This is a genomic window from Streptomyces sp. NBC_01571 (assembly GCF_026339875.1).
Taxonomy (GTDB): domain Bacteria; phylum Actinomycetota; class Actinomycetes; order Streptomycetales; family Streptomycetaceae; genus Streptomyces.
In genome coordinates, this window is the sequence record NZ_JAPEPZ010000001.1 from 5,599,898 (window position 1) to 5,714,659 (window position 114,762).

Genomic DNA, 114,762 nt, shown 5'->3' on the forward strand with positions numbered 1-114,762 from the left:
AAGGCACCTGATGTGAACACTCGTAACACCCGGCTTCGTCGTACGGCCATAGCCCTGGCCTCGTCCGCGATCGCCGTCTCCCTCGCCGGCTGCGGGGTCGTCGACGGGATCGGCGGCAGCGACTCCAAGGCGAGCCCGACCAAGGGCGACGACATCAAGGTGGGTCTCCTTCTCCCCGAGAAGGCGAACACGCGTTACGAGAAGTTCGACTACCCGATCATCAATGAGCAGGTCAAAAAGCTGACCAACGGCAAGGGCGAGGTTATCCACCTCAACGCCGAGCAGAGCGCGAGCAAGCAGAACGCCCAGCTCCAGCAGTTGGTGGACGACAAGGTCGACGTCCTCCTCGTGGACGCGGTCGACTCCAAGGCCATCGCGAGCGGTGTGCGCAAGGCCAAGGCAGCGGGTATCCCCGTCATCGCCTACGACCGGCTGGCCGAGGGCCCGATCGACGCGTACATCTCCTTCGACAACGAGCTCGTCGGCGAGGTGCAGGGCAAGGAACTCCTGAAGGCCCTCGGCACCAACACCGCCACGAAGCAGATCGTGATGATGAACGGCGCGCCCACCGACCCGAACGCGGCGCAGTTCAAGGCGGGCGCCATGTCCGTGCTCGACGGCAAGGTCGAGATCGCCCAGAAGTACGACACCAAGGACTGGGACCCGGCCCAGGCCAAGTCCAACATGGAGAAGGCCATCTCGGCCATCGGCCTCAGCAACATCGCCGGCGTCTACTCCGCCAACGACGGCCTCGCGGGCGGGGTCATCGACGCGATGAAGACCATGGGTGTCAACAAGGTGCCGCCGGTCACGGGCCAGGACGCCGAGCTCGACGCGGTGCAGCGGATCCTCCTGGGTGAGCAGTACATGAGCGTCTACAAGTCGTACCCGCAGGAGGCCACCGCCGCCGCCGAGATGGCCGTGGCGAAGGTCCAGGGCCGCGGGATCGAGTTCGACGCGCTGACCCGGGACAAGGTCGACAGCCCCACGGCCCAGAAGATCCCGGCCCAGCTCGTGCCCGTGGTCGCCCTCACCAAGGACAACATCAAGGAAACGGTGCTCCAGGACAACATCTACCGCCTCAGCGAGATCTGCACGGCCAAGTACAAGTCGGCCTGTGCGGCGGCCGGCATCAAGTAGCCGTACCTGTCCTGCGACCTACGCGCGGGAGCCCCGGGCCGGGGCTCCCGCGCGTACGTCTTTCACGGCCCGGGTGAACCGTTCCGGGCCGGTCGGGGTCTCACCGGGAGACCGTGCTCGATGCGTTCGTACTGGAGGCGCCCGTGGCCATGATCGGCCTGTTCTGGATCACCGAGGAGAGCGTGTACGTGGGTGCCGAGCCCGCGGGGAACGGGCGCGGGGTACGGCTCACTCCCGAGGGCCTGGAGGCCGTGGGCACCGACCAGAAGGGCTTCTGGGCGTGGCGGGACGTGCGTGCGGTCACCGTGCACGACGCGCAGGTGCGCTCCAGTACCCGGTGGCTGGTGAACAGCGTGATGGACACGGTCCTCGACGTGGCGACGGGCGGCGGTGAGGCGCCGCCCGCGTTCGAACTCCACGTCCGCACGGACGAGGAGAAGGCCGAACTGACGGTGTACACGGCGGCCGTCGGGGGCTATGTGCAGTCCGAGTACGAACTGTCGCTTGACCTGTTGAACCGCTTCGTCGACGGCACGGCGGACGTGGCGCGGCTGTTGGAGTGGGGGAGCGTCGAGGGCGACGGTGTCACACCCTGGCGGGCAGCCCGGGAGGCGCTGCTCAGGAGCTGGGCCACGGCTGTCTGAGACGGGTCCCTCGCGGGCGGTGCCCCGGCGGGTGCGTTCCGTCCCACCGCGGGGGTGATCCGCGCCGAAGTCGCCGTCCCCGAGGGCCCGTTGAGGGCCTCCTGAGCGGAGAGGCGATCCGGCCCCGGGCGTGGCTGAGCGCGCCCCGCGTACGCGTTGCCACGGTTGCCTCCAGCGCGAGCCCCGTAACCGACCCACGGGCCCTCCAGGCCGTTCCTGACGCCTCGCTGGTGAGCTCCACCGTCACCTCCGGCGGACCGCCGGTCACCCCCGGGTGGGTGTCCTGGACCGGGGTCGCGTCGCGGTGGTCGCGGCCACGGCCGGGCACGGCGTCGGCCCCGGCGGCGCGGGGTGCAGCGGAGGCACCGTCATGTTGTTGCAGGGTGCCGTGCGGAGGTGGGGGAATTTCCGGACGTATACGGGCGAGAGGGGGCGCGCGGGGGGCGCGCCCGTGTTGCGATGGCGGTCGGGGCCGCGCATAGTTGCGCTGCGGAAGACGCGGGCCACGGGGTCCGCAGTGCGGAAGTGCTCCGCCGTGGACGGTGCGCAGCGTCGCATCACGGAGGTTGCTGGAGCCGGAGGTTGGAGCCAGGGGTGGGAGATGGCCGGGCACGGGGCGGACAGGCATCCGCACGGCGCTGACCGACTGTGCGACGCCGGGGACCGGGTGTACTCCCGGGCCGTGCGGCGCGGGCGGGTGCCGCGCGGTGACGCCGAGGCGGTGCCCTGCCTGGTCGAGTTGGCGCTGCTGCACCCGGACCCCGACGACATGGGGTGGCTGGTGCCGACCTCGCCGCAGGAGGTCATGACGCGGCTGATCCGGGGTGTGTACGAGGAGGTCAGCGCGAGCCAGGCGCGGGTGGGCGGCGCGGTGGCGGCGTTCGAGTGGTACGCCGGGCTCGGCGGGCGCGTGCAGGCGCAGACCGAGGGGGTGGCGATCCGCGTCCTGGACGGACTGCCCAGGATCCGGGCCGCGATGGACGAGGCGACCGAGGCGTGCACCAGCGAGGTGCTGACGGTGCAGCCGGGCGGCATCCGCCGCGAGGACGAGCTGTCGGAGGGCCTGCACCGGGCGCTGGAGATGCGACGGCGGGGTGTGCGGATGCGGGACCTGTACACGCATGTGGCGCGGCACGGCCAGGGCCTGCACAACTACATGGAGATGATGGGCGGCGCGGCGGAGGCCCGGACGCTCGACGAGGTGGTCGAGCGGCTCATCCTCTTCGACCGCAAGGTGGCGTTCATCCCGGCCAACGACGACCGCACGATCGCGCTGGAGCTGCGGCACCCGGCGCTGGTCGACTACCTGGTGACGGTCTTCGAGCGGCTGTGGCGGCTGGCGATCCCGCTCGCCGCCCCGCTCCCGGAGACCGGCATCGACGGCATCACCCATCGCGAGCGTTCGATCGCGGCGCTGCTCGCCGAGGGGCACCAGGACGCGGTGGTCGCGGAGCGGCTGGGGATCAGCGTGCGGACGTGCCGGGCGCACATCGCACGCCTCTCGGAAACCCTGGGAGCGGCGAGCCGTACGCAGTTGGGCGTCCGGATCGCGCAGGCGGGGCTCGATGGGCCGCCGCGCTCCCCGGAGCTGCTGCCGTTCAGTGCTCCTGGTCCAGAATCCCCGACTGGGCGATGAGATAGCCGAGTTGTGCCCGGCTGCCGCTGCCGAGCGCGGTGGCCAGTTTGGCGACGTGGGCGCGGCAGGTGCGGACGTTCATGCCGAGACGGCGGGCGATGGCCTCGTCGACGTGGCCCTCCACCAGGAGTTTGGCGATGGAGTGCTGGATGTTGGTGATGCCGCCCGGGGCGGTCTCGTAGGGCGCGCCGGCGGTGAGCGGGACGGCGCGGCCCCAGATGAACTCGAAGACCTTGATCAGGTAGCGGACGAGTCCCGGATGGCGCAGTTCCAGGGCGACTTGCTGGTCGTCGCGGGTGGGGATGAAGGCGACGCTCTCGTCGCAGACGATGAGGCGCTCCACCAGCTCGTCGATGGTGCGGTACTCGACCTTGCCGTCGGACAGCTGTGCCACGTAGGCCAGTTTGTCGGGACTGTAGCGGGCTGTGTGCTGATAGAGCGTCCGGATCTTCACACCACGTTCGATCAGCGGCCGGTCGCGTTCCAGCCCCTGGAGGAGGCTGCGCTCGGAGCCGCGGTCGCTCGGCTGGATCGTGAGCATCTCGTGCTGGCACTGGGAGGTCGCCAGGTTCAGCGCCGCGTTGATACGGTCGCCGCCCTCCAGCACTGTGATGGAGTGGGTGAGCGTCGCTCCTTGGACGCTGAGAGCCATGAACGGCTCAAAAGCGTCACTCAACTCGATCGAGAGACGCCTGCGTTCGGTGATCTCGCGCTCTATGGGGTTGAGTCGCTGGGCCAGGGCCACCGAAGGGGGCACCGGGCGCAGCCAGTTCGCGTCATCGGGATCGGGGTGGAGGAGTGCCAGTTCCACCAAGCAGGGGGCGGGCTCCGCGTCCTCGCGCGCGATTCGTCCTGTGCGCAGCGCGTTCGCGTAGAGACGGCCTCCGTCCTCGCACAACTGGGTCACACCGTGGGGATGTGTCGCATTAGTCTGATTCGTTGCCAAAAGTCCACCCCCCAGGGTCCTGAACGTGCAGGAACATGATGCATCGATTATGTGGCCACGACGTGCCCGAATGAGCCATCGTCTTATTCGACGGGGGAAGACGGGACTTTCAAGTGAGGACGAAGCCGACTATGCGTAACAAAATGCTTCGCTCGGTGCTTGTCGCCGCCTTCTCCGCCATGGTGGCATTCGGAGCTCTGGGCGGCCTCTCCGAGACGAAGGCCGACGTACTGGCGGACAGTCACTGGCCGGCGGTGGCCACGGACAATGTACTGGCGGACAGTCACTGGCCGGCGCCAGCCGCGGACGACGTGGTTGTGACTCCGGCGGCGGATGACGGCTCCGGGAGTTGACGTGACGACGCCCCCCGACGACCGCTCCTTCCGTCGCGAGATGGCAACCGCCTACCGCTCCGGCTGGCACTTCATCGACCTGGCGACAGCGATCCCGCACACCGGTGACTCGCTGATGGTGACCGTGTTCGGAGAGCCGGTCGTCGTCACCCGGGACGAGGAGGAGGACGTACGGGCGTACCGGTGTCTGCGACGCCCGCGCGGCGCGCCGCAGCCCGTGCGATGTGCCATCAGGTACGGAATGATCTTTGTGAACCTCGATCAGCGTGACCACCAGCTGGCCGAGCCGGAAGCCCCGGATGTAAGGACCATCTCAGCCACCCCCCGCAGTGCCTGACGCGATTCCCCCGTCGTAGTAGATCGCGCAGGTACTTCCCCCCGCAGCGGCGTCACCGTGACCTGAACACGGTGACGCCGCTGCAGTTTTGGGCGAAAGATCCTGGTATCCGAGGCTCGTCCCCCGGGTGCGGCCTCATTCACGAAGGCCGGAACCGGGCGGGCGGCGGAATCAGCCGCGCCCCAGCGCCGAGGTCAGTCTGATCTCGATCACCACCCGGGCCGGGTTGGGTGAGGGGGTCCTCCCATACCGCTCCGCGTACCGCCGTTCCGCCTCCGCGACGCGCGACGGTTCGGCGGAGACGGTCGCGCGCCCCTCCAGCGTCGCCCACCGCCGTCCGTCCACCTGGCACACCGCGACCCGGGCGCCGTCGGCCCCGGCGGCCGTCACGTGCCCCACCTTCGCGCTGGACCCGCCGGCGATGACCCGGGCCAGACCGGCCTGTGGATCGTAGGTGACCCCGACGGGAACGACGTGCGGGCTGCCGTCCGCCCGGAGCGTGGTCAGCGTGCACAGGTGCCGCTCCCGCCAGAAGGCGAGGTAGGCGGGATCGGGATCGTGCGGGTCCACCGGATATGCGGCCATGGTCCGAAAGGTAACCCGACCGTTCCGACGTAAGTCCCCCCGGCCTCACCTTGAGTGGAATAGACTCAACTTTGTGTACGCTGACTGAGTCAGTCCGTACGGGAAGGTCCGTACGCGAAGTCCGTACAGAGAGTCCGTTCAGGAAGTCCGTGCACAGGAGGAGAACGCGAACGTGGACGCCGAGCTGACCAACAGGAGCCGGGACGCGATCAACGCGGCCACCACCCGGGCCGTGTCCGAGGGGCACCCGGACCTGACCCCCGCACACCTGCTGCTCGCGCTGCTCGGGGGGCAGGACAACGAGAACATCATCGATCTGCTGGCCGCCGTCGACGCCGACCAGGCCTCCGTGCGGGCCGCCGCCGAGCGTGTGCTGGCCGCCCTGCCCAGCGTGACCGGGTCCACCGTCGCGCCGCCGCAGCCCAACCGCGAGCTGCTCGCCGTCATCGCCGAAGCGGCCGACAAGGCCAAGGAACTCGGCGACGACTACCTGTCCACCGAACACCTGCTCATCGGCATCGCCGCGAAGGGCGGCCGGAGCGGGGACGTACTCTCGCAGCAGGGCGCCAGTGCGAAGAAGCTGCTGGAGGCGTTCCAGAAGACCAGGGGAGGGCGCCGGGTGACGACCCCGGATCCCGAGGGCCAGTACAAGGCACTCGAAAAGTTCGGTACGGACTTCACGGCCGCCGCGCGCGACGGCAAGCTCGACCCGGTCATCGGCCGGGACCAGGAGATCCGCCGGGTCGTGCAGGTGCTGTCCCGGCGCACCAAGAACAACCCCGTCCTCATCGGCGAGCCCGGCGTCGGCAAGACCGCCGTCGTGGAGGGCCTCGCCCAGCGGATCGTGAAGGGCGACGTGCCCGAGTCCCTCAAGGACAAGCGGCTCGTCTCGCTCGACCTCGGCGCCATGGTGGCCGGGGCGAAATACCGGGGCGAGTTCGAGGAGCGGCTCAAGACCGTCCTCGCCGAGATCAAGGACTCCGACGGGCAGGTCATCACCTTCATCGACGAGCTGCACACGGTGGTGGGCGCGGGCGCCGGCGGCGACTCCTCGATGGACGCGGGCAACATGCTCAAGCCCATGCTCGCCCGGGGTGAGCTGCGGATGGTCGGCGCCACGACCCTCGACGAGTACCGCGAGCGGATCGAGAAGGACCCCGCCCTGGAGCGCCGCTTCCAGCAGGTCCTGGTCGCCGAGCCGAGTGTCGAGGACACCATCGCGATCCTGCGCGGACTCAAGGGGCGCTACGAGGCCCACCACAAGGTCGTGATCGCGGACAGCGCGCTGGTGGCCGCCGCGACCCTCTCCGACCGCTACATCACCTCCCGCTTCCTGCCCGACAAGGCCATCGACCTCGTCGACGAGGCCGCGTCCCGGCTGCGCATGGAGATCGACTCCTCACCCGTCGAGATCGACGAACTCCAGCGCTCCGTGGACCGGCTGAAGATGGAGGAACTCGCGCTCAGCAAGGAGACGGACGCCGCCAGCAAGGAGCGTCTGGAGAAGCTGCGCCGCGACCTCGCCGACAGGGAGGAGGAGCTGCGGGGGCTGACCGCCCGCTGGGAGAAGGAGAAGCAGTCCCTCAACCGCGTCGGTGAGCTCAAGGAGAAGCTCGACGAGCTGCGCGGCCAGGCCGAACGTGCCCAGCGCGACGGCGACTTCGACACCGCCAGCAAGCTGCTCTACGGCGAGATCCCCACCCTGGAGCGGGACCTGGAGGAGGCCTCCGAGGCGGAGGAGGAAGCCGCCGGCGACACGATGGTGAAGGAAGAGGTCGGCCCGGACGACATCGCCGACGTCGTGGGCTCCTGGACGGGCATCCCCGCCGGGCGGCTCCTGGAGGGCGAGACGCAGAAGCTGCTGCGCATGGAGGAGGAGCTGGGCCGCCGGCTGATCGGCCAGAGCGAGGCCGTGCAGGCCGTCTCCGACGCCGTACGGCGCACCCGCGCCGGTATCGCCGACCCGGACCGGCCCACCGGATCCTTCCTCTTCCTCGGCCCGACCGGCGTCGGCAAGACCGAACTCGCCAAGGCCCTCGCGGACTTCCTCTTCGACGACGAGCGGGCCATGATCCGCATCGACATGAGCGAGTACGGCGAGAAGCACAGCGTCGCCCGGCTGGTCGGCGCCCCGCCCGGCTACATCGGGTACGAGGAGGGCGGCCAGCTCACGGAGGCCGTGCGCCGGCGCCCGTACAGCGTCATCCTGCTCGACGAGGTCGAGAAGGCGCACCCGGAGGTCTTCGACATCCTCCTCCAGGTGCTGGACGACGGGCGGCTGACGGACGGACAGGGACGGACGGTCGACTTCCGCAACACCATCCTGATCCTCACCTCGAACCTGGGCAGCCAGTTCCTGGTGGAGCCGCTGACCCCCGCGGAGGAGAAGAAGCAGCAGGTTCTGGAGGTCGTCCGGGCCTCTTTCAAGCCGGAGTTCCTCAACCGGCTCGACGACCTCGTGGTCTTCTCCGCCCTCGACAGGGAGGAGCTGGAGCGCATCGCCAGGCTCCAGATCGAGCGCCTCGCGCGGCGGCTGGCGCAGCGCCGGATCACCCTGGAGGTCACCGACCCGGCCCTGGCCTGGCTCGCGACCGAGGGCAACGACCCGGCGTACGGCGCCCGGCCGCTGCGCCGCCTCGTCCAGACCGCGATCGGCGACCGGCTCGCCAAGGAGATCCTGGCGGGCGAGGTCAAGGACGGCGACACGGTCCGGGTGGACGCCTTCGGGGACGGCCTGATCGTGGGACCCGCGACCGGCAAGACGCTGTGACGCCTGCGGGCGCGGCGGCTCGGCACGGGTAGGCCCCGAAGGAGCCGTACCCGAGCCGACGCGGATGGCTGGGACGGCCGAGGGCGGGTGGCTCCCGCCCTCGTACCGGACACCCGCCCGGTCACGGTTGTGAACGGATCGGGCGTCGGACAGAGCGCGGACGACACCCCGCCCCCGCCCCGCCGCCGCGGGCCGGAAGCCGCCCGTACCGGGCCCCGCGCCCCCGTGACGACGGGTTCCGCCCCGGTCGCCGGTGACGAGATCATGCCGCCCCGGCCGACAGGCCCCGTCAGGGGTTGCCACTCCCCGCCCCGGATGGGGGAGGATGGCGGTATCCGTACGAAGGGAAATACACGGTGAGCATCGACCCGTCCTCGATTCCGAATTTCGGGGGCCAGCCCGAGCCGCAGCCCGGCGGACCGGCGGGCCCCGTCGTCCCGGATCAGGACCTCGTGAAGCAGCTCCTCGACCAGATGGAGCTGAAGTACGTCGTCGACGACGAGGGTGACCTCGCGGCGCCGTGGGAGGAGTTCCGTACGTACTTCATGTTCCGCGGCGAGGGTGACCAGCAGGTCTTCTCGGTGCGGACGTTCTACGACCGGCCGCACCAGATCGACGAGAAGCCGACGCTGCTGGAGTCGATCGACGACTGGAACCGTCGCACGCTGTGGCCGAAGGTCTACACCCACACGCACGACGACGGCACCGTCCGCCTGATCGGCGAGGCGCAGATGCTGATCGGCACCGGCGTCGCCCTCGAACACTTCGTGTCGTCGACGGTCAGCTGGGTGCGGGCCGCCATCGAGTTCGACAAGTGGCTCGTCGAGCAGCTCGGCCTGGAGCAGGAAGTGAACGAGGCGGACAAGCCCGAGGACGACGACGAGTAGTCCTCCCGCTGGTTTTCCGCCAGGTTCTACAGCGGCGTGTGCGCGATGACGACGAGATACGCGCCGTAGGCGAACGAGAGCCCGGCCAGGGCGCCGACCACCAGGACGGCGTGCCAGGGCCGGGCTCTTGCCGTCCGCACCAGTGCCCGGGCCATCGGCAGCAGCAGCGGGAACGCGGGCAGCAGGAAGCGCGGCTTGCACTCGAAGAACCCGGCGCCGCCGAGCGCGATCAGCAGCAGGACACCGCTGTGGACGAGCAGCGGCAGCGGGGCCCGGTCCGCGATCAGCAGCGCGTACAGCAGCACGGCCACCGCCACGATCACCAGCGACATGGGGAACACGAAGCGGTCCCCGCGGAGCAGCAGGTGCTTGACGAAGCGCAGCGCGCCCACGCCGAAGTCGAAGCGCGAGCCCCACAGCCGCTGCACCTCGAAGTACCCGCCGAGCGGATCGCCCCGGCGGCGGCCCACCCACAGCACGTAGCCGCACCAGCCGAGCGGCGCGAGCGCGGCGCCCGTCCACAGGCTGTGGGGAACTTTCCGGCCGCGCCGCCGCCAGACCTCGCAGGCCGCCGCCGCGAGGACCGCCGCGGCGACCGCGAAGCCGTTCGGCCGGGACAGGCCCGCGAGCGCCGCCAGCGCGCCGGCCCACAGCCAGCTCCCGGTGAGCACCGCGTACAGGGACCAGGCGGCGAAGGCGGTGAGCACGGACTCGGTGTACGCGAGGGAGAGCACCACCGAGTGCGGGAGCAGGCCCCAGAGCAGGACGAGCGCGGTGCCGACCGCGCGGCCGTGCAGCCGGGCCCCGATCGCGTAGATCCCGCACGCGGCGGTCGCCGCGGCCAGCCAGGACACCAGCAGGCCCGCCGCGCCCCCGCTCAGCGGGGTCACCTCCGTGACGGCCCGGACGAGCCCCGGGTACAGCGGGAAGAACGCCAGGTCGCTGTGGACGACGGTGGGTCTGAAGTGCTGGGCGCGTACGTAGCCGTGCGCCGCGATTCCCAGGTACCAGAGGGAGTCCCAGGAGCGTCCGAGGAGGGCGAGTGCGTGCTTGCCGTTGGCCCGGGCGGTCCCGGCGAGCACCAGGACACCGACGAGCCGGGCCAGGACGAACAGCCCCAGCGCGTACACGACGGCGGGCACGCTCCGCCTGGACCGCGCCGCGCGGGCGCGGTCCCCGTCACCTGACTTCTGGACGGCGGGGGCCGGAAGGGTACTGGCGTGGGTCACACCCGAACTCTGCGTCCCTTACGGGGCGTTTGCGAACGTTGCGCGTCCGCGCGGGTGCGGTTTTCCCCGCTTCGGCGCGTCGTCCGCGGGAGCCGCGCTCCGCGTGCTACCGGGCCGCCCGGAGCCGCCGGGCGGCCTCTTCCAGGACCTCGGTCCGCTTGCAGAACGCGAAGCGCACGAAGGGTGCGCCCTCCTCCCGGTGGTCGTAGAAGACCGCGTTCGGGATGGCGACCACCCCGGCGCGCTCCGGCAGCGCGCGGCAGAAGGCGAAGCCGTCGCTCTCGCCGAGCGGGCGGATGTCGGTGGTGACGAAGTACGTTCCGGCCGGCCGGAAGACCTCGAACCCCGCCGCCGTGAGCCCGGCGGCCAGCACGTCCCGCTTGGCCCGCAGGTCCGTACGGAAAGCCTCGAAGTACGTGTCCGGCAGCGCGAGCGCCTCGGCCACGGCGTACTGGAACGGTCCCGAGGCCACGTACGTCAGGAACTGCTTCGCCGACCGTACGGCGGTGACGAGGTCCGGCGTGGAGGTGATCCAGCCGACCTTCCAGCCGGTGAAGGAGAAGGTCTTGCCCGCGCTGCCGATGGTGACGGTCCGCTCCCGCATCCCGGGGAAGGAGGCCAGCGGCACGTGCTCGGCGTCGTCGAACACGAGGTGCTCGTACACCTCGTCCGTCACGACGAGCAGGTCCCGCTCGACGGCGAGCTTCGCGATCTCGCCGAGTTCCTCGCGGGACAGGACGGTGCCGGTGGGGTTGTGCGGGGTGTTGAGGAGCAGCAGCCGGGTGTTGTCGGTGACCGCGTCGCGCAGTTCGTCGAGGTCCAGCCGGAAGCGGCCCTCGTGCGGGCGCAGGGTGACCGGGATCCGGGTGCCGCCCGCCATCGCGATACCGGCCGCGTAGGAGTCGTAGTACGGCTCCAGGGCGATGACCTCGTCGCCGGGCTCCACCAGGGCCAGCAGGCTCGCGGCGATGGCCTCGGTGGCGCCCGCCGTGACCAGCACTTCGCGGTCGGGGTCGTACGACAGCCCGTAGTGGTGCTTCTGGTGCACCGCGATCGCCGTCCGCAGCTCGGGCACGCCGGGGCCCGGCGGGTACTGGTTGCCGCGTCCGTCGCGCATCGCCCGCACGGCCGCTTCCCGGATCTCCTCGGGCCCGTCCGTGTCGGGGAAGCCCTGGCCGAGGTTGATCGAGTCGGTGCTCAGTGCGAGGGCCGACATCTCGGCGAAGATCGTCGTGCCGAACTCGGCGAGTCGGCGGTTGAGGAGCGGACGGCGGCCGTTGGAGGTCATGCCGGTCATCCTGCGCCCAAGCCGCGGACTTCCTCAACTCACCTGCCGCCCGGCCTCAGGCCCGCGCCCCGGTCCGCGGGACCCGGCGCGCCGTCGGCCGGGTGTTCCCGTCCGGCTCCGGGGGAGAGCACGGCCCACAGACGGGCCGATGGTGCGGGCCGGGGCCCTGATCCGAGCTTCTGTGCTGGTCGGGGGCCATCCCCGCTTTTGGATGCTCAGGAGTTCCTCAACTCTGCTTTGGCGGGCGGGACGCGGGGGCATCCCCCTGTCACGCACGACGCGAGGCGCCCACGGGGGGCCGCTTCGGGGGAACGAAAGGAGGGTGGCGCCATGATCATCGGCATCATCCTGGCGGTCTTCTTCATCGTCCTGATCGGCGGCCTCAGGGCCACCCGCCGCAGTCGCGGGAAGGCCGGTTCGGTGAAGGCGGGGAGCTCCCGCTCGCGCGGGGGCCTCCTGGGGGGCGGAAGCGGCGGCGCCGGCGGCAGCTGGTGGGCCGGCGGGGGCGACTCGTCCGGCGGTGGGCACCACGGGGGCCACCACGGCGGGGGTCACTCCTGCGGCGGCGGTCACTCGTGCGGCGGCGGCTCGTCCTGCGGAGGCGGGTCGTCCTGCGGTGGCGGCGGATGCGGTGGAGGCAGCTGACACGGGGCAGCCGAGCTCCACACGGACAACGCGTCCGCAGCACGCTGAGGTGCCCGCCGGGAACGACTTCCGGCGGGCACCTCCGCGTACCGGGCCGGGGACGGTGCGCGAGTGACGGAACGGGACGGGAGTGTCGGCCGGGAGGGTGGTGCCGGAGCGCGGCCGGAAGAATTTCACGAGGACGTGTCGGCTCCGACGGGTGCTTCCCTTCGTCAGCCGTTCGGGGGGCTTTCCGGGGGCCGTGACCGGGGCGTGTTGTCGCGCTCGGGGAGGCCGGGCCGGCCTTCCGCTTCCGCGCGCCCGGCGCACGGCGTGGTTGAACAGTTGAACTGTGGAGCCCTCGGGGGGATGGAAACCCTACGAAGTTGGGTAAAAACGCTGTGGTGGCACCACAGTTCATGATTCCCTCTAAAACGCCAGCGCGGCCCTCGGATCGTCCCTTCCTGACAGGGCTGACCGGGCTGACCGGGTCGATCCCCCCATACCGACCGGGTGCGCCGGACCCCCACCTCCCTTTGCGTGCTAGCGGAGCCGACCCATGCTCACGACCCTGAACACCGCCTACACCGACACGCGCGCGGCCGACCTCGCGTGGGCCCTGGGGCGCGAGCCGCTGCCCGCGCTCGCCACCCTCGACCTCGAACTCGACGGAGCGAGACTTCAGTTGAGACTCCTCGGCGCGTCCCACCAGGTCCTCCTGGAGGAGGAGCGGGGCAGCTGTTCGGAGACCGTCGCCTGCATCGCCGGCAGCAGCACGCCCCTTCCCCTGGGCGTGGCCAAGCGGGTCGGCGACTGGGAGTACGAGTTCGCGGCGCGCGTCGAGACACTTTCGTGCGGCTCCTTCGCGGGGCGCGCCCAGGAACTGCTGGCCCTGGTCTCCGACCACCCCAACGGACTCGTCGGTGTCTTCCCCGGCAGCCCGCACGCCTTCACCGCCCTGCTGGCCCAGCGCCACGAGGGCCAGGTCCACTGGCGTACGTGGCACGCGTACCCGCAGGACGGACAGCTGGTGGCGACACGGACGAGGGTGGGGGTGCGGGTGGCGGCCGAGGCCGATCTGCTCAGCGCGTCCGGCGTGTGAGGTCGCGTGGGTCCGCCCGTGGGGATACGCCCGTTGAGACGAACCGGGGAGCCGGCGGCGGTGGCCCCGGACGGCGGCCGCACCCGCTCCGACAACCGTACGGGCGAGCGTCAGATCCACACGTGTGGGTGACGAGGCGTAGTGCCGGTGTGACGTAGCGTTCCCAGCGTGATCGAACCGCACGCGCCTGCTCCCCCCGGCGCGCCGCCGCCCTGGGGCGTCCAGGGCCAGGCGCGGCTGCCCGTCCGTCCGGGCACCGGCCGGTTCCTCGTCCTCGCGGGCGTGTTCGTCTGTGCGGCCTGCGGACTCGTGTACGAGCTCGAACTCGTCGCCCTCGCCTCCTACCTGGTCGGCGACTCGGTCACCCAGGCCTCGGTCGTGCTGTCCGTCATGGTCTTCGCCATGGGGGTCGGCTCCCTCGTCGCCAAGCGTCTGCGTCCCCGTGCGGCGGCCGGCTTCGGCGCGGTCGAGGCGGCGCTCGCGCTGGTCGGCGGATGCAGCGCGATGACCCTGTACGCCGTGTTCGCGTGGACCGGTGACTGGGGCGGCGCCTGGGCGAGCGGGTCGCGGTACCTGCTGGCCGCCTTCTCGCTCGCCATCGGCCTGCTGATCGGCGCCGAGGTCCCCCTCCTCATGGAGTTGATACAACGCATCCGCCGACAGGACCCGGGCGGCGCGGTGGCGGACCTCTTCGCCGCGGACTACGTCGGCGCGCTCGTCGGAGGCCTGGCTTTTCCTTTTCTGCTGCTGCCCCAGCTCGGGCAGCTGACCGGCGCACTGCTCACCGGGGCGGTGAACGCGCTGGCCGGCGGTGCCCTCGTCCTCGGCCTGTTCCGCCGGGACCTGAGCAGGCGCGGGCGCTGGCTCCTGCTCATCGCCAACGTGGTGGTCCTCGGCCTGCTCGCCACGGCCGCCCTGCTCGTCGACGACTTCGAGCACGCGGCACGGCAGGCGGTGTACGGCAGGGACGTGCGGGTGGCCCTCCGCACCGGCGTACAGGAAGTGGTCCTCACCGGCGGTACGCGCGGACACCCGCTCGGCCTCTTCCTCGACGGACGCCTGCGGGCCGGCGGCCGCGACGAGCACCGCTACCACGAGGCCCTGGTGCACCCCGCGATGGACGGACGCCACGCGCGCGTGCTCGTCCTCGGCGGTGGCGACGGACTCGCGGTCCGCGAGGTGCTGCGCTATCCGGACGTCCGCCGGGTCGACGTGGTCGATCGCGACGCCGGGGTGGTGAGGCTGGCACGCCGGGACCCGGCCCTGTCGGCGCTCAACGGTCACGCGTTCGACGACCCGCGGGTGCACGTGTTCACCGCCGACGCCTTCTGCTGGCTGCGCGGGGACCCGTCCCCGTACGACGTGGTGATCTCCGACCTGCCGGACCCCGGGATCACGGCGAGCACGAAGCTGTACTCGCAGGAGTTCTACGGGCTGACGCGCCGGGCGCTGGCCGACGGCGGACGACTGGTGGTGCACGCCGGACCGGTCTCCTCCCGCCCCGGTGTCTTCTGGACGGTCGAGGCTACGGTGCGGGCCGCCGGCCTGCGCGCCGACCCGTACCGCGTGGGCGGCCGAGACTCCGGTTCCGCGGCCGGACCCGACCGTACGGCGGGTGCGTCCCGGGCCCCGCGCGACTGGGGGTTCGTCCTCGCGTCCGCCAGGGGTACGCCCCTGGGCCTGGCCCCCGGCGGGCCCGTTCTGCGTTCCCTCACACCGCGGTCCCTCGCGGCGGACGCACGGGCCGTGTGGCACACCCGGATCACGGGACTCGCGCCGTCCACGCTGGTGCATCCGCGCTATTCCGACTGACCGGGGGCGGGGGAATGGGGGAATGACGCGGGAATCCCGTGATACGCGGGTGCGGTTCGCACCAGCCTGGGTAGGCTCGGCCGACATGGAGCATGAGGTGTTCGTTCCGGTTCCGGCCGAGCGGCTGAGGGAGGCGCTGGCCGATCCCGCGCGGGTGGCCCGGGCGGTACCCGGGCTCCAGCAGGACGCCGGCACGGCGCCCGTCTCCGGACGACTGCGTGTCCGCGTCGGCGGCCACACCATCACCTATCGCGGGGCCGTGCGGGTCGTCGCCCGGGACGACGGTGCGTACGCCGTCGAGGGGGACGGTACGGAGGCCCGTGGCACCGGGACCGTGAAACTCGCCCTCACCCTTCGTCTGGCGCCGGCCGAGGGCGGCACCACCCTCGTCGTCACGGGCACCGCCACGGCGGACGGACGCCTGGCGGAAATCGCTCCGGCCACGGTCGCCACGGCGGCGATCCGTCTGCTGAACCGGTTCGCGCAGAATCTGGCGGCCGGGACGGCGGACGCGTCCGCGGCCGAGGGGGGATCCGGCGCCGTGGGTGAGGCCGGGGGCGCGTCGGGTTCTGAAGGCGAGGCCGAGGGTGCGTCGGGTTCCGAGGGTGAGCCTGGGGGAGCGTCGGGTTCCGAGGCTGAGGGCGAGGGTGGTTCGGAGGGCGGGGGGGAGTCCGAGGGTGTGGGCGATGCGACGGACTCCGTCCCCGACGCCGAGGTCCCGCCGCCGTCCCTCGATCCCCTCGCCGGGGACGGCCAGGAACCGGCTCCGACACCTCCGGGGCCCGTGGACAGGGAGGACTCCATCGCCGAGGCGGCGCACGCGCGGCGGACGATGATCGGGCGCAGTGCGGAGGAGGTCGACCATGCGCCGCCGCGGGGGCGTTACGCGCCTGTGCCGGCGCCGGAGGTCGATGCGGCCCGGGCGACGCTTCGTTGGGCGGCTCCCGCGGCGGCGGTCGTTGTCGCCTCGGCGATCGTCGTCACCCGAGCGTTGCGCAAACGACGCTGACCCCTTGCCGGGGTGGAGACCGTACCCGGGGACTCCGCCCCCCCCAGACCCCCGCTTCGCCCGAAGGGCTCGTCCTCGAACGCCGGACGGGCTGGGTATGCGGGCCTGCGCTGGATGGTTCCGCCCGCGCTGAAGGTTCCGGCCGAGGGCATGTCCTTCAGCCCGTCCGGCGTTTGAGGACGAGGCCGTTCAGGCCGAAAGCTGGGGGCCGGGGGCGGCAGCCCCCGGGTACGGGCCGGTCGGAAGAACCGGACCAGTAGGGTCAACTCCGTGAGTAACGAAGACATCACGCTGACCGCGGGCGACGCGGAAGCGACCGTCACACCGGGCAACGGCGGACGGGTCGGGAGTCTGAAGGTCGGCGGCGTGGAACTGCTGCGCCAGGGTGAGAAGTTCGGGTGCTTCCCGATGACCCCGTGGTGCGGCCGGATCCGCGACGGCCGCTTCCTGGACGGCGCGACCGTCCAGCAGATGCCCCTCAACTCCCCGCCCCACGCCATCCACGGCACCGCCCGCGACGGCGCCTGGAGCACCGCCCGCGCCGACAAGCGGGAGGCCGTCATCACGTACGACCTCGTCGCCCCCTGGCCCCACCCGGGGCGCGTCACCCAGGCGTTCGCCCTGACCGAGGACGCCCTCAGGCTCACCATGTCCGTGGAGACGTACGACTCCTCCTTCCCCGCCCAGATCGGCTGGCACCCGTGGTTCAACCGGACCCTGGCGGGAGAGGGCGTCCAGGTCGGCTTCAGCCCCGCCTGGCAGGAGGAGCGCGGCGCCGACCATCTGCCCACCGGCCGCCGCATCGACCCCCTCCCCAGCCCCTGGGACGACTGCTTCGGCATGCCCGACGGCGTCGACGTCACCCTCACCTGGCCCGGCCGGCTGGAGCTGAAGGTGACCAGCCGCGAGGAGTGGGTCGTGGTGTACGACGAGCAGGACGCGGCGGTGTGCGTGGAGCCCCAGACCGGTCCGCCGAACGGGCTGAACACCCACCCGCGCCTGGTCACCCCCATCGAGCCACTGGAGGCGTCCATGACCTGGAGCTGGCGGCGCCTCTAAGCTGGCGGGCATGAGTGACGTGCGCGGAGCGCTGCTGCAGCAGATCAAGGACAAGGCCGTGGTGCACGGCAAGGTGACCCTCTCCTCGGGTCTGGAAGCCGACTACTACGTGGACCTGCGCCGGGTCACGCTGGACGGCGAGGCCGCGCCGCTGGTCGGACAGGTGCTGCTCGACCTCACGGCCGAGCTGGACTTCGAGGCGGTGGGCGGCCTCACCATGGGCGCCGACCCCGTCGCCGGGGCCATGCTGCACGCCGCCGCGGCCAGGGGCCGGAAGCTGGACGCCTTCGTCGTACGGAAGGCGGCCAAGGCGCACGGTCTGCAGCGCCGCGTGGAGGGCCCGGAGATCAGGGGGCGGCGGGTGCTCGTGGTCGAGGACACCTCGACCACCGGCGGCTCCCCGCTGGCCGCCGTCGAGGCGGTCCGGGAGGCCGGCGCCGAGGTCGTCGGAGTGGCGACGATCGTCGACCGCGCGACCGGCGCCGCCGAGAAGATCGAGGCCGGCGCCGGAGTGCCGTACCTCTTCGCCTTCTCCAAGGACGAGTTGGGCCTGGACTGACGACGGGTCCGGGATCCCGCCGAACCCGGGGTCCCGCATCCCGGACAGGGTGACCGGAGCACCGGGTCAAGTCTGGAAAGATGGGGACGACGATGACGTCGCCCCCTAGGTCAGGGCCGTAAGCAGCAGAACGCCACCCGCACATACAAGGAGCGGACAGATGCCCATCGCAACCCCCGAGGTCTACGCCGAGATGCTCGACCGGGCGAAGGCAGGCAAGTTCGCCTACCCGGCCATCAACGTGACCTCCTCCCAGACCCTGCACGCTGCGCTGCGCGGCTTCGCGGAGGCGGAGAGCGACGGCATCATCCAGATGTCCACCGGTGGCGCGGAGTTCCTCGGCGGCCAGTACAAGAAGGACATGGTGACCGGCGCGGTCGCGCTCGCCGAGTTCGCCTACGTCGTCGCCGCCAAGTACGACATCACGGTCGCGCTGCACACGGACCACTGCCCCAAGGACAAGCTGGACACCTACGTCCGGCCGCTGCTCGACATCTCCGCCGAGCGCGTCGCCCGGGGCGAGAACCCGCTGTTCCAGTCGCACATGTGGGACGGCTCCGCCGAGACCCTCGCCGACAACCTGGCCATCGCTCAGGAACTGCTCGCGAAGGCCGCCGCCGCGAAGATCATCCTCGAGGTCGAGATCACCCCGACCGGTGGCGAGGAGGACGGCGTCTCGCACGAGATCAACGACTCCCTGTACACCACGGTCGACGACGCGATCCGCACCGCCGAGGCCCTCGGCCTGGGCGAGAAGGGCCGCTACCTGCTCGCCGCGTCCTTCGGCAACGTGCACGGCGTCTACAAGCCGGGCAACGTCGTCCTGCGCCCCGAGCTCCTGAAGGAGCTGAGCGACGGTGTCGCCGCCAAGTTCGGCACGGCGTCCCCGTTCGACTTCGTCTTCCACGGCGGCTCCGGCTCCTCGGCCGAGGAGATCGCCACCGCGCTGGAGAACGGCGTCGTGAAGATGAACCTCGACACGGACACCCAGTACGCGTTCACGCGTCCGGTCGCCGACCACATGTTCAGGAACTACGACGGCGTCCTGAAGGTCGACGGCGAGGTCGGCTCCAAGAAGACCTACGACCCGCGGACCTGGGGCAAGCTGGCCGAGGCCGGCATGGCCCAGCGGGTGACCGAGGCCTGTGCCGCGCTGCGTTCCACGGGCACGCGGATCAAGTAACGGGATCAAGCAACCGCACACCGGTCCGGGCTCGGCACCTCCAAGGTGCCGGGCCCTTCCGTATGCTCCGGAGTATGGCTGTGCCCCCGCAGGAAACACCGGCCGTACGGATCTCCTCGCCCGCGGGGCGGTGGATCCTGCTGACCACCGTCCTCGGCTCCAGCATGGCCATGCTGGACTCGACGGTCGTCAACGTCGCGCTGCCGCGGATCGGCCGTGACCTGGACGCGAGTCTGGCCGCCCTGCAGTGGACCGTGAACGCGTACATGCTGACGCTGGCCGGGCTGATCCTGCTGGGCGGATCGCTCGGGGACCGTTTCGGGCGCCGCAAGGTGTTCGTCCTGGGCGTCGTGTGGTTCGCCTCCGCCTCGCTGCTGTGCGGGCTCGCGCCGAACGCGGGCGTGCTGATCGCGGCCCGCGCCCTGCAGGGCATCGGCGGGGCGCTGCTGACCCCCGGCTCCCTCGCGCTCATCCAGGCCTCCTTCCATCCCGACGACCGCTCGAAGGCCGTCGGCCTGTGGTCCGGCTTCGGCGGCATCGGCGGGGCGGTCGGCCCGTTCCTGGGCGGCTGGCTGGTGGACGGCCCCGGCTGGCGCTGGGTCTTCCTGCTGAACATCCCGCTGGCGCTGGTGTGCGTGCCCGTGGCCCTGCGGCACGTCCCGGAGTCCGACGGGAGCACCGCCGTGCCCGGCCGGGACCAGGAGCTCGCGGGCGCCCGGCCGCACCGCAGCTTCGACGTGCTCGGCGCGTCCCTCGGCGCGGTGGCGCTCGCGCTGGTGACGTACGCCCTGATCGAGGCGACGAGCGGCTCCGTGCTCGTCTGGGTGTCGGGGGTGCTGGGCGTGGCCGCGGGCGTGGGCTTCGTGCACGTCGAGCGGAGCCGGCCCGATCCGATGATGCCGCCGGACATCTTCGCGTCGCGGCAGTTCACGGCCGTCAACCTCGTCACCCTGTGCGTGTACGCGGCCTTCGGCGGCTTCTTCTTCCTGACCGCGCTCCAGCTCCAGGTCGTGGCCGGCTACTCGCCCCTGCAGGCGGGGACGGCGCTGTTGCCCACGACCGCCCTGATGCTGCTGTTCTCCGCCCGCTCCGGTGAACTGGCGCAGCGCATCGGGCCGCGCATCCCGCTCACGGTGGGCCCGCTGCTGTGCGCGGTGGCCATGCTGCTGATGCTGCGGGTGGGCAAGGACGCCGTGTACGTCAGCGACGTGCTGCCCGCCCTCCTGGTGATGGGCGCGGGCATGGTGACGCTGGTCGCGCCCCTGACCGCGACCGTCCTCGCCTCCGTGGACACCGGACGGGCGGGTCTGGCCAGCGGTATCAACAACGCGGCGGCCCGGGTCGGCGGTCTCCTCGCCGTGGCGGCGCTGCCGGTGCTGGTGGGCATGGGTCCCGAGGCGTACCGCTCGGCGGACGCCTTCGACTCCGCCTTCCGGCGGGCGATGCCGCTGTGCGCGGGCGTGCTCGTCGTGGGGGCGGCGCTGGCCTTCGCGACCGTCCGCCGGCCCGCGCCCGACTGCCGTCGCCCCCAGTGCCGTACGCACGGCTGTGTGACGACGCCCCCGCTGGAGCCCCAGCGCGCGGCGGCCCCTGGACGGCTTCCGTCCTGAGTGACCGCGGGCCGCTCGGCGGCTCCCGCGGAACCGGCCGCTCCGGAGGGGTGGGCGGGCGTCACCGGGCACCCGCGATGCAGCAGACTGGAACCCATGACGATTCACGAGAACCTCCTCGGGGGACCGCCCCCGACCCACCTGCCCGACGACCCGGAGCCGCGCGAGCTCCTCGCGAACGGCACGCCGTCCGCCGACGTCGCCGCCAAGTACCCGACGTCCTCGCTCGCCTGGGCGCAGCTGGCCGACGAGGCGTACGAGCGGGGCAGCGTCGTCGAGTCGTACGCGTACGCCCGTACCGGTTACCACCGTGGTCTGGACTCCCTGCGGCGCAGCGGCTGGAAGGGCCACGGCCCGGTGCCGTGGGAGCACGAGCCGAACCGTGGCTTCCTGCGCGCCCTGAACGCCCTCGCCCGCGCCGCGCAGGCGATCGGCGAGAAGGAGGAGTACGAGCGCTGCAGCCAGTTCCTGAAGGACTCCTCGCCGACGGCGGCGCAGACGCTCGGTTAGACCGCGCGACCCGTGGGGCCCGTCCGGCGGGTGTGACCGGGCGGGTCTTGCGTTTTCGGGGGACGATTGCGCAGGATTCCCGGTGGGGACCGGGGCCCCCGTGTCGAAAACGGCAGGGGCGGACCGCTACCCGGAGCACGCATCAGGAGACAGCGATGTCGTCCCATCTGGCCCGGCCCGAGGTGGCCCAGGCGCCCGAGACCCCGCATCTCGACTTCCACGGCACCACGCCGTACGAGGACTACGTCCAGGCGGACGTCCTCACCCACTTGCAGCGCACCCTCTCCGATGACCCCGGAGAGATGGTCTTCCTGGTGACCACCCAGGTCATGGAGCTGTGGTTCACGGTCATCGTGCACGAGTGGGAGACGGCCGCGCAGGCGCTGCGCGAGGACCGGCTGCCCGTCGCCGTGGCGGCCCTCAAGCGGTCCCTGCGGGAACTGGAGGCGCTGAACGCGTCCTGGCGGCCTCTCGCGCAGCTCACGCCGGCGCAGTTCAACTCGTACCGCTCCGCCCTCGGCGAGGGCTCCGGATTCCAGTCCGCGATGTACCGCCGGATGGAGTTCCTGCTCGGCGAGAAGTCCGCGTCCATGCTGGTCCCGCACCGGGGCGCGCCGCGGGTGCACGCCGAGCTGGAGAAGGCGCTGCACGAGCCGAGCCTGTACGACGAGGTGCTGCGGCTGCTCGCGCGGCGCGGGCACGCGGTCCCGACTGCCGTGCTGGAGCGGGACGTGTCGCTGCGGTACGAGCCCTCGCCGCAGGTGGAGGCGGTGTGGACCGCGCTCTACTCCGGGGACGCGGAGAACGACCTGGCCCGGCTCGGGGAGGCGCTGACGGACGTCGCGGAGCTGGTGTGGCGATGGCGCAACGACCATCTCGTCGCGACGCGCCGCGCGATGGGCGCGAAGACGGGCACGGGCGGCTCCGCCGGGGTGGCCTGGCTGGAGAAGCGGGCGCAGAAGAACGTGTTCCCCGAACTGTGGACGGCGCGCAGCCATGTCTGAGTCGTACGCCGGGAAGGCGGCGGCGCTGGACGCCGCGGACGAACTCGCGAAGCTGCGCGACCGGTTCGTGCTGGACGACGTGGTGTACCTGGACGGGAACTCGCTCGGCGCGCTGTCGGTGGACGTCCCCGGCCGGGTCGACGACGTCGTCCGCAGGCAGTGGGGTGAGCTGCGGATCCGGTCCTGGGAGGAGAGCGGCTGGTGGACGGCGCCGGAGCGGATCGGCGACCGCGTCGCGCCCCTGGTCGGCGCCGCTCCCGGTCAGATCGTGGTCGGTGACTCGACGAGCGTGAACGTCTTCAAGGCGCTGGTGGGGGCCGTGCGGCTGGCCGGTGCCGGCCGGGACGAGATCGTCGTCGACGCGACGACGTTCCCGTCGGACGGCTACATCGCCGCGTCGGCGGCCCGCCTGACGGGCTGTGAACTGCGCCCGGTGGAGCCGTCCGAGGTGCCGGACGCCGTGGGGCCCCGTACGGCGGCCGTGCTGCTGAACCACGTGGACTACCGCACCGGCCGGCTGCACGATCTGCCGGCCCTGACGTCCGCGATCCACGACGCGGGCGCCGTGGCGGTCTGGGACCTCTGCCACAGCGCGGGGGCCCTGCCCGTGGGGCTGGACGCCCACGGGGTCGACCTGGCGGTCGGCTGTACCTACAAGTACCTGAACGGGGGGCCGGGTTCGCCCGCGTACCTCTATGTCCGGGCCGATCTGCAGGAGCGTTTCGACTCCCCGTTGCCCGGCTGGAACTCGCACACGAACCCGTTCGACATGAGCGCGGAGTTCATACCGGCGGCGGGTGCCCTGAGGGGCCGGGTCGGTACGCCGGACATCCTCTCCATGCTGGCCCTGGAGGCCGCGCTGGAGGTGTGGGACGGGGTGTCGGTCGACGCGGTCCGGGCCAAGTCGCTCGCGCTGGGTGACTTCTTCCTGGAGTGCGTCGAGGCGTACGTTCCCGGGGGCCGCGTGGAGTCGGTGACGCCGTCGGCCCACGCCGAGCGCGGCAGCCAGGTCTCCCTGCGGTGCGCGGACGCGGGAGACGTGATGAAGCGGCTCATCGACCGCGGTGTGGTCGGTGACTTCCGTCAGCCGGACATCCTCCGCTTCGGCTTGACCCCGCTGTACGTGGGTTTCGCGGACGTGGAGCGGGCGGCGCGGGTGCTGGCGGAGACGGTGGGCTGAGAGGGGCCCGGGCCGGAGGCCGGGGGAGCCGGAGGGGGCTCTGTGCACCCCGGCCCCCGGCCCCGGCGGCAGGCGCGCCGGGTCAGTCCCCGGCGACGAACACCCCGGACACCGCGGCCGCGAACGCCGCCTCGGCCGCCCGTGCGGCGGCGGCCTCGTCCGGCACCTCGCCGGTCGTCAGCACCGCGTAGTAGAGGGGCGCGGACACGGCCCGAACCACCAGCGAGGGATCGGTCCCCGCCGGCAACTCGCCGCGCGCCACGCCCTGTTCGACGCACGGCGCCCACTCGCCCACCCGCGCCTCGTAGAACCGTCGCAGCGCCTGCGCCGTACGGGCGTCGGACGTCGCCGCGGCGATCACCGCGCGGAACAGCGGTCCCTGCCGGGCGTCGGCCAGCGTCCGCCGCACCAGCGCGGCGTTGGCGCGCAGATCACCGAGGACGGACCCGGTGTCGGCGCGTGGCAGCGACTGCTCCGCCATGTCGCTCAGCAGATCGGCGACCAGCCCCGTCACCGACCCCCACCGCCGGTACACCGTGGTCTTGCCGACCTCCGCCCGCCGTGCCACGTCGGCGAGGTCGAGATGGGCGAAGCCCTGCTCGGCGAGCACGTCCCCGGCGGCGCGCAGTACGGCCGTGCGGACACGGGCGGTGCGCCCGCCGGGACGCACGGTGCCGGGCTCGGCGGACATGACGGACTCCTTCACGATCGGCTGCCTGTACCCGCCCAGCGTAACGGAACGACAGAACCGTTTAACCCTCACCGAGCGTGACATCCGGGTGTAGGCGCACGTCACGGGCCTGATACCGTCCCCGCCAACGGACGATCTCTCTCCCGGTCCGCCAAATCCGTTTCACCGCTGAGAGGTTGGAGCATGTCGGACGACGCCGCAGCACGGGACGCCGCAGCGCGGGAAGCCGCAGCACGGGACGCCGCCGAGGAGGCGTCGGCCTTCTCCCACCCGCCCGTCGAGCCCGACATCACCGCCGCGTACGGCGACCACCCCGACCAGGTGATCGACTTCTACACCCCGCGCGATCCCGACCCCGCGCTGCCCGTCCCGCTGGTGGTCGTTCTGCACGGCGGCGCCTGGCGCGCCCCGTACGACCGCCGGCACATCACCCCGTTCGCGGACTTCCTGGCCCGTCGCGGCTTCGCGGTGGCCAATGTCGAGTACCGCAGGGGCGCGGTGCTCCCCGCGCAGGGCGGCGGGAGTCCGGTGGCGGGCCGCTGGCCGGACACCTTCGACGACGTCGCGGCGGCACTCGACGCGCTGCCCCCGCTGGTGAGCGCGCATCTGCCGGGGATCGACTCCCATCGCACGGTGATCACCGGCCACTCCGCCGGTGGCCACCTCGCCCTGTGGGCCGCCGCCCGGCACGTCCTGCCCGCCGACGCCCCCTGGCGCACCGACCGCCCCGCACCGCTGCGCGGCGTCGTCGCCCTCGCCCCGATCGCCGACTTCCAGGTCGCCGAGAAACTGGACGTGTGCTCCGGTGCGTCCCGCCAACTTCTGGGCGGTGAGGCGAGGTTCGCGGAACGCCAGCCCTATGCCGACCCCGCCCACCTGCTCCCCACCGGCATCGCCACGACCCTCGTGCAGGGCCGCACCGACCTCGTCGTGCCCCAGGCGGTCGCCGAGTCGTACGCCGAGGCCGCGGCACGGGCCGGCGAGGTGGTCGGTCTGACGCTCCTGGAGGACGTCGGCCACTTCCCGCTGATCGATCCCGCGGCCGACGCGTGCGCGGTGGTCGCCGAGGAGATCGCCCAGCTGGCCTGGTGACGGCGGCGGTCACCGCCGCCGTCCCCCCTCGGGTCGCACCCCCGGCCGGACGGACGTCCCCCCGGGTGTACCCGTAGTACCTGAGACGGATCCGGCAGGACCCTTCTCACAGGTGACGACGGCGACCCGGCGGGCCGCCTACCGTTTCGAACGTGACCGAGACGACCCAGACGCAGATGACGCCGCCGGGCGGGGCCAAGCCACGCAGCCCGGAGTTCCGGCTCACCGCGGACGCCCTGCGCGGACTGCGGCAGGAGCTGTTCCACGATGCCTTCGCCTACCGTCCGCTCCCGCGCATGCGGGTGGACGGCCCGATCACCCGACGTCTCCCCGAGGGCGTCCGGGAGTACGCGGCCTGGACACCGCACGCCGTCACCGCGCTGTGCGGACTGTTCGCCATGTTCCTCGCGAGCACCACGAACAACGGCTCCGGCACCCTGAGCCTGGTGCCCGGCTTCCTCGCACTGCTCCCGGTCCTGCTGACGCTCGTCCGGCCGGTCGGTGCCTTCTGGTTCTCCCTGGCGGCGACACCGTTCGCGGCCGTGTTCAGCGACCGCTGGAGCGACTGGCCCTGGCCGCCGGGCGCCTTCGTCGCCCACCTGGTGGTGCTGACGGTCGTGGCGCTGCGGACGCGGCCGCGCACCGCGGCCTGGATGTGGGTGCTGACGGCGCTGTACGGGATGGCGGCCGAGACCGTCTTCGGCGCCGGGCACTACGCGACCAACTCGGTGCCCCTGCTGTTCCTCTCCGCGCTCTCCCTGCTGGTCGTCACCGTCCTGCACATACGCCGCGCGGCGGAGCGGGAGGTGACCGCCCAGTTGTCCGTGACGGCGCACGAGCGCTCCAAGCGCACCCTGCTCGAGGAGCGCACGACGATCGCCCGCGAACTGCACGATGTGGTGGCCCACCACATGTCGGTGGTCGCCATTCAGGCGGAGGCCGCGCCCTACCGGGTGGAGAATCCGCCGCCCGAGCTCGAGCAGGCCTTCGTCACGATCCGGGAGAACGCGGTGGCGGCGCTCACCGAGCTGCGCCGCGTCCTCGGTGTCGTACGGGCCGAGGACTACGAGGCGCCGGACGCCCCGCAGCCCACCCTCGCCGACCTCGAGGCGCTGCTCGCCAATGTCCGGGACGCGGGCCTGAGCGTGGAGAAGGTGGTCACGGGTGCGGTGCGCGAACTCCCGCAGGGCGTCGAGCTGTCGGCGTACCGCATCGTCCAGGAGGCGCTGAGCAACGCGCTGCGGCACGCGCCCGGTGCCACGGCCCGCGTCGAGATCGGCTACGTCCTCGGCGGCCTCGGCCTGCGGATAGTCAACGGCCCCCCGCCGGCCACGCACCTGGTGAAGTCCACGCACGGCGCGGGTCACGGCATCACCGGCATGCGGGAGCGGGTCACGATGCTGGACGGCGAGATGACGACGGGCGAGACGGCCGACGGTGGTTACGAGGTGACGGTGTTCCTGCCGGTGCCCGGCGCGGAGGAGTCCGGATGACGGGCGGGACGACGGCCGGGACGACCGGCGGGGTGGCCCCCGGGGCGGCGGGTGGCGCCATCCGTGTCCTGATCGCGGACGACCAGGTGATGGTCCGCGAGGGGTTCTCCGTGCTGCTCGGCGCGATGCCGGACATCGAGGTGGTCGGCGAGGCGGTCAACGGACGGGACGCGGTCGAGCGGGTTCGCGAACTCGGCCCGGACGTCGTGCTGATGGACATCCGTATGCCGGAGCTGAACGGCATCGAGGCGACCCGGGAGATCGTCGCCGCGGACAGCACCGCGAAGGTGCTGGTGCTCACCACCTTCGACCTCGACGAGTACGTGTACCAGGCCCTGCGCGCGGGAGCCTCCGGCTTCCTCCTCAAGGACGCCTCCGCGCGGCAGCTCGCCGACGGGGTACGGGTGGTGGCGGCGGGCGAAGCACTGCTCGCGCCCTCGGTCACCAAGCGGCTGATCACCGAGTTCTCCAAGCTCGCCGACGCCCCGCGGCTGTCGGCCACGGCCCAGGCGGCCTACGGCGACCTGACCGAGCGCGAGACGGAGGTGCTGGTCCTGATCGCGCAGGGCCTGTCGAACGCGGAGATCGCCGCGCGGCTGTTCGTCGCGGAGTCCACGATCAAGACCCATGTGAGCCGCATCCTGGTGAAGCTGGGGCTGCGCGACCGCACCCAGGCGGCGGTCTTCGCCTACGAGGCGCGGCTGATCACGCCCAGGTGACCCCGCCGGGTCCCGGTGCGCGGCGGCAGGGTGGGCGGCACGGGGGCCGTCCGCCGGGACGCCCCTGTTCAGAGGGGGGTGCGGCGGGCTAGCGTCCGCTCATGGCAGCTATGGAGACTCCCGGGACCTTCGACCCCTGGGACCCGGCGTTCGTGGCGGACCCGTACCCCGCGTACGCGGAACTGCGTGCGCGCGGCCGGGTCCACTACTACGAGCCGACCGACCAGTGGCTGGTCCCGCACCACGCGGACGTGTCGGCGTTGCTGCGGGACCGGCGGCTGGGCCGGACGTACCAGCACCGCTTCACGCACGAGGACTTCGGACGCACGGCGCCCCCGCCCGAGCACGAGCCGTTCCACGTGCTCAACGACCACGGGATGCTCGACCTGGAACCGCCGGACCACACCAGGATCCGCCGGCTGGTCTCCAAGGCCTTCACCCCGCGCACGGTCGAGCGGCTGGCACCGTATGTGCGGCGGCTGGCGGGTGAGCTGGTCGGCGATCTGGTCGCGGCCGGCGGCGGTGATCTGCTCACCGACGTCGCCGAGCCGCTCCCGGTCGCCGTGATCGCCGAGATGCTGGGCATCCCGGAGACCGACCGGGCGCCGCTGCGGCCGTGGTCGGCGGACATCTGCGGGATGTACGAGCTGAACCCCTCGCGGGAGACGGCGGCCAGGGCGGTGCGCGCGTCGGTCGAGTTCACGGAGTATCTGCGGGAGCTGATCGAGGCCCGCCGCAAGGAGCCGGGCGACGACCTGATCTCGGGGCTCATCGCCGCGCACGACGAGGGCGACCGGCTCACCGAGCAGGAGATGATCTCCACGTGCGTGCTGCTGCTGAACGCGGGGCACGAGGCGACGGTCAACGCCACGGTGAACGGCTGGTGGACGCTGTTCCGCCACCCCGACCGGCTGGCCGCGCTGCGCGCCGACCGCTCGCTGGTCCCGACGGCGGTGGAGGAGCTGATGCGCTACGACACCCCGCTGCAGATGTTCGAGCGGTGGGTGCTGGACGACATCGAGATCGACGGTACGACGATCCCGCGCGGCGCGGAGATCGCCCTGCTCTTCGGCTCCGCCAACCACGACCCGGCGGTCTTCACCCGCCCCGGGGAACTGGACCTCTCCCGCACCGACAACCCGCACATCTCCTTCAGCGCGGGCATCCACTACTGCATCGGCGCGCCGCTGGCCCGGATCGAACTGGCGGCGTCGCTGGGCGCGTTGCTCGAACTGGCCCCGACGCTGCGCCTGGCGGCGGAGCCGGAACGCAAGCCGAACTTCGTGATCCGGGGACTCGAGGGACTCAGCGTGGCCCTCTGATCCGCCGGCCGAGCGCCCACAGCCCTAGGGCCGCGGCCGTTCCGCCGAGGACCAGCAGGGGCAGCTCGGCGTAGAGGACGCTCCAGTCCGGACCCTGCTCGAACCGCCGGAACCGGCCGCGGGACTCGACGGCCCAGAGCGCGAGACCCGTGCCCGCGCCCGCGGCGGCGGTCAGGCAGCCGCCGGCGGCCTCCATGCGTTCTCCCACGACCGGCATGGACGCGGCGGGGCGGCCCGGGGTTCCCGGCACCACCTCACCGCCGTCCGCGCCCGTGTCGTCGGGGACCGTGGGGACCGCGGGTGACCGCGGGTGTCCGTCGTCAGGCGCTCAGGTCCCGTCGACGCAGCGCCGTCAGTCCGGCGCCGGTCAGGCCCACCGCGATGACGGTCAGGACCAGCACCGGTGTCCAGGTCATCTCCCCACCCGGCAGCTTGGGGAGATGACCGTAGGGGGAGAGGTCCATGAGCCCCTGGGGGACGTCCAGGGCGGGCCCGATCCAGCCCAGCAGGAGGACGAGGCCCGCCGCGCCCCAGGCGCCGGGTGCCGACCGGGGGAAGACCCCGTACAGGAGGACGGCCAGCCCGCCCAGCGTCCAGACCGCCGGGATCTGCAGGAGGCAGGCACCGAGGACCGGCCCCGGTTCGTGGCCGTAGCCCAGCCCGAGACCGGCCCCGCCCAGCACCATGATCAGGGCCGCTCCGCCGAAGGCGATGACCAGGTGTCCGCCCGCCCAGCGCAGCCGTCCCACCGCGTTGGCCAGGATCGGTTCGGCCCGCTGGGAGGTCTCCTCGCCGTGCAGCCGCAGCACGGAGGAGACGATGTACAGCGCGGCCACCATCCCGAGCATGCCGGTCATCGTGGCGAGGAACGCGTCGGTGATCCCGGACCGCCCGCCCATCCGCTCGATGATCTCGCGGGTCCTGGCGTTGTCGCCGACCAGGCCGGACGCGCCCTTGGTGATCCCGCCGAACGCGGCCCCGGCGGCGAGGAATCCGAGGCTCCAGCCGAGCACACTGCCGCGCTGCAGCCGCCAGGCCAGTGCCCAGGCCGTCCCGAGCCGTCCCGAGGCCGGACCCGGCCGCGTCGGCAGGAAGCTCATGCCGACATCGCGCCGCCCGGCGAGTGCGTAGGCGAGGGCGCCCTGCAGGACGACGGCAGCGGCGAACAGGAGCAGCACCCACCACCGCTCGTCCGCGAACGGCCGCTCGTCCTCCAGCCAGCCCAGCGGCGACACCCAGGTCAGCGGGGACGAGCCGTCGGTCGCCGCGGAGTCACCGGCCGCCCGCAGGACGAACGCCGCGCCCAGCACACCGCCCGTCAGCCCCTTCGCCAGCCGCGCGCTCTGCGTGAACTGGGCGACGATCGCCGCCGCGGTGGCGAAGACCATGCCGACGCCCCCGACGCCGAGGCCCAGCGCCAGGGCGCCCGCGGCACCCTGGCCGGCCAGTCCGCCCGCGATGAGCACGGCGAGCGCGCCGTTCGCTACCAGGGCGGCCAGCAGCGCCGCCGTCAGCGGGGCACGCCGTCCCACCATCGCCGACGAGAGGAGTTCCTGGCGTCCGCTCTCCTCCTCGTCACGGGTGTGCCGGACGACGACGAGCAGGCTCATGATCCCGGCGAACAGACCGGCGTAGCCGCCCGCACGCCAGGCGGTGAGGCCGCCGAGGGAGTCGCTGAACACCGGCCCGTACGTGGCGCGCAGCGAACTGTTGGTGAGCATCTGCCGTGCCAGGTCGGCGCGTTCGGCCGCCGTGCCGTACACCGACTTCAGCGTGTTCGGCAGGGAGAGGACCATCAGCGCGATCACACCCGTCCAGAGCGGCGTCATCACGCGGTCGCGGCGCAGCGCGAACCTCAGGAGTGTTCCGGTTCCGGCCAGTTGGCGGGTGCCACCGGCCCGCACCGCGAAAGCCGCGGCGGCCGCCGCGCTTTCGGCGTTCCCGGTGTTGTCGGTGTTGTCGGTGTTCTCGACGTCCGTGGTGTTCGTGGCGGTCATCGCGCCATCGCCTCCGCGGGCGCGTCCTCCTGGTAGTGCCGCAGGAACAGCGCCTCCAGGGTCGGCGGGGTGGCGGCCAGGGACCGTACGCCGGAGTCGGTGAGCGAGCGCAGTACGGCGTTGAGCTTGTCCGTGTCGACCTCGAGCCGCACCCGGTTCCCCTGTACGTCGACGTCGTGCACCCCGGGCAGGGACGCCAGGGCGCCCGGCGGGTCCGCGAGTTCGGCGGTGACGCTGGTACGGGTGAGGTGGCGCAGTTCGGCGAGTGTGCCGCTCTCGACGGTGCGGCCCTTGCGGATGATGCTCACCCGGTCGCAGAGTTCCTCCACCTCGCTGAGGATGTGACTCGACAGCAGGATCGTGCGGCCCCGGTCGCGCTCCTCCTCGACGCACCGCTGGAAGACCTCCTCCATCAGGGGATCGAGGCCGGAGGTGGGCTCGTCGAGGATCAGCAGGTCGACGTCCGAGGCGAAGGCGGCGACGAGGGCGACCTTCTGGCGGTTGCCCTTCGAGTAGGTGCGGCCCTTCTTGGTGGGATCGAGCTCGAACCGTCCGATCAGTTCCTCGCGCCGCCCCCGGTCGAGGCCGCCGCGCAGCCGTCCGTACAGGTCGATGACCTCGCCGCCGGACAGGTTCCGCCACAGCGTCACGTCGCCGGGGACGTACGCGATCCGGCGGTGCAGTTCCACCGCGTCCTTCCAGGGGTCCCCGTCCAGCAGCCGCACCGTGCCCGCGTCGGCCCGCAGCAGGCCGAGCAGGACCCGGATGGTGGTGGACTTCCCGGAGCCGTTCGGGCCGAGGAAGCCGTGCACCTCTCCGGCCTCGACGTGCAGGTCGAGGCCGTCCAGCGCATGCGTCCTGCCGAACGACTTGTGCAGTGCGGATACCTCCAGGGCGAGGCGTGCCTTCGTCATGGTTCAGAACGTACGCTTCTTTCAGAAATTTGTGAAGTTAAGGAAACATGTGAACTCCGGATACACTCGACGGTGATGCGTGAGCGGGGAGATGATCGACAGATGGCGCAACCGAGTGCGGCGGAGCGGGATCCGGAGGCGGTCTCGCAGTTCGTCGAGGGCTTCGCGGCGCAGCTCGTCGAGGCCGGGATGCAGCGGATGCCCGCCCGGGTGTTCGCGGCGCTGCTCGCCTCCGACTCCGGTGCCATGACCTCTGCCGAACTCGGCGAGCGGCTCCAGGTCAGTCCGGCCGCCGTCTCCGGGGCGGTGCGCTATCTCGCGCAACAGCACATGGTCTCGCGCGAGCGGGACCCCGGCTCCCGGCGCGAGCGGTACCGCGTGCACAGCGACCAGTGGTACGAGGCGCTGACCAGCCGCGACGCCGTGCTCAAGCGCTGGGGAGCGTCCCTGCGCGCGGGCGTCGACAGCCTCGGTCCCGCGACCCCCGCCGGACGCCGGCTCTCCGAGACCCTCGCCTTCTTCGACTTCATCGACGGCGAGATCGCCCTGATGATGGAACGCTGGCGCGCCCACCGGGAGAAGCTGTTCGGCGACGGAACCGGCGACGGCGACCGCTGACGAAGCGCGGCCGGGCTTCAACGACGCGAGGCCCGGCTTCAACGACGCGAGGGCCCGGTCTCAACGACGCCGGGCGGGGCTTCGGCGACGCCAGGCCGGGCCTCAACCCGGGAGGGTCAGCCCCCACCCGCCCTCGCGCACCGTCCATGTCCGCGTCCGCACCGGCCCCGAGACCACCGAATCCGCCCGGTACCTGAAGTCGGCCCCGGACACGGTGACCCGCTGCCCCACCATCCGCAGCGGCGAAGCCTCAGCCCCCACGGAAACCGGCCGCACCTCCACCTCGGCGCCCCCGGAAGCCCCCGGTGTCACGGACACCGTCTCCACCGGCTGATCCAGATCGACCAGTGTCACCCCGTCCACCTCGACCCGCAGCCGCGAAGGTCCCGGCCCGGCGGGCAGGGACACCACCCGGCCCCAGGCCCTCGTCCGCCCCGACGCCACCCCCGCGGGCCGCGCGGCGAGCGTGCGGACCAAAGACTGGCAGGTACGCAGCCACGGATGCGCCCCGGAACCGCCGGCCCCCACCTCCTCGGCCCCGTCGGGGATCGGCACCGACGCTCCCACCGGCGGTATTCGCAGAGCCCCCAGCACGACTCCGTCGCTGTCGTCGACCAGGAGGTCCAGCCGCCGCTCGACCCCGTCGAGCACCGCCCGCGCCGCGGCCACCGCGCCCGTGGGCACCCCCAGGGCCCGTGCCAGGGAGAGCGATACCCCGACGGGCACCAGCGACAACCCGCACACGGCCAGATCCCGTTGTCGGTGCAAAAGGGACACCGCCCGCAGCAGCGACCGGTCGTCGCCCACGACTACCGGCCTCCGGGCGCCTCTGCGGGACAGCGCCCGGGCAAATTCCTCGGGCCCCTCCGGGAGGCACACCTTCGTGACCGCACCCGCGCTGAGCACGTCTTTTGCGATCCGTACCGACTCACCGTCATGGCGACGGGCGACCGGGTCGATGACCACCAGAAGCTGGTCGGAAGCCGCCACCTCGGTCATGCCTCGCTTCCTCGGGTAGCATCTTTGTGCAAGAGCCCCTTGCGCTATTGCGCCAGGGGCTTCGTCTATTCCGGGGCATCCGGTCCGACGGTCGCGGCCAAAGGAGGTCGCCGGCGTACGCAGCCGTGCAAAGAATCAGCCGCGTACGTCCCCGACCTTGGACATGCCCCGCCCGGAAGGGGTGTACGCCTGTGCCCGCACTTGTGCTGCTCGGTGCTCAGTGGGGTGACGAAGGCAAGGGAAAGGCCACCGACCTGCTCGGTGGATCCGTGGACTATGTGGTGCGCTACCAGGGCGGTAACAACGCCGGCCATACGGTAGTCGTAGGCGATCAGAAGTACGCCCTCCACCTCCTCCCTTCCGGAATCCTCACACCGGAGTGCACTCCGGTGATCGGAAACGGAGTCGTCGTCGACCCGTCGGTCCTGTTCTCCGAGCTGAACGGACTGAACGAGCGCGGCGTCGACACCTCCAAGCTTCTGATCAGCGGAAACGCTCACATCATCACGCCGTACAACGTCACCGTCGACAAGGTGACGGAACGCTTCCTCGGGAAGCGGAAGATCGGTACGACGGGACGGGGCATCGGGCCCACCTACGCGGACAAGATCAACCGCGTCGGCATCCGTGTCCAGGACCTCTACGACGAGTCGATCCTGACGCAGAAGGTCGAGGCGGCCCTCGACGGCAAGAACCAGCTCCTCACCAAGGTCTTCAACCGCCGCGCCATCGAGGCGGGCCAGGTCGTCGAGGAACTGCTGACGTACGCGGAGCGGCTGCGCCCGTACGTGGCCGACACGGTCCTGGTGCTCAACAAGGCGCTCGACGAGAACAAGGTGGTCCTCTTCGAGGGCGGCCAGGGCACCCTGCTGGACATCGACCACGGCACGTACCCCTTCGTCACGTCCAGCAACCCGACCGCCGGCGGCGCCTGCACCGGCGCGGGGGTCGGCCCGACGAAGATCAGCCGGGTCATCGGCATCCTGAAGGCGTACACCACCCGTGTCGGCTCGGGCCCGTTCCCGACCGAGCTCTTCGACGAGGACGGCGACGCGCTGCGCCGCATCGGCGGCGAGCGGGGCGTCACGACCGGCCGTGACCGCCGCTGCGGCTGGTTCGACGCGGTCATCGCCCGCTACGCGACCCGGGTCAACGGCCTGACGGACTTCTTCCTCACCAAGCTGGACGTCCTGACCGGCTGGGACGAGATCCCGGTCTGCGTGGCGTACGAGATCGACGGCAAGCGCGTCGAGGAACTTCCGTACTCCCAGACCGACTTCCACCACGCGAAGCCGATCTACGAGACCCTGCCGGGCTGGTCCGAGGACATCACCAAGGCGAAGTCCTTCTCCGACCTGCCGAAGAACGCCCAGGCGTACGTCAGGGCGCTCGAGGACATGTCCGGCGCGCCGATCTCCGCGATCGGGGTCGGCCCCGGCCGAGACGAGACGATCGAGATCAACTCGTTCATCTAGTACGGCTGCCGAGCGCGCCCCCGTGAGGCTTCGGCCGACCGGGGGCGCGCTGTTGTCCGGGGCCGTCAGAGGGACTCGGCGAACCGGCGCCAGGCGGTGGGGGTGACGGAGAGGGCGGGGCCGGCGGGGTTCTTGGAATCGCGGATGTGGATGGCGTCGGGGCAGGGGGAGACTTCGACGCAATTGCCACCGCTGCTGTCGCTGTATGACGACTTGCGCCAGGTGTAGGCGACTTCGAGGCATTCACCGCCGCTGTCGTTGCTGTAGCTGGACTTGAACCATCGCAGAGTGCTGCTCATCGCCGATCTTCTCCTGCCAACTGCCGGATGAGGCTCAGCGAGTCGTCCGGGCTCAGAGCCTGTGTGCGGATCTTCGCATAGCGGTGGGAGAGCCGGGCCACCTTCGCGGGATCGCTGACCAGGATGCTCTCGTCCTCGATCTCCAGGTAGACCACGCGGTGGTGCTCTTTGGTCTCCACCAATTTCATTGGACCAGTTGCGCCTGCGTGGCTGCCGCGCAACCCGCGTTCCAGTGACATCACCTGGATGCTTACGTTGTCCCGCTCCGCGTCCTCCGCGAGCGAGCGCAGTTGTCCGTGTTGGATCTCCCAGCTCACGAACGGGCGCTTCAGCACGGCTTCGTCGAGAATCAGCTCGATCATGGCGGTTGGGTCCCGGTGGAAGAGCTCCTTGCGCGCTAAGCGTGCCTCGACCAGTTCGTTCACCTTTTCCTCGGTGAGTTTCGGAAAACCTCCGTCGATCAGCGCACGCGCGTAATCCTCGGTCTGGAAGAGCCCGTCGACGACGTACGTCTCGTACGACGACAACGTCACCGCCTGCGCCTCCATCAACGCGAAGTTCTTGAACTGCGGCGGGTACTTGTCCAGGAGCACGTACTTGCGGGCGGTCTCGAACAGCCCGAACCCACCCCCGATCACCTCCTCCAGCTTGACGAGCATCTTGTCGCTCGCCGGCTGCGCGCACGTCTCCATCGCGCTGATCGCGGACGCCGTGTAACCGATCTGCCTGCCCAACTCCTCCTGTGTCAGCTGATGTTGTTCACGGAAGGCCTTCGACATGGCGGCGACCATGTGCGCCGTGCCACCCGCTTCCACCTTGTTCTCCGCCCGCGCCATCACGGTCACCCCCGAACTCAACCGAACTCAACCGGTCACCAGCAGCCCGCATCGATCCGCACCGTTGTCGGTGGTCGACACAGAGTCATGGAAACGCTAGCCACACGTGCGGAAACTGTCCTCATGGATACACAAAGTGACGAAGTAAACCCTGCGCTACCCCCAGTGACCCCGGAGATCCCGGACTGGATCCCCCCGTCCGGCATCCAACTCCGCAAGGCCGGCGTCCAGTTCGACGCCGTCCGGGTGGACGGCGACCCCGGCCGCACCGTCGCCGACCGCCTCGCGCGAGCGACCGGGGGCGACCCGGGCCCGGTCGTCGAGGAGGCCCGCGGACGCCGTGCCGTCTACTTCCTCGTCCCCGTCGGCAGCACCGCCCACCGGTCGTGGCCGCCCGGCGTCACCCGCCTCACCGCCGGCCCGCACCGCGTCGCGTACATCCCGGTGCCCGCGCTGGGCGGCCTGACCTGGCCGCTGGCGTGGCGCTACCGGCCCACCGCACGCGACCACCTCGTCCACACCCTGCTGCTGCGCGCGGTGGCGGAGGGCTGCTGAGCGGCCGGTGCCCCGGGCAGCTCCGGGAGCGCGCCGAGATGCGAACCGCTCCCGGAATGCCCATCCTTGACCTGGACATGGCTTGCTCCTGGTTCCGGACGGGGCGGGACCCGACCACGATCTACGCGTGTAGTCCCCGCACGGCTCGTTCCCCTGCCCGCGTCACCCCCGTCTCCAGGAGCCCCGTATGCCCGTCAACCCGCTGAACCGCCGGGAGTTCGTGAAGAAGTCCGCCGTCACCGGCGCGGCCGTGGCCGTCGCGGGGACGGTCGCGGCGACCCCGGCCCAGGCCGCGGGACGCAAGCCCGAGAAGAAGCCCCGTACCTGGTCGTTCTCCATCCTGGGCACCACCGACCTGCACAGCCACGTCTTCGACTGGGACTACTACACCGACGCGGCGTACACGGACAAGGCCGGCAACTCCGTGGGCGTCGCCCGGGTCGCCACCCTGGTCAAGCAGCAGCGGGCGGCGAAGGGCGCGGACCGGGTGCTGCTCGTGGACGCGGGTGACATCATCCAGGGGACCTCGCTCGCGTACTACTACGCCCGCGTCGACCCCATCACCGGCACCGGCGGCAAGCGCGGCCCGGTGCACCCGATGGCGATCGCCATGAACGCCATGAAGTACGACGCCGCCGCGCTCGGCAACCACGAGTTCAACTACGGCATCGAGACCCTGCGCCGGTTCGAGAAGCAGTGCCACTTCCCGCTGCTCGGCGCCAACGCGCTGGATGCCAAGACGCTCCGGCCCGCCTTCCAGCCGTACACCGTCAAGCGGATCCGGGTCCCTGGCGCCCCGGACATCAAGGTCGGCATCCTGGGACTGACCAACCCCGGGATCGCCCTGTGGGACAAGGACAACGTCGCCGGGAAGATGGCGTTCACGGGTCTCGTGGAGCAGGCGAAGAAGTACGTGCCGCGGATGCGCGCCCTCGGCTGCGACGTCGTGTTCCTCACCGACCACTCCGGCCTCGACGGGTCCTCCTCGTACGGCGACGAGCTCCCGTACGTCGAGAACGCCTCGAACCTGGTCGCCGCGCAGGTACCCGGCATCGACGCCATCCTCGTCGGGCACACCCACACCGAGGTCTCCTCCTACACGGTCACCAACACCGAGACCGGCAAGGACGTCGTCCTGTCGGAGCCGTACTGCTACGGCATGCGGCTGACCGTCTTCGACTTCGAGCTGGAGCTCGCGCACGGCCAGTGGAAGGTGACGAGCACCAAGGCGCAGACCCTCAACAGCAACGCCGTCGCCGAGGACGCGGAGATCACCAAGCTCCTGGCGGCGGACCACGAGCTGGTCGTGAAGTACGTGAACACGCCCGTCGGCACCTGCACCGCCGACCTCTCCGCGGCGGAGGCGTGCTGGAAGGACGTGCCTGTCATGGACTTCATCCACCAGGTCCAGATGGCGGCCGTGGCCACCGGCCTGTCGACGGCCGACGCGGCCCTCCCGCTCATCTCCGTCGCCGCGCCCTTCAGCCGTACGGCGGACATCCCGCAGGGCGACGTCACCATCCGGGACGTGGCCGGGCTCTACATCTACGACAACACCCTCTACGGCAAGAAGCTCACGGGCGCCCAGCTGAAGGACTACCTGGAGTACGCGGCGAAGTACTACTACCGGGTCCCGTCCGGCACGAAGGTGGACACCGCGACCCTCACCAACGCCAACAGCTTCTGGGACTACATGTACGACACCGCCGCGGGCGTCGACTACGACATCGACATCGCGCAGGCCGAGGGCTCCCGGATCAAGAACCTCAGCTACAAGGGCGCGGCGGTGGCCGACGACCAGGTCTTCGTGGTCGCCGTCAACAACTACCGCGCCAACGGCGGCAGCGGTTACCCGCACATCGCGGCCGCCGACATCGCCTACAGCTCCACCAACGAGATCCGCCAGCTGATGATCGACTACGTCACGTCCAAGGGCACGCTCGACCCGGCGGACTTCGCCGACGGCAACTGGAAGCTGACGCAGGACGGCACGCCGGTGTTCTGAGGCACCCGCGTCCCGCGTCGCGCCGGTGCCGTGCGCGGCCGGCCCGCGCGCCGCGGTCGGCGTCCCCCTGCCGGGGGCGTCGGCCGCGGAGGCGCCGTTCAGACGAGGTGGGCGAAGACCACCAGGTTCTCGGTGTAGTCCTTCGCGGTGTGGTCGTAGTCACCGGCGCAGGTGATCAGCCGGACCTGGGCCTGCGGGGTGTCGGCGTACACGCGATCGTTGGGGAAGTGGTCCTTCTCGAAGGTCTCGGCGTCGTCGACGACGAAGGACGCCGTGAGGCCGTCGGCCTTCTCCACCCTGAAGGTGTCCCCCTTCTTGAGCGAGCTGAGTCTCGCGAACACGGCCGGCGAGGTCTTCGTGTCCACGTGCCCGGCGACGATCGAGGTTCCCGCCTCCCCCGGGGTCACTCCGTCGGCGTACCAGCCGACCATGTTCACGTTGTCCGCGGGCGGAGGGTTGAGGTGGCCCTTCGCGTCGACGGAGAGGGCCGTGAAGGGCGCGTCCACCCCGATCTTCGGGATGACCAGCCGGGTCGGCGCGGACGACGGCAGGTGCTTGCCCGGAACCGGGCTCGACCACGGCATGAGTGCGGCCGCGTCGTGAGGTGTCCGGGAGTCGTCGGTCGGCTTGGGGTGGCCGCCGAACACGCCCAGCACCAGAAGCAGGATTCCGGCGCACCAGACGCTGAACGGCACGCCGGGACGGGAGCCCTGCTGTTGCGGCACGGACTCGGTCACGCCAGGGGAGGACAGCCGGGCTGTCATCGGAACCACCTCACTAGGGCACTGCAGCGGAGCGGGTACAGCACGCGGGCAACCCGGCCGGGCCGTCACGACGGGGATGACCCGCGGCGGCCTCGGCCGATAGGACGCCGGACGCCGGTCAGGACATGCCGCCCGCCGCACTCCTGCGACGCAGCACGTACACGCCCGCCGCGGCGAGTGTCAGGACCGCGAGGCCGCCGGCCGTGACGCTCTTTCCGGCGAGCGCGCCGCCGCCGGTGTGCATGCCGCCGTTCGGCTTGTCGCTGCCCGACTCGTTGCCGCCGTTGTCGTACCCGGTGCCTGCGTTGTCGCGACCGTTGCCGTTGCCGTTCCCGTTGCCTCCGTTGTCGCGGCCGGAACCGTCGCCGTTCCCGGTGCCTGCGTTGTCGCGACCGTTGCCGTTGCCGTTCCCGTTGCCTCCGTTGTCGCGGCCGGAACCGTTGCCGTTGCCGTTGCCGTTGCCGCCGTTGTCGTTCTTGTAGGTCTCCGGGTTGAACTTCGCGTCGTCCTTGTTCCAGTCGTCGCTCTTCAGCATGCTGAGCGCGCCGCCGCCGGTGTGCATGCCGCCCCGGGGCTTGTCGTGGTCGGAGCCCTCGCCACCACGGCCGGAGTCGCCACCGCGGTCGGAGTCGCCACCGCGGTCGGAGTCGCCGCCACGGTCGGAGTCGCCGCCACGGTCGGAGTCCCCGCCCCAGTCGGAGTCGCCCTCCTCGCCCTGGTCGTCGCCCTTCACCTTGGTGTGCGTGCCGCCCTTCACCGTGGCGAGCGGGCCGATCTTCACCTTGTTCAGCGCGCCGCCGCCGGTGTGCATGCCACCGTTGGGCCTGTCGTGCCTGCTGCCGTCGTCCTGTTCGTTGCTGTAGGAGGAGTCGTCGTGGCCACCGTCGCCCGCCGTGGCGGCAAAGGCGCCAGGAGCGGCAATCGCGAGGGCGGCCGTGGCCGTCGCGGTAGCGAGAAGCATGCGGGCAGAACGCATTGTCGAGTCCTTCCGTCGCAGCCGAGCCGCTGACACTTTGTCAGCACGTGGGGAACCCGACCCCGACGTGATCCACCGTCAGCCCCTCCCGGCCCGCTCACCACTCGAGCCGCGCAACCGGCGCAGGTCCCGGCGCCGCCCGACAGGCGCCCCGAAGCCGCCCTGGACCCGGCCGAACCACTCTGACCTGCTACTTCATCGTGGACCATCCCCCAGGTCCCACACCGGTCCGGGCCCAGACACAACCCGATCGGGCGCAACACGACTGCGCGCGGCCGGTGAACCGTCAGCCGGTCCCGCCCGGCCTCGGACCGCCTCGCCCGGGGGGAACGGACGGCCGTCAGGGCGCCCTGGCGAGGGCTCCCGCCCCGGGCACATCCGGCATCCGGGCACATGCGGCATCCGTGCGCGTAGGGCAGCCGGGCACATGCGGCATCCGGGCGGAGCTGGGGCCGGGAGGGGCCGGTCCGAAACCGGGCCGGGGCCGGAAGCGGGCCGCGGCGAGGCGAAGGAGGCCAGGGCGCGGTAGGGCCGTGCCGCGAGTGATCGAAGGACGGGGGGAGCGGCCCTACGCCTCGCGGGCGTGGAGGGGCGGCCGTACGAGCCTCGCGGGCGCGGAGGGGCGGCCGAGGGTGTACGGGGCCGGTGTGCGGCGTGCCGGGGCGAGGGGTACCGAGGAGGCCGCCAGGGGGGACGCGCGGAGCGGGCCCCACCCCGGCCGGCCGGGGTGGGCCTCAGCTGAAGATGATCATTGAGCCCTGGGCGAGGCTCCGGGTCGCCGCCGCGTGCAGACCCAGCCAGACGTGCCGCTCACGGGCGAAGGGGCTCGCGTCGTAGGGGGCGGGGGCGGCCGGCTCCTCCAGCTCCGTGGGGGCCGTCGGCGCCTGCGGTGCGGCCGGCGGATTGGCCGGGTCGATGCCGATCGAAGGGGCCACGAACTCGAGCTCGCGCAGCAGCGTCTGGGAGGACCCCAGCGGGCCGCCCCCGGCGAGGAGCTCGTCGTTGGCGAGCGGATGCGGGAAGTCGACCGGTACGTACGCGCCCGCGTGGTCGTAGTGCCAGACGAGGTGCGACTGCTGGGCGTTCGTCTGGAACATCTCCAGCAACTGCTCGTAGTCGCCGCCCAGTTCGTCCACCGGGGTGACCGCGAGACCGCACATCTGCAGCAGGTACGCCCGGCGCAGGAAGTGCAGGGCGTCGTAGTCGAAGCCCGCGACCGGGGCGACGTCGCCGGACAGCCCAGGCATGTAGGCGTACACGGGGACCGGCGGGAGCCCGGCCTCGCCCAGCACCTTGTCGTACAGCGCCAGTTCCTCGGCGAACGGGTTGTCGGGGGTGTGGCACAGCACGTCGACGAGCGGGACAAGCCACAGGTCACAGGCCAACAGACGGCTCCTCTAGCTCCTGGGGAAGCACGGTGGTCAGGGAAGCGTAATGCGTGGGACCCGTCCTCAGTCCCCCTCGTGCAGATCCCATACCCAGACCCCGTGCACCCACGTGCCGGGGTGGCCCACCAGCTTGTCCACGGCCTCCCGCAGCTCGTTCTGGTGCGGCTGCGGGACCAGCACCAGCGCGCCCGCCTTCCAGTACGCGAAATCGGCGCGGGCCTGCGCCTGCCAGTTCTTGCCGATCACGGGGACCTTGCCCGAGTACCGCACGTCGCGCAGCATGTTGGACGTGTAGCGGGGCGAGGCGCCGTAGATACCGATGTGATCGGGGCCGTAGGGGCCGTTGAAATACCCGCCGGGCAGGGGGAAGCCGAGGCCCGCCGCCGTCTGCCAGTGCAGCGCCTCCGCGTCGCCCGGGTCCGGCAGCGGCACCGGCACCAGGGACTCGCCCCTGGCCGGGTCGACGTACGCCCGCCACGTTCCGTCGGTGAAGAAGGCGGGGGCCGGCGCCCGGTCGACCGTCTTCAGGGGCGCCGGGACGAGAGGGAGCAGCGCGGCGGCGACGGCCAGCGCGCCGAAGTACTGGGTGGCGGCGCCGCGGGCGCTCAGCAGCCGCTCGATCGCGACCGCCACCAGCATGCCCAGGACGGGCGCGCAGATCATCGCGACCCGTCCCTCGATGACGGACTCGAAGAGGGGTTTGCCGGACAGCAGCGCCCAGGGGCCGGGCAGCACGATGTCGGTCGTCGGAATGCGGAACTTCGGGCCCAGTGAGAGCATGGCCGAGGCCAGTGCCGTGAAGGCGAGGGCCTTGACGAGCGCCCGCTCCCAGAGCCGTACGACGACCGCGAAGGCGAGCACGACCAGCGGCCATCCGTAGAAGGCGTTCTGCTCGGTGGGATTGAGCGAGAGTGCGCCCGCGCTCCCGGCGTTCCCCGCGAGCAGCGAGCGCTCGGCGAAGGAGAGGAGCGCGAGAGGGCTGTTGCCGGCGTTGTCGCCGTGGAGCACGCTCCCGTAGCTCTGCGGCCCCGCGAACTGCCAGTACAGCGGGAACGCGACGATCGGCAGGCACACGGCCCCCGCGACCGCCAGCCCGCTCAGCAGTGGACGCCACGCCGCCCTGGCGACATCGCGTCGGACGAGCCCGTAGCCGAGCGCGAACAGCGCCATGCCCATCGACGCGAGCAGCAGGGGCTCCTCGCCGAGGAAGATCTGGTACGTCGCCATCAGGCCGAGCACGATCCCGTCCCGGACGACCCGGGTGCCGGCGCACAGACGTAGCGCACGGTCGACGAGCAGCGGGACCATGAACAGGATCACGAAGTTCGGGTGCGCGTTGGCGTGGCTGACCATCGGCGGGGCGAAGGCGGCCAGCGCGGCGCCGACGAACGCGGCGCCCCGGTGTCCCACGACCCGTTTGACGATCAGCCAGTACCAGGCGGCGCCGGTGGCGGCCAGTCCCAGCGTCATGACGAGACTGAGCGCGATCGCCGGGCCGAAGAGCAGGGTGATCGGCGCGAAGGGGACGGACAGGCCCAGCATGACCGTGTTGGCCATGAGGTTCACGCCGTCCGGGAAGCCCTGGAGGGTGGTGAAGAGCGGGTTGTGGAGATGGCGGATGTTGTCCGCCGTGACCGCGAAGAACCACTCCCACTGGTTCTGGTCCTGGAGCGAGTCCGGGAGGTAGCGGCCGTTCGGGTCCGCCCAGCGGCCGGAGTAGAGGGCGACCGCCATGAGGAGGAAGAGCGAGACCGCGAGGAGGTCCGCGGGGCGGACGGAGCGGGCCTTGAGGAGGGTCAGTTCGGCGAGGACGCGGCCGTAGTCGAGGGGCCGTACCTTCGAGCCGGGCTGGTGGGACCAGCGGACCGGGACCTCCGCCACCGGCCAGCCCGAGCGGCGGAAGTGCTGGAGCACCTCGACGTCGATGCCCCAGCCGTTGAGCCGCGACGCTCCGAACGCCTCCCGTGCCCGCTCCCCGTCGAAGAGCTTGAACCCGCACTGGGTGTCGCGTATGCCGGGCACCGCGACCCTGCGTATCAGGAAGTTCCCGGCGCGGCCGAGCAGCTCGCGCAGCCGGTGCTGGTGCGTGTCTATCGTGGCGCCGGGCGTGGCCCGTGACCCGATCGCGGCGGCGTGGTCCTCGCCGAGCGCCTTGTCGAGCAGCTCCAGCTCCTCGATCGGCGCGGCCAGGTCGGCGTCCGTGACGAGGACGCGGCGGCCGTACGAGGCGAGGACGCCCAGGCGCAGGGCGTGGCCCTTGCCGCGGTTGCGGGGGCTGGTGACGAGCTGGACGCGGGATTCGCGGGCGGAGACGGCCGTGACGACGTCCCTCGTGCCGTCGGTGGAGCCGTCGTCCACGACGATCAGCTCCCACCTGCCGAAACGGCTCTCGTTGTCCCGCAGGTGCGTGATGATCGCGTCGAGCGTCGGGGCGAGCCGCCGCTCCTCGTTGTAGGCGGGGACGACGACCGACAGGTCGATGGCAGGGGCCGGCATGTCCTCTATGACGTCCGTGGTGTGCGGCGCGCTCATTCGGCGGCCAGACGTTCTATGAGGGCCAGGGAGTGCGCGTTGTACTCGGTGACGATCGCGTGCGCCGCTCGCGGGTCGCGCCGCGCGAGCGCGTCCACCAGTTCCGTGTGCCCCGACCAGAGGTAGCCCCTCAGGTCGCCCACCCGGCGCAGGTGCTGCACCGTGCACACCCAGGACTGGACGCGCAGGCGGTGCAGGAAGTCGGCCAGGTAGGTGTTGCCGAAGAGGGCGCTCAGCTCGCGCCAGAAGCGGAGGTCGTAGCCGATGAGGATGTTCAGGTCGCCCGCGGCGGCGGCACGCTGGGCCTCCTCGCCGCGGCGGCGGACGCCCGCGAGGGCGGCGAGGACGCGTGGATCGTCGGCCAGTTTCATGCCGTCGCCCTCGATGAGGCTGTGGAACATCCCGTCCGTGACGAGGCTGCGGGCCTCGATCATGCCGCGGAAGTCGGCCGGTGAGTACTCGTGCACGCGGAAGCCGCGGTGCTGGTCGGCGTCGAGCAGGCCCTGTGCCGACAGGTCGACGAGGGCCTCGCGGACCGGGGTCGCGGAGACGCCGTACTGCTCGGCGATCTCCTTCACCGTGAACTCCTGCCCCGGCTGGAGGCGGCCTGCCAGCACCTCGTCGCGGAGTGCGTCGGCGATCTGCTGCCGCAGGGTGCTGCGGGTTACGGCGCCAGTGCCGCCGGTGCCGGGCATGGTGTGTCGCTCCCCCATCGCGTACGGGTGCACGTGCGTGCGCTTGTGCTTCTCTATGAGCACGTCACCTTACGCGGTGGGGTACCTGCAAGGGATTCCTCGCCCCTGCCACCCCTGGGGGCTCCGCCCCCGGACCCCCGTTCGGCCTGAACGGCCTCGTCCTCAAACGCGGGACGGGCTGAAAGGCATACCCCCGGCCGGAATCATCAGCTCGCGCCCTCGTCTCCAGCGCGGGCCCGCACATCCAGCCCGTCCGGCGTTTGAGGACGAGCCCTTCGGGCGATGGGGGTCCAGGGGGCGCAGCCCCCTGGCGGGGTCTGGGGCGGAGCCCCCAGGGGTGGGCCAGGTGGGGGCGAGGAAAGCCCCCGGCTTCAGGCCGTGTGTTCGTCGGCTACGGCCAGCGCCGCGTCCAGCACCGCGAGCCCCTCCTTCGCCTCGGCCTCCGTGACGTTGCACGGCGGTACGACATGGGTGCGGTTCATGTTGATGAAGGGCCACAGCCCGTGGGCCTTCGCGGTGGCCCCGAACGCCGCCATGGGCGCGTTGTCCGTCCCCGCCGCGTTGTACGGCACCAGCGGCTCCCGCGTCTCCCGGTCCTTGACCAGCTCGAGGGCCCAGAAGACCCCCGTACCGCGCACCTCGCCGACACTGGGGTGCCGCTCGGCGAGCTCACGCAGCCCGGGACCGAGCACCGTCTCACCGATCCGCGCGGCCTGCTCGACGATGCCCTCCTCCTCCATCACGTTGATCGTGGCGACGGCCGCCGCACAGGCCAGCGGATGCCCGGAGTACGTGAGCCCGCCGGGGTAGGGCCGGCGCGCGAAGGTCTCCGCGATCGCCGAGGAGATGGCCACACCGCCCAGCGGCACGTACCCGGAGTTCACGCCCTTCGCGAAGGTCATCAGGTCCGGCGTCACGTCGTAGTGGTCGGCGGCGAACCACTTGCCGGTCCGTCCGAACCCGGCCATGACCTCGTCCAGGACGAAGACGATCCCGTACCGGTCGCATATCTCCCGCACCCCGGCGAGGTAGCCGGGCGGGGGCGTCATGATGCCCGCCGTGCCGGGGATGGTCTCCAGGATGACGGCCGCGATGGTGGCCGGCCCCTCGAAGGCGATCGTGTCCTCCAGGTGCTGGAGCGCCCGCTCGCACTCCTGCCGCTCGTTCTCCGCGTGGAAGGGGGAGCGGTAGAGGAACGGCGCCCAGAAGTGGACGACGCCGGCCGCGCCGATGTCGTTCGGCCAGCGCCGCGGGTCACCGGTGAGGTTGATCGCGGTGGAGGTGGCGCCGTGGTACGAGCGGTACGCGGAGAGGATCTTCGGGCGCCCGGTGTGCAGCCGGGCCATCCGCGTCGCGTTCTCGACGGCCTCGGCGCCGCCGTTGGTGAAGAAGATCTTGTCCAGGTCGCCGGGGGTCCGCTCGGCGATCAGCCGGGCCGCCTCCGACCGCGCCTCGACGGCGAAGGCGGGCGCGAACGTCGACAGCGTGGCGGCCTGCTCCTGGATCGCGGCGACGACCTTCGGGTGCTGGTAGCCGATGTTGGTGAAGACGAGCCCACTGGTGAAGTCCAGATACCGCTTGCCTTCGTAGTCCCAGAAGTACGACCCCTCCGCGCCGGCGACGGCGAGCGGGTCGATGAGCTCCTGCGCGGACCAGGAGTGGAACACGTGCGCGCGGTCCGCGGCCTTCACGGCGGCGCCGACCTGGGGATGGGGCTGAGGGGTCATGCGCCGAGCGTAGGTGTCCACGGAGCGGACGCGACATCGGCGTCCTGTCTGCGGTCCGGGGCTTTCCGCGACAGTCTGTCGGGCGTCGGGGACCCGGACCCGGAGAACGGGGGCGGAGACGGGGACGGGGCGGGGACGGAGGAGGCGGGATGGGACGGGAGGGCCGGGAGCGGCTACCGGCGGTGCCCGGTGACCGCTCGGCGGTGCCCGGCGGGCCCGCGACGGGCGTCACGAAAGCGCCAGACGCTGTTACGGAACCGTAGACACCACCCCGCCCACCTCCCCGTACGGCAGCACTATCCTCGGGCTGTTGCACACGTACGGGGGAGGGCGCGCGACGATGGAGAAGCTGGGGGGCGGGGACCCGCGTCAGATCGGGGCGTACCGGCTGATGGCGCGGCTCGGTGCCGGCGGGATGGGGAACGTCTATCTCGCACGCTCCGACCGCGGCCGTACCGTCGCCGTGAAACTGGTGCGCGAGGAACTGGCCGAGCAGGAGGAGTTCCGGGCCCGCTTCCGGCAGGAGGTGCAGGCCGCGCGCAGGGTCGGCGGTCACTGGACCGCGCCCGTGCTGGACGCGGACACGGAGGCCGACATCCCGTGGGTCGCGACCGGTTATGTGGCCGGTCCCAGTCTCCAGACCGTCGTCGGCCACGACCACGGCGCGCTGCCGGAGCGTTCCGTGCGCATCCTCGCGGCCGGCCTCGCGCACGCCCTGAAGGACATCCACGCGGCCGGACTCATCCACCGCGACCTCAAGCCCTCCAACGTGCTCGTGACGATCGACGGCCCGCGCGTCATCGACTTCGGGATCGCGCGCGCCCTGGAGACCGTCACCGACGGCGGCCTCACCCGCACCGGCGCGCTCGTCGGCTCTCCCGGCTTCATGGCGCCCGAGCAGGTCCGCGGTGACCGTGTCACGCCCGCGTGCGACATCTTCTGCCTGGGGTCGGTCCTGTCGTACGCCGCCACGGGCGTGCTGCCCTTCGGGGCGACGAGCAGCGGGGTGCACGCGATGATGTTCCGCATCGCGCAGGAGGACCCGGACCTGGAGGGCGTACCGGAGGGGCTCGCCGACCTCGTACGGCACTGTCTGCGCAAGGATCCGGCGGCACGCCCCTCGCTCGACGAGATCCTGGAGCGGACCGGCGCCGAGGACACCGTCTCGGGCGGGCGGTCCCGTGACCCGTGGCTGCCGAGCGCGCTGGTGGCCCAACTGGGGCGGCACGCCGTGCGGTTGCTGGACACGGAGAATCCGGACACGGCGACGGCCGCGCTTCCGCCGGCCCCGGAGCGGGCTCCGGAGCAGCCTCCGGCGCAGGTCTCGGAGCAGGCTGCGGGCCCGGCCGTGGATCTGTCCAAATCCGCTGCCGCGGCCGCTGCACCCGGCGTGTCTGCCGCACCCGCCGCACCCGCCGCATCCGTGGCCCCCGTCGCCTCCGGCACGACGCCGGTTCCCGAGGTCTCCCCGGAGCACGCCGCCACTCCGCCGCCGGGGCAGCCGGGCTCCGCGGACCACCTCCCCACGATGATCGGGGGCATCCACGGGACGCCCCCGCCGGCCGCACCGCCCGCGCAGCACCCCGCGTACGGCTATCCCCAGCAGCACCCCAGCCCTTCGGGGCCACCCGCGTACGGCTATCCGCAGGGCGGCTGGGGCACTCCGCCGGGCTCCTACGGCTCGACGACTCCGTACGGCCCCGGGAGCGGGCCCGCCCCCGACCTCCTGGAGCCCCCGCGCAGGAGCGGCCGTTCCACCGCCGCCCTGATCGTCGTGGCGCTGGTCGTCGCGCTGGGCGCGGGCGGCTCCGTCTACGCCCTGATGCGGGGCGGCAGCGGCGGCACCGACGACTCCAAGGGGGCCCCGGCCACCACCGCGCCCACGACACCGGGACCGACGGCATCCGGGCCGTCGGCCTCCGCCTCCACCTCCGCCCCCACCGAGTCGTCCGCCTCGCCGTCGGCGCAGGGCGGGACGGTCCCGGAGGGGTTCCTCGGCACCTGGGACGCCTCCATCGACAACGCGACGGGGCACAACACGCGCCGCCTCACCATCCGGCAGGGCGAGGTCGGCGACACGGTCCTCACGCTCACCGCGGACGGCCCGCTCGGCAGCGGCACCTACCACTGCGTCTTCCAGGCCGAGCTGACCGCCGCCCCGGCCGCCGGCGGCCCGCTGCGGATCGGTCCCTCCCAGGTCTCGTCCGGCGGACCGCTCTCCTCCTGCACGCCGGGCGCCGCCTCCGAGGTGACCCTGCTGCCCGACGGGAGTCTGCGCCGGGTGAACACGGGTTCCGGCGACGCCCTGACGTACACGAAGAGCGGCTGACGGACGTACCGGAGAGCGGCTGACGCGGGGGCGGTCACCGTCGAGGGCGGTCGGCGTGGACGGCTGCTGAAACTTCATCCGGCGTACGCCGGGCGTTCTCGCTCCAAGTCGTACGGTGGCCCCACCGTTGGGCTCGGGGGAGTGGCTCGCGATGGAGTGGCTGAGCGCAGAGAACGTAGTGGCCGTCGGGACCGCCGTGATCGGTGTCGTCGCCTCTGCCGTGATGGTCTGGTACGAGCGCCGGGTGCCGCGGCGCAAGCGGATCGGGTACCGGGTGCAGATGGACAACCCGGTGGGCGACGACGTGCGTTCGGGTCGCGCCAACGTGCGGCTCGGGCTGTTCGACGAGGCGCCGGGCATGGCGGACGCCACGCTGGTGCTGCTGCGGATCGAGAACGACGGCTCGCAGAGCATCGCCGGGGACGACTACACGAGCCGTGAACGGCACGGTCTGACCGCGGTGTTCACCGATCGCACCATCCGGGGCGTGTCCGTCACCCAGCCGCCCGGCACCGACCACCTCATGGACCACTTCACGCCGGCGGCGGGGCTCAGTTACGAGGGCGGCACCCTGCGCATCCCGCGCGTCCCGCTCAACCGGGGCGAGCACTTCAAGCTGCTCGTGCTGCTGTCGGGTGGTGACGTCGGGCGGAACATACGCCTCATCGGCGGACTGCGGGACGGTGAGGTCAGCCCCAACCGCAGTACGACACCGGACGATCAGCCGCCCCTGTTCAGCCGCGCGGCCCGGACGATCACCGTGCTGCTGACGGTGTGCGTCGTCGCACTCGCGCTGATCGTCGTGCTGCGGGACGACTCGCGGCCGCCGATCGGCTGTGAGCAGGGCACGCTGACGGTCACCGGCTCGACCGCCTTCGCGCCCGTCATGAGCGAGCTGGCCAAGAAGTACGAGCGGGACTGCGAGGGCTCCGACATCGTGGTCGACGCGCACGGCAGTACGGCGGGGGTGCGTGAGCTCGCGGACGCGGGGGCCCGGTCGAAGAACGGCTCGCCGCCCGTCGTCGCCCTCTCCGACGGGCCCAAGCCCAACGGTCTCCCGCAGCTGCGGGAGAACCGGGTCGCGGTCTCGGTCTTCGCACTGGTCGTCAACGACGACATCCCGCTCCGCGGCCTCACGCTGGACGAGGTACGCCGGCTCTACCGCGGCGAGATCCGCGACTGGAAGCAGCTCGGCGGCCCCGACCGGCCCGTGCTCCTCGTCAGCCGGGACGCCAACTCCGGTACGCGGCAGGTCTTCCAGCGCCGGGTGCTGGGCCGCGGCGAGATCGCGAACTCCTCCCTCGACTGCGTCCACAAGGACGACACGACGGCTTCCGTGGTGCGTTGCGAACTGGACTCCACCGACCAGGTGCTGAGCACCGTGGCGGCGCTCCCCGGCGCGATCGGCTACAGCGAGCTGAACCTCGCGACCGGCCGCAAGGGCCTGCACCAGCTCACCCTCGACGGCCACATCCCCTCCGTCGAGGAGCTGGAGCACGGCACCAGCGACTATCCGTACCGCGAGATCGAGTACGCCTACACCTACGGCCAGCCGCCCGCCGACTCCCTCGCCTCCAGCTTCCTCACCTACATCAGCCGGGGCAGCGGCCAGGACGTGATCCGCACCCACGGCCACCTGCCGTGCGGAACCCCCGTAGGCCTGAAAATCTGCGGCACGGACTGAGCCCACCCACCCCCGTGCCCCCGTCAGGGGCGCGGGGAAAAGCCGCCCGCCCGGCCACCAGGGCCTCGTCAGGGCACGAGGAACTGCCCGCCCGGTCGGCTGCCAGGCCCCCGCCACCGGCCCGACCATCTGCCTGCCCTGGCCCCCAGGGACCCCCGTCAGGGGGCGCGGGGAACTGCGCGACAAGCCCCCACCGGCCCCGCAGGAACCCATCCCGCCGGGGAACCCCGGGCAGCGCCCCGGAGCCGGCCCGACCGGACCGGACACGCCCCGGAGCCGACCCACCCGGACCGGACACGCCCCGGCACCCCGCCCGGAGGGCTATCGCGGCTCGGGCGGCCGCTGGCGGGGCATGTTCGGCCGGGTGCCCGGGGGCAGCGGCAGGCGTCCGGGCGAAGTCCCCTCGGGCCGGGGCGACCCGGCCAGCGACGACTGGATGCCCAACGGCGCCGGTCCCGTCCGGAACTCCACCATCCAGTCCGCGGTCTCGGCCCGGACCAGCTCCGTGACGTCCTCCGAGAATCTGCGCAGGACGCCGAGACACCGCTCCGCCGCCTCGCTGGCGGTCCCCTCCGCGGGCCCCAGCACCTCCCGCACGCTCTCGGACGCCCAGTCGAACTGGAGGACCTGGAGCCGTCGCTGCACGGCCTGCGCCGTGGCCACGTCCCTTATCCACCCGGAGGTCACCCCGAAGAACCGGTCGCCCGCCACACACGCCACCGCGAGCAGCAGTGCGAGATACCCCCAGGGAGCCACGCCACCGACCACTCCGGTGAGATCCAGCAGCGGCAGCGCGGCTCCGGCCACCGTGCCCAGTCCCGCTCCGCCCCGCAGCACCCGGGCCCCCCACCGCTTCCCGGCCCGGTCCGCGAGGTACCAGGACGCCGTGTCGAGAGCCCCCCGCTCCACCCACTGGTACAGCTCATGGAGCCGCTCGGCCGGTTCCCCCCAGTCCCCGAGGGGGAGCGGCCGGCCGGTCAGGTCGCCCGGCCGAGGGCCCCCGGCCCCGTCGTCCCGAGCGTCCTGGGGCGGCCCCTCGGGCTGCATCTCCGGCTGGCTCACCCGGCACTCCCTACTGACGACGGTGATGACGCCGACGACGACGCGGGCCACGACCCCGGCGACGACGGCTCCGACGAAAACTAGTGACGTTGTGTGATGCTGCGTGACGCATGATGCACAGGCGCCGTCCCTTTCCTACCGCCCAATGGGTGGCGATGGCCCGGTTTTCACCGGTTTTCCGCCCGGAAGAGGGTCTTGGTCAGGTATAGGCGGACGGGCGGTGTCACTCGAAAGAGTGCTGGGGCGACCGGCCCGTCGACCACGTAGGCTCGTGCTGAGCGGGAAAACCCCGTCCGGACAGTGGTGCCGATAGCCGTACGACCCAGGAGCTGATCGTGATTCCCGGTGGTGGCCAGCCCAACATGCAGCAGTTGCTCCAGCAGGCCCAGAAGATGCAGCAGGACCTCGCGAACGCGCAGGAGGAACTCGCGCGCACGGAGGTGGAAGGCCAGTCGGGCGGCGGTCTGGTGAAGGCGACGGTGACCGGCTCAGGTGAGCTCCGCGCCCTGGTGATCGACCCGAAGGCGGTGGACCCCGAGGACACGGAGACGCTCGCCGACCTGGTCGTCGCGGCGGTCCAGGCGGCGAACGAGAACGCGCAGGCGCTCCAGCAGCAGAAGCTCGGCCCGCTCGCCCAGGGTCTCGGCGGCGGCGGCATCCCCGGTCTGCCCTTCTAAGACCGGCGGCGGCCAACTACCGTACGTACTGAAAGAATCCAGGAAGGGCGGCAGTCCGTTGTACGAAGGCGTGGTCCAGGACCTCATCGACGAGTTGGGGCGGCTGCCCGGCGTCGGTCCCAAGAGCGCGCAACGGATCGCCTTCCACATCCTGCAGGCCGAGCCGACGGACGTCCGTCGGCTCGCGCAGTGCCTCATGGAGGTCAAGGCGAGGGTCCGCTTCTGCGCGACCTGCGGCAACGTGGCACAGGAGGAGCTGTGCAACATCTGCCGCGACCCGCGCCGCGACCTGTCGGTGATCTGCGTGGTCGAGGAACCGAAGGACGTCGTCGCGATCGAGCGGACGCGTGAGTTCCGGGGGAAGTACCACGTGCTCGGCGGAGCGATCAGCCCGATCGAGGGTGTGGGCCCGGACGACCTGCGGATAAGGGAACTCCTCGCCCGCCTCGCGGACGGCGCGGTCACGGAACTCATCCTGGCCACCGACCCGAACCTGGAGGGCGAGGCCACGGCCACGTATCTCGCCCGCATGATCAAGCCCATGGGCCTCAGGGTCACCCGCCTGGCCAGCGGCCTCCCGGTGGGTGGCGACCTGGAATACGCGGACGAGGTCACGCTCGGCCGCGCCTTCGAGGGGAGACGACTCCTAGATGTCTGACGCCACACTGCACGCCACCAGTCAGGACCCCGACGACTTCGTGGTCCAGATCGCGGACCAGGTCGAGAGCTTCCTGGTCGCCGTCACCGAGGTGGCCAAGGGCGACGAGCCGGACTCCGCGGTGCCCTTCCTCCTCCTGGAGATCTCCCAACTCCTCCTGGCCGGCGGACGCCTGGGCGCGCACGAGGACATCGTCCCCGACGAGCGCTACGAGCCGGACCTCGGCCCGGAACCGGACGTCGACGAGCTGCGCGAACGCCTGGCCGTGATACTGGAGCCGATCGACGTCTACTCCGAGGTCTTCGACCCGTACGAGCCCCGCAGGGCCCCGGTGGCCTGCCGGATCTCGGACGACTTCGCCGACGTCATCACGGACCTGCGCCACGGCATGGCCCACTACCGCGCGGGACGCACCAGCGAGGCGCTGTGGTGGTGGCAGTTCTCGTACTTCTCGAACTGGGGCTCCACCGCCTCGGCCGCTCTGCGCGCCCTCCAGTCCCTGGTCGCCCATGTGCGGCTGAACCAGCCCCTGGACGACCTGAACGGCCTGGACACCGACCAGGACCTCGGCGAGGAGATCCTCGCGGAGGAGGCGGGCCGGGTGATGGCCGAGGAGATCGGGGGCCCGCTGGGCCTGGGGACGGCCAAGTAGGCGCCGGACGCACCGAGCACTCCGGGCGCACCAGGTACTCCGGCACCCAGAGCACCTCGGGCACGCCGGGCGTGCGCCCCTCCCTCGTCGGCACCCGGGTCACGGCGGCCCCGTGTGACTCGGGGCACTTTCCGGAGTGGCGGGGCCGGGACATGGGCAGATGCCGCTCGGAGCGGCCGGAGGACCCTGACGGCCTCGGTCGACCTGACGGTCCGCAGTGATCACGTCGTGAGCGGGACATCTCACGATGCGATACTTCGGAAGGGAAATCCGGCCGCTCGTTAAACTGAGCCGACCGCAGTAGTGCGGTGCAGAGACAGATGGAGCGAGGAGCGCACGTGGGCCTTGTCGTGCAGAAGTACGGAGGTTCCTCCGTAGCCGATGCCGAGGGCATCAAGCGCGTCGCCAAGCGAATCGTGGAAGCGAAGAAGAACGGCCACCAGGTGGTCGTGGTCGTTTCCGCGATGGGCGACACGACGGACGAGCTGATCGATCTCGCCGAGCAGGTGTCTCCGATGCCCAGCGGGCGAGAGTTCGACATGCTGCTGACCGCGGGAGAGCGGATCTCCATGGCCCTGCTGGCGATGGCGATCAAGAACCTGGGCCACAGCGCCCAGTCGTTCACCGGCAGCCAGGCGGGTGTCATCACCGACTCGGTCCACAACAAAGCGCGGATCATCGACGTCACGCCCGGCCGTATCCGCACGGCCCTCGACGAGGGCAACATCGCCATCGTCGCCGGGTTCCAGGGTGTCTCGCAGGACAAGAAGGACATCACCACGCTCGGGCGCGGTGGTTCCGACACGACGGCGGTCGCGCTCGCGGCGGCCCTCGACGCCGAGGTCTGCGAGATCTACACCGACGTGGACGGCGTGTTCACCGCCGACCCGCGGGTGGTGAAGAAGGCGAAGAAGATCGACTGGATCGCCTTCGAGGACATGCTGGAGCTCGCCGCCTCCGGCTCCAAGGTGCTGCTCCACCGCTGTGTGGAGTACGCCCGCCGCTACAACATCCCGATCCACGTGCGCTCGTCCTTCAGCGGACTCCAGGGCACCTGGGTCAGCAACGCACCGATCCAGCAAGGGGACCAGAAGGTGGAGCAGGCCATCATCTCCGGTGTCGCTCACGACACCTCCGAGGCCAAGGTCACCGTCGTCGGTGTCCCGGACAAGCCGGGCGAGGCCGCTTCGATCTTCCGGGCCATCGCCGACGCCGAGATCAACATCGACATGGTCGTGCAGAACGTGTCCGCCGCCTCCACGGGCCTCACGGACATCTCCTTCACCCTTCCCAAGACCGAGGGCCGCAAGGCCATCGACGCCCTGGAGAAGGCCAGGACCGTGATCGGCTACGACTCGCTGCGCTACGACGACCAGATCGGCAAGATCTCGCTCGTCGGCGCGGGCATGAAGACGAACCCGGGTGTCACGGCCGGCTTCTTCGAGGCGCTCAGCGACGCCGGGGTCAACATCGAGCTGATCTCGACCTCCGAGATCCGTATCTCGGTCGTGACCCGTGCCGACGACGTGCCGGAGGCCGTGCGCGCCGTGCACACCGCCTTCGGGCTCGACTCCGACAGCGACGAGGCCGTCGTCTACGGGGGCACTGGCCGCTGATGGCCGAACGGACCGGGCGACCGGCTGAACACTCCGGATACTCCGGTCACCCCGGACGCCTCGGGCGTCCGACGCTCGCGGTCGTGGGTGCGACCGGGGCCGTCGGCGGCGTCATGCTCCAGATCCTGTCCCAGCACGCGGACATCTGGGGCGAGATCCGTCTGCTCGCCTCCCCGCGCTCGGCCGGCCGCAAGCTGGCCGTGCGCGGCGAGGAGGTCGAGGTGGCGGCGCTGAGCGAGGCCGCCCTCGAAGGGGTCGACGTCGCGATGTTCGACGTACCCGACGAGGTGGCCGCGCACTGGGCGCCGATCGCCGCCGCCAAGGGTGTGATCGTGGTGGACAACTCGGGCGCCTTCCGGATGGACCCGGACGTACCCCTGGTCGTCCCCGAGGTCAATCCGCACACCGCGCGGATGCGTCCCCGCGGGATCATCGCCAACCCGAACTGCACCACCCTCTCCATGATCGTGGCGCTCGGCGCGCTGCACGCCGAGTTCGGGCTGCGCGAGCTGGTGGTCTCCAGCTACCAGGCGGTGAGCGGCGCCGGGCGCGCCGGCGTCGAGACCCTGCGCCAGCAGCTGTCCCTGGTCGCCGGCACGGAACTGGGGACCAGCCCCGGTGACGTACGCCGTGCGGTGGGGGACAACACCGGCCCGTTCCCGGAGCCGGTGGCGCTGAACGTCGTACCGTGGGCCGGGTCGCTGCGCGAGGACGGCTGGTCCTCGGAGGAGATGAAGGTGCGGGACGAGTCCCGCAAGATCCTCGGGCTGCCCCACCTGCCCGTGGCCGTGACCTGCGTCCGCGTCCCCGTCGTCACCACGCACTCCCTCACCGTCCACGCCCGTTTCGAGGGCAGGGTCACGGTGGCGAGGGCGCGGGAGATCCTGGCCACCGCGCCAGGGGTCGTCCTGTTCGACGATCCGGCCGCCGGGGAGTTCCCCACTCCCGCCGACGTCGTGGGTACCGACCCGACCTGGGTGGGCCGCGTCCGCCGGGCGCTCGACGATCCGACCGCCCTCGAACTCTTCGTCTGCGGCGACAACCTCCGCAAGGGCGCCGCGCTCAACACGGCGCAGATCGCGGAGCTGGTGGCGGCGGAGCTGTCGGTCCGTCCCCCGGGCCGGGCGTGACCTGCACGGCTGGATTTCCGGCCGCGGTCGGGGGCCGGGAAAAATCCCCCTGGTCATCCCCGGATTCATTTGTAGGATCTGTGTGAGTCGTGTGGCCGGAATAATGGTCCGGACCACTTGAACGAGACACACCCGGCGTTCGAAGATTTCCCTCCCCGTTCTCCGCAACCGTGCGGAGGGCGGGGAGCGTCTTTGCGGTAGCCCTGCGCGGGTGGTCCGGGGGCGGCAGGGCACATGGGGCATAGGGGATGGGCTGTTACGCATGAGGGGTTTCAGTGCACTTTCAGGCGCGCTGCCGGGCGCGTCGGTGGGGTTTCCGGCATCTGTTCCGGTGGGCGTCGCGGTGTGCGTGAGGGTGGGCGTCGCGGTCCGCGCACGCGTGAACGTTTCGGCCGAAGTGATGGCCGAATCGAATGTGATGCCCGTCGCGTACAACCCTGACGGGGGGACGCGTGTCCAACTGGCGTGGCAGAGGTACTCGAATTCACTGCGGTACAGACGAGGGGCGCGGCCCTGCGTCCACCCCGCCGACTCGGCAGCCCCGGCGCGCCCGGCGGCATGCCGGTGATCGCGCCCATGCCCGCAGCGCGGCCCGCCCGCATACCGAGCCAGCGCGACGGCGCTGAGGACACCAGCACGGCCGCAGGCACGACGGTCGACCATCTGACCGAGACCTACCGCGCCCACTACCGGTCGCTCCTGGGTCTCGCGGCGCTCCTGCTCGACGACACCGCCTCCTGCGAGGACGTCGTCCAGGAGGCCTTCATCCGGGTGCACTCGGCGCGCAAGCGCGTCCGCGAGCCGGAGAAGACGCTGGCCTACCTGCGTCAGACCGTCGTCAACCTCTCGCGGTCCGCCCTGCGCCGGCGCATCCTCGGCCTCAAGCTCCTCTCGAAGCCGATGCCCGACATGGCGAGCGCGGAGGAGGGCGCGTACGACCTGCTGGAGCGCGACGCGCTGAAGAAGGCCATGAAGGGCCTGCAGCGCCGTCAGCGCGAGGTCCTCGTGCTGCGCTACTTCGCGGACATGACCGAGGCCCAGGTCGCCGAGACCCTCGGCATATCGCTCGGCTCGGTCAAGGCGTACGGCTCGCGCGGCATCGCGGCGCTCCGTGTGGCCATGGAGGCCCCGGCATGAGCGAGCACGAGGACCTGCGGCGCCGTGACGAGGAACGGCACCCGGAGCACGAGCACAAGCAATCGCACGCTGGGAACGGAACTGTGAACCACGGCCCCGACGGACAGCCCGACGAACAGGGCCCGGCCGAACTGGGCTCCGAAAACCTCGGCCCGGACGAACTGGCATTGCGCCGGCTGCTGCACCAGGCGGTCGAGGAGATCGAACCCACCGACGGCACGCTGGAGCATCTGCGCCGCGCGGTGCCCGCCCGGCGGGCCCGCAAGCGCCAGGCTCTCGTCGGCATGGCAGCCGCCGCGCTCTTCATCGGCACGGCCGTCCCGGCCCTGGTGCACGTCTCGAACGCCTCCGGGTCGAACGCCGACCCGTCCATCGCGGGCAACAGCTCGCAGGCCCAGGGCGGCACCAGCCAGGGCAAGAACCCGGACGGCGGCGAAAGCACCGCGGGCGGCGGCTCCGGCACCTCCAATGACCACGGCAAGCAGGGCCGTACGGGAGCGCCCGACAAGGGCAAAGAGGCGAGCACCGGGGCGGCCACCGGGGGACCCGATCCGTCGGCCTCGGCGCCCACCGCGCTCGCGTGCACACCGGCACAGCTCGGCGGCGCCACCAGCACCGTCGGCGTCCCGGACTCCACCGGCGCGGTCTACGGCTCCTTCAGCGTCTCGAACAGCTCGGGCACCAGCTGCACCGTCAGCGGCGCGGGCGCCGTCAGCACCCTGGCACAGGGCGCGGCCGACCCGTCCAAGATCAGCGTGGTGACCCATGTGGCGGGCGACGCGGCCACCGGCCTGCCGAACCCCTCCACGGAGGTCGCCTCGCTGGTGCTGCAGCCGGGTGCCTCGTACGTCGTGAAGTTCGCCTGGGTGCCCTCGGAGACCTGTCCGACCACCGGTGGAGGGGAGCCGTCGCCGGATCCGAGCTCCACGGAGGAGGCCACCACGGCCGGCGGCACCGGCACGGACACCGGCGGCACGGGCACCTCGGCCCAGCTCCTCACGGAGGACGGCGTGGCGGACGGCAGTGTCACGCTCTCCTACGCGACGGACACGGGCGCGACCGCCTCGACGACAGTGTCCGGCGCGTGCGCGGGCACGGTGTACCGGACGGGGATACTGGCGGCGTCCTGAGCGGGGGCGGCGCCGGGCCCCGAGAACCCACGGGACCGCGCCGGAGCGTCTAGGGAGCCGGGGCCCCGGCGGCGTCCCGGACCGGATTCCCGTCCGAACTTCCGTCCGCGTGCCCGTTCGCGCTTCGGTCCGGATTCCCCTCCGGGCTTCCGTTCCGCTCCCGGTCCCGGTCCTGGTCCGCCTCCGCGGAGGGGATCAGGCCCAGCTCCGCGTCCCGCGTGAACTCGGCCTCGCGCCGCAGCAGCCGGAACCACATGAAGACGACGAAGCCCGCGAAGACGAACCACTCACCGGTGTAGCCGAGGTTCTGGAACGCCTTGAGGTCCAGGCCGGTGCCCTGCGGCGCGGTCGCGGGCACCGCCGTCATCCCGCCGTCGGCCTTCGCGAGGGTGATCCAGGCGTCGTAGACCTTGTACGGCACCAGGTTCACCAGCGACGCCGAGCTGATCGCGCCGGTCTGCCCGTCGGGAAGCCCACCGGCGGCGCTCACCCCGTCCGACCCCGGGCTCTCGGAGACCTGCAACGCCCCCGTGACGGTCACCTCGCCGGCCGGGGCGGCGGGCGCTTTCGCGGGATCCGCGGTACCGGGCAGCCAGCCCCGGACGACGGGCAGCGCCCGGCCGCCGTCGGTCCGCAGCAGCGTCAGCACGTAGTACCCGCGCCTGCCGTCCACCTCGCGGTCCGGCACCAGCAGCTGCTTGCCGTACCGGCCGGTGGCGACGGCCTGCTTGCCGGACGTGTCCTTGTCGACGGGCAGCAGCTCGCGCAGCGGTCGGGCCGGATCCGTCCTGGCCGCGGCGGCCTGCTCGCCGGCGTCACGCTGGTCCTGGACCCGAGCCTCGAACCGGCTCAACTGCCACGACCCCATGAAGATGCAGAAGGGGATGGCCAACAGCACGAAGACGTTGATCCCCCACCAGCGGGGCGTCAGCAGGAACCGGTACACGACTTCAAAGGTACGGTGCCGCCGCGCGCGGCCGGGCTCCGGGTCCCGGTCCCGCCGCCCGGTCCCATAAGCCGGTCCCGCCCGTCCGGCACCGGCCGCCGGGCGGGACGGGACGGGGGTTGTGGACGGAGTTGTCCACAGGCTGGGGACCTCGTCGGCGCGAGGACGGGTGGGCCAGGCACTATGGGGCCATGACTGAGAGCAACGCGTCCGTCGAGCAGCAGCAGGCGGCCATGCCCGACTGGGAGAAGCGCTTCAGGGCACCGAGGGTGTCGCTGCCGGACTGGGCGGAGGACGCCCCGCACCGCTCGCTGTTCGTCTCCAACGCGACGGGAACCTACGAGCTGTACGCGTGGGACCGCGAGACGGGCGAGCAGCGCCAGATCACCGACCGGGCGAACGGTACGACGGACGGGGTGCTCTCCCCGGACGGCGAGTGGATCTGGTGGTTCGACGACAAGGACGGCGACGAGTTCGGCATCTGGCGCCGGCAGCGCTTCGCCGGTGCCGGCTCCGCGGACGCCGCTTCCCCCGCCGCGACCGCCGGTGCCGCCAGTGTGGACGAGCCCGCCGCGCCGGGACTGGAGCCCTCCTACCCCGGGGGACTCGCCATCGGCCGGGACGGACGGACGGCGGTCGTGGGCCGCTCGACGGACGACGACGGGTCGACGATCCATCTGGTCCGGTCCGGCGAGGAACCCGTGGAGATCTACCGCCACCGGGAGTCGGCCGGCGTCGGCGACCTCTCCCACGACGGCTCCCTGATCGCCGTGGAGCACACCGAGCACGGCGACGCGATGCACTCGGCGCTGCGGGTGCTGCGCCCGGACGGCTCGACGGTCGCCGACCTCGACGACAGCAAGGGCGGCACGGTCGAGCTGGGCCTGGAGGTGCTGGGCTTCGCCCCGGTCGACGGGGACACCCGGCTGCTCATCGGGCACCAGCGGCGCGGCCGTTGGGAGCCGCTGGTGTGGGACGTCGCGACCGGCGAGGAGACGGACCTCTCCCTCGACCTGCCCGGCGACGTGGGCGCCGAGTGGTATCCGGACGGTTCGGCGTTGCTGATCGCGCACAGCTTCGAGGCCCGCAGCGACCTGTGGCGCTACGACCTGGCGTCCGGTGAGCTGCTCCGCGTGCCCACCCCCGCGGGCACGGTGTCCGGGGCGACGGCCCGCCCCGACGGCAGCGTGGAGTACCTGTGGTCGTCGGCGGCCGAGCCGTCGTCGGTCCGCTCGACGACCCGCGGGGTCATCCTCGATCCCCCCGGCCTGAAGTCCCCGGGCTCGGTCCCCGTGGAGGACGTCTGGGTGGAGGGTCCCGGCGGCAGGGTCCACGCCCTGGTCCAGAAGCCGGCCGGGGCGACGGGACCCCTGCCCACCGTCTTCGACATCCACGGCGGCCCGACCTGGCACGACAGCGACTCCTTCGCGGCGGGCCCGGCGGCCTGGGTGGACCACGGGTACGCGGTGGTGCGGGTCAACTACCGGGGTTCGACCGGGTACGGGCGGGAGTGGACGGACGCCCTCAAGCACCGGGTCGGTCTCATCGAGCTGGAGGACATCGCGGCGGTCCGCGAGTGGGCGGTGACGTCCGGACTCGCCGACCCCGAGCGCCTGATCCTCACCGGCGGTTCCTGGGGCGGCTACCTCACACTGCTGGGCCTGGGCACCCAGCCGGACGCCTGGACCCTCGGCATCGCCGCCGTCCCGGTCGCGGACTACGTCACGGCGTACCACGACGAGATGGAGGCCCTGAAGGCCATGGACCGCACACTGCTGGGCGGCACCCCGGAGGAGGTCCCCGAGCGCTTCGAGGCGTCCTCACCCCTGACGTACGTGGACGCCGTCAAGGCCCCCGTCTACATCTCGGCCGGCGTGAACGACCCCCGCTGCCCCATCCGCCAGGTCGAGAACTACGTCGACCGCCTCGCCGCCCGGGGAGCCGTCCACGAGGTCTACCGCTACGACGCCGGCCACGGCTCCCTGGTCGTCGACGAACGCATCAAACAGGTCCACCTGGAACTGGCCTTCGCCCAGACTCACCTCCCGACCTGACGGGGCGGTCCCCGCGGGTTCGGGTGGCCGGGGTACAGCGCCCCTGCCCCTGCCCCTGCCCCTGCGCCTTCTGCCTCTGCCCCTGCCTCTGCCCCTGCCTCTGCCGGGGCGGGGGCCGAGGACGAGGTGCAGCACCCCTGCCAGGGACCGCGTAGCGCCCCTGCCGGGTTCCGGCGCGGATTCCCGGCCAGGTCCGGCGGCAACCCGCCGGGGTGCAAGGGTGGCGCCCTGTCGGGGTCTGAGGGCAGCGCTTGGCCGGTGTGCAGGGGTAGCGCCCTGTCTGGTCTGAGGGCAGCGCCTTGCCGGGGTCGGGGGGCGGCGCCCTGTCGGGGTGCAGGGACAGCGGCTTGCCGGGGTCCGGGGGCGGCGCCCTGCCGGGGTCTGGGGCGGAGCCCCAGAGGATGGGACGGGTAGGGGCGGCGGGGGCGAGGAAAAGGACACCCGACCACGACAACCGCCGCCCCCCCGTGAGAGCCCCGCCCACCCCTACTGGCCCGGAGGACCTACGGACCGCTCCCGAGCCCGCCGTCCCAACAACTCCGCAAGCCCCCGCCGAGTAGCCGCCAACACCACCCGATCCTCCGCCCGCAGCACATAGGAGGACGGAAGATCCCAGACCAGCCCGCTCGGCGCCCGCTGCGACACCCCGCCGCCTCCGCCCCCGCCTCCGCCCGCCGGATCCCCACGCCGTCCCGCCGCCCCCGTCTCCAGCGCGAGCACCCGCCACGCCCCCGCCCGGAACGCCTCTCCCACGGTCCGCCCCTCCAACTGGGCGTGCCCGCCCACCTCGATGGCCGCGAACAGCAACACCCGCCGTTCGACCGGAATCGCCCCGAGGATCTGCCGCCCCATCATCGCCCCGGCGAACGCGGGCGCGGCCAGATGCGACACGCTGCGACTACGCGTGAGCGCCTGCGGATGCGCGGCCCGCAGGGTCCGGTACACGGCGGTCGCGAAGTCGTCGTCGTACAGCCGCAGCACCACCCGCAGATCGGGCCGCACCGTACGGGCATACAGCGCGGCCTCCAGATTGGTCGTGTCCGCGCTGGTCAGCGCGAGCAACGCATGCGCCCGGTGGATCTTCGCGGCCTCCAGCACACCTTCCTGGGTCACATCCCCCAGCACCACCGGCACCCGCAGCCGCCGCGCCATCGCCAGCCCCCGCGCCTCGGGGTCGGCCTCCACGCACACCACGGGAATGTTCAGCTCCCGCAGACGCGCCAGCACCCGCGTACCGATCTTGCCGACCCCGAGCAGCACCACATGCCCGGACAGCCCCCGCGGCGGCTTGCGCAACGCGGACCCGTTCCGGAACGTACCCAGCGCCTCCAGCACGGCGGCGAGCAGCACGGGAAGCAGCAGCAACCCGACGAGCCCGGAGAAGAGCTGGAGGACCTGGCGCCCGGCCGGTTGCCCGATGGCGGGATTGTTGATGGCGAAGAGGTCGAGCAGTGTCAGATAGGTGGCCCCCAGCGGAGTCTCCCCGGTGACGACCATCGAGGCGATCGCCAACCCGATCACACATCCCACCAGCCCGGCGAACGACCAGCGCAGCCGTCGTGACAGCAGCGAGGCGAAGGGCAGGACGCTGCGCCCGCCGGACGCCGCGGGACCGGTGTACGACACGGTCTCCAGGACGACGGTCCCGCGCCCGGTGGCGGCGGCCACCGCCCGTTCGTCGGGCAGCAGCCGGGGCCCCTGCGGACCGCTGCTCTCGGAACCGTCGGCCCCTGCGGGGTCGTTGGTCGTGGCGGACAGCAGCGCGAGCGTGCACAGACCGGGGTCGGCGACCTCACCGGGACCCGGCGGAGGCCGTTCCACCGCCCGCAGCATCAGCCCGTCCGTCTGGACGACCTTGCTGGTGCCGGCGACGGCGGTCGCGGCGAGCGCGGGCGCGGCGGTGTCGGCGTCGGACAGCACGGTGGTGGACGCGTCGAACCCCCCACCGCCACCATCGCTGTCACCACGGTCACCACCGTCGCCGGTGCCGTCGTCGATCCCGGCCGTGGCCAACGCCGAGGCCTGGTCGAGGAGTTCCTTGATGTGCTGGCCGAGGCGCCGGTTGTAGAGGCGGATGACGAGCCGCAGCCGCGGGTTGAGGCGGCGCGCGGTGAGCGCGGCCCGGATGTTGGCCTCGTCGTCGTCATGGACGAGCGCGAGGGCGGCGGCCCGTTCGACGCCCGCCTCGGCGAGCACCGCCTCGGTGAGTTCGGTGGCCTCCAGCACCCTTTCGCCGCCGGGTGGTTCGGCCGTACGGCCGGGCGGCGCGTCACCGTTCCCGGCGGCCCGGTTCACCGCCGCGGAGACCCGGTCGAACAGGGTCGAGCCCCGGGCCCGTCCGACCACCGGCGGGCGCACGCGGCGCTGTGCGGGCGGTACGACGAGGGTCACCCGCTCGCCGTACACACCGCGCAGTTCAGCGGCGAGCCGGTGCGCCAGGGCGTCGTCCCCGGCCACCACCATGTGCGCGGTCTCGGTCGACGGGCTTTGGTACGGAAGGGTCCCCACAAGGGAGAAGAGTGCCGTACCGGGACGCGTGGTTCCATACGGCCGGCCCGCACAAGTCGCCTCCGCCCGGCAGCGGTTGGGACAGGTGCTCAGGTAGTGGCCGATATCACCGCCGGGCGCGGCCCCCGGTCGGACCGCGACCGCCCCACCGCCGACGAGCCGCCGGGACGAACGGACTCAGCCGCGGGTAGGGCCGCGGGTACGGGTCTTGGTCCGACCCCGCGCCTCGCGCGGCGGCCGGACGAACTTCAACTCCAGCGCGACCGGAGGCGGGGCGACGCCCGGTCCTCCGGCGGTCGCCCAGTTCACCAGGTCCTCGGTGCAGTCGTCACCCATCGCGAATCCGATCCAGGTCGGCCGCGCACCTCTGCGCCGCCCGTCCCCGGAAGGCCGCACCACCACGTTGGCCTGGTCGCAGGGCCCGGGACAGTCCACGGTCCGCACCACGAACCGCCCCCCGGACGCCTCGGCCCCGGCTCGCAGCCGCTCCAGCTGCCAGGCGTGATCGGCGTCGGGATACTTCCGCGGATCCCCGCAGCAGCACCCCCGGCAGACGACCAGGGTGCAGGGCCGCGGACCGGCGGCGCCGACCGCCACCGTACGACGGTTCTCGGGCGAGGCGGAGGGGGACGGGAGAGCGGAGGCCGCGGCGGTCCCGGACACGTCCGTCGGAACGGGGGACACGGAGGGCGAGGCGGTCAACGAAACCTCTCTCCTTGCGGTGTGTCCGGGTGCGACACTGCGGGGCCCGGCGGGACGTTGTTCAGGATGCCGTCCACGACATCGTCCATCGGAGACGATGGTTGACGGCATCGCGACGCGAATTCCGCGTCCCGGGGAGGGCCGGGAAGCGACGTCCGTGCGCGACGAGAGGGCGAGGCTCCCGTCCTGGCCATGTGTGACATGCCGGGTGGGCCGGGCCGCGGGGGACCATCCGTATGGGACATGCCGCGTCTGGCGTAATGGGCCCTTCGGGTCGCTCGGCCGCGTCACCCTGTGCGGGTTGATCACGGCCGCGTCAGGAGCTCGTGTGCACAGATCACGTGAGCGGGTCGAACGCATCCGCCAGGACCCTCGGACAGGCCCGCGTACGACGCCGATGCGGGGGCGCGGCCGTGCCGGAAGGTGAGCGGTGGCCCGGCAAGGGACCGGTGGACCGGTCGGAAGGGTTCGGCGAGCGCCTGCTGGGGGTGCTGCTGGACCGGGCGCACGAGATGCCGCCGCAGCTGATCGCCCCGCTGATCGCGGAGGAGGTGGCCAGGGTCGGCGGCCGCGACGTCTCCATCCTGCTGCAGGACTACGGCCAGCTGGTGCTGGTGCCGCTACCGGGTCGCCGGCTGACGGTCGGCGAGCCCGAGCCGATCGACGACTCTCCGGCCGGCACGGCCTTCCTGTACGCGACCGTCATCGAGATGCCGCAGGGTGACGGCATCCGGATGTACCTGCCGTTGCTGGACGGCAGCGACCAGGTGGGCGTGATGGCCCTCACCCTGGACACCATCGATGACGACGACCGCCGGCTGCTGCGCAGGCTCGCCGGTCTGGTCGCCGACATGCTGGTCACGAAGCACAGTTACACCGACCAGTTCTTCCTGGCCCGGCGTCGCGAGCCGATGAGCGTGGCCGCGGAGATCCAGTGGGCCCTGCTGCCACCGCTGACGATGTCCATCCCCCAGGTCGCGGTGGCCGGCATCCTGGAGCCCGCCTACGACGTCGCGGGCGACAGCTTCGACTACGCCCTCAACGAGGACATCCTGCATGTGGCCATGGTCGACGCGATGGGTCACGGTCTGGACGCCGCCACGATGGCGACCGTCGCCGTCGGGGCCTACCGGCACGCCAGACGTGCCGACATCGGCCTGTCCGAGATCTACGCCTTCATGGACCGGGCCATCGCCGAGCAGTTCGGCCCCGACCACTTCGTCACCGCGCAGATGATGCGCCTGAACACCGCGACGGGCCACCTGCAATGGGTCAACGCCGGCCACCCCGCACCGTTGCTCATCCGCGACCACCGGGTCCTCCGGCGGCTCGGGGGACCGACCACCCTGCCGGTCGGCTTCGGTGGTGAGGACCCCCGGATCAACGAGCAGGTGCTCCGACGCGGCGACCGGGTGCTGTGCTTCACCGACGGCCTGATCGAGGAGCACGAAGCCGGCGAGGAACAGTTCGGCGAGGAACAGCTCATCCACTGGGTCAACCATGTCGCGCGGGGCGAGAAGGGAGTTCGAGCGCTGGTGCGCGCGCTCTCCCACGTCCTGAAGCGCCAACGGGGCGGCCGCACCAGTGACGACGCGACTCTCTTCCTGATCGAATGGCGCGGGGGCGCCGCGGACCACCTCGCCGTCCTGGAGTGAGCCGGCGCGGACCGTGCCGCTCACTTCGCCGTGATCAGGGGGCCCGGCCGGGCGGCAGCCGCCCGGTAGGAGGAGGCGTCGTCCCCGTCCTCCCAGGCTTCCTCGGAGTCCTGGTCTCCGTCGGCCATGGAGCCGGCGTGGAGGGCGAGTTCCGCTGCCATGAGCGCGCTCGCGGTCATCGAAAGCCCGGAGGCGTCGTTCGCGGTCGTCGGGAGGCCGGAGCTGTCGCTCGCGGCGGCCATCAGGCGGGCGGCGGCGGGGGCGCCGGTCTCCGGTGGTACCACCAGCAGGTTCCAGCTTCCCGTGGTGTGGGACATCAGCAGGATCTTGTGGGGATCCAGCTCGGTCGTGAACCAACCGATCCTCACCCCATGGCCGTTGACGGGCACCCTGCTCGGGATGACGGGCCAGTACGTCGGGTTGACGGCGACCCGGGTGATCCGTCCGAACAGCGGGTCCAGTACGTCGGCCAGGGCGGAGAGTTCGTCGGGCAGGTCACGGGAACGGGGCCACCAGGCGCCGTCCAGGGGCCCCCGGGGCGTGCTCACGGTCTTCAGTGCCAGGCGGGCGGTCGGCGCCCTGAAGGGCACGATCCGCAGCGGGGGTCGGTCGGTGGTCGCGGACATCGCGCGCACCTGTCTCCCGGCCGCTGCGCGGGGCGGCGGCCCGGTGTCGTCACTCGCCGAGAACGACATCGGCATGGCGGCCGGTGTGCGAAGTACTCTCGATGGCTCCACGCTACTCCCGCGGCGGGCCGGACGGGCCCCGGCGAGACACGGTCCCGAACACCGCTTCTTCTTCCCTACGCGCCACGGGCTCCACACGCCACAGGCCGCATGCCATGCGCCATGGGCCGCACACGCCACGCGCCGCATGCCACGCGCCGCATGCCACGCGCTCCACACGCCACGCGCCGCATGCCATGCGCCACGGGCCGCACACGCCACGCGCCGCACGCCACGGGCAGCACGCGATGCGCCACCGGCCGCACGCCACGAACCTTCCGACGGTCTCTCGTCACATGCCTTCCGGCGGCCTCGGCACGCGGCCGACGCTGGCCGTCGCGGGACCGTGCGACAAGGGGCGGCGGGCGTCGTGTCCGCCTTCGGAGTCCCAGACCTTCTCCCGGGTCGAGTCCCACGCGGCATCGGCCTCGGCGCCGCCGAAGAGCTCGGCCTCCTGGATCAGTCCGCTCGCGGTGAGCTGCCGCGCGGGGTCCGTGGCCGTGGCCATCAGCCGGGCGGCCGTGACGGCGTCCGTCTCGGGCGGTATCACCAGCAGGTCCCAGCGCCCCGCGCTGTAGGAGAGCAGGAGCAGTTTGTGCGGGTCCTGCTCGGCCTCGAACCAGCCGACCTTCACCACATGGCCCTGGACGGGAACCTTGCGGGGGACGACCGGCCAGAACGTGGGATTCACGGTGACGTGGGTGATGCGCCCCCACAGCGGGTCCAACAACGCTATGAGTGCGGGAAGTTCGGCCGTCAGGTCGCGGGAGCGGGGCCACCACGCGCCGTCGATCAGGGCGGGGGCGGTGCCGGGCGGCGCCAGCCGCAGCCGGAGAGGTCGGGGCGAAGGTGAAGGCGAAGCGGAGGAGGTCCGGTCTTCGACCGCCGGCTTGTCGAACGTGGTTGCGGTCATCACGCGAACCCTGCCCCGGGCGGCCTGCACCGGCCCGGTGTCGTGAATCGCCGGGGACGGCACGGGCATGGAAGCCGGTGTACGAAGGGCCCTCGGTATCTTCAGGATACTCCTGGGCAGAGCCCGATGGAGGGTAGCCGTGGCACGGGTTCCACGGCGCGCCGGGCGCACGGTCGCCGGTTGGCCGCCCTCAGCGGCCCGCGCGCCGGCCTGCGCGCCGGGACCACCGGACGGAGGCGATCGCCACGTCGACCGCGAGCACCACGATGCCGATGACCAGCAGATATCCCAGGCCGTGGGCTGCCACACCGATGATTCCCAGCACAACGGCTGCGAGGACGAGGAGAAGGAAGAGCACCATCGCCTGTACGCCTTCCTTTCCTTGGGGTCGGATCGGGTCGGGGTCGGGGCGGACCGGTGGCGCGGTCGCTCAGCGGCGTGCGAGTTGCCGTTCGCCCTGCCCACCCGGCTGGTACGTCATGTCGTAGTGCTGGAAGATCGCCTCTTCCTGCTCGGCGGGCAGGACGTCGTCCGTGCCGATCGAAGGGGACTTCCGCACCAGGCTCTTTGCGTAGGGGACCCTGAGGTAGTCGGGTCCGAGGATCGCCGCGTCGAGGGGGACGAAGACCAGACGCTGGCGGGTGGGCAGCCCGGTCCGCACGGTGGCCACGGCCGGTTCGTCGGCGGTGGTGTCCACATAGATCGCTTCGAGCACGCCGATCTTGTGCCCCTTCGCGTCCACCACGTCATGGTCGCGCCACTCACGGATGTCGGCTGCCTGGATCATGCCCTCTCCCTCCCGGGCGCGACACCCTCACGAGGTACGAGCACGGGCCGCGAGCCACGGGCCGACGGCTCCGGCGCGGATACGCCGAGGCCGTACTTCAGGGCGGCTTGGACGTAAGAGAGCCGACCCACCCCCAACGATACTGCGCTCCGTGCGGCTGGGTAGGGGCTGCCGGGAGGAAGGGGGCTACGCTGTGGAGCAGGCCCCAGTCCCCGGTTCCGAGTTCCGTTCCGCTCCCGGGGAGGCCCACCGTGTTCGTCCTGCTTCTCGTCCTGATCGTGGCCTTGTTCGGCCTCGGCTTCCTCAACCCCTTGTGGTGGGTCGCCGCGGCCGTGTTGGTCTTCGGCGCCACCCGCTTCGGCCGCGGCGGCGGATCCGACGTGGGTGAGTATCAGGACTACCGGGACCGACGGGAGCGTGAGGACCGCTGGGACCGCCGCTACAGCCGGCAGCACCGGGCGCGCTGGAACCGCGAGGACCGGCGCGACCGGCAGGAGCGACGGGACCGGCGGGACCGCGAGCGCCGCGGGTGACCGGTGAGGGGGTCCGGACCACTGCCCGGAACCGATGCCGACGGGTCGCGGCCCTGGGTTCTCGCCCTGGGTTCTCGCCCTGGCCCGGCCCTGGTCAGGACCTCAGGCCGGGGAGAGGTTCGGAGTCGTCGATGAACGCGCGGGCCAGGTCGGACAGGCGCCGGTTGTGCGCACGGGCGTAACCACGCAGCGTGGTGAACGCCTGTTCCATGTCGATGCCCCGGCGCTCGGCGAGCTTCCCCTTGGCCTGTTCGATCAGCACGCGGCTGTTCAGGGCGTTCTGCAGTTGCTCGTTGAGGACGGTGCTGCGGTGCGCGGTGCGCTGTTGCAGCAGGCTGATGGTGGCGACGTCGGCCAGGGCCTGGGCGAGCGGCGTGGCGTCCGGGTCGAAGGGTCCACGTCGGGTGCGGAAGAGGTTGAGGGCCCCGACGACCTCGTGCCGTAGACGCATCGGCAGGGCCTGGACCGACCCGAATCCGCTGCGCTGGGCCGCCGCGACGAAGCGAGGCCAGCGGTCGGCCTCCTCGATCAGGTCGGTGACGATCACCGGTGCGCCGGTGTGGAAGCAGTCGAGGCAGGGGCCTTCGTCGTTCTGCAGCTGGAAGAGCTCCAGCAGGCGCACCTGTTCGTCGGAGGCGGCCATGACACGGAGTTCGCCGTCGTGGTCCGCGAGCAGCACGCCCGCGGCACTCGCGTCGAGCATGCCCACACAGCGGTCGGTCAGCAGGCGCAGGAAATCGATCAGGTCGAAGTCGGCGACCAGGTTGTCCGCCAGCTCGACGAAGGTCTTGGCCAGGAGCCGCTGATTCATCGTGCACACCCTTCGTCGGCACTGATCCCGCCCCGGACAGGGACGGGAGGCACAACTCACTTCGTGATTCGGTTCTTTGACTTGACGTCAGGTGTGTTCGTCGGTCCGGTCCGGCTTCGCGCCGGGAGGGAACGTGAGCCGGTGGGCGACGACGTCGGCGGCCACCGCGGCGAGGCGGCGTCCCCTCGCGTAGGCGTGGGCGCGGAGCCGGACGAAGGCTTCTTCGGCACTGACTCCGAGCTGGCCCGTGAGCATGCCCGTGGCCTGGTCGATCTCCGCCCGGTACGCGCCCAGGTCCTCGAAACGGGCGTCCGCCGGCCCTCCGCCGGCCGGGCCCGCTTCCCCGTCGAGCCGGGAGTCGAGCAGGACCAGAGCGGCGGTGTCGGCGAAGACGACCGCGTCGGCCAGTTCCTCGGTGTCCAACCGTCGCGGGACTTGGGAGTACAGGTCCAGGACTCCGGGGCTGATCGCTCCCGTCCGCAGAGGGAAGGCGAAGACGGCGCGTGCCCCGGCTTCGAGGGCCGCGTCGGCGAACACGGCCCAGCGGTCCTGTACTTCAGCGGCGAACAGATCCGGTGTCAGCACGGCCGAGCCCTGGGCGAAGGCATCCACGCAGGGCCCCTCGCCGAGGGTGAGCTGGAGTTCCTCCAACTGCTCGCTGACGTCGTCGGTGCTGCACAGGGGATGGCTTGCCGCGGACACGGACATCGCGGAGAGTCCGGCCCCGCCAACCGGCAGCGCGGCCACGGCCGCCGCGCACACGTCCACCACGCCGACCCTGGCACCGCGCCGGGCTGCCTGCTCGGCGACCAGGACCTGGATCCGGGCCGACCGGCTGTCGGGCCTCACCCGGGCCACCGGCTCCCGGAATCGTGCGCGAGACCCCTCAGCCGCGCCGTGCTCCGTTCCCCGAGGGGGAGCACCAGCGCACGGAACGTGGTCGGGGCCGTCGGCTTCCGAACCCTCCCGACATCCCGCCATCCGCGGGAGCGAAGCGAGTCGAGAGCCGGGTGGTCGGCCTGGTCCACCAGGGTGGCGCCGAGAGTCGCCCGGTGGTCGGCGAGCAGTCGCTCCCGCAGACGGTGGGCCGGCTTCTGGTCCCGCGGGTGCGGGCGGACCAGGGTGTCGCTGATCGCGAAGACACCGCCGGACCGGGTGATCCGTTCGATGCTGCGGGGCAACGCACCGTCGAAACCGCGCCACCAGCGGCCGTCACCGAGGACCGGGAACCCGAAGGCACACCCCATCAGAGTGTCGGTCTCCGCGATCACCATGGCGAATCCCGGCCGCCGGATGTCGCCCGCGAGACGGTTCAGGAAGTCCTGACGGCCGGGACCGCGGCAGCCCCCATCGGATCCCGTCGCGCTGAACTTCTCGTACAGATCGCCGAGATCCTCACGGATGTCCTCCACGAGCCGTCGGTTCACCCGGCGCAACCGCACGGCGTCCGCGCCGGATTCCGCGTCGCCCTCCCCACCGGGCTTCTCGTTCCGACGGGGGTGCCGTGCCGGTCCCCGATGCGGCCCAGCCATCACACCGCACCGCCCAGGAGGACACGCAGATGGGGGACCGGCCCACGGGACGGTACGGGAGGGGGCGCGGTCGGGGCGTTCCCGGGCGGGAGCGGCACCTGCCCGAACGGAAGCCCCAGAAGCAGGAACGCGCAGCCGGCGATCTCGACCATGAGGACCAGCGCCGGTGGCGGATGGTGCAGTCGCAGCGTGCCCCCGGCCGCGGTGGTGCGCTGTGCCGCGTGGAGGAAGGCGTTGAGGCCGCTGCAGTCGCAGAAGGTGAGGAGGGAGAGGTCGACGTCGATGGTGCGGATGCCGTCGCGCAGACACTGTTCCAGTGACGCGCGGAGCAGGGGCGCCGTCTCCAGGTCGATCTCGCCGGCCGGCGTGATCAGTGCTCGGTTCTTGTCGTCGTGACGGCGGACGGTGAGCGGCGGAAGGTGCATGACGCCTCGGTTCGGAGGACCGTCCGGCAGGGACCGGGTGGTGCCGGGATCCCGGCACCACCGACCCGCACCCGGCAGCGGAGTGCATTCGGCGGAGGTCCGGGCGACGGCCGACTCGCCGGCCTGCGCGGCCGGACTGCGGACCCACCCGGTTCCCTCCAGGGATGCGCCGGGCGACGGGCGAAAAACCCGCTCCCCGCGGCGATCTGTGCTCGCCAACGACTTGCCGTCGGGGTCCGGGACGTCTGCACAGCAGCGTAGCCCTCGCCCGGTGCGCCGGAGGGCCGGAACGGCCCATTCCCAGCATATGGACGGCAACTTGATGCGACACCCGAAGCGCCGGCCCCGCAGGGCAGACGAACGCACGGCAACGCCGGAGGGCCATCCCGGATCCGTCAGTGGTCCTCCGAACTGGTACTCGGCTGCCAGGGAACGGTATTTGACCCCCCGACCTGCTCGTCCCGCGGCGACCTGCCCGGTGACGCCGCCCTTTGCCGGTGCGCGCGACGGTACGGCGAAGGTCCGTGGAGCCGGCCGCTAGGGACACAAGGCTGCGCCGCGGTTGGGTGTACTCGCCGGTGTCGAGCGAGGCGGCGGGTCACGGAAATTCTCGCCACGCCGGCCCGGTGGCGGCTGCAAGGAACGGGATGCCTACGCGCGGACGGTCCGGCCCCGGCACAGCGGGCCCGGGATTCCCTGGAACTCCGGGTCGAGGCCGAGGAGCGGGCGACCGGGCTGACCCCCTATCTGGACGAAGATGCCCCGCTGCGCCGAATGCTTCCCGAGGCTGGCTCCCAAACGGCTCCCAAAAGGGGCCCGCACACCAGGTCAGGCCCGGTGCTGATCTCTCAGCACCGGGCCTGACCTGGTGTTTAGCTGTCGGGGTGGCGGGATTCGAACCCACGACCTCTTCGTTCCGAATAATGTGCGGGAAGATCGCTGACCGGGGGCACTTGACTCCTGCGCAGGTCAGGGCGTTGGTACGGGTTGGTTTACGCGGGTGGCGATCCGCGCAGCTTTCTTGATCCAGTCCCCGTCCACTCCCCGGCGCGGCGAGGCTGGCGGTCGGGCCCCTCGATCGGCCTTCCGGTACGGGCGCACGAACGGCGGCGCCGGTACGGCGCGCAGCAGGTGGTGAGTGATACAGGCATGGCCCCCACACGCTTTCCAACTGTGTTGGTGGGGTGATGGGGTGTGTACACGGGTGTTCACCAGTGTTCATGGACGCGCTTCCCGGCTCCGCTGCGGGCCGCTTGGCGGCGCGGAAACGGCTCTGATCTCGGGAAACAGGGGACTCCCGTAGCCATGCCGAGGCGCGTAGCAGACTCTGAATGACCGCAGCTATCCGCCCGATTGGGCAAGCAGCGGGCACGGCCGTCAGATGAGCCGCCGACGCCAGCACCGCGGGGCGAGGTCGGCTGTCGGGTACTCCTCTATATTTGGTGTCAGATACCGATGTCGCTGACGTGGACGCGCACGAGGTAGGTCCAGTCGCTGCGGGTCGGGGTGCGTCGGAGACTAGGACTCGATGACGATCCGCCCAGGAGCACAGGGACAGCAGGGTAATGACACGCGACCGCACACCTCTGGTCAGCTGGAGTCGATGGCCTTCTCTCCTGCCTGCCGCGGTGCTCCTCGTCGCGGTCGTCGTCGACGTACTGACCCCGTCAGGATTCAGCGTGTTTCCGCTGCTGGCGGCCGCTCCCGTACTGGCCGCCCCCGTGTACTCGTTGCCGGGCGTAATCGCCACCGGCGTAGTGACGGCACTGATCGGGATGGCCGTGGCGTACACGAAGGGCGTCGCCCTTACCGAAGCCTCCGTTCGGTTCACGAGCGTCGTAGTCCTGACCGTTCTTGCCACGATCCTCAACCGGGTCATGGCCAAAGACCGGAAACAGTTGAAGGACACCCGCGAGGTAGCCGAGGCTGTCCAGCGGGCGGTGCTCCCCATCCCCCCCGAGCGGGTCGGGCCGCTGGACGTGGCCTCCCGGTACCGGGCCGCCGCGAAGGAGGCTGCCATCGGTGGCGACCTCTACGCCATCCACCCCACACCCGACAGCGTTCGGATGATGATTGCCGACGTGCGGGGGAAGGGACTGGGCGCGGTCCGAACCGTCAACAGGCTGCTCGGCGCCTTCTACGAGGCCGTGGCTCACCTCCCGGGCTTGACCGATGTGGTCGACCGGCTGGAGGAGGTCATGCAGAGGGTCGATGCCGAAGAGGAGGAGGGCACTGAGTCCTTTGCCACCGCCGTCTTCATCGACCTCCCCAACGACGGCTCCGCCATATACATGATCAATCTGGGACATCCCGCGCCGCTCCTCATCCACCAAGGCCGCGCGAGTCCGCTCGAGCCGTCTGCCCCATCCCTGCCCCTGGGCCTGGGCAATCTGGGCCGCACCCAGGTGCCGGTCGATCGGCACACCCTGCCGCACGACGCGACCCTGGTGCTGTTCACTGACGGTCTGGTCGAGGCACGCGACCGCCACGGCACCTTCTACAATCCCGTGCCATTCCTGTCCCGTCCCCTCCCAACGGACCCCGGTGTGATCCTGGACGCTCTCATCGCCGATCTGACCCGGTACACCGAAGGACGCCTGGACGACGATGCCGCCCTCATTGCCGTTACCCGCCTGCCGGACGCGTCTGACGACACTAAAACTCGCTCCCGCACCTGAGGGGTGGCCCAGCAGCGCCCGGCACGCTCAAGCTACCTAGCGGTAGTTTGTTGACGGCGGTTCAGGGCCGTAATAGGCCGGTAGCAGAGGAACGTCGCCTCGCTGCTCGGGGAGCTTGTGATGACCCGTCGTGTTCCGTGTCCACCCGCTCCGGGCCCGCTGGAAGCCTACGCCGCACGCTTCGATGACCTGTTCTCCACACTGGCACAGCGCCGTGGGTTCCGCGAGTACCTCGTGGGGCTGCTGTTGCCCGAGACCGCAACAAGACGCTGACCTGCCTGGCCGGCACCGAGCCCATCGCAGGTGCCCAGCATGCTTCGGTACAGCGGCTCCAATTTTTCCTCTCCGAGTCGACGTGGGACCAGGAGCAGGTCAACGCCCGCAGGGTGGCACTGCTGCTGGCGGGCTCCGTGACCACGCCGCACTCGGGCGGCGTGCTGGTGATCGACGATTCAGGCGACCGCAAGGACGGAAAGGCGACCGCGCACATCGGCCGGCAGTGGCTGGGCCGGCTGGGCAAGACCGACAACGGCATCGTCACCGTGACCACCTGCTGGGCAGACGAAAACCTCTGCTACCCCCTGCACGCCGTGCCCTACACCCCCGCCCATCACTTCCCCAAAGGCAGGAGCGACCCCAGTTTCCGTACGAAGCTGCAGATCGCCGCCGAACTGGCCCGCACAGCCAAGGCCACCGGAATAGCCTTCCGAGCGGTGGCTGCCGACTGCGCCTACGGCGACCAGGACAGTTTCCGCAGCCAACTCGCCGCGGCCGGACTGCCGTTCGTCATGGCCCTCAAACCAAGCCACGGCACCTGGGCCTACGGAAAAGACGCCTACACCCCCGCCGATGCCGCCCGCGCCCTGACCTGGACAGACCCCCTGCACCCAGGCGACTGGACTGCTGTCGAGCGGACCTTCCGCGACGGGCACACCGAAACCTGGTGGGCAGCAGACGCCCGTCTCGGCTGGTGGGGCCCCGACGGAAACGTCCGCCTGGTCGTGGCCACCACCAACCCGGCCACCCTGCCCGCACAGTCCACCTGGTACCTGGCCACCGACCTGCCCCGCCCCGGCGGCCCCCGAGAGGCCGACAGCCCCGAACCCGCCGCCGACCTGCACGAAGTCGTCCGGATCTACGGCATCCGACACTGGATCGAGCAGAGCTACAAACAAGTCAAGGACGAACTCGGCTGGGCGGACTTCCAGGTCCGCTCCGACACTGCGATCCGGCGCCACCAGACCCTCGTGAACTGCGCATTCAGCTTCTGCTGGAACACCTGGTTCGCCCCACCCACGCCCCCTGCAACCGACCAGCCACCCCAACTTGACCAACTGTCAGACCCGTTAGAGAGGGGGAGAACCCGGGCCCCAGCAGCCCCAGCCGGCCTCCTGGCCCCAGGCACTCCGGGCCGTCCGTGGCTGGCTGACGCCCTGGGCCACGCTGCAACGCTACTGGCGGGCATGGTCGAGGAGGCCCCCGCCCCCAGCACTCCAGGAACTGATCGACACCGTCGGCAGCGGCAGACCCATTGATCTCTACTGCCCGGTTTAACAAACCACCGCTAGTACTCCAGCCGTAGATCGTGATCTTGCCAACAGGGGCCACCGGGTCCACGAGTTCCTGTCAGTACCAAAGGGTGAGCCCGACCGCGCCAACTCCCGTGCGGGCCGCGTAACGCAGCACGCGAAGCGGGCCGTCGATCAGCTCGTCGACGTCGAGGTTCGGGTCGTCCGCCATCTCGTCCAGCCACAGCCTTATCCGGGTGGCCACGTCGACCCGACGCGACGGGTGAAGGACGAGCGCTTGCTCGGCCGCGGGGAGCACGGCCCGTACCTGGGCGGCATCAAGCAGGAACTGCCCGCAGCACCCTGGGAGTCGGAGCGTTGTGTCGATGCCAAGCCCCCACATGAGCGCCGCCGCGCCGTCACCCCTTGGCACGGCGGCGCAGAACAGGCTTTCGCCCTCTTGCTGCGGGACCGCGTGAAGCAAATAGTCCTGGAACTCTTCCACCTCGGTCTCATCGTTCCGGACTCTGTCGACCGCGTAGGCGAAATGTGCGATTTCGTCGGTGCGCGGCCACTGGGGCGTCTCGTCGGACAACCCTGCGGGCTCGAATCGCTCGCGCCACCAGCTCGTGACCGCGGACGACTCCGGCCACGTGCCGTGGGTGCCTGCCGCGTCGGGGAATCGGCGACGCGCTTCCTCAAGGGCATCGTCCGCCACAACGCCGACCACCCAGACCCCCATCACGCTCATCCGCGCTCCTTCACCTCCTCATCGCTCAAGACCGACGAGGGAAACCAGTGCCGGGACGGGGAAGGTTACTGTTGGAGGGCTCGGCGATGGTAGTGGCTGCTGCACGCACGGGCCTGATGTCGTCGGCGCCAGCGTGACCAGCGGAGCCGGTGCGCGAGATCATGGACTGGGCTGGTCAGCGGGTGAACAGGTGCTGGATCTCGTTGCCGGTCAAGGGGATCAGCCCGTCCGCTGCGGGACGGTCGCGGCGTTCGGTGGCTGCGGTGACGGCGGGGAAGGCGTGGGCGAGCATTGCGAGGGTGACCCAGCGGTGCCAGGAGGTCCAGCGGCGAACCTGGTGCTCATCCAGTCAGGCCAGGCCCTTGCCGGACTGGAAGGTTTCCTCCACCCGCCATCTGGACCCGGCGACACGCACCAGCGTGGCCAGGGACACCGGGGCGGGTGACCAGCAGCGGTAGTAGGCGCGTTCACCGGTGGTGCGGTTGCGGCGGATGAGCAGCTGGTGGCTGCCGGGTCGGGGTTCGGCCAGGTCGATGACGGCCCAGTCGTAGAAGCGGTGCCCCTTGGCGCCGGCTCCGGCTGACAGCTTCTGCCAGGCCCGCCTGGGGATCTTCACGGCCAGGGCGTCAGCGCGGAACTTCCCCCCGCTGGTGGTGACGTCATGGGAGCAGGCCACGGCGAGCACGTAGCCGGTCCCCCGCGCTTCCAGCGCTGCCCGCAACTTGGGGTTGCCGCCGTAGACCTCGTCGCCGGCGACCCAGCTCAAGCGGTGCCCGGCGTCCAGGAACCGGCCAATCATGCGGGCCGCCAGCTCCGGCTTGCTGGCGAAGACGGTGTCCTCGCCCAGTCCGGCGGCCTGACAGCGGTCCGGGTCGGCGGTCCATGAACGCGGCACGTACAGCTCGCGGTCCACCGCCGCGTGCCCGTGGCGACCCGCATAGACAAGGTAGACCGCGACCTGGGAGTTCTCGATCCGGCCTGCGGTGCCGGTGTACTGACGCTGGACCCCGACCGTTGCGGTGCCCTTCTTCACGTCCCCGGTCTCGTCGACCACCAGCACCGCATCCGGGTCGTGCAGATGCGACAGCACCACCCCCGCCGGCTCGTACACCGTGACCGACGACACCACCCCGGCCGTACTGCCCGCGTGGCTGCTTCGTCTGCTGGAGTCGCCGCCGGCGCCGCAACCGGTCGCGCCGTTCGTGTGGCCCACGGTCAGCGGCAGCCGCGCCGCCACCGCGGCCCTGGAGCGGGAGTGCCGGACGGTTGTCGGGGCGCCGGAGGGCGCGGGGAACATCAAGCTCAACCGGTGCGCGTTCAAGGTGGGGCGGTTCGTCGCGTGGGGCGACATCGCCCGGAACGTGGTGGAGGAAGCCTTCCAAGCGGCGGGGGAGACGCGCGGACTCACCGCTGCCGAGTGCCGCGCCACCATCCGCAGCGCCCTGGACAGCTCCCAGCGCAAAGCCCGCCCCCGGAACGCGGCATGAACACCCCACCCCCCTCCCCCTTGGAAGGCCAACAGACAACCCCCACCGGCCCGCACACCGCCCAGCCGGCCCCGGCGCGGCCGGCCGTGGGCGCCCGCGAAAGGGCGTCGCCGAAGGCGTCCCCACTGCTCCTTCCCGTCCGAAGCGATTCCCCGACGACCGCGGACACCACAGCAGCGCGGATCCCACTCCGGAGCAGCCCGGTATCTGCATCTACGCCCCGCCGCTCTACCGCTCCCACGACGACCGCGCCCGCTGGTGGAAGCAGCACGGCGACACTCCCACCGCCGCCTACGCCTGTGCCTGCGGGCAGACCGGCACCGCCCGCGGCGCCTCGAACGTGGCTGCTCTCGCTGCGGAGTACGCCGACCACACGACCACCTGCGCGGGGACACCCGCATCTCTGCCCGAAAGGAGGCCTGCCGCATGAGCGAGATCATCGACGGGGCCGCGCTGCTGGACGAGGTGGAAGCCTTCCACCGCCGTTTCAACGTCTTCCCCACCGAACACGCCTACGTCGCCGTCGCGTTGTGGGACGCACACGCGCACCTGATGGACGCACTCGACGGCACCGCCCGTATCGCCTTCCTCAGCCCCGAACCGGGCTCCGGGAAGTCCCGCGCGCTGGAGATCATCGAGACCCTCACCCCGCGCTCCGCGACCACCGTCAACGCCTCCGCGAACGCCCTCTTCCGTCTCGTCTCCGCAGACGAAGGCACCCCCACGCTGCTGTTCGACGAGATCGACACCGTGTTCGGGCCGAAGGCGGGCGGGAACGAGGAAGTCCGCGGGTTCCTCAACTCCGGGTACCGCCGCGGCGCCAAGTCCCTGCGCTGCATCGGCGACGGATCCGACCAGAAAGCCGCGTTCCTGCCGTCGTTCTGCGCGGTCGCCATGGCCGGACTCGGCTCGCTGCCTGACACGATCCTGACCAGGTCGGTCATCATCCGTATGCGGAAGAAGGCGCGCAACGAGACGTGCGAGCCTTACCGGCGCCGCGTCCACGAGAAGCAGGGCCACGCCTTGCGGGACCGACTCGCGGACTGGGCCGCCCCTCTGCACGACCGGATCGCGGAAGCGTGGCCGGAGATGCCAGAGGGTGTCACGGACCGGCCGGCGGACGTGTGGGAGCCGCTGCTGGCGGTGGCGGATGCGGCCGGCGGGCAGTGGCCCGAGCGGGCCCGCGCCGCCTGCGTCGCGCTCATCAAGGCCGCGGGAGAAGGTGAGGAAGCCTCGCTCGGGGTGCGGCTGCTGACCGACCTACGCGACCGCGTGTTCTGCGGAGTCGACAAGCTGCCCACCGCTGCGATCCTCGAAGTCCTCCATGGGGTCGATGACGCGCCGTGGGCCGACATGAGCGAGGACGGGCAGTACATCAAGCCCCTCACCGCCCGCGCCATGGCCAAGCTCCTGAGCCAGTACGTCCGCCCCGACAACAAGCCGATCAAGCCCAAGGGATCCGCGTCGGCAGCACCACCCCGAAGGGCTACTACGCGGAAGATCTCAGCGACGCTTGGAACCGCTACTGCCCCCCTCCCCCCGGAAAGTCCGCAACAGCCGCAACAGCCGCAACATCGCAGGTCAACGGGGGTGAATTTGTGGCGGGAACCCCCTCGGAGACCCGCCACATGTTCGCGGAATCCGACACACGCGCCCTCCGCAGCGTCGTCTGACACTGCCCGCCCGGATGGGTGCCGCCCCGCCCTCGCGCGGCGGCACCTATCCGCAACGCAAATGGCATCCGCCACAGATTCAAGCCGCTGACCAGCAATGTTGCGGCATGGCGGATGGTGCGGATCCCTCAGAAGGCAGAAGAGGAGCCACGAAGGTGTCGAAGGAGACTGGACTTCCCTCGAGCTATTCGGCGGCGGAGGTAGCGGCATCCTTGGGGTGCTCGGAGTGGTGGGTTAAGGAGCAGGTCCGCCGGCGGCGCCTCCCTTCCTGCGGAGCGGTGGCGGTTACCGCTTTACCAGCGATCACGTTCGAGAGATCTTCCACATTCTCGAGGAGCGGCCAAGCCCGGCAAATGCCATCGCGGGCGAAGCCGTAACCAGGCGCCGCACTACGGCGCAGCCCGTGGGGCCAGCAGTGAGTCTCCGTGCGCGCCGTCCCCGTCGTGCACGGAACGCCGCCTGACAGAACAGCCGATCACGAGGGGTGGAGGCCAACCATGGCCTCCACCCCTCGCTTTGCCGCGAGAGGTAACCATGGGCTACGGCGAGAAGCGCGCCGATTACTACCGAGGCCGGTACCGGATTGCACCCGGAGTGCTCCGCACCGTGGTGGACGCCAACGGCACCACGATCCGATTTGCCACCAAGCGCGAGGCCGCGAAGGCTGCAAACGACGCGGAGGCCAAGGCCAGAGAGGTCGGCTATCGCGATCCGAACGCAGGTAAGGAAACCTTCGGCGAGTACGTGAACCGCTGGTACGCGGCACAGGAGTTGGCCGCATCCACCATGCAGAACTACAAGCGGCACATAGAGGAGCACCTCCTCCCCGCTTTTGAGGACAAGGCCATTGCCGACATCCAGCCCACGGACGTCGGCGCCTGGGAGAAGAAGGAGCGGAAGCTCTACGCCGCATCCAGCGTGAAGACCTGGCACGGCACGCTGCACCTCATCCTGGCCGATGCCGTGGATGAAGGACTTCGCGACTCCAACCCGGCCACCAAGCGGCGCGGCCGAGGCAAGCGCGCCGGCCGCTCCCGGAACCGCGGCCCCGAGAAGGTGGTGACCGACGCTCTCGGAATCCTGCTGACAGCCGAGCGCGCTTCGCTGCTGTCTGGCCGTGACGACGGGTTCGTAGCTGTGGCGCTGAAGGGCTACACCGGCATGCGATGGGGCGAAATCGTCGGGCTAGAGCGCAAGTTCGTCCGCCCTGCCTCGGTTCGGGTGGAGTGGCAGCTCTTTGAACTTGACTCGGGGGAGTTCGTGCGTTGCCCGCCTAAGGGCGACTCCTACCGAACCATCGACACGCCCAAGTGGCTATCGGGCTTGTTTGCGAGCCATATCGCCAGGACCGACTCGGCACCCTGCCCATGTCACGAGCACGCCTACGTGTTCCGTGGCCACGGTCCTGCGAACGGTGCTGCCCGGCACGTGGGCGCAAAGCTGGTCGACGTCGCCCGCCGCGCCGATGTCTCCCCAGCAACGGTATCGAATGTGTTGAACCGGCCGGATACGGTCGCGGAGCGGACCCGAACGAGGGTGGAGACAGCCATTGCGGAGCTTGGCTACGTCCGTGCGGGCCAGTCAGCAGAGACGGCGGCACACTGGCGACGGACCGGATTTGCGACCTGGTTGTTCCAGCCGGCCACGACAGGCTGGTACCCGAAGAAGGCCCCCCAGGAGGCGCGCCCTGTGCCGGTGATGGCGGACCCCTGGCCGGGAGTGCCGGCCGGGGGGCGAAACGCCTCTGGCCGGGCGGACGCGTGCTGGCTTCCGATCGCGCGAGGCCTCACTCCGCATGGGCTCAGGCACTCTCACAAGACGGTCATGGAGGAACTCGGAATCCCGCCCAAGCTCATGGATGAGCGCCTCGGGCACGAGAACGGTTCGGTACAAGCGCGCTACTCGCACATCGCCGCGCGGATGAGGAATCGGCTCATGGACGAACTGACCGAGCAGTGGGAGGAGTCGTTGGCGGCACGGTCCGCCATGCACCCGCGGTCGCCGGTGCGCGCACTCGATGCCTTGCTGAGAGCGCGCCAGGAGTGAAGTCTGGGAGTGGAATTCCTTGATCCACTCCCCGTTCACTCCCCAGAGGTCCCGAGAAACGAGTCAGGGCCGGTTTCCCGTGAAGGGAGACCGGCCCTGAGCTGGTGTTTTAGCTGTCGGGGTGGCGGGATTTGAACCCACGACCTCTTCGTCCCGAACGAAGCGCGCTGCCAAGCTGCGCTACACCCCGATTGTCGCTGCTTCTCGCGGCGACGTCGTTTACTTTAGCCCACCGGTGGCCGGAGACGAAATCCGGTTTTCGGGGCGTCGGCCGCCGTGCCGCAGCGGGTCGGGGCGGAGGTGGTCCAGGGCGACGACGAGGAGGGCCAGGGCGTAGAGGGCGACGCCGAGGATCGCGGTGTTTCCGAGGATGCCGACGTATCCGTGCCGGTCGACGTCGACGAAGGGGTAGAGGTAGCGCTCCGTGGTGCCCGGCGACAGCATCGCGCCGCGGGTGAGGGAGAAGGCCAGGTAGACGAGGGGGTAGACGAGCCAGGTGGCCGCGTAGCGCATCGCCAGCGGGGCCGGGCGGGTCAGCAGGAGCCAGTCGATCACCACGGCGACCGGGGTCACGGTGTACAGGATCAGGTTCGCGAGGGCCTGCCAGCCGTTGAGCGAGGCGGTCTCGCCGGTCATCGAGAAGCCGCCGGGACGGTTCGCCAGGTGCAGGTGATAGACCAGGCCCGTGATCAGGATGTACAGGAGCGTGCCGCCCGTGAGGGCCGCGGGCAGCAGGCGACGGGCCGTCCATGCGCGCCGGGCCGAGGCGACGAACACCGCCGCCACCAGCAGGTTGCTCTGGATGGCGAAGTAGCTCAGCACGTGTGCCGGACTGCCCAGGTACAGGTCGATGGCGATGCCCGCCGCGGCCGCCACGGCGACCAGTAGGCGGTAGACCGCCGCCAGCGGGCGGTGCACGGGGGCCACCACCGCCGTCGACGGGACGTTGTACGGGGCCAGTGCGGCGATACCCGGGATCGGCGGGAGGTCGGGTATGTCCTTGGGGATCGGGGCGATCATGCGCCCACGTTAAGTGGGGTGGATGAATCGGGCCATTTGGGACATCTGGTGGAGTTACGGGCCGCGGTTGCCGCGCCGCCCTCGAGTGTCCCCAGCGGCCAGCGGTGCCTGGTCAGCCGTGTGTGATCAGCGGCTCGTGATCCCTGGCCTGTGGTCCATGGTCCGTGATCAAAGGTCCCGCCCCGATCAGGCCGGCTGGCGGCTTACCAGCGTCAGGAGAGACGCCTCGGGCGGGCACGCGAAACGTACGGGCGTGTAGCGGTTGGTGCCGCAGCCCGCCGAGACGTGCATGTAAGACGTCCGCCCCTCCGCCGTATGCGTGGACAGGCCCTTCACGCGGTCCGTGTCCAGGTCGCAGTTGGTGACGAAGGCGCCGTAGAAGGGAAGGCAGAGCTGGCCGCCGTGGGTGTGGCCGGCCAGGACCAGGGGGTAGCCGTCCGCCGTGAACGCGTCGAGCGTGCGCAGGTAGGGCGCGTGGACCACGCCCAGGGAGAAGTCGGCCGACTCCGAGGGGCCGCCGGCCACGCGCGCGTAGCGGTCCCGCTTGATGTGCGGGTCGTCGAGACCGGTCAGCTCGATCTCGGAGCCCTCTATCTTCAGCGTCCCCCGGGTGTTCGTCAGGTTCAGCCAGCCCGCCGTGTCGAAGCCGTCGCGCAGGTCCTCCCACGGGTTGTGGAGGGCGTGAACGGCCGGCTTGTTGCCGTTCAGACCGTGGCGGCCCTGGGCCTTCTCGAACAAGTACCGGGCCGGGTTGCGGAGTTTGGGGCCGTAGTAGTCGTTCGAACCGAAGACGTACGCGCCCGGGAATTCCATCAGGGGTCCGAGGGCGTCCAGGACTTCGGGGACGCCCTCCGGGTCGGAGAGGTTGTCCCCGGTGTTGATGACGAAGTCGGGACGCAGGCCTGCCAGGGAGCGCAGCCAGCGCTGCTTCTTGCGCTGCCCGCTCACCATGTGGATGTCGGAGACCTGGAGGAGACGCAGGGGTCGCATGCCCGGGGGCAGGACCGGGACCGTCACCCGCCGGAGGCGGAACGAGCGGGCCTCGAAGCCTGCCGCGTACAACAGTCCGGCGGCGCCCACCGCCGTGATTCCCAGGGGTACTCCGTATCGTGCGCGCATACGACCATCGTGTCAGACCCCGGCGGCTTCGCGCCCCCGCCTGTGGACAACCCCGGCACCGGCAGCCGGAGGCCGACGATCCGCCCGGCACCGGAGGGTCGCCCCGAACGGCGGCCGGAGTCGGCGGCCGACATCATCGGCGGAGCGGACACCGGCTCCGAACACCGGCAACCGACACCGCCGCTGAAATCAGCAGGCGACCGCCTCACCACACCTGCGACAATCGTCGGCATGACCACGCTCAAGTCGAAGCTGCAGGAAGACCTCAACGCCGCCATCAAGGAGCGCGACGAGCTCCGCTCCGCCACGCTCCGGCTGACCCTCTCCGCGATCACCAAGGAGGAGGTCGCCGGCAAGACGAAGCGCGAGCTCTCCGACGACGAAGTACAGAAGGTGATCACCCGCGAGGCGAAGAAGCGCCGTGAGGCCGCGGACGCCTTCGCGCAGGGTGGTCGGCCCGAGTCGGCCGAGCGGGAGAAGGCGGAGGGCGAGATCCTCGCCACGTACCTGCCCAAGCAGCTCTCCGACGAGGAGCTCCAGCAGATCGTCGGACAGGCCGTCGAGGAGGCCAGGGCGGCGGGCGCCGAGGGGCCGCGTGCCATGGGTCAGGTCATGAAGATCGTCAACCCCAAGGTCGCGGGCCTGGCCGAGGGCGGGCGGGTCGCCGCAGTGGTCAAGAAGCTGCTCGCCGGCTGAGGCCTCCACGCCGAGAGGGACGCCACCGCGGTGACGTCCCTCTTCAAGCGTGTCCTTTTCCGGTCAAGGGTGCCCTTTTCCGGAGTGTCCTTCGCCTTCGGCCGACCGGCCGACTCGCCCTTCGGCCGACTCGCCTTCCGCCGGCCGCCCAACTCGCCTCCGGCCGACCGGCGGGGGACCTACCCGTGGCGGCGGCCCCCGGTGCCGTTCTGCCCCTGGATGAAGCCCTGGGGGATCGAGAAGGAAGGCGTCGGCAACCCGCCGCCGTTCCCGTTGCTGCCGTTGTTCCCGCTGATGGTGTTGCCGTCGTGGCCGCCGTCCTGGCCGCCGTCGCCCCAGTCGCCGCCGTCATCGCCGTCATCGCCGTCGTCGCCGTGGTCCCTGTCGTCCCGCTCCGGATCGGGGATGTCGATCAGGTTGAACGAGGGGGAGTCCTTGCCCACGAGGGCGCCCGTCATGGCGTCCTTCCAGATCGGGCCCGGCACCTCGCCGCCGTAGACGAGGGAGTGGTAGACGCCACCGATGTTGATGTTCGTCATCTTGACGTTCTGCTTGGGGCTGCCGACCCACACCGCGCCCGCGAGGTTCGGGGTGTAACCGACGAACCAGGCGTTGCGGCGCTCGTCCGTCGTACCCGTCTTACCGGCGTTGTCCCGGTCCGTCAGACCGGCCTGCTGACCCGTACCGGAGTCGATCACACCGCTGAGAAGGGTGTTGACGGTGTCCGCGGTCTTCTCGGACATGGCCCGCGTGCAGGTCGACTTCGGTACTTCCAGAGACTTCTGCTTGCCGTCCACCTGCTGGGTGATCGACTCGATGGCGATCGGCGTGCAGTACATGCCCCGGGACGCGAAGGTGGCGTACGCGCTCGCCATGGTCAGCGGGGCGATGCCCTTGGAGCCGAGGGTGATGGCGGGCACCTCGGGCAGCTTGTCGCCGTTGCCCTGCACGACGTGCAGCTTGTCGGTCAGCTTCACCACGGGGCAGATCCCGATGTCCGAGATCATCTGCACGAAGTAGGTGTTGACCGACTTGGCCATCGCCGTCTTCAGCGGGTACGGGCCCTTCTCCGATTCGCTCTCGTTCGAGAGCGTCTCGTTCTGCTGGTTGGTCCAGGGCTTGCTGCCGCACGTCTGGACGGGGCTGGGGTAGGACATCTTGTACGGCGCGGAGTACTCCTGCGTCGCCGGCCGGCCCTCCTCCAGCGCGGCGGCGGCCACGAACGGCTTGAAGGTCGAACCGGTCGGGAAGCCGAAGTTCGAACCGCCCATGTCACGGTCGACCGAGTAGTTGTACTCCGTCTCGTTCTTCCCGTAGCCGTACGGCCTCGACTGGCCCATGCCGACGATCTTGCCGGTCCCCGGCTCGACCAGCGTGGCCGCCGTGGCGACCGAGTCCGACTTGTTGACGTGGGACTTGATCGAGTCCTGCACCGCCTTCTGGGACTGCGGGTCGAGCGTCGTACGGATGGTCAGGCCGCCCTGGTTCCAGAGCTTGGCCCGGTCCTCCTTGGTCTTGCCGAAGACCGGGTCGCTGAGGAACACGTTCTCCACGTACCTGCAGAAGAAGCTCGCGCCCTTGACCGCCGTGATGCAGCCGTTCTTCGGCTGGCTGACCTTCAGGTCCAGCTTGGCCTTCTGGGCCGCGTCGGCCTCCTGCGGGGAGATGTCGTGCACCTCCGCCATGCGTTGCAGGACGGTGTTGCGGCGCTTGATGGCCTCGGCCTCGTCGTTGACCGGGTCGTACCGGCTGGGCGACTGGACGATGCCTGCGAGCAACGCCGACTGCTGGAGGTTCAGGTCCTTGGCGGGCTTGGAGAAGTAGCGCTGGGCGGCGGCCTCGACGCCGTAGGCCTGCTCGCCGAAGAACGTGATGTTCAGGTAGTTCTCGAGGATCTTCTTCTTGCCGAGCTTCTCTTCCAGCTGGATCGCGTACTTGAGCTCGCGGATCTTGCGGCCGAGCGTCTGCTGGGTGGCCTGGGCGACCTTCGTCGGGTCGTCGCCGGCCTCTTCCACGAAGTAGTTCTTCACCAGCTGCTGCGTGAGCGTGGAGGCGCCCTGGGCCACTCCGCCGTTCTGGGCGTTCTGGTTCAGGGCACGCAGGATGCCCTTCAGGTCGACCGCACCGTGCTGGTAGAAGCGGGAGTCCTCGATGGCGACGATCGCCTTCTGCATGTACGGCGAGATGTTCTTGAGGTCGACCACCGTGCGGTCGCGCGAGTAGACCGTCGCGATCTGACCGCCCTGGTTGTCCAGGATGGTGGTGCGCTGACTCAGCGCGGGGCTCTTCAAGTTGTCGGGAATCTCGTCGAATCCCTGGACGGAACCCTTGGCCGCGAGGCCCAGCGCGCCCGCGGCGGGCAGCGCGATTCCGGCCATGACTGCTCCGGCGAGCACGCTGACACCGAGGAACTTGGCGGCCTGCTGCGTGGGCGACAGGCCACCGCCCGAGAGCTTCTTTGGCATGAGGGCAGCCTACGTTCTCATTCGCCGGACACGCGTATATGCCTTGGCCTAAGCTGCTCTCAACTGTCACAGCAGTGCGGCCACGTATCAATACGTCCGGAGACCCCGAATCGTTCCGGAGGTTCCCCCACTTTTTGGGGAGGTCGTGTCCGAATCAGCCTCATGCGTCACCAGGCGTCCGTTGTGACTCAACTGAACTGTCCCGCTTTGCCGGGATACTCACGTATGTCCTCAGGTCACTCCCCCGGGTGATCTGCCGCTTACGCATAGTCCGTTCGGGCCATTCAAGATTGGGCCCGAAGGGGGTGTTGCGCTGTGCCCACCTTCCGTAACGTCCTCAACTGGCGGCGGTGAATATGCCGCTGCCGCCGTGGGGGAGCCTCGATTCGGGAGAGGACGGCGCCGGTATGGGCTGGGTAACCGACTGGAGTGCGCAGGCGGCCTGCCGCACTACCGATCCGGATGAACTGTTCGTTCAAGGAGCAGCGCAGAACCGGGCGAAGGCAGTGTGCACCGGATGTCCGGTACGCACGGAGTGCCTCGCCGATGCGCTCGACAATCGCGTCGAATTCGGCGTGTGGGGTGGCATGACGGAGCGGGAGCGTCGCGCACTGCTGCGCAGGCGTCCCACCGTCACCTCGTGGCGTCGCCTGCTGGAGACCGCGCGTACGGAGTACGAGCGCGGCGCGGGCCTGCTGCCCCTCGACGAGGAAGAGGTGTACGAGCGTTACGCGGCGGTGGGCTGAGGTTTCCCTCGGACCACGGCTCCCGGCCACTCGGGGCGCCCTTGCGTGGCGCCCAGGGCCCGTACGGCGTCCACGGGGTGCGGTTGACCCGTGAGCCGCACGGCACCTCATGGGCCGGCATGGGTGACAGGCGACAACAGGCGACATCTGAAGGTCACACGGGCCGCCGGGAGGCGGACCCATGGACACCACAGCGGACCCGTAGCGGGTGCGAATCCGGGACGGCCGGTCGCGGCGTCGGTCAGACGCCGGGCCCGGGCAGCTCCGGCCGATTGGCCGCGAGCCGTTCCCCGATGTTCCGCAACCCCGCGAGGTCGTGCACGTCGCCGGGCAGCGCGGCCACTTCGGCCACGGCCACCTCGGGGTGACGCGCGGCGAAGCGGTCACGGGTGCGCTGCTCGCGGGAGAGCAGCTGCATGCGCTCGGCATGCAGCCTCAGCAGACCTGCGGTGAACTGTTCGACGGTCCGGTCGGTGGCGGTCCGACCGGTGGCGGTCCGACCGGTGACGGTCCGGTCGGTGTCCGTGGCGGCGGGGGAGCCTTCGCCGGAGCCGTCGGGAGATTCTGGATCTTCGGGAGCTTCGGGAACCGATGACGCGGAAGCGGAGGATTCTGAACTACCGTACGTGTCGGGAGAGTTACGAAGTCCAGCTTTCCCGCCCTCCTGATCCACAATGCGGGCCTCGTCAAGATTTTCTGCAGCCCCGGGGCCAAGATCTTCCGCAGTGTCGGGATCAGTGTCGGGATCGAGATCCTCGGCTGCCGCGGCGTCGAGGTTCTCAGCGGCCGCGAGTGCCCGTTCGGCGGACAGCTGGGCGGCGCCGCTGCCATGCACCCGGTTGAGGACCAGGCCGGCGAACGGCATGTCCTCGGCGGCCAGCCGCTCGACGAAGTACGCGGCCTCCCGCAGCGCGTCCCGCTCCGGGGCCGCCACCACCAGGAACGCCGTGCCGGGTGCCTGGAGCAGCTTGTACGTGGCGTCAGCGCGGGTACGGAAGCCGCCGAACGTGGTGTCCATCGCCGCCACGAACGTCTGCATGTCCTTGAGGAGTTGTCCCCCCAGGAGCTTGCCCAGGGTGCCGGTCATCATCGACATCCCGACGTTCAGGAACTTCATCCCCGCGCGGCCGCCCAGCTTCGCCGGGGCGGTGAGAAGCCGGATCAGCCTGCCGTCCAGGAAGGAACCGAGCCGCTTGGGGGCGTCCAGGAAGTCCAGCGCGGAGCGGGAGGGCGGTGTGTCGACGACGATCAGGTCCCACTCGTCCCGTGCCCGCAGCTGGCCGAGCTTCTCCATCGCCATGTACTCCTGCGTGCCCGCGAAGCCCGCCGAAAGCGACTGGTAGAAGGGGTTGCTCAGGATCGCGGCGGCCCGCTCGCCGTCCGCGTGCGCCTCGACGATCTCGTCGAAGGTGCGCTTCATGTCGAGCATCATGGCGTGCAGTTCGCCGCCCGGTGAGTCGTCGATGCCCTTCACCCGGCGGGGAATGTTGTCGAGCGAGTCGATGCCCATCGACTGGGCGAGCCGGCGTGCCGGGTCGATCGTGAGGACGACCACCTTGCGGCCCCGCTCGGCCGCGCGCAGCCCCAGGGCGGCCGCCGTGGTCGTCTTGCCGACGCCACCCGACCCGCAGCACACCACGATGCGGGTCCCCGGGTCGTCGAGCAGCGGATCGACGTCCAGGACACGGGTGGAGCCGATTCCGCGGACCGGGTCCTGTTTCCGGCCCTGATCGGGCTTGCGGGCCGGGTCGTGCGTTCGGGCGGAGTCGCCGGTGCCGGCTGAGTCGCCGGAGTGGGCGGAGTCGTGGGCGCGGGCCGGGTCCGGACTCATGAGATCCCTTGCTGACGCAGTTCCTTGGCCAGTTGGTACAGGCCCGCCAGGTCCATTCCCTCGGCGAGCAACGGGAGCTCGTGCAGCGGCAGGTCCTGGTCGGTGAGGACGGCCCGCTGCTCGCGCTCCAGGGTGTGCCGCTCGGCGTACTCCTCCGCCTGCTCCAGGAGGGGGTCGACGAGCCGCTCGGCGTTCCCGCCGCGGCGGGAACCGCCCAGCCCGGCGGCGGAGAGCGACTTGGCGACGGCACTGCGCGCCACGGCGCCCGTGAGCTCCAGGTCGACGTCGTCGAGGAGCGCGGGCCGCACCATGTTCACGATGATCCGCCCGACCGGCAGCTGTGCCGTCCGCAGCTCGGCGATGCCGTCCGCGGTCTCCTGGACGGGCATCTCCTCGAGCAGCGTCACCAAGTGCACGGCCGTCTCCGGAGACTTGAGGACGCGCATCACGGCCTGTGCCTGATTGTGTATCGGGCCGATCTTGGCCAGCCCGGCGACCTCGTTGTTGACGTTCAGGAACCGCGTGATCCGCCCTGTGGGCGGCGCGTCCATGATGACGTAGTCGTAGGCGAAGCGGCCGCTCTTGTCCTTCCTGCGCACGGCTTCGCACGCCTTGCCCGTCAGGAGCACGTCCCTGACGCCGGGCGCGATGGTGGTCGCGAAGTCGATGGCGCCGAGCTTCTTCAGGGCCCGTCCGGCGCTCCCCAGTTTGTAGAACATCTGGAGGTAGTCCAGGAGGGCCAGTTCGGGGTCTATGGCGAGGGCGTACACCTCCCCGCCCCCTGGAGCGACGGCGATCTTCCGCTCCTCGTAGGGCAGCGCTTCTGTCTCGAAGAGCTGCGCGATGCCCTGTCTGCCCTCGACCTCGACGAGGAGGGTGCGCTTGCCCTCTGTAGCGAGGGCGAGCGCGAGGGCCGCGGCTACCGTGGTCTTGCCGGTACCGCCCTTGCCGCTGACGACCTGGAGCCTGCTCACGTCTTCGAGCCTAACCAGTCCACCGCCGGAGTACGCAGGAGGCTGTGGACAACGTGCGCGCGAGGCCCTCCGCGGCAACGGCTACAGTCGGCCACATGACCAAGTGGGAATACGCAACCGTGCCGCTGCTCGTCCATGCCACGAAGCAGATTCTGGACACCTGGGGCGAGGACGGCTGGGAGCTTGTCCAGGTCGTGCCCGGGCCGAACAACCCCGAGCAGCTGGTGGCCTACCTGAAGCGGGAGAGGTCGGCATGAGCGGCGCCGTCGAGTCGAAGCTCGCGGAGCTCGGGCTGACCCTGCCGGACGTCGTCCCGCCGCTGGCCGCGTACCAGCCGGCCGTCCGGTCCGGTGTGTACGTGTACACGTCCGGCCAGCTCCCGATGGTGGACGGCAAGCTGCCGGTGACCGGCAAGGTGGGAGCGGAGGTCACGGCCGAGGAGGCCAAGGACCTGGCCCGCATCTGCGCGCTGAACGCGTTGGCCGCGGTCAAGTCCGTCGCGGGCGACCTGGACCGTGTCGCGCGGGTCGTGAAGGTCGTCGGCTTCGTAGCCTCGGCCTCCGACTTCATCGGTCAGCCCGGTGTGGTGAACGGGGCCAGTGAGCTGCTCGGCGCGGTTCTCGGCGACAAGGGTGTGCACGCGCGCAGTGCCGTCGGGGTGGCGGTGCTGCCGCTGGACGCGCCGGTGGAGGTCGAGATCCAGGTGGAGCTGACGGAGGCGTAGGCCCTCCGGGCGGGCGGGGAGGGGTGTGCCCTGGGCCCAGGGTTCCTCGCCTGCGCCGTCCCCGCCCGTCCCGTACCCGGGGGACGGGACGGGTAGGGGCGGCGAGGGCGGAGAACCTGCCCGTCGGCCCGGTGGTCGCCCTTGATCGACCGGGGCCCCTCGAACATTCGCCCGGCTCGGGATAGCCTCCGGCCATGGCGAATGGGCAGTGGTATCCACCGGAATGGCCCGAGCGGATCCGCGCGCTCGCGGAGGGCACGCTGACACCCGTGCCCCCCAGGCGGGCCGCCACCGTCATGCTGCTCAAGGACACCGACGCCACCCCTGTGGTGCACATGCTGCGCAGACGCACCACCATGGCCTTCGCCGGAGGCGCGTACGCGTATCCGGGCGGCGGCGTGGACCCCCGCGACGACGATCACCACATCCGCTGGGCGGGCCCCACGCGCGCGTGGTGGGCCGACAGGCTCGGAGTCGACGAGACGTCCGCCCAGGCGGTCGTCTGCGCCGCGGTCCGCGAGACGTACGAGGAGGCCGGCGTCCTCCTGGCCGGCCCCACGCCGGACACGGTGGTCGGCGACACCACCGGCGACGAGTGGGAGGCGGACCGCGCAGCCCTGGTCGCCCGGGACCTCTCCTTCGCCGAGTTCCTCGACCGCAGGGGCCTGGTCCTCAGATCCGACCTCCTGGGCGTCTGGACCCGCTGGATCACCCCGGAGTTCGAGACCCGTCGCTACGACACCTGGTTCTTCGTGGCCGCCCTCCCGGACGGGCAGCGCACCCGCAACGCCTCCACGGAGGCCGACCGCACCGTGTGGATCCGCCCCGCGGACGCGGCGGACGGATACGACAAGGGCGAGCTCCTGATGATGCCGCCGACCGTCGCGACCCTGCGCCAGCTGATCCCGTACGACAGCGCGGCCGACGTCCTCGCCGCCGCACCCGCCCGCGATCTGACGCCCGTCCTGGCCAGGGCCCGTCTGGAGAACGGCGAAGTGGTCCTCGCCTGGCCCGGTCACGACGAGTTCACCAAGCACGTCCCCACCGGTGGAGCCCCGGCATGACCGACGCCGCCGCCCTCCCCGGCCAGCCGCGAGGCGGGATCCTCTCCGGCCCCGCCACCCCGCGCGCCGTGAACGTACTGGCCCCCAACGCGTCCGCGATGACCCTGGACGGCACCAACACCTGGATCGTCTCGGAGCCGGACTCCGAACTCGCGGTGGTGATCGACCCCGGACCGCTGGACGACGTACACCTGCGCGCGGTGGTCGACACGGCCGAGAAGGCCGGGAAGCGGGTCGCGCTGACCCTGCTGACCCACGGGCACCCCGATCACGCGGAGGGCGCCGCGTCGTTCGCCGAGCTGACGGGGACGAAGGTACGGGCGCTGGACCCGGCGCTGCGGCTCGGGGACGAGGGACTGGCGCACGGCGACGTCGTCGTCGTGGGCGGTCTCGAACTGCGCGTGGTCCCGACCCCCGGGCACACCGCCGACTCGCTGTGCTTCCATCTCCCGGCCGATCGGGCCGTCCTGACGGGTGACACCATCCTCGGCCGCGGTACGACCGTCGTGGCCCACCCTGACGGCCGCCTGGGCGACTATCTCGACTCGCTGCGGCGGCTGCGCTCGCTCGCGGTCGACGACGGGGTGCACACGGTCCTGCCCGGCCACGGGCCCGTGCTCGAGGACGCCCAGGGTGCCGTCGAGTTCTACCTCGCCCACCGAGCCCATCGCCTCGCCCAGGTCGAGACGGCGGTCGAGAACGGTTACAGGTCGCCGCACCAGGTCGTCGCGCACGTCTACGCGGACGTGGACCGTTCACTGTGGCCCGCCGCCGAACTCTCCGTCCGGGCACAGATGGACTACCTGAGGGAGCACGGCCTGATCTAGGCCGGTCGGCCGTGGGCCGGTCCGAGCCGCTCGACCGCGGCCTGAACCGGTCGGAGGACCGGTGCTTCTGCCCGCGGGACCGGACACACATGGGGCCCCGCCGTACGGCGGGGCCCCATGTGTTCACTCACGTGCGAACGGCGAGGCCGGTCAGCGGGAACGCTTTGCGAGGCGCTCCACGTCCAGCAGGATCACCGCGCGGGCCTCCAGGCGCAGCCAGCCGCGGCCCGCGAAGTCGGCGAGCGCCTTGTTGACCGTCTCGCGGGACGCGCCGACCAGTTGGGCCAGCTCCTCCTGCGTCAGGTCGTGGACGACGTGGATGCCCTCCTCCGACTGCACGCCGAAGCGGCGGGAGAGGTCCAGGAGCGCGCGGGCCACCCGGCCGGGCACGTCCGAGAAGACCAGGTCGGACATCTGGTCGTTGGTCTTGCGCAGGCGGCGGGCGACGGCGCGCAGCAGGGCGGCGGCCACCTCGGGGCGCGCGTTCAGCCAGGGCTGGAGGTCGCCGTGGCCGAGGCCCAGCAGCTTGACCTCGGTCAGCGCGGAGGCGGTCGCCGTGCGCGGGCCCGGGTCGAACAGCGACAGCTCGCCGATCAGCTCACCGGGGCCGAGGACGGCCAGCATGTTCTCCCGGCCGTCGGGGGAGGTGCGATGGAGCTTCACCTTGCCCTCGGTGACCACGTAGAGGCGGTCCCCGGGGTCGCCCTCGTGGAAGAGAGCGTCGCCGCGTGCGAGCGTCACCTCACTCATGGAGGCGCGGAGCTCCGCGGCCTGCTCGTCATCGAGCGCCGCGAAGAGCGGGGCGCGCCGCAGAACGTCGTCCACGAGTTCTCTCCTTGTCGACCTGCTCAGGGGATCTTGCTCCCCCGTGGTACCAGGGGAGCGTGTTCCCCATCTTGCTGGACAGTCCAAACAGTGTGATCAGTCACAAGTCTGCCGTACGGGCGTCGCGGGCAGTGCGGCAGGGGGCCAATTGGAGGCTGATCTTCTGGGTCCGGGGCGGATGTCGGTGCTGGGCTCTAGGCTGGCCGGGTGTCCAAATCGCCGGTAGAGCACAGGCCAAGGGGGCTGGGCGGATGGTTGTACGTCGCGATTCCGCTGTGGGCGAACAGGGCCCCGATGGAAGCATGAAATCGACAAAAGTGACAGATCCGGCGCCGGTGAAACCGGCGGTGAAGAAGGCCGCCAAAAAGGCGACAGCCGCGACGAAGAAGGCGACCGCAACGGTCAAGAAGGTGACGGCGACGACCAAGAAGGCCACATCCTCGAAGGCCGCTGCGAAGAAGACGGCTGCCGTGAAGAAGGCGGCTCCCGGCAAGGCCGTCGCCATGAAGACGGCTGCCGTCAAGAAGCCGCTCGTCGCCGAGCCGTCCACCGCCCTCGTCCGCAGAGCCCGCCGTATCAACCGCGAACTCGCCGAGGTGTACCCGTACGCCCACCCGGAACTGGATTTCGAGAACGCCTTCCAGCTGGTCGTCGCCACGGTCCTGTCGGCGCAGACGACCGACCTGCGGGTGAACCAGACCACCCCGGCGCTCTTCGCCAAGTACCCCACCCCCGAGGATCTCGCCGCCGCGAACCCCGAGGAGGTCGAGGAGATCCTGCGGCCGACGGGCTTCTTCCGGGCCAAGACCAAGGCGGTGATAGGGCTCTCCAAGGCGTTGGCGGAGGAGTTCGGGGGCGAGGTCCCCGGCCGTCTCGAAGACCTCGTCAAACTGCCGGGCGTGGGTCGCAAAACGGCCTTCGTGGTGCTCGGGAACGCCTTCGGACGCCCGGGCATCACCGTGGACACCCATTTCCAGCGGCTCGTACGCCGCTGGCAGTGGACCGACGAGACGGAGCCCGACAAGATCGAGGCCGCCGTCGGCGCGCTCTTCCCGAAGAGCGAGTGGACGATGCTCTCCCACCACGTGATCTTCCACGGCCGCCGTATCTGTCACGCCCGCAGGCCCGCGTGCGGCGCGTGCCCCATCGCCCCGCTCTGCCCGGCGTACGGGGAGGGCGAGACGGACCCGGAGAAGGCGCGCAAGCTTCTGAAGTACGAGAAGGGCGGCTACCCCGGTCAGCGGCTCAACCCCCCGCAGGCCTACCTCGACGCGGGCGGCATTCCGGCACCCCCGCTGGGCGCCGGATGACGGCGGGCACGACACCGGCCGGTGCGGTGGGAACGGAACGGGGGTGGCGATGAAGCACGCGAGCGACACGCACAGCAGGCACATGGAGACCCACGACATCGACAGGTACGACGAGTCCGGCCCCGACGGCACGCACGGCCGGTTGGACGGAACGCACGGCGAGCCCGGCGCGCACGGAACACCCGCCGCACACGCAACGGCAGGCGCGCACGCAACACCCGGCGCCCACACGCCGAGTGGCGCGACGCCGGGCGGTGCCCCCGTGCTGGTGACCAAGGACGGCCTGCCCGCCTGGCTCGACCCGGTGGTGCACGCCGTCGAGACCGTGGAGCCGCTCCAGCTGAGCCGCTTCCTGCCGCCGGCCGACGGCGCGGGACGGCAGTCCGCCGTCCTCGTCCTCTTCGGAGAGGGCGCCCGCGGCCCCGAGCTGCTCCTGATGGAGCGCGCCAGCTCGCTGCGCTCGCACGCCGGACAGCCCTCCTTCCCGGGTGGCGCCCTGGACCCGGAGGACGGCGACCCGAAGGCCGACGGACCGCTGCGGGCCGCGCTGCGCGAGGCCGAGGAGGAGACCGGGCTCGACCCCGGCGGTGTCCAGCTCTTCGGTGTCCTGCCCAAGCTGTACATCCCGGTGAGCGGCTTCGTGGTCACGCCCGTCCTGGGCTGGTGGCGCGAGCCGACCCCGGTCGGCGTGGTCGACCCGGCCGAGACGGCCCGGGTCTTCACCGTCCCCGTGGCGGATCTCACGGACCCCGCCCACCGCGCCACGACCGTGCACCCCAGCGGCCACCGAGGTCCGGCATTTCTGGTCGAATCGGCATTGGTGTGGGGTTTCACCGCGGGCATCATCGACCGTCTGCTGCACTTCGCGGGCTGGGAGCTGCCCTGGGACCGCGAGAAGCAGGTCCCGCTCGACTGGCGCGCGTGACAGGGTGTCGTTCGTGAACGTGCTGGACATCCTGCTGCTGGTCGCCGCCGTGTGGTTCGCGATCGTGGGCTACCGCCAGGGCTTCGTCGTCGGCATCCTGTCGGTGATCGGGTTCCTGGGCGGCGGTCTCGTCGCCGTCTACCTGCTCCCCGTCATCTGGGCCGCCCTCACCGACGACGCCACGGTGAGTACGACCGCCGCCGTCGTCGCGGTGGTCGTCGTGATCGTCTGCGCCTCCATCGGCCAGGCCCTCACCACGCACCTGGGCAACAAGCTGCGCCGGTACATCACCTGGTCCCCGGCCCGCGCCCTGGACGCGACGGGCGGCGCCCTCGTCAACGTCGTCGCGATGCTCCTGGTCGCCTGGCTGATCGGCTCGGCCCTCGCCGGCACGACGCTGCCGACACTCGGCAAGGAGGTCCGCGGCTCCAAGGTGCTGCTCGGGGTCTCACGCGCGCTGCCCTCCCGGGCCGACACCTGGTTCGCCGACTTCTCCTCGGTTCTCGCGCAGAACGGTTTCCCTCAGGTCTTCAGCCCCTTCGCGAACGAACCGATCACCGATGTCCAGCCCCCCGACCCGGCGCTCACGAACAGCCCCGTCGCCGTCCGCGCCCGGGATTCCATCGTCAAGGTGATGGGGACCGCGCAGAGCTGCGGCAAGGTCCTGGAGGGCACCGGCTTCGTCTTCGGCAACCGGCGGGTGATGACCAACGCGCACGTGGTCGGCGGCGTCGACGAGCCCACCGTCCAGATCGGCGGCGAGGGCAGGAAGTACGACGCCAAGGTCGTCCTGTACGACTGGGAGCGCGACATCGCCGTACTCGACGTACCGAACCTGAACGCTCCGGCCCTGCGGTTCACCAGCCGGGACGCGGGCAGCGGCGACAACGCGATCGTCGCCGGCTTCCCGCAGAACGGCGCGTACAACGTCCAACCCGCGCGCGTGCGCGGCCGGATCACGGCCAACGGTCCGGACATCTACCATCGCAAGACCGTGCGCCGCGACGTCTACTCGCTCTACGCGACCGTCCGGCAGGGGAACTCGGGCGGCCCGCTGCTCACGTCCGACGGCAAGGTGTACGGAGTGGTCTTCGCGAAGTCCCTCGACGACGCCAACACCGGATACGCCCTCACCGCCGACGAGGTCCAGCCGGACGTCACCCAGGGTCGTGCGGCCAACCAGCAGGTCGACAGCGACAGCTGCGCGCTCTGACGGCGACCCTCGAATCCGTCCGCCGCCCGACGCGTCCGCCACACCGCCACGGCGTTCGGTACGTCCCTCGGGGCGGCCGGACCGATCGGGTGTCCGCACGATCGGGGCGAGCGGATGAATCAGGGTGAGCGTGTGACCGGACGACCGGGGTGAGCGGGTCGCCGGGCGTGGCGGCGGTTCAGCCGCGCGGATGGCGCAATCGCACCGAGACCCAGCGGGCCCGACGGCGCAGAATGCGCGGGATTCCCACCTGGAGGCCCGTGCCCGGCAGCTGCGGGGTGCCCCTCTGATGGGAGCTCAGGCCCGTGGCCGAGCGGCGGTTGCGTGGTGCGTCACTGTAGTCGTGCGTCCAGCCCATACCCCGACGTCTGCCCCTGCCCCAAGGTCGATAACCACGCCTCGGGCCCCCAATTGGCCTATGCGCGAGGCATTTGGCTGTTCGTAGGACAGACGTTCCCCTTCGCGTACCGCGCGCGATCGGACGGTCACCGAAGGGGGTCGCCGACTGGCCGAAAACGACCTACCGGTCGGGCTCGGGATCCTGCAGCCAGTTGACGAGTTCGGTCGAGAACGCCACCGGGTCCTCCTCGTGGGGGAAGTGGCCGAGACCGTCGAACAGCCGCCAGCGGTACGGGGCTTCGACGTACTCCCCGGAACCCGCGGCACTCCGCGTCCGCATGACGGGGTCGAGCGAGCCGTGCAGATGCAGCGTCGGCACCCGAACGGGCCGTTTCATACGCCGGTTGAACTGGATCCCGTCCGGGCGGGCCATGGACCGCACCATCCACCGGTACGGCTCGACGGAGCAGTGCGCCGTCGAGGGGATGCACATGGCGCGGCGGTAGTTGTCCACGGCCTCGTCGTCCGGCAGTCGCGGCCCCGACCACTCCCGCAGCAGACGGCCCACCAGGGCACCGTCGTCCGCGACGAGTTGGCGTTCGGGAATCCAGGGACGCTGGAACCCCCAGATGTACGAACTCGCCGAGGTCTGCCTGACGTCGGAGAGCATCGCCGAACGCCAGCGCCGGGGATGCGGCATGGAGGAGACGACGAGCCGGCGCACCAGCTTGGGGCGCATCACGGCCGCCGTCCACGCCAGGTAGCCGCCCAGATCGTGCCCGACCAGCGCGGCGTCGGGTTCCCCGAGGGACCGTACGACCCCGGTGATGTCGAGCGCGAGGTTGGCGGGGTCGTAGCCGCGCGGAGTGCGATCGCTCCCGCCGACACCCCGCAGGTCCATGGCGACGGCCCGGAACCCGGCGTCGGCGAGCGCCACCAGCTGCCGGCGCCAGGTCCACCAGAACTGGGGGAACCCGTGCAGCAGCAGGACCAGTGGCCCGTCGCCCATCTCGGCGATGTGGAAGCGCGCGCCGTTGGCGGCGACGTCCCGGTGGGTCACCTCTTTGGCGCCGGGGATGTCGAGCCGTACGACCGAGGTGGGTTGCGCCGAAGGTGTGGCGGGGTCCGTCATGAGGATGAGCGTGCCACAGCTTCCAGGGCGTCCTCGACCGGTGCCGGCCGGGGGTGCGGCTTGGCGTTCTGCAGGACGCCCGCCGTTTCCTTCACCGAGGCGGCGACCTTCTGCGGTCCCTTGCCCTTCTTGGCCTTCTTCGCGAAGACCACACCGATCAGCGCGAGGACGCCGGCGACCAGCACGTTCGCCGCGAACGACAGGACGAAGCAGATCGCGAGGTTCCAGGCGGTCCAGGTCCGGATGCCGTACGCCAGTGCGAAGCTCAGCATGGGGAGGGAGAAGATCAGCACCGCCCCGGCCGCCGTGAACGCGCCACCGCTGGTCGCACCGCGCTTGACGTCCCGCTTGAGCTGCGCCTTCGCCAGTGCGATCTCGTCGTGCACCAGTGCGGACATCTCGGTCGTCGCCGAGGCGACCAGCTGGCCGATGCTGCGTTCGGCGCCGACCGGGCTGCCGTCGGGTGCGCTCATCGCGGACTCCCTCTTCTGCATGTGTGTACCGTCTGGCTTCTGCGGGTGTTTGTGTCGTCTGGTCAGATCATGCCGGACGGTCGTTCTCCCCGCTTGCCCCGCCCGTCACTTCGGCAAGCCTTCGGTGCTCGGCGGCCTTCCGTTCGTGGATTTCGGCCATCCGCAGGTGGTACGCCGGGTTGTCCTGCTCGTAGATGTCGGGGATGCCGTCGCTGTCCTCGTCGCGCTCCTCCGCCTCGCACAGCGCACGGTACTTGGCGTTGCGTATCTTCAGCAGCGCCGTGGCGAGTACGGCCGCGATGAGCGAGCCCACCAGGACGGCGGCCTTGACCTCGTCGGTGAGCGCCGGGTCCTTGGCGAAGGCCAGTTCGCCGATGAGCAGGGAGACGGTGAAGCCGATCCCGGCGAGGCTCGCGACGGCGAAGACGTCGGGCCAGGCCAGGTCGTCGCTGAGCGAGGCCCTGGTGAACCGGGCCGTGAGCCAGGTGCCGCCGAAGACGCCGACCGACTTGCCGACCACGAGTCCGAGGACGACACCGAGCGTCTCGGGTCGTGTGAACACGTCCGCCAGCGCCCCGCCGGAGACCACGACACCCGCGCTGAACAGCGCGAACAGCGGCACCGCGAGTCCGGCGGAGAGAGGCCGCACGAGATGCTCGACGTGCTCGCCGGGCGAGTGTTCCTCGCCCTCGTGCCGGTGACAGCGCAGCATCAGGCCCATGGCGACACCGGCGATGGTGGCGTGGACGCCGCTGTTGTACATCAGCCCCCAGATGACGAGGGCGAGCGGCACGTACACGTACCACCCTCGTACGCCCTTGCGCAGGAGCACCCAGAACACGCCGAGCCCGACGACGGCCCCGCCGAGCGCGGCGAAGTCGAGGGTGTCGGTGAAGAAGACCGCGATGATCAGGATCGCGAGCAGGTCGTCGACGACGGCGAGGGTGAGCAGGAAGGCGCGCAGCGCGGACGGCAGGGACGTGCCGATGACCGCGAGCACGGCGAGCGCGAAGGCGATGTCGGTGGCGGTGGGTACGGCCCAGCCGGCCAGGGATCCTTTGCCCGCGACGTTGGTGAGGGCGTAGACGAGCGCGGGGACGGCCATTCCGCAGACCGCCGCGGCGACCGGCAGCAGCGCGGCCTTCGGGTCGCGCAGGTCCCCCGCCACCAGTTCGCGCTTGAGCTCGATACCGGCGACGAAGAAGAACACGGCGAGCAGTCCGTCGGCCGCCCAGTGCTCCACGGACAGATTCAGTCCGAGGGCCGCGGGCCCGAAGTGGAAGTCGCCCACGGTGGTGTAACTGTCCCGCAGGGGAGTGTTGGCCCAGATCAGCGCGGCGATCGCGGCGACGAGCAGGAGGACGCCGCCGACGGTCTCGGTTCGCAGCGCCTCCGCCACGAAGTTCCGCTCGGGCAGCGACAGCCGTCCGAGAAACCTTCGGTTGCTGGTGGTGCTGCTGGCACGGGGCGCGGCCACGGCGGGGACCTCCGGGTCGGTACGACTCGCTGACGACCGTCAGGCGGGGTCGCCGACGACGTTGCCGACCAGACTTCCCGGCACACCCTGAGGCCTCAGTTTACCTTGTCATTACAGACCGATAATGCGCCATACGGACATACGGGATGAAGGGTTCCGGGGGAGGGTGTGGACGCTCGGGTGTGGGGGCACGCGCGGTGCCCCCACACCGAGACCGGGGCGGGAGAGCGGGGGAGCCCTCAGTCCTCGCTGGGCACCGCCGGCAGCTTCTCCTGGATCAGTTCCATCACCGTGGAGTCCGTGAGCGTGGTGACGTCCCCGAGCTCCCGGTTCTCCGCCACGTCACGCAGCAACCGCCGCATGATCTTCCCGGAACGGGTCTTCGGCAGCTCCGCGACCGGCAGCACCCGCTTGGGCTTGGCGATCGGCCCCAGCGTCGCTCCCACGTGGTTGCGCAGGCCGGCGACGAGACCGGCGTCGTCCGCGGAGGCCGTTCCCCGCAGGATCACGAACGCCACGATCGCCTGCCCGGTCGTCTCGTCCGCCGCGCCGACCACCGCGGCCTCGGCGACCGCCGGATGCGACACGAGCGCCGACTCGACCTCCGTGGTCGAGATGTTGTGCCCGGACACGAGCATCACGTCGTCGACCCGTCCGAGGAGCCAGATGTCCCCGTCCTCGTCCTTCTTGGCGCCGTCCCCGGCGAAGTACTTTCCCTCGAAACGCGACCAGTACGTGTCGAGGAACCGCTGGTCGTCACGCCAGATCGTCCGCAGCATCGACGGCCACGGTTCGGTCAGCACGAGGTACCCGCCGCCCCCGTTGGGAACCTCCTGGGCCTCGTCGTCGACGACCGTCGCAGAGATGCCCGGCAACGGCCGCTGCGCCGACCCCGGCTTGGTCTCGGTGACTCCCGGCAGCGGCGAGATCATCATCGCGCCGGTCTCGGTCTGCCACCACGTGTCCACGATCGGCGTCCGGTCCGCCCCGATGTGCTTGCGGTACCAGATCCACGCCTCGGGGTTGATCGGCTCGCCCACGGACCCGAGGACCCGCAGCGAGGACAGGTCGAACTTCGCGGGGATGTCGTCGCCCCACTTCATGAACGTACGGATCGCGGTGGGCGCGGTGTAGAGAATCGTCACCCCGTACTTCTGCACGATCTCCCAGAACCGCCCCTGGTGCGGGGTGTCCGGCGTTCCCTCGTACATCACCTGCGTCGCGCCGTTCGAGAGCGGCCCGTACGTGATGTACGAGTGCCCGGTGACCCAGCCGATGTCGGCCGTGCACCAGTACACGTCGGTCTCCGGCTTGAGGTCGAAGACGGCGTGGTGGGTGTACGAGGCCTGCGTGAGGTAGCCGCCCGAGGTGTGCAGGATGCCCTTCGGCTTTCCCGTCGTCCCGGACGTGTACAGGATGAACAGCGGCTGCTCGGCGTCGAACGCCTCCGGCGTGTGCTCGGCGGACTGGCGGTCGACGATCTCGTGCCACCAGACGTCGCGGCCCTCGGTCCAGTCGACCTCCTGCCCGGTGCGGCGCACCACCAGCACCTTGTCGACCCCGTCGACCCGGCTCACCGCGTCGTCCACGGCCGGCTTGAGCGCGGACGGCTTGCCGCGGCGGTAACCGCCGTCGGAGGTGATGACCAGCTTGGCGTCGGCGTCCTGGATGCGGGTGGCGATCGCGTCCGCGGAGAACCCGCCGAAGACGACCGAGTGCGCGGCTCCGATCCGGGCGCAGGCCAGCATCGCGACGACGGCCTCGGGGATCATCGGCAGATAGACGGCGACCCGGTCGCCCTTGCCCACGCCCAGCTCGATCAGGGCGTTGGCGGCCTTGGACACCTCGTCCTTCAGCTCGGCGTAGGTGATCGCGCGGCTGTCACCCGGCTCGCCCTCGAAGTGGAGGGCGACCCGGTCGCCGTTCCCGGCTTCCACGTGCCGGTCCACGCAGTTGTACGCGACGTTCAGCTTCCCGTCGGCGAACCACTTGGCGAACGGCGGGTTCGACCAGTCCAGCGTCTCGGTCGGCTCGGTGGCCCAGGTCAGGCGGCGGGCCTGCTCGGCCCAGAAGCCGAGCCTGTCAGCCTTGGCCTGCTCGTACGCCTCCGCGGTGACATTGGCGTTCGCTGCCAGGTCGGCGGGCGGCGCGAACCTGCGCTCTTCCTTCAGCATGTTGGCGATGGACGGACGCTCGTTACTCATTCCCAAGACTCCCAACACGCGGACAACGACGTCGCATGGTGTAGACCAATTTCCGGGCCGTCCGAATCTACCGGCCGTTCCCGCGTCCTGGTCAACCCCTGTCCGATCCTGGCACCTACAACCGTTGTGAGCACAGGGGGTGTCGTGTGTCGGCCTCCCCACACGCAAAACTGCCCCCAGGAGTGCGAGGGCAGCGAGGGCGGAAGCGGGTGGGGACAAGGTGCCCCGTGTGCGGTCCGCCCCCATCCTCGGGGGCGCTCGCACACCGAGGCCGGACCGGCATGGGTCAGTCCTGGACCCCGAGGAACATCGGGCGGGAAGGACGGGGAGAAAGGGCCGGTGGGAAGGCCGGCAATGCGAGGCGAGCAATGCGATTCCGGCGGTGCGGAGTCGGCAACCGGAGGTGGGGGCCGGAGGCCGGTGGCGCGGCGCACCGGCGAATCCGTCCGCGCCGATCGGCACGCCGCACCCCGGCCGAATAAACCCGTTCGGCGCGCGCCCGACGGGACCGGCAGATGGTGCGCGACCCCGTCGACCGGGGCCGCGCACCACGGCGGGCTCACGCGGGACGGCGCAGATCCTGCGTCGCTCCGACGTGATCGAACAGCTCGCCGCCGTCTTGGTCGACCAGCAGATACGCCTGTGCCTCGCCGACGTGGAAGTACATCCCGTGCAGTTCGAGCGCGCCCTCCCGCAGGGCCCGTGTCACGGAGTCGTGGGCGCGGAGGTGCTCCAACTGCTGCACCACGTTGGTCAGGCACAGCTGTTCCACCGCGTCGGCCGGGGCCCGTCCGGCGAGCCTGGCCCGCGGCTGCTCCTCGGCGGCCATCCGCTCCAGGCTGGGCAGCCCGTGCCGCAGCCACCGCTTGAGGGGCGTCTGCGCTCCGCCGGGCTCCGAGCTGAGCAGGGCCTGCATCGCCCCGCATCCCGAGTGCCCGCACACCGTGATGGACCGCACATGCAGCACGTCCACCGCGTACTCGATCGCCGCGGCCACCGAATCGTCACCGCTCTCCTCCCCGGGCCTCGGTACGAGATTGCCCACGTTGCGTACGACGAAGAGGTCGCCGGGGCCACTGGAGGTGATCATCGAGGTGACGAGCCGTGAGTCGGCGCAGGTCAGGAACAGCTGTGAGGGTTGCTGCCCTTCTCGTGCCAGCCGTGCCAGCTCGTCCCGCACCAGGGGCGCGGTGTTGCGCTGGAACGCGCTGATGCCACGGGCGAGTTGGTGGTCACTGCGTCCACGGTGATCGCCCGATCCGCTCTGCCCGGAGGAACCCGCCGCTCGGCCCGGCTCGCCGGAACCACCGGACTCGCCAGGCCCATCCGGTGCGCTCGACTCGCCCGACCGGCCGCCGGGGGACCCGGACTGCGGGTTGGTGGAGGGCTCGCAGTGGTGGTTGCGCCAGGGTGTCCAGGGCCGGCAGCGGCAGTGCGACGAGTCCGAGGGCTCGGCGATCCGGGCGCCGGCCCGTCCGGTCAGCTCGACCGTGCCGCCCTGCGCGAAGTGCGCCTGTTGCCAGTCCTGCAGCGACTCGTACGCCGCGTGGTCCATGAACGAACCGTCCAACTCGACGACGACGGACGCGCCTCGGGGTACCAGGTGCAGGGTGCGGCTGAGCCTGGGCACCGCGAGGAAGGTCAACTGGCCGCAGACGTGGATGTGATGGACTCCTCCTCTTTCCTCGTGGGTGACGCGGGTGCGCGCGAGGCGGTGCATGGCGACGACGACGGCCACGGCGACCCCCAGCGCCACGCCCTCCAGAACTCCGAGGAGCACGACGCCGAGCGTGGTGACCGCGTACACCAGTACCTCGCGGTGGCGGGTGACCGTGCGGATGTGGTGCAGGGAGACCATCTGGATGCCGACGGCCATCACCAGGGCGGCGAGCGACGCGAGGGGGATCAGCTCCAGGATCGGGACCATCAGCAGCGCGGCGATCACTACGAAAACGCCGTGCAGCATCGTGGAGTTCCGGCTCACGGCACCGGCTTGCACATTCGCCGAACTGCGGACGGCGACGCCGGCGACGGGCAGCCCACCGAGCGCGCCGGAGACGGCGTTCGCGGCGCCCTGCCCGAGCAGCTCCCGGTCCAGGCGGGACCGGCCCACCCGGGCCTGCAGCTCGGGGCGCCCGGCCACCAGCTTGTCCACGGCCACGGCACCGAGCAGCGACTGCACACTGCACACCAGCGCGGTGGTGAGGACGGCGGCGGCGATCCCGAGCACCGGCCCCTCGGGCAGCCCGGCCAGGGCGTGGCTGCTCCAGGACGGCAGGTCGACCTTGGGCAGGACCAGCCCGGCGAGCGAGGCGGTCGCGGTGGCCCCGGCGACGGCGACGAGCGCGGCGGGAACGATGCGCAGGGTGCGTCCGACCCGACCGGGAATCCGCGGCCAGGCGAACAGGAGCGCCAGTGTCAGCACGCTCATCGACACCGCCCCGGGATGCACGTGCGCCAACTGGGCGGGCAGGGCGCGGAAGTTCTCGAGGACGGAACTCTGCGGGGTGCCGCCCAGTACGACGTGCAACTGGGCGATGGCGATGGTCACGCCGATCCCCGCGAGCATGCCGTGCACGATGGCGGGGCTGACGGCGAGCGCCGTGCGGGCGACGCGCAGGCAGCCGAGGCCCAGTTGGGCGAGTCCGGCGAGGACGGTGATGGCGCAGGTCGTGCGCCATCCGTAGCGGTGGATGAGCTCGGCGGTGACGACCGTGAGCCCGGCGGCGGGCCCGCTCACCTGGAGCGGTGAGCCGCCGAGCCGGCCGACGACGAGTCCGCCCACGGCGGCGGCGACCAGCCCCGCCTGGAGCGGGGCGCCGGTGGCGAGGGCGATACCGAGGGACAGGGGCAGCGCGATCAGGAAGACCGCGATCGAGGCCGACAGATCGGCGCCCGCGATACGGAATCGGCGGGGCGGAACCGGCGGGCGGCTGTGGGGCGGGTGGATGGGCTTCGGCCGAGTCGAGTCGGCGGCGCGGGTGGGGACGCAGGCAGACATTCCCGTCTCCTCCGGGGCAGCGCGGTCGCGGAACAGGTGGTCCCAAGCCAGGAAGGCGGGGGAGGATCGCGGCCGTGGGTCACGGCGTGCAGCGGCGGGATTTTCAACGATCGGTAAATAGATCGTAATGCAGAGTAAAGGCGTTGTGCGGACGTTACTCGCAAATGGGGCAAGAAGTCACCTTCAAGGGTGAACGGGTCTCTATATCGGCTTGTCGTAATTATTCGGTCTCGGGCTCGTGCGACCTTGGCGGCGCTGTCGGAATTCGCCGCAGATCTCCCAGGACGCCCTCGACGGCGTTGCCCCGACCGAAGGAAGAAGGTGGACGGAGATGGCCGCCACCCAGAGGATCGCCGTGGGGGTAGCACTCGCCGCGGCCTGTGCCGCGGCGCTCGCCGGTTGCGCCACCGGCACCACCGGATCCAAGGAGGGTGCGCACGGCGCGAAGGAGGCTGTCGCGGGGGCCCACGCACCCCAGGGCGCCGTAGGGCTGATCGGTGACGGCTCCACCGCGTACACCGGGGCGCAGCCGCACCTGCCCAGACCCGAGAAACTGAAGCCCGGGAAGAAACCCCCGCAGTTCGTGGTCTTCTCGTGGGACGGCGCCGTCGAGGACAGCCAGAAGCTCTTCTCGCACTTCCGGAAGATCTCCAAGGCCAACCGGGCGACGATGACGTACTTCCTGAGCGGCGTGTACCTGCTGCCGGAGGCCAAGCGCGACCTGTACAGGCCGCCGAAGCACTCGCCGGGCACCTCGGAGATCGGCTTCAACGACGACGAGGGCATCAGGAACACCCTGCAGCAGCTGCGTGGCGCGTGGCTGGAGGGCAACGAGATCGGTACGCACTTCAACGGCCACTTCTGCGGGCCGGGGGGCGGCGTCGGTGACTGGTCGGTCGAGGAGTGGAAGAGTGAGATCGCCCAGGCGAAGTCCTTCGTGAAGTCCTGGAAGACCAACACGGGCATGAAGAGCGCCCCCGCGCTGCCCTTCGACTACGACAAGGAGCTCATCGGCGCCCGCACGCCCTGCCTGGAGGGGCAGAAGAACTTCGTGAAGGCGGCCCGGCAGCTGGGCTTCCGCTACGACACCAGCGGTGTCGACAACCAGGTCTGGCCCAAGAAGAAGGACGGCCTGTGGGACCTGTCCATGCAGCTCGTGCCCTTCGCCGGGCACTCCGGCGAGCAGCTCACCATGGACTACAACTTCATGGTCAACCAGTCGGGGACCCAGACCCAGGGCGACCCCCACAAGCGGGAGCTCTGGGGCGACCAGGTGCGTGACAGCCTGCTCAAGGGCTTCCGGCGCGCCTACAACAGCAACCGCGCCCCGCTGGTCATCGGCAACCACTTCGAGTCCTGGAACGGCGGCACCTACATGCGCGCCCTCGACCAGGTCATCGGATACGTATGCAACAAGCCCGACGTCCGCTGCGTCTCGTTCCACCGGCTCGCCGACTGGCTCGACGCCCAGGACCCGGCCACGCTCGACAAGCTGCGCGGCCTCAACGTCGGCGAGGCCCCCAAGCGGGGCTGGGCGTCCTTCCTCTCCGGTCGCCCCGCCCCCGCTCCGAAGGGCGTCCCCGGGGCGCCGGCGGTCAAGCCGTAGCCACCAGTCCCTCCCCGAGTACGAAACCGGGGTCGACCTGCGCCGCCAGGTCCGCCCCGGTCCTCTCGTTGCCCCAACTGCTCGCGTTCTTCAGGTGGAAGTGCACCATCTGACGCGTGTAGCGCTCCCAGTCCCGCAGTTCGTACATGGCGTCCGCGGCGACCTGCAGGGTGCGCAGGGAGCGGCGGTTGGCGTCCTCCAGGTACTCGAACCGAGGCGGGCGGCCCTTCTCCATGGCGCGCACCCAGTCCGAGTGCCCGACCGTGACCAGGAGGTCGTCACCGACCTCGGCACGGAGGAAGTCGATGTCGTCCTGGCTCTGCACCTTGTTGCCGACGACCTTCAGGGCGACGTTGAAGTCCCCGGCGTAGTCTTTGTACTGGCGATAGACGGAGACTCCCTTCCGGGTGGGCTCGGCGACGAGGAACGTCATGTCGAAGCGGGTGAACATGCCGGACGCGAAGGAGTCGGAGCCAGCGGTCATGTCGACGACGACGTACTCGCCCCTGCCGTCGACGAGATGGTTCAGACAGAGCTCCACCGCGCCGGTCTTGGAGTGGTAGCAGGACACCCCGAGATCGGCCTCGGTGAACGGACCGGTGACCATCAAACGGGCGTCGCCGCCGTCGAGTTCCACCGGCCGCGCGCAGGCGTCGTACACCGGGTTGTTCTCCCGCACCCGCAGCAGCCGTGAACCCTCGCCGGGCGGGGTCGTCTTGATCATCGTCGCGGTGGACGCGATCCGTTGGTTGGAACCGCGCAGGTAGTCCTTGATCAGGGGTAGCCGGGCGCCCATGGCGGGCAGACCCGCGGCCACCTCCTCGTCGAGCCCGAGTGCGGCCCCGAGATGCTGGTTGATGTCGGCGTCCACCGCGACGACCGGCGCCCCCGAGGCGGCGAGATGGCGGACGAACAGGGCGGACAGCGTGGTCTTGCCGCTGCCGCCCTTCCCCACGAAAGCAATTTTCATGTTCACCAAGAGTAGTGGAATGATGGCTCAGGGTGCTCGTGCGGGGTGAAGAAGACCACTCCTTCGTGGGGCGGGCGGCCGGGGTGCGTAGTGTCGTACTCATGAGTACGACAGGCGCGACCGCCGATCCGCTCGCGACCCTGGCTTCGCTGCCCGGGGTGGCCGAATCCGTGGAGTCCGTCCGCAAGGCGGTGGACCGGGTCTACGGGCACCGGATCATGCGACGTCGCAGCAACGAGATCACCTCCGAGGCCGCGCTGCGCGGCGCACGTGGCTCCGCGGCGCTGTCCGGCGCCGACTGGGCCCTCGAAGAGGTACGCCGCCGCACCGACTTCAGCGGGGACGACGAGGCCCGCAAGGTCGGCGCGGCCCTCCGGCTGACCGCCGAGTCGGGCCAACTCCTCTCCATCTGGCGGCAGTCGCCCCTCCGGGTGCTGGCGCGGCTGCATCTCGTCGCGGCCGCGGACGGGGAGGACGCGGTCGGCCGGCCGCGCCAGGACGGCGAACCGGTCGACGAGCCGCTCGTCGAACTGCCGCTGCCGGGCGCCGCCGAGGTGGCGGGCCGGCTGGAGGGGCTCTCTCAGCTGATCATCGCCGGCGGCGCGGCCCCGGCACTGGTCACGGCGGCCGTCGTGCACGGCGAACTGCTCGCCCTGCGCCCCTTCGGGACCCATAACGGCCTGGTCGCGCGCGCGGCGGAGCGCATCGTGCTGATCGGCAGTGGACTCGACCCGAAGTCCGTCTGCCCGGCGGAGGTCGGTCACGCCGAACTGGGCCGCGCGGCGTATCTGGCGGCCCTGGAGGGTTACGTCTCGGGTACCCCGCAGGGTATGGCGGCCTGGATCACCCACTGCGGCAAGGCGGTCGGACTGGGGGCCAGGGAGTCGACGGCCGTCTGCGAGGCGCTTCAGCGCGGGGCGGCTTAGGTCCTGGAACAGGGTTGCGGCGGTACGAGTTCTCGTACCGCCGCTGGCATGCTCACCGGGTTACCAAGCGTCCTCGATGTGTTGCCCATCAGGTCGGGAACTGCTGCCCGTCACCTGGTGCGGCTGGCCCGTAATCGACGGGTCGACGTCGCGTGGGTGCCTGGTGCGCATGCTCGGTCCGTGGGGCCTTGGTTGAGTTTTAAGGTGATCCTTTCGGATGTCCTTGGTCTCGCGGGCCGTTAAAACCTTTCTACTCCAGGTCCGGAGGAAGCGGAACCCCTGGCTGCACTTCTTTACTTTCAGGTTCAAAAGCCTGCGAATCGGGCCGTAATTTGCTCCGCACGCGCCCACGGGACGCACGTGCGCGGCGTCCTCACAGCGCCGTCGCGCGCCGCCTGCTCGCGTACCAGACGAGTCCCGCCGTGGCCGCCGCCGCACCTATCGCCGCGGCCGCGACCAGGGCCGGGCGCTGCGGCACCGACAGCGCGGGCAGCCGCTGCTTGAGCCGCACCGGGCGGTGGAAGTCCAGAACGGGCCACCCGCGCGCGGCTGCCTCGCGCCGCAGCGTGCGGTCCGGGTTCACCGCGTGGGGGTGCCCGACGGACTCCAGCATCGGGACGTCGGTCGCCGAGTCGCTGTACGCGTAGCACCGCGCCAGGTCGTATCCCTCGGACTTTGCCAGTTCCCTCACCGCCTCGGCCTTCGTCGGCCCGTAGGCGTAGTACTCCACCTCGCCGGTGAAGCAGCCGTCCTCGCCCACGACCATCCGGGTGGCCACCACCCGGTCGGCGCCGAGCAGCTCCCCGATGGGCTCGACCACCTCCGCGCCCGACGTGGACACGATCACCACGTCGCGTCCGGCGGTGTGGTGCTCCTCGATGAGCGAGGCGGCCTCGTCGTAGATGATGGGGTCGATCAGGTCGTGCAGCGTCTCGGCGACCATCTCCTTGACCTGCTGGACGTTCCAGCCGCGGCAGAGCGCGGACAGGTAGGCGCGCATCCGCTCCATCTGGTCGTGGTCCGCGCCGCCCGCCATGAACACGAACTGGGCGTATGCGGTGCGCAGGACGGCCCTGCGGTTGATCAGCCCGCCTTGGTAGAACGACTTGCTGAACGTGAGCGTGCTCGACTTCGCAATGACCGTCTTGTCCAGGTCAAAGAAGGCAGCTGTGCGAGGCAAGGAGTGGTTTTCCACGAGCCCGAGCATAGGCGCCCGCCATTCGGGCTACCTTGGGGCGCGTGGGTTTGCCTGAGAGGGCTCTCGGGTACACCATGGAAGTCACGGATCGTTCGCGACCGTGCTAACCCGGTCCGACTCCTCCCCCCCCGAGTCGGCCGTGGGGACGACCCCCGCTCTCCCCCCCGGCGGGGGTCGTCGCATGTCCGGATGGGTTTTTCCCCTCTCTTGCGCGGCCCCGGAACCCTGTTGCCACCGCTGCGGCGGCCCTTTTGGCGTACCCATGATCCGTCACCGTGTGTAGCTGTCACGCTGCTCTGTGAAACTCGCGCGATGCGCTCCGGTTTGGGTGAACGCGATATTCACAACCACTGAGTTGTCCACAGTTATCGACCAAGATCCACACGATTTCCTGGATCGCTGCACCGTGATTGCAGCGCGTCCCGCTCGCGGCGAGTTCCTCGCGGCAAGTTCACGCCCGGTTCCGTTTGTGGGACGCGTTTGGCCGGTTCGTACCGGCCGTTCATATGGAGGCCGCTTGCCGGTTCTCCGCACGGGCGGGAATCGCGGGTCCCAGGGACCCCGCGGGCTCCGCGCAAGCAGCAGCGAAGGGGGCTGGAGATCGTGGCGGGAGCCATCACACACGACGTGCCACCCGCCGCCGACGGGCGGCAGGGCGGACCATTGATCGTCACGGAGGACGTCGAACTCCTCGATGACCTGCTGCGCCTGTGCGCGGCGGCGGGTGCGAGGCCGGAGGTGCACCACGGTGTGCCGGAGCGCGGGGGCAGCTGGGAGGCGGCACCGCTGGTACTGGTCGGCGACGACGCCGCACGGCGGGTGCGCGGCGCCGTGCGCAGGCGGGGGGTGGTGCTGGTCGGGCGGGACCAGGACGACTCGGGCGTCTGGCGGAGGGCCGTCGAGATCGGCGCCGACCATGTCCTGATGCTGCCTGACGGCGAGCAGTGGCTGGTCGACCGCATCGCCGATGTGGCCGAGGGCGTGGGCCGGCCCGCGCTCACGGTGGGCGTGATCGGCGGCCGGGGCGGCGCGGGTGCGTCCACGCTCGCCTGCGCGCTCGCCGTCACCTCGGCGCGCGAGGGACGCCGCACCCTGCTCGTGGACGCCGATCCCCTGGGCGGCGGACTCGACGTACTGCTCGGCGGAGAGGCGGTGGAGGGCCTGCGCTGGCCGGCGTTCGCCGCCTCCCGCGGCCGGGTCGGCGGTGGCGCGCTGGAGGAGTCCCTGCCCGAACTGCACGCGCTGCGCGTCCTCAGCTGGGATCGCGGTGACTCCGTCGTCGTCCCGTCGCAGGCGGTCCGCGCCGTTCTGGCCGCGGCCAGACGGCGGGGCGGCGCGGTGGTCGTGGACCTGCCCCGCCGTGTCGACGACGGAGTCGCGGAGGCCCTCGCCCAGCTCGACCTGGGACTGTTGGTGGTCCCCGCCGACCTGCGCGCGATCGCGGCGGCAGGACGGGTGGCGTCCGCGGTCGGCATGGTCCTGCGCGATCTGCGGGTGGTGGTCCGGGGTCCCTACGCTCCGGGACTCGACGACCGCGAGGTGGCCCGGTTGCTCGGGCTGCCACTGGTCGGTGAAGTGCCCGCCGAATCCCCGCTGCTGGACGCCGGCGTGCCACCCGGCGGAGCGGTACGGGGGCCACTCGCCCGGTTCTGCACCGCCTTCTGGGATCGGGTGGCGAGGGAGGGCGGGGGCGCATGAACGGGCGCATGAACCGGGACACCGTGGCGAGGACGCGAGCCGCGGCGCCGGGAGGATTCGCGGCGCCGGGCCGAGCCGAGGATCCGCCGGCGCGGACACGGCGGACGGCAGTGGCGGCTGGGCCTGCGGGGCCTACAGGACCGCCGGGTCTATTAGGTCCGTCAGAGCCATCAGGTCCGTCAGGCCCGCGTGGGCGTACGGGGTCCGTGGGGCCGGGCGGCAGGGCCGGACCGTCAGGAGCCGTGGGGCGCATGGGGCCCACGGGACGCACGGAGCTGTTGGACGGTGTACGGCAGTGGCTCGCCGAGAGCGGGTCGGAGCCCACACCGGCACGCGTGGCACAGGCCCTGCGCGCACAGGGCCGCGTCCTCGGTGACGCCGAAGTGCTCGGGGCGGCCCGGCAGTTGCGCTCGGAACTGGTCGGCAGCGGACCTCTGGAACCGCTGCTCGCCGACCCGTCGGTCACCGACGTCCTGGTGTCGGCGCCCGATCGGGTCTGGGTCGACCGGGGCGGCGGTCTGGAACTGACGGCGGTCTCCTTCCCGGACGCGGCGGCCGTACGACGCCTCGCGCAGCGCCTCGCGGCCGTGGCCGGACGCAGGCTCGACGACGCGCGCCCCTGGGTCGACGCCCGGCTACCGGACGGCACCCGGCTGCACGCGGTGCTGCCACCGGTCGCCGTCGGCTCCACCTGCCTGTCGCTGCGCGTCGTACGCCCCCGCGCGTTCACGCTCGACGAACTGGTGGCCGCCGGCACGGTGCCGCCCGGCGGGGACCGTGTGCTGCGGGCCCTGCTGGAGGCCCGGTTGTCCTTCCTGATCAGCGGGGGTACCGGCTCGGGCAACCCCAATGTGGCTTCGTACCACCACTGGAAGGATCTTGTTCGGGAGGCCGGGTTAACCGATCGGTTAACCTCGCTGACCTGCGGTTTTGTGGTCCAATTCGGCGCTGCTCGTGCTCGCCTTCGAATCCAAGGTTGGGCGCAAAACGGCCCCGGCCGGGGGTGATCCGGCCGGGGCCTGTCTGCAGGTTCAGCGAATAGGTGAGAAGTCGGGACGTCAAACGCGGTTCTCCATGACGATGATCCTTCGCGCGGCCTGGGGAGGGCCGCCCAAGGTTGGGGGATCCATGAGGAAAAGGCTGGCCGTTTCGATCGGGATAACCGCTGTGCTGCTCTCGGGTTGCAGCGACGGCCCGAAGGACGAGGACAAGAGTCTCGATCAGCTGAAGGCGGAGCGGGATGCGCGCGAGAGTGCTGATCCCAGCCTCAAGGACGTGCGGGTCTGCACGGCACTCGTGACGGCGCGGATCGTCACGGGGTGGCGGCAGGCAATCAACGCTGGGATCGGCGACGAGAGCAGCCAGCTGGCGCGCGAGTTCGACAAGACGTACCTCCCGGGAAGCCCCGAGTACGACAGCTTCATCCAGCGCTTCCAGGAGGGGGTGCCAGTGTTGACCAAGGAGATCGCGCTCAAGAAGCGAGACCGGGAGGAGGTTCTGATCGAGCAGACCGCGGAGGTGTCCAAGTTTGTGAAGCAGGACTGCACCGTCGCATACAAGAAGTAGGCCCCGACCGGATGGCGTCCGGCCGGGGCCTTGTGCGGCCGCCCCCTCTTCGCCGACGAA

The 114,762-nt window shown here is 71.0% G+C and carries 97 protein-coding genes, 1 tRNA gene and 4 pseudogenes; 56 read left to right on the forward strand and 46 right to left on the reverse strand.

The window, feature by feature from the left end:
• The first annotated feature begins 12 nt into the window (after positions 1-12).
• The 3 genes from OHB41_RS25220 to OHB41_RS25230 all read left to right on the forward strand — a co-directional run bounded on the left by OHB41_RS25220 (position 13) and on the right by OHB41_RS25230 (position 3,420).
• Positions 13-1,140, forward strand: coding sequence for a substrate-binding domain-containing protein (locus tag OHB41_RS25220; RefSeq protein WP_266700455.1), 1,128 nt, complete (start codon positions 13-15; stop codon positions 1,138-1,140).
• A gap of 113 nt (positions 1,141-1,253) precedes the next feature.
• On the forward strand, positions 1,254-1,784 hold the full coding sequence (locus tag OHB41_RS25225; RefSeq protein ID WP_266700456.1) for a hypothetical protein: 531 nt from the start codon (positions 1,254-1,256) through the stop codon (positions 1,782-1,784).
• Between the two features lie 601 nt (positions 1,785-2,385).
• Complete coding sequence (locus OHB41_RS25230) at positions 2,386-3,420, forward strand: helix-turn-helix transcriptional regulator (protein WP_266700457.1); 1,035 nt, start codon at positions 2,386-2,388, stop codon at positions 3,418-3,420.
• Here the strand turns inward: OHB41_RS25230 and OHB41_RS25235 are convergent.
• The gene (locus OHB41_RS25235; protein WP_266700458.1) at positions 3,383-4,366 is read right to left on the reverse strand and encodes a helix-turn-helix domain-containing protein; all 984 of its coding nucleotides are present in this window, start codon (positions 4,364-4,366) and stop codon (positions 3,383-3,385) included. The genes OHB41_RS25230 and OHB41_RS25235 overlap by 38 nt on opposite strands.
• Before the next feature lie 393 nt (positions 4,367-4,759).
• On the opposite strand from OHB41_RS25235, the gene OHB41_RS25240 reads away from it, so the two are divergent.
• Positions 4,760-5,056: a Rieske (2Fe-2S) protein gene (locus OHB41_RS25240; protein WP_187285880.1), complete on the forward strand. Its 297-nt coding sequence runs from the start codon at positions 4,760-4,762 to the stop codon at positions 5,054-5,056.
• 171 nt (positions 5,057-5,227) lie between these two features.
• On the opposite strand, the gene OHB41_RS25245 is transcribed toward OHB41_RS25240, so the two are convergent.
• Positions 5,228-5,641: a pyridoxamine 5'-phosphate oxidase family protein gene (locus tag OHB41_RS25245; RefSeq protein ID WP_266700459.1), complete on the reverse strand. Its 414-nt coding sequence runs from the start codon at positions 5,639-5,641 to the stop codon at positions 5,228-5,230.
• A gap of 172 nt (positions 5,642-5,813) precedes the next feature.
• On the opposite strand from OHB41_RS25245, the gene clpB reads away from it, so the two are divergent.
• Entirely contained in the window at positions 5,814-8,411 is a 2,598-nt protein-coding gene (gene clpB / locus OHB41_RS25250; protein ID WP_266700460.1) for an ATP-dependent chaperone ClpB, read from the forward strand.
• Between the two features lie 356 nt (positions 8,412-8,767).
• Positions 8,768-9,298 carry a YbjN domain-containing protein gene (locus OHB41_RS25255; RefSeq protein WP_153289451.1) on the forward strand — a complete coding sequence of 177 codons (531 nt, stop codon included), beginning with the start codon at positions 8,768-8,770 and terminating at the stop codon, positions 9,296-9,298.
• Between the two features lie 26 nt (positions 9,299-9,324).
• Here the strand turns inward: OHB41_RS25255 and OHB41_RS25260 are convergent, their stop codons facing one another.
• Together OHB41_RS25260 and OHB41_RS25265 are read right to left on the reverse strand one after the other, a co-directional pair.
• Entirely contained in the window at positions 9,325-10,527 is a 1,203-nt protein-coding gene (locus tag OHB41_RS25260) for a glycosyltransferase family 39 protein (RefSeq protein ID WP_526024960.1), read from the reverse strand.
• A gap of 106 nt (positions 10,528-10,633) precedes the next feature.
• On the reverse strand, positions 10,634-11,824 hold the full coding sequence (locus OHB41_RS25265) for a pyridoxal phosphate-dependent aminotransferase (RefSeq protein ID WP_266700461.1): 1,191 nt from the start codon (positions 11,822-11,824) through the stop codon (positions 10,634-10,636).
• Positions 11,825-12,145: 321 nt separating this feature from the next.
• Here OHB41_RS25265 and OHB41_RS25270 point away from each other — a divergent pair, with 321 nt between their 5' ends.
• The 11 genes from OHB41_RS25270 (at position 12,146) to kynU (ending at position 23,467) form a co-directional block, all read left to right on the forward strand.
• On the forward strand, positions 12,146-12,460 hold the full coding sequence (locus OHB41_RS25270) for a hypothetical protein (RefSeq protein ID WP_266700462.1): 315 nt from the start codon (positions 12,146-12,148) through the stop codon (positions 12,458-12,460).
• Between the two features lie 538 nt (positions 12,461-12,998).
• Positions 12,999-13,541: a DUF2617 family protein gene (locus OHB41_RS25275; RefSeq protein ID WP_266700463.1), complete on the forward strand. Its 543-nt coding sequence runs from the start codon at positions 12,999-13,001 to the stop codon at positions 13,539-13,541.
• Between the two features lie 168 nt (positions 13,542-13,709).
• Entirely contained in the window at positions 13,710-15,353 is a 1,644-nt protein-coding gene (locus tag OHB41_RS25280; RefSeq protein WP_266700464.1) for a polyamine aminopropyltransferase, read from the forward strand.
• A gap of 85 nt (positions 15,354-15,438) precedes the next feature.
• Entirely contained in the window at positions 15,439-16,362 is a 924-nt protein-coding gene (locus tag OHB41_RS25285; protein WP_266700465.1) for an SRPBCC family protein, read from the forward strand.
• 270 nt (positions 16,363-16,632) lie between these two features.
• The gene (locus OHB41_RS25290) at positions 16,633-17,421 is read left to right on the forward strand and encodes an aldose epimerase family protein (protein ID WP_266700466.1); all 789 of its coding nucleotides are present in this window, start codon (positions 16,633-16,635) and stop codon (positions 17,419-17,421) included.
• 10 nt (positions 17,422-17,431) lie between these two features.
• The gene (gene pyrE / locus OHB41_RS25295; protein ID WP_266700467.1) at positions 17,432-17,980 is read left to right on the forward strand and encodes an orotate phosphoribosyltransferase; all 549 of its coding nucleotides are present in this window, start codon (positions 17,432-17,434) and stop codon (positions 17,978-17,980) included.
• Positions 17,981-18,140: 160 nt separating this feature from the next.
• Positions 18,141-19,163: a class II fructose-bisphosphate aldolase gene (fbaA, locus tag OHB41_RS25300; RefSeq protein ID WP_266700468.1), complete on the forward strand. Its 1,023-nt coding sequence runs from the start codon at positions 18,141-18,143 to the stop codon at positions 19,161-19,163.
• 74 nt (positions 19,164-19,237) lie between these two features.
• Complete coding sequence (locus OHB41_RS25305; RefSeq protein ID WP_266700469.1) at positions 19,238-20,773, forward strand: MFS transporter; 1,536 nt, start codon at positions 19,238-19,240, stop codon at positions 20,771-20,773.
• A 96-nt stretch (positions 20,774-20,869) separates the two neighbouring features.
• Entirely contained in the window at positions 20,870-21,283 is a 414-nt protein-coding gene (locus OHB41_RS25310) for a DUF3151 domain-containing protein (protein WP_266700470.1), read from the forward strand.
• A 155-nt stretch (positions 21,284-21,438) separates the two neighbouring features.
• Positions 21,439-22,287 (forward strand): tryptophan 2,3-dioxygenase family protein, encoded by an 849-nt coding sequence (locus OHB41_RS25315; protein WP_266700471.1) that lies wholly within the window; start codon positions 21,439-21,441, stop codon positions 22,285-22,287.
• Positions 22,280-23,467 carry a kynureninase gene (gene kynU, locus OHB41_RS25320; protein ID WP_266700472.1) on the forward strand — a complete coding sequence of 396 codons (1,188 nt, stop codon included), beginning with the start codon at positions 22,280-22,282 and terminating at the stop codon, positions 23,465-23,467. The genes OHB41_RS25315 and kynU overlap by 8 nt, the downstream gene beginning before the upstream one ends.
• Before the next feature lie 82 nt (positions 23,468-23,549).
• Here kynU and OHB41_RS25325 read toward each other — a convergent pair whose 3' ends face one another.
• The gene (locus tag OHB41_RS25325; RefSeq protein ID WP_266700473.1) at positions 23,550-24,158 is read right to left on the reverse strand and encodes a TetR/AcrR family transcriptional regulator; all 609 of its coding nucleotides are present in this window, start codon (positions 24,156-24,158) and stop codon (positions 23,550-23,552) included.
• Between the two features lie 183 nt (positions 24,159-24,341).
• Here OHB41_RS25325 and OHB41_RS25330 point away from each other — a divergent pair, with 183 nt between their 5' ends.
• From OHB41_RS25330 to OHB41_RS25345, 4 genes are all read left to right on the forward strand, one after another.
• Positions 24,342-25,250: an alpha/beta hydrolase gene (locus tag OHB41_RS25330; RefSeq protein ID WP_266700474.1), complete on the forward strand. Its 909-nt coding sequence runs from the start codon at positions 24,342-24,344 to the stop codon at positions 25,248-25,250.
• Positions 25,251-25,402: 152 nt separating this feature from the next.
• Positions 25,403-26,743: a sensor histidine kinase gene (locus tag OHB41_RS25335; protein ID WP_266700475.1), complete on the forward strand. Its 1,341-nt coding sequence runs from the start codon at positions 25,403-25,405 to the stop codon at positions 26,741-26,743.
• Complete coding sequence (locus tag OHB41_RS25340) at positions 26,740-27,462, forward strand: response regulator (protein WP_266700476.1); 723 nt, start codon at positions 26,740-26,742, stop codon at positions 27,460-27,462. The genes OHB41_RS25335 and OHB41_RS25340 overlap by 4 nt, the downstream gene beginning before the upstream one ends.
• Positions 27,463-27,563: 101 nt before the next feature.
• Positions 27,564-28,784, forward strand: coding sequence for a cytochrome P450 (locus OHB41_RS25345; RefSeq protein ID WP_266700477.1), 1,221 nt, complete (start codon positions 27,564-27,566; stop codon positions 28,782-28,784).
• On the opposite strand, the gene OHB41_RS25350 is transcribed toward OHB41_RS25345, so the two are convergent.
• The 3 genes from OHB41_RS25350 to OHB41_RS25360 form a co-directional block, all read right to left on the reverse strand.
• Positions 28,768-29,001 carry a hypothetical protein gene (locus tag OHB41_RS25350; protein ID WP_266706111.1) on the reverse strand — a complete coding sequence of 78 codons (234 nt, stop codon included), beginning with the start codon at positions 28,999-29,001 and terminating at the stop codon, positions 28,768-28,770. The genes OHB41_RS25345 and OHB41_RS25350 overlap by 17 nt on opposite strands.
• Positions 29,002-29,104: 103 nt before the next feature.
• Entirely contained in the window at positions 29,105-30,781 is a 1,677-nt protein-coding gene (locus OHB41_RS25355) for an ABC transporter permease (protein ID WP_266700478.1), read from the reverse strand.
• On the reverse strand, positions 30,778-31,695 hold the full coding sequence (locus tag OHB41_RS25360; protein WP_266700479.1) for an ABC transporter ATP-binding protein: 918 nt from the start codon (positions 31,693-31,695) through the stop codon (positions 30,778-30,780). Before OHB41_RS25360 ends, OHB41_RS25355 begins: the two co-directional genes overlap by 4 nt.
• A 102-nt stretch (positions 31,696-31,797) precedes the next feature.
• On the opposite strand from OHB41_RS25360, the gene OHB41_RS25365 reads away from it, so the two are divergent.
• Positions 31,798-32,313, forward strand: a complete 516-nt coding sequence (locus OHB41_RS25365; protein ID WP_266700480.1) for a GbsR/MarR family transcriptional regulator — start codon at positions 31,798-31,800, stop codon at positions 32,311-32,313.
• A 102-nt stretch (positions 32,314-32,415) separates the two neighbouring features.
• Here the strand turns inward: OHB41_RS25365 and OHB41_RS25370 are convergent, their stop codons facing one another.
• Positions 32,416-33,312, reverse strand: a complete 897-nt coding sequence (locus OHB41_RS25370; protein WP_266700481.1) for a diacylglycerol kinase family protein — start codon at positions 33,310-33,312, stop codon at positions 32,416-32,418.
• A 191-nt stretch (positions 33,313-33,503) separates the two neighbouring features.
• On the opposite strand from OHB41_RS25370, the gene OHB41_RS25375 reads away from it, so the two are divergent.
• Positions 33,504-34,787 carry an adenylosuccinate synthase gene (locus tag OHB41_RS25375; protein WP_266700482.1) on the forward strand — a complete coding sequence of 428 codons (1,284 nt, stop codon included), beginning with the start codon at positions 33,504-33,506 and terminating at the stop codon, positions 34,785-34,787.
• Between the two features lie 65 nt (positions 34,788-34,852).
• Here OHB41_RS25375 and OHB41_RS25380 read toward each other — a convergent pair whose 3' ends face one another.
• Positions 34,853-35,086 carry a DUF397 domain-containing protein gene (locus OHB41_RS25380; protein WP_266700483.1) on the reverse strand — a complete coding sequence of 78 codons (234 nt, stop codon included), beginning with the start codon at positions 35,084-35,086 and terminating at the stop codon, positions 34,853-34,855.
• Positions 35,083-35,931 (reverse strand): helix-turn-helix domain-containing protein, encoded by an 849-nt coding sequence (locus OHB41_RS25385; RefSeq protein ID WP_526024961.1) that lies wholly within the window; start codon positions 35,929-35,931, stop codon positions 35,083-35,085. Before OHB41_RS25385 ends, OHB41_RS25380 begins: the two co-directional genes overlap by 4 nt.
• 114 nt (positions 35,932-36,045) lie before the next feature.
• On the opposite strand from OHB41_RS25385, the gene OHB41_RS25390 reads away from it, so the two are divergent.
• Positions 36,046-36,477 carry a hypothetical protein gene (locus tag OHB41_RS25390; RefSeq protein ID WP_266700484.1) on the forward strand — a complete coding sequence of 144 codons (432 nt, stop codon included), beginning with the start codon at positions 36,046-36,048 and terminating at the stop codon, positions 36,475-36,477.
• 187 nt (positions 36,478-36,664) lie between these two features.
• A complete protein-coding gene (locus tag OHB41_RS25395; RefSeq protein ID WP_266700485.1) occupies positions 36,665-38,482 on the forward strand; it encodes a bifunctional metallophosphatase/5'-nucleotidase in 1,818 nt (605 codons plus the stop codon).
• A gap of 98 nt (positions 38,483-38,580) precedes the next feature.
• On the opposite strand, the gene OHB41_RS25400 is transcribed toward OHB41_RS25395, so the two are convergent.
• The 6 genes from OHB41_RS25400 to OHB41_RS25425 form a co-directional block, all read right to left on the reverse strand.
• Complete coding sequence (locus OHB41_RS25400; protein ID WP_266700486.1) at positions 38,581-39,246, reverse strand: class F sortase; 666 nt, start codon at positions 39,244-39,246, stop codon at positions 38,581-38,583.
• A gap of 118 nt (positions 39,247-39,364) precedes the next feature.
• On the reverse strand, positions 39,365-40,222 hold the full coding sequence (locus OHB41_RS25405) for a hypothetical protein (protein ID WP_266700487.1): 858 nt from the start codon (positions 40,220-40,222) through the stop codon (positions 39,365-39,367).
• Positions 40,223-40,956: 734 nt separating this feature from the next.
• On the reverse strand, positions 40,957-41,607 hold the full coding sequence (locus OHB41_RS25410; protein WP_266700488.1) for a putative DNA-mimic protein: 651 nt from the start codon (positions 41,605-41,607) through the stop codon (positions 40,957-40,959).
• Positions 41,608-41,673: 66 nt separating this feature from the next.
• Positions 41,674-44,142 (reverse strand): dolichyl-phosphate beta-glucosyltransferase, encoded by a 2,469-nt coding sequence (locus tag OHB41_RS25415; protein ID WP_266700489.1) that lies wholly within the window; start codon positions 44,140-44,142, stop codon positions 41,674-41,676.
• Positions 44,139-44,837: a GntR family transcriptional regulator gene (locus OHB41_RS25420; protein WP_266706115.1), complete on the reverse strand. Its 699-nt coding sequence runs from the start codon at positions 44,835-44,837 to the stop codon at positions 44,139-44,141. Before OHB41_RS25420 ends, OHB41_RS25415 begins: the two co-directional genes overlap by 4 nt.
• A gap of 371 nt (positions 44,838-45,208) precedes the next feature.
• Positions 45,209-46,564, reverse strand: a complete 1,356-nt coding sequence (locus OHB41_RS25425) for an aspartate aminotransferase family protein (RefSeq protein WP_266700490.1) — start codon at positions 46,562-46,564, stop codon at positions 45,209-45,211.
• Positions 46,565-46,904: 340 nt separating this feature from the next.
• Between OHB41_RS25425 and OHB41_RS25430 the strand changes: the two genes are divergently transcribed.
• Positions 46,905-48,893, forward strand: a complete 1,989-nt coding sequence (locus OHB41_RS25430; RefSeq protein ID WP_266700491.1) for a serine/threonine-protein kinase — start codon at positions 46,905-46,907, stop codon at positions 48,891-48,893.
• 151 nt (positions 48,894-49,044) lie between these two features.
• Entirely contained in the window at positions 49,045-50,577 is a 1,533-nt protein-coding gene (locus OHB41_RS25435; protein ID WP_266700492.1) for a substrate-binding domain-containing protein, read from the forward strand.
• Positions 50,578-50,898: 321 nt separating this feature from the next.
• On the opposite strand, the gene OHB41_RS25440 is transcribed toward OHB41_RS25435, so the two are convergent.
• Positions 50,899-51,639 carry an SLATT domain-containing protein gene (locus OHB41_RS25440; RefSeq protein WP_266700493.1) on the reverse strand — a complete coding sequence of 247 codons (741 nt, stop codon included), beginning with the start codon at positions 51,637-51,639 and terminating at the stop codon, positions 50,899-50,901.
• Between the two features lie 335 nt (positions 51,640-51,974).
• Here OHB41_RS25440 and OHB41_RS25445 point away from each other — a divergent pair, with 335 nt between their 5' ends.
• The 7 genes from OHB41_RS25445 (at position 51,975) to OHB41_RS25475 (ending at position 58,639) form a co-directional block, all read left to right on the forward strand.
• Positions 51,975-52,316, forward strand: coding sequence for a YbaB/EbfC family nucleoid-associated protein (locus tag OHB41_RS25445; RefSeq protein ID WP_266700494.1), 342 nt, complete (start codon positions 51,975-51,977; stop codon positions 52,314-52,316).
• Positions 52,317-52,374: 58 nt separating this feature from the next.
• Positions 52,375-52,974 (forward strand): recombination mediator RecR, encoded by a 600-nt coding sequence (gene recR / locus OHB41_RS25450; RefSeq protein WP_266700495.1) that lies wholly within the window; start codon positions 52,375-52,377, stop codon positions 52,972-52,974.
• Entirely contained in the window at positions 52,967-53,626 is a 660-nt protein-coding gene (locus OHB41_RS25455; protein WP_266700496.1) for a DUF5063 domain-containing protein, read from the forward strand. Before recR ends, OHB41_RS25455 begins: the two co-directional genes overlap by 8 nt.
• A 338-nt stretch (positions 53,627-53,964) precedes the next feature.
• Entirely contained in the window at positions 53,965-55,242 is a 1,278-nt protein-coding gene (locus OHB41_RS25460; protein WP_153289418.1) for an aspartate kinase, read from the forward strand.
• Entirely contained in the window at positions 55,242-56,372 is a 1,131-nt protein-coding gene (locus OHB41_RS25465; RefSeq protein WP_266700497.1) for an aspartate-semialdehyde dehydrogenase, read from the forward strand. The genes OHB41_RS25460 and OHB41_RS25465 overlap by 1 nt, the downstream gene beginning before the upstream one ends.
• 465 nt (positions 56,373-56,837) lie before the next feature.
• A complete protein-coding gene (locus tag OHB41_RS25470) occupies positions 56,838-57,509 on the forward strand; it encodes a SigE family RNA polymerase sigma factor (RefSeq protein ID WP_266700498.1) in 672 nt (223 codons plus the stop codon).
• On the forward strand, positions 57,506-58,639 hold the full coding sequence (locus OHB41_RS25475; protein ID WP_266700499.1) for a hypothetical protein: 1,134 nt from the start codon (positions 57,506-57,508) through the stop codon (positions 58,637-58,639). The genes OHB41_RS25470 and OHB41_RS25475 overlap by 4 nt, the downstream gene beginning before the upstream one ends.
• 49 nt (positions 58,640-58,688) lie before the next feature.
• Here the strand turns inward: OHB41_RS25475 and OHB41_RS25480 are convergent, their stop codons facing one another.
• On the reverse strand, positions 58,689-59,585 hold the full coding sequence (locus OHB41_RS25480) for an SURF1 family protein (protein WP_266700500.1): 897 nt from the start codon (positions 59,583-59,585) through the stop codon (positions 58,689-58,691).
• A gap of 191 nt (positions 59,586-59,776) precedes the next feature.
• Between OHB41_RS25480 and OHB41_RS25485 the strand changes: the two genes are divergently transcribed.
• Positions 59,777-61,639, forward strand: coding sequence for a S9 family peptidase (locus OHB41_RS25485; protein ID WP_266700501.1), 1,863 nt, complete (start codon positions 59,777-59,779; stop codon positions 61,637-61,639).
• Positions 61,640-62,125: 486 nt separating this feature from the next.
• Here OHB41_RS25485 and OHB41_RS25490 read toward each other — a convergent pair whose 3' ends face one another.
• Entirely contained in the window at positions 62,126-64,102 is a 1,977-nt protein-coding gene (locus OHB41_RS25490; protein ID WP_266706117.1) for an NAD(P)-binding protein, read from the reverse strand.
• Positions 64,103-64,324: 222 nt separating this feature from the next.
• Entirely contained in the window at positions 64,325-64,744 is a 420-nt protein-coding gene (locus tag OHB41_RS25495) for a (2Fe-2S) ferredoxin domain-containing protein (protein ID WP_266706119.1), read from the reverse strand.
• A gap of 518 nt (positions 64,745-65,262) precedes the next feature.
• Between OHB41_RS25495 and OHB41_RS25500 the strand changes: the two genes are divergently transcribed.
• Positions 65,263-66,504, forward strand: a complete 1,242-nt coding sequence (locus tag OHB41_RS25500; protein ID WP_526025059.1) for a PP2C family protein-serine/threonine phosphatase — start codon at positions 65,263-65,265, stop codon at positions 66,502-66,504.
• Positions 66,505-66,524: 20 nt separating this feature from the next.
• Here the strand turns inward: OHB41_RS25500 and OHB41_RS25505 are convergent, their stop codons facing one another.
• The 4 genes from OHB41_RS25505 to OHB41_RS25520 all read right to left on the reverse strand — a co-directional run bounded on the left by OHB41_RS25505 (position 66,525) and on the right by OHB41_RS25520 (position 68,929).
• Positions 66,525-67,130, reverse strand: coding sequence for a DUF5994 family protein (locus OHB41_RS25505; RefSeq protein WP_266700503.1), 606 nt, complete (start codon positions 67,128-67,130; stop codon positions 66,525-66,527).
• Positions 67,131-67,521: 391 nt separating this feature from the next.
• Positions 67,522-68,142, reverse strand: a complete 621-nt coding sequence (locus tag OHB41_RS25510) for a DUF5994 family protein (RefSeq protein ID WP_266700504.1) — start codon at positions 68,140-68,142, stop codon at positions 67,522-67,524.
• A 190-nt stretch (positions 68,143-68,332) separates the two neighbouring features.
• Complete coding sequence (locus tag OHB41_RS25515; RefSeq protein WP_266700505.1) at positions 68,333-68,503, reverse strand: hypothetical protein; 171 nt, start codon at positions 68,501-68,503, stop codon at positions 68,333-68,335.
• 69 nt (positions 68,504-68,572) lie between these two features.
• The gene (locus tag OHB41_RS25520) at positions 68,573-68,929 is read right to left on the reverse strand and encodes a PRC-barrel domain-containing protein (protein WP_266700506.1); all 357 of its coding nucleotides are present in this window, start codon (positions 68,927-68,929) and stop codon (positions 68,573-68,575) included.
• A gap of 251 nt (positions 68,930-69,180) precedes the next feature.
• Here OHB41_RS25520 and OHB41_RS25525 point away from each other — a divergent pair, with 251 nt between their 5' ends.
• Positions 69,181-69,462, forward strand: coding sequence for a hypothetical protein (locus tag OHB41_RS25525; RefSeq protein ID WP_266700507.1), 282 nt, complete (start codon positions 69,181-69,183; stop codon positions 69,460-69,462).
• Positions 69,463-69,556: 94 nt separating this feature from the next.
• On the opposite strand, the gene OHB41_RS25530 is transcribed toward OHB41_RS25525, so the two are convergent.
• The 4 genes from OHB41_RS25530 to OHB41_RS25545 all read right to left on the reverse strand — a co-directional run bounded on the left by OHB41_RS25530 (position 69,557) and on the right by OHB41_RS25545 (position 72,230).
• Positions 69,557-70,273 carry a GAF and ANTAR domain-containing protein gene (locus tag OHB41_RS25530; protein WP_266700508.1) on the reverse strand — a complete coding sequence of 239 codons (717 nt, stop codon included), beginning with the start codon at positions 70,271-70,273 and terminating at the stop codon, positions 69,557-69,559.
• A gap of 87 nt (positions 70,274-70,360) precedes the next feature.
• Positions 70,361-71,122, reverse strand: a complete 762-nt coding sequence (locus OHB41_RS25535) for a GAF and ANTAR domain-containing protein (RefSeq protein ID WP_266700509.1) — start codon at positions 71,120-71,122, stop codon at positions 70,361-70,363.
• Positions 71,119-71,685 carry a hypothetical protein gene (locus OHB41_RS25540; RefSeq protein WP_266700510.1) on the reverse strand — a complete coding sequence of 189 codons (567 nt, stop codon included), beginning with the start codon at positions 71,683-71,685 and terminating at the stop codon, positions 71,119-71,121. The genes OHB41_RS25535 and OHB41_RS25540 overlap by 4 nt, the downstream gene beginning before the upstream one ends.
• A 119-nt stretch (positions 71,686-71,804) precedes the next feature.
• Complete coding sequence (locus OHB41_RS25545) at positions 71,805-72,230, reverse strand: STAS domain-containing protein (RefSeq protein ID WP_266700511.1); 426 nt, start codon at positions 72,228-72,230, stop codon at positions 71,805-71,807.
• 1,565 nt (positions 72,231-73,795) lie between these two features.
• Here OHB41_RS25545 and OHB41_RS25550 point away from each other — a divergent pair.
• Both OHB41_RS25550 and OHB41_RS25555 read left to right on the forward strand, forming a co-directional pair.
• Positions 73,796-74,908 (forward strand): PP2C family protein-serine/threonine phosphatase, encoded by a 1,113-nt coding sequence (locus OHB41_RS25550; RefSeq protein ID WP_266700512.1) that lies wholly within the window; start codon positions 73,796-73,798, stop codon positions 74,906-74,908.
• Between the two features lie 120 nt (positions 74,909-75,028).
• A pseudogene (locus OHB41_RS25555) lies at positions 75,029-76,443 on the forward strand (IS701 family transposase).
• Positions 76,444-76,534: 91 nt separating this feature from the next.
• Here the strand turns inward: OHB41_RS25555 and OHB41_RS25560 are convergent.
• Positions 76,535-77,167 carry a hypothetical protein gene (locus OHB41_RS25560; protein ID WP_266700513.1) on the reverse strand — a complete coding sequence of 211 codons (633 nt, stop codon included), beginning with the start codon at positions 77,165-77,167 and terminating at the stop codon, positions 76,535-76,537.
• 65 nt (positions 77,168-77,232) lie between these two features.
• A pseudogene (locus OHB41_RS25565) lies at positions 77,233-78,257 on the reverse strand (IS701 family transposase); the annotation flags it as partial.
• Positions 78,258-78,279: 22 nt separating this feature from the next.
• On the opposite strand from OHB41_RS25565, the gene OHB41_RS25570 reads away from it, so the two are divergent.
• The 3 genes and pseudogenes from OHB41_RS25570 (at position 78,280) to OHB41_RS25580 (ending at position 82,373) form a co-directional block, all read left to right on the forward strand.
• Entirely contained in the window at positions 78,280-78,654 is a 375-nt protein-coding gene (locus OHB41_RS25570; RefSeq protein WP_323138400.1) for a hypothetical protein, read from the forward strand.
• 426 nt (positions 78,655-79,080) lie between these two features.
• Positions 79,081-80,327: pseudogene (locus OHB41_RS25575) on the forward strand (DUF3631 domain-containing protein).
• A 534-nt stretch (positions 80,328-80,861) separates the two neighbouring features.
• Complete coding sequence (locus tag OHB41_RS25580; RefSeq protein ID WP_266700514.1) at positions 80,862-82,373, forward strand: tyrosine-type recombinase/integrase; 1,512 nt, start codon at positions 80,862-80,864, stop codon at positions 82,371-82,373.
• A gap of 116 nt (positions 82,374-82,489) precedes the next feature.
• Here OHB41_RS25580 and OHB41_RS25585 read toward each other — a convergent pair.
• The 3 genes from OHB41_RS25585 to OHB41_RS25595 form a co-directional block, all read right to left on the reverse strand.
• Positions 82,490-82,563: transfer RNA gene (locus tag OHB41_RS25585), tRNA-Pro, on the reverse strand.
• 29 nt (positions 82,564-82,592) lie between these two features.
• A complete protein-coding gene (locus tag OHB41_RS25590) occupies positions 82,593-83,393 on the reverse strand; it encodes a Pr6Pr family membrane protein (protein ID WP_266700515.1) in 801 nt (266 codons plus the stop codon).
• A gap of 186 nt (positions 83,394-83,579) precedes the next feature.
• Positions 83,580-84,512, reverse strand: coding sequence for a metallophosphoesterase (locus OHB41_RS25595; protein WP_266700516.1), 933 nt, complete (start codon positions 84,510-84,512; stop codon positions 83,580-83,582).
• A gap of 231 nt (positions 84,513-84,743) precedes the next feature.
• On the opposite strand from OHB41_RS25595, the gene OHB41_RS25600 reads away from it, so the two are divergent.
• A complete protein-coding gene (locus tag OHB41_RS25600; protein WP_168529264.1) occupies positions 84,744-85,208 on the forward strand; it encodes a GatB/YqeY domain-containing protein in 465 nt (154 codons plus the stop codon).
• Positions 85,209-85,387: 179 nt separating this feature from the next.
• Here OHB41_RS25600 and OHB41_RS25605 read toward each other — a convergent pair whose 3' ends face one another.
• Positions 85,388-87,673, reverse strand: a complete 2,286-nt coding sequence (locus OHB41_RS25605; RefSeq protein ID WP_266700517.1) for a transglycosylase domain-containing protein — start codon at positions 87,671-87,673, stop codon at positions 85,388-85,390.
• A gap of 407 nt (positions 87,674-88,080) precedes the next feature.
• Between OHB41_RS25605 and wblA the strand changes: the two genes are divergently transcribed.
• A complete protein-coding gene (wblA, locus tag OHB41_RS25610; protein ID WP_028799159.1) occupies positions 88,081-88,419 on the forward strand; it encodes a transcriptional regulator WblA in 339 nt (112 codons plus the stop codon).
• A gap of 241 nt (positions 88,420-88,660) precedes the next feature.
• Here the strand turns inward: wblA and bagB are convergent, their stop codons facing one another.
• On the reverse strand, positions 88,661-90,250 hold the full coding sequence (gene bagB / locus OHB41_RS25615) for an ATPase BagB (RefSeq protein ID WP_266700518.1): 1,590 nt from the start codon (positions 90,248-90,250) through the stop codon (positions 88,661-88,663).
• A complete protein-coding gene (gene bagA, locus OHB41_RS25620) occupies positions 90,247-91,224 on the reverse strand; it encodes an ATPase BagA (RefSeq protein ID WP_266700519.1) in 978 nt (325 codons plus the stop codon). The genes bagB and bagA overlap by 4 nt, the downstream gene beginning before the upstream one ends.
• A 95-nt stretch (positions 91,225-91,319) precedes the next feature.
• Between bagA and sp36 the strand changes: the two genes are divergently transcribed.
• The 4 genes from sp36 (at position 91,320) to OHB41_RS25640 (ending at position 93,839) form a co-directional block, all read left to right on the forward strand.
• On the forward strand, positions 91,320-91,481 hold the full coding sequence (gene sp36 / locus OHB41_RS25625; protein ID WP_143608830.1) for a Sp36 family protein: 162 nt from the start codon (positions 91,320-91,322) through the stop codon (positions 91,479-91,481).
• Positions 91,478-91,948, forward strand: coding sequence for a RidA family protein (locus OHB41_RS25630; protein ID WP_168529268.1), 471 nt, complete (start codon positions 91,478-91,480; stop codon positions 91,946-91,948). The genes sp36 and OHB41_RS25630 overlap by 4 nt, the downstream gene beginning before the upstream one ends.
• A 194-nt stretch (positions 91,949-92,142) precedes the next feature.
• Positions 92,143-93,012 (forward strand): NUDIX hydrolase, encoded by an 870-nt coding sequence (locus OHB41_RS25635; protein WP_266700520.1) that lies wholly within the window; start codon positions 92,143-92,145, stop codon positions 93,010-93,012.
• Positions 93,009-93,839, forward strand: a complete 831-nt coding sequence (locus tag OHB41_RS25640) for an MBL fold metallo-hydrolase (protein WP_266700521.1) — start codon at positions 93,009-93,011, stop codon at positions 93,837-93,839. Before OHB41_RS25635 ends, OHB41_RS25640 begins: the two co-directional genes overlap by 4 nt.
• 150 nt (positions 93,840-93,989) lie before the next feature.
• On the opposite strand, the gene OHB41_RS25645 is transcribed toward OHB41_RS25640, so the two are convergent.
• Positions 93,990-94,664 (reverse strand): Crp/Fnr family transcriptional regulator, encoded by a 675-nt coding sequence (locus tag OHB41_RS25645; protein ID WP_016642758.1) that lies wholly within the window; start codon positions 94,662-94,664, stop codon positions 93,990-93,992.
• 302 nt (positions 94,665-94,966) lie between these two features.
• Between OHB41_RS25645 and nth the strand changes: the two genes are divergently transcribed.
• From nth to OHB41_RS25660, 3 genes are all read left to right on the forward strand, one after another.
• Positions 94,967-95,974 (forward strand): endonuclease III, encoded by a 1,008-nt coding sequence (nth, locus tag OHB41_RS25650; protein WP_266700522.1) that lies wholly within the window; start codon positions 94,967-94,969, stop codon positions 95,972-95,974.
• Positions 95,975-96,056: 82 nt separating this feature from the next.
• On the forward strand, positions 96,057-96,899 hold the full coding sequence (locus OHB41_RS25655; RefSeq protein ID WP_451288846.1) for an NUDIX hydrolase: 843 nt from the start codon (positions 96,057-96,059) through the stop codon (positions 96,897-96,899).
• A gap of 13 nt (positions 96,900-96,912) precedes the next feature.
• Positions 96,913-98,112 (forward strand): MarP family serine protease, encoded by a 1,200-nt coding sequence (locus tag OHB41_RS25660; RefSeq protein ID WP_266700523.1) that lies wholly within the window; start codon positions 96,913-96,915, stop codon positions 98,110-98,112.
• Positions 98,113-98,290: 178 nt separating this feature from the next.
• Here OHB41_RS25660 and OHB41_RS25665 read toward each other — a convergent pair whose 3' ends face one another.
• From OHB41_RS25665 to OHB41_RS25690, 6 genes are all read right to left on the reverse strand, one after another.
• Positions 98,291-98,470 carry a hypothetical protein gene (locus tag OHB41_RS25665; RefSeq protein WP_153289398.1) on the reverse strand — a complete coding sequence of 60 codons (180 nt, stop codon included), beginning with the start codon at positions 98,468-98,470 and terminating at the stop codon, positions 98,291-98,293.
• Between the two features lie 162 nt (positions 98,471-98,632).
• The gene (locus tag OHB41_RS25670; RefSeq protein ID WP_266700524.1) at positions 98,633-99,583 is read right to left on the reverse strand and encodes an alpha/beta fold hydrolase; all 951 of its coding nucleotides are present in this window, start codon (positions 99,581-99,583) and stop codon (positions 98,633-98,635) included.
• Positions 99,580-100,056, reverse strand: a complete 477-nt coding sequence (locus OHB41_RS25675) for a phage holin family protein (RefSeq protein ID WP_266700525.1) — start codon at positions 100,054-100,056, stop codon at positions 99,580-99,582. The genes OHB41_RS25670 and OHB41_RS25675 overlap by 4 nt, the downstream gene beginning before the upstream one ends.
• Before the next feature lie 67 nt (positions 100,057-100,123).
• Complete coding sequence (nhaA, locus tag OHB41_RS25680) at positions 100,124-101,533, reverse strand: Na+/H+ antiporter NhaA (RefSeq protein ID WP_266700526.1); 1,410 nt, start codon at positions 101,531-101,533, stop codon at positions 100,124-100,126.
• Positions 101,534-101,772: 239 nt separating this feature from the next.
• A complete protein-coding gene (gene acs / locus OHB41_RS25685; protein ID WP_266700527.1) occupies positions 101,773-103,737 on the reverse strand; it encodes an acetate--CoA ligase in 1,965 nt (654 codons plus the stop codon).
• Positions 103,738-104,296: 559 nt separating this feature from the next.
• Positions 104,297-106,738 (reverse strand): bifunctional SulP family inorganic anion transporter/carbonic anhydrase, encoded by a 2,442-nt coding sequence (locus OHB41_RS25690; protein WP_266700528.1) that lies wholly within the window; start codon positions 106,736-106,738, stop codon positions 104,297-104,299.
• A gap of 331 nt (positions 106,739-107,069) precedes the next feature.
• On the opposite strand from OHB41_RS25690, the gene OHB41_RS25695 reads away from it, so the two are divergent.
• A complete protein-coding gene (locus OHB41_RS25695; RefSeq protein ID WP_266700529.1) occupies positions 107,070-108,344 on the forward strand; it encodes a polysaccharide deacetylase family protein in 1,275 nt (424 codons plus the stop codon).
• Here OHB41_RS25695 and OHB41_RS25700 read toward each other — a convergent pair.
• Positions 108,334-109,314 carry an ATP-binding protein gene (locus OHB41_RS25700; RefSeq protein WP_266700530.1) on the reverse strand — a complete coding sequence of 327 codons (981 nt, stop codon included), beginning with the start codon at positions 109,312-109,314 and terminating at the stop codon, positions 108,334-108,336. The genes OHB41_RS25695 and OHB41_RS25700 overlap by 11 nt on opposite strands.
• Positions 109,315-109,415: 101 nt before the next feature.
• Here OHB41_RS25700 and OHB41_RS25705 point away from each other — a divergent pair, with 101 nt between their 5' ends.
• Positions 109,416-110,240 carry a Fic family protein gene (locus tag OHB41_RS25705; protein ID WP_266700531.1) on the forward strand — a complete coding sequence of 275 codons (825 nt, stop codon included), beginning with the start codon at positions 109,416-109,418 and terminating at the stop codon, positions 110,238-110,240.
• 373 nt (positions 110,241-110,613) lie between these two features.
• On the opposite strand, the gene OHB41_RS25710 is transcribed toward OHB41_RS25705, so the two are convergent.
• Positions 110,614-111,447, reverse strand: a complete 834-nt coding sequence (locus OHB41_RS25710; protein WP_266700532.1) for an HAD family hydrolase — start codon at positions 111,445-111,447, stop codon at positions 110,614-110,616.
• Between the two features lie 594 nt (positions 111,448-112,041).
• Between OHB41_RS25710 and ssd the strand changes: the two genes are divergently transcribed.
• From ssd to OHB41_RS25725, 3 genes and pseudogenes are all read left to right on the forward strand, one after another.
• Positions 112,042-113,136 (forward strand): septum site-determining protein Ssd, encoded by a 1,095-nt coding sequence (gene ssd, locus OHB41_RS25715; RefSeq protein WP_266700533.1) that lies wholly within the window; start codon positions 112,042-112,044, stop codon positions 113,134-113,136.
• Between the two features lie 251 nt (positions 113,137-113,387).
• A pseudogene (locus OHB41_RS25720) lies at positions 113,388-113,996 on the forward strand (ATPase, T2SS/T4P/T4SS family); the annotation flags it as partial.
• A gap of 214 nt (positions 113,997-114,210) precedes the next feature.
• Positions 114,211-114,702, forward strand: a complete 492-nt coding sequence (locus OHB41_RS25725; protein ID WP_266700534.1) for a hypothetical protein — start codon at positions 114,211-114,213, stop codon at positions 114,700-114,702.
• Positions 114,703-114,762: the final 60 nt, after the last annotated feature.

Bases quoted from the DNA above. Each gene is read 5' to 3' on its own strand.
- OHB41_RS25230 (WP_266700457.1), top strand. From the start codon at position 2,386: ATGGCCGGGCACGGGGCGGACAGGCATCCGCACGGCGCTGACCGACTG.
- OHB41_RS25240 (WP_187285880.1), top strand. From the start codon at position 4,760: ATGGCAACCGCCTACCGCTCCGGCTGGCACTTCATCGACCTGGCGACA.
- OHB41_RS25245 (WP_266700459.1), bottom strand. From the start codon at position 5,641: ATGGCCGCATATCCGGTGGACCCGCACGATCCCGATCCCGCCTACCTC.
- OHB41_RS25265 (WP_266700461.1), bottom strand. From the start codon at position 11,824: ATGACCGGCATGACCTCCAACGGCCGCCGTCCGCTCCTCAACCGCCGA.
- OHB41_RS25270 (WP_266700462.1), top strand. From the start codon at position 12,146: ATGATCATCGGCATCATCCTGGCGGTCTTCTTCATCGTCCTGATCGGC.
- OHB41_RS25275 (WP_266700463.1), top strand. From the start codon at position 12,999: ATGCTCACGACCCTGAACACCGCCTACACCGACACGCGCGCGGCCGAC.
- OHB41_RS25285 (WP_266700465.1), top strand. From the start codon at position 15,439: ATGGAGCATGAGGTGTTCGTTCCGGTTCCGGCCGAGCGGCTGAGGGAG.
- pyrE (WP_266700467.1), top strand. From the start codon at position 17,432: ATGAGTGACGTGCGCGGAGCGCTGCTGCAGCAGATCAAGGACAAGGCC.
- fbaA (WP_266700468.1), top strand. From the start codon at position 18,141: ATGCCCATCGCAACCCCCGAGGTCTACGCCGAGATGCTCGACCGGGCG.
- OHB41_RS25305 (WP_266700469.1), top strand. From the start codon at position 19,238: ATGGCTGTGCCCCCGCAGGAAACACCGGCCGTACGGATCTCCTCGCCC.
- OHB41_RS25310 (WP_266700470.1), top strand. From the start codon at position 20,870: ATGACGATTCACGAGAACCTCCTCGGGGGACCGCCCCCGACCCACCTG.
- OHB41_RS25315 (WP_266700471.1), top strand. From the start codon at position 21,439: ATGTCGTCCCATCTGGCCCGGCCCGAGGTGGCCCAGGCGCCCGAGACC.
- kynU (WP_266700472.1), top strand. From the start codon at position 22,280: ATGTCTGAGTCGTACGCCGGGAAGGCGGCGGCGCTGGACGCCGCGGAC.
- OHB41_RS25325 (WP_266700473.1), bottom strand. From the start codon at position 24,158: ATGTCCGCCGAGCCCGGCACCGTGCGTCCCGGCGGGCGCACCGCCCGT.
- OHB41_RS25330 (WP_266700474.1), top strand. From the start codon at position 24,342: ATGTCGGACGACGCCGCAGCACGGGACGCCGCAGCGCGGGAAGCCGCA.
- OHB41_RS25340 (WP_266700476.1), top strand. From the start codon at position 26,740: ATGACGGGCGGGACGACGGCCGGGACGACCGGCGGGGTGGCCCCCGGG.
- OHB41_RS25345 (WP_266700477.1), top strand. From the start codon at position 27,564: ATGGCAGCTATGGAGACTCCCGGGACCTTCGACCCCTGGGACCCGGCG.
- OHB41_RS25350 (WP_266706111.1), bottom strand. From the start codon at position 29,001: ATGCCGGTCGTGGGAGAACGCATGGAGGCCGCCGGCGGCTGCCTGACC.
- OHB41_RS25355 (WP_266700478.1), bottom strand. From the start codon at position 30,781: ATGACCGCCACGAACACCACGGACGTCGAGAACACCGACAACACCGAC.
- OHB41_RS25360 (WP_266700479.1), bottom strand. From the start codon at position 31,695: ATGACGAAGGCACGCCTCGCCCTGGAGGTATCCGCACTGCACAAGTCG.
- OHB41_RS25365 (WP_266700480.1), top strand. From the start codon at position 31,798: ATGGCGCAACCGAGTGCGGCGGAGCGGGATCCGGAGGCGGTCTCGCAG.
- OHB41_RS25370 (WP_266700481.1), bottom strand. From the start codon at position 33,312: ATGACCGAGGTGGCGGCTTCCGACCAGCTTCTGGTGGTCATCGACCCG.
- OHB41_RS25380 (WP_266700483.1), bottom strand. From the start codon at position 35,086: ATGAGCAGCACTCTGCGATGGTTCAAGTCCAGCTACAGCAACGACAGC.
- OHB41_RS25390 (WP_266700484.1), top strand. From the start codon at position 36,046: ATGGATACACAAAGTGACGAAGTAAACCCTGCGCTACCCCCAGTGACC.
- OHB41_RS25395 (WP_266700485.1), top strand. From the start codon at position 36,665: ATGCCCGTCAACCCGCTGAACCGCCGGGAGTTCGTGAAGAAGTCCGCC.
- OHB41_RS25400 (WP_266700486.1), bottom strand. From the start codon at position 39,246: ATGACAGCCCGGCTGTCCTCCCCTGGCGTGACCGAGTCCGTGCCGCAA.
- OHB41_RS25405 (WP_266700487.1), bottom strand. From the start codon at position 40,222: ATGCGTTCTGCCCGCATGCTTCTCGCTACCGCGACGGCCACGGCCGCC.
- OHB41_RS25415 (WP_266700489.1), bottom strand. From the start codon at position 44,142: ATGAGCGCGCCGCACACCACGGACGTCATAGAGGACATGCCGGCCCCT.
- OHB41_RS25420 (WP_266706115.1), bottom strand. From the start codon at position 44,837: ATGCCCGGCACCGGCGGCACTGGCGCCGTAACCCGCAGCACCCTGCGG.
- OHB41_RS25425 (WP_266700490.1), bottom strand. From the start codon at position 46,564: ATGACCCCTCAGCCCCATCCCCAGGTCGGCGCCGCCGTGAAGGCCGCG.
- OHB41_RS25430 (WP_266700491.1), top strand. From the start codon at position 46,905: ATGGAGAAGCTGGGGGGCGGGGACCCGCGTCAGATCGGGGCGTACCGG.
- OHB41_RS25435 (WP_266700492.1), top strand. From the start codon at position 49,045: ATGGAGTGGCTGAGCGCAGAGAACGTAGTGGCCGTCGGGACCGCCGTG.
- OHB41_RS25455 (WP_266700496.1), top strand. From the start codon at position 52,967: ATGTCTGACGCCACACTGCACGCCACCAGTCAGGACCCCGACGACTTC.
- OHB41_RS25465 (WP_266700497.1), top strand. From the start codon at position 55,242: ATGGCCGAACGGACCGGGCGACCGGCTGAACACTCCGGATACTCCGGT.
- OHB41_RS25475 (WP_266700499.1), top strand. From the start codon at position 57,506: ATGAGCGAGCACGAGGACCTGCGGCGCCGTGACGAGGAACGGCACCCG.
- OHB41_RS25485 (WP_266700501.1), top strand. From the start codon at position 59,777: ATGACTGAGAGCAACGCGTCCGTCGAGCAGCAGCAGGCGGCCATGCCC.
- OHB41_RS25490 (WP_266706117.1), bottom strand. From the start codon at position 64,102: ATGGTGGTGGCCGGGGACGACGCCCTGGCGCACCGGCTCGCCGCTGAA.
- OHB41_RS25505 (WP_266700503.1), bottom strand. From the start codon at position 67,130: ATGTCCGCGACCACCGACCGACCCCCGCTGCGGATCGTGCCCTTCAGG.
- OHB41_RS25510 (WP_266700504.1), bottom strand. From the start codon at position 68,142: ATGACCGCAACCACGTTCGACAAGCCGGCGGTCGAAGACCGGACCTCC.
- OHB41_RS25515 (WP_266700505.1), bottom strand. From the start codon at position 68,503: ATGGTGCTCTTCCTTCTCCTCGTCCTCGCAGCCGTTGTGCTGGGAATC.
- OHB41_RS25520 (WP_266700506.1), bottom strand. From the start codon at position 68,929: ATGATCCAGGCAGCCGACATCCGTGAGTGGCGCGACCATGACGTGGTG.
- OHB41_RS25530 (WP_266700508.1), bottom strand. From the start codon at position 70,273: ATGAATCAGCGGCTCCTGGCCAAGACCTTCGTCGAGCTGGCGGACAAC.
- OHB41_RS25545 (WP_266700511.1), bottom strand. From the start codon at position 72,230: ATGCACCTTCCGCCGCTCACCGTCCGCCGTCACGACGACAAGAACCGA.
- OHB41_RS25550 (WP_266700512.1), top strand. From the start codon at position 73,796: ATGACACGCGACCGCACACCTCTGGTCAGCTGGAGTCGATGGCCTTCT.
- OHB41_RS25560 (WP_266700513.1), bottom strand. From the start codon at position 77,167: ATGAGCGTGATGGGGGTCTGGGTGGTCGGCGTTGTGGCGGACGATGCC.
- OHB41_RS25580 (WP_266700514.1), top strand. From the start codon at position 80,862: ATGGGCTACGGCGAGAAGCGCGCCGATTACTACCGAGGCCGGTACCGG.
- OHB41_RS25590 (WP_266700515.1), bottom strand. From the start codon at position 83,393: ATGATCGCCCCGATCCCCAAGGACATACCCGACCTCCCGCCGATCCCG.
- OHB41_RS25595 (WP_266700516.1), bottom strand. From the start codon at position 84,512: ATGCGCGCACGATACGGAGTACCCCTGGGAATCACGGCGGTGGGCGCC.
- OHB41_RS25600 (WP_168529264.1), top strand. From the start codon at position 84,744: ATGACCACGCTCAAGTCGAAGCTGCAGGAAGACCTCAACGCCGCCATC.
- OHB41_RS25605 (WP_266700517.1), bottom strand. From the start codon at position 87,673: ATGCCAAAGAAGCTCTCGGGCGGTGGCCTGTCGCCCACGCAGCAGGCC.
- wblA (WP_028799159.1), top strand. From the start codon at position 88,081: ATGGGCTGGGTAACCGACTGGAGTGCGCAGGCGGCCTGCCGCACTACC.
- bagB (WP_266700518.1), bottom strand. From the start codon at position 90,250: ATGAGTCCGGACCCGGCCCGCGCCCACGACTCCGCCCACTCCGGCGAC.
- sp36 (WP_143608830.1), top strand. From the start codon at position 91,320: ATGACCAAGTGGGAATACGCAACCGTGCCGCTGCTCGTCCATGCCACG.
- OHB41_RS25630 (WP_168529268.1), top strand. From the start codon at position 91,478: ATGAGCGGCGCCGTCGAGTCGAAGCTCGCGGAGCTCGGGCTGACCCTG.
- OHB41_RS25635 (WP_266700520.1), top strand. From the start codon at position 92,143: ATGGCGAATGGGCAGTGGTATCCACCGGAATGGCCCGAGCGGATCCGC.
- OHB41_RS25640 (WP_266700521.1), top strand. From the start codon at position 93,009: ATGACCGACGCCGCCGCCCTCCCCGGCCAGCCGCGAGGCGGGATCCTC.
- nth (WP_266700522.1), top strand. From the start codon at position 94,967: ATGAAATCGACAAAAGTGACAGATCCGGCGCCGGTGAAACCGGCGGTG.
- OHB41_RS25655 (WP_451288846.1), top strand. From the start codon at position 96,057: ATGGAGACCCACGACATCGACAGGTACGACGAGTCCGGCCCCGACGGC.
- OHB41_RS25665 (WP_153289398.1), bottom strand. From the start codon at position 98,470: ATGGGCTGGACGCACGACTACAGTGACGCACCACGCAACCGCCGCTCG.
- OHB41_RS25670 (WP_266700524.1), bottom strand. From the start codon at position 99,583: ATGACGGACCCCGCCACACCTTCGGCGCAACCCACCTCGGTCGTACGG.
- OHB41_RS25675 (WP_266700525.1), bottom strand. From the start codon at position 100,056: ATGAGCGCACCCGACGGCAGCCCGGTCGGCGCCGAACGCAGCATCGGC.
- acs (WP_266700527.1), bottom strand. From the start codon at position 103,737: ATGAGTAACGAGCGTCCGTCCATCGCCAACATGCTGAAGGAAGAGCGC.
- OHB41_RS25690 (WP_266700528.1), bottom strand. From the start codon at position 106,738: ATGTCTGCCTGCGTCCCCACCCGCGCCGCCGACTCGACTCGGCCGAAG.
- OHB41_RS25695 (WP_266700529.1), top strand. From the start codon at position 107,070: ATGGCCGCCACCCAGAGGATCGCCGTGGGGGTAGCACTCGCCGCGGCC.
- OHB41_RS25700 (WP_266700530.1), bottom strand. From the start codon at position 109,314: ATGAAAATTGCTTTCGTGGGGAAGGGCGGCAGCGGCAAGACCACGCTG.
- OHB41_RS25705 (WP_266700531.1), top strand. From the start codon at position 109,416: ATGAGTACGACAGGCGCGACCGCCGATCCGCTCGCGACCCTGGCTTCG.
- OHB41_RS25710 (WP_266700532.1), bottom strand. From the start codon at position 111,447: ATGCTCGGGCTCGTGGAAAACCACTCCTTGCCTCGCACAGCTGCCTTC.
- OHB41_RS25725 (WP_266700534.1), top strand. From the start codon at position 114,211: ATGACGATGATCCTTCGCGCGGCCTGGGGAGGGCCGCCCAAGGTTGGG.